This window comes from Rhodococcus sp. NPDC006774 (assembly GCF_040636045.1).
In the GTDB taxonomy this organism is placed as follows: Bacteria; Actinomycetota; Actinomycetes; order Mycobacteriales; family Mycobacteriaceae; genus Rhodococcoides.
Window position 1 is genome coordinate 57,672 of the sequence record NZ_JBEYIW010000003.1, and the last position, 115,070, is coordinate 172,741.

At 64.8% G+C, this 115,070-nt stretch carries 111 protein-coding genes, 3 tRNA genes and 1 pseudogene (2 of these 115 cut by a window edge); 77 read left to right on the top strand and 38 right to left on the bottom strand.

From position 1 onward, the window contains the following. The 6 genes from ABZ677_RS05645 to ABZ677_RS05670 form a co-directional block, all read left to right on the top strand. A protein-coding gene (locus ABZ677_RS05645) for a GntR family transcriptional regulator (RefSeq protein ID WP_230596347.1) crosses the window boundary here: on the top strand, positions 1-625 show its 3' portion. The gene continues 89 nt to the left of window position 1, outside the view; only the last 625 of its 714 coding nucleotides appear in the window; the start codon falls outside the window, past its left edge; its stop codon occupies positions 623-625. Positions 626-811: 186 nt separating this feature from the next. Next, the gene (locus tag ABZ677_RS05650; RefSeq protein WP_255138617.1) at positions 812-2,026 is read left to right on the top strand and encodes a Xaa-Pro peptidase family protein; all 1,215 of its coding nucleotides are present in this window, start codon (positions 812-814) and stop codon (positions 2,024-2,026) included. Further along, on the top strand, positions 2,023-3,387 hold the full coding sequence (locus tag ABZ677_RS05655; RefSeq protein ID WP_256986563.1) for a PLP-dependent aminotransferase family protein: 1,365 nt from the start codon (positions 2,023-2,025) through the stop codon (positions 3,385-3,387). Before ABZ677_RS05650 ends, ABZ677_RS05655 begins: the two co-directional genes overlap by 4 nt. Continuing rightward, positions 3,384-4,580 carry a M20 family metallopeptidase gene (locus tag ABZ677_RS05660; protein WP_358367308.1) on the top strand — a complete coding sequence of 399 codons (1,197 nt, stop codon included), beginning with the start codon at positions 3,384-3,386 and terminating at the stop codon, positions 4,578-4,580. Before ABZ677_RS05655 ends, ABZ677_RS05660 begins: the two co-directional genes overlap by 4 nt. A 114-nt stretch (positions 4,581-4,694) precedes the next feature. Continuing rightward, positions 4,695-6,125, top strand: coding sequence for an MFS transporter (locus tag ABZ677_RS05665; protein WP_358367311.1), 1,431 nt, complete (start codon positions 4,695-4,697; stop codon positions 6,123-6,125). 2 nt (positions 6,126-6,127) lie between these two features. Beyond that, positions 6,128-7,087, top strand: coding sequence for a D-2-hydroxyacid dehydrogenase (locus ABZ677_RS05670; protein ID WP_358367314.1), 960 nt, complete (start codon positions 6,128-6,130; stop codon positions 7,085-7,087). 8 nt (positions 7,088-7,095) lie between these two features. Here ABZ677_RS05670 and ABZ677_RS05675 read toward each other — a convergent pair whose 3' ends face one another. Further along, positions 7,096-8,223 (bottom strand): NADH:flavin oxidoreductase/NADH oxidase, encoded by a 1,128-nt coding sequence (locus tag ABZ677_RS05675; protein WP_358367316.1) that lies wholly within the window; start codon positions 8,221-8,223, stop codon positions 7,096-7,098. A 112-nt stretch (positions 8,224-8,335) separates the two neighbouring features. On the opposite strand from ABZ677_RS05675, the gene ABZ677_RS05680 reads away from it, so the two are divergent. The 11 genes from ABZ677_RS05680 to holA all read left to right on the top strand — a co-directional run bounded on the left by ABZ677_RS05680 (position 8,336) and on the right by holA (position 19,006). Continuing rightward, complete coding sequence (locus ABZ677_RS05680) at positions 8,336-9,613, top strand: glutamate-5-semialdehyde dehydrogenase (RefSeq protein ID WP_094741686.1); 1,278 nt, start codon at positions 8,336-8,338, stop codon at positions 9,611-9,613. Between the two features lie 46 nt (positions 9,614-9,659). Continuing rightward, a complete protein-coding gene (locus tag ABZ677_RS05685) occupies positions 9,660-10,541 on the top strand; it encodes a MoxR family ATPase (protein ID WP_037193103.1) in 882 nt (293 codons plus the stop codon). Position 10,542: 1 nt separating this feature from the next. Beyond that, a complete protein-coding gene (locus ABZ677_RS05690) occupies positions 10,543-11,958 on the top strand; it encodes a VWA domain-containing protein (RefSeq protein WP_358367320.1) in 1,416 nt (471 codons plus the stop codon). A gap of 98 nt (positions 11,959-12,056) precedes the next feature. After that, positions 12,057-12,779: a nicotinate-nucleotide adenylyltransferase gene (gene nadD, locus ABZ677_RS05695; protein WP_255138616.1), complete on the top strand. Its 723-nt coding sequence runs from the start codon at positions 12,057-12,059 to the stop codon at positions 12,777-12,779. Then, entirely contained in the window at positions 12,776-13,168 is a 393-nt protein-coding gene (rsfS, locus tag ABZ677_RS05700) for a ribosome silencing factor (RefSeq protein ID WP_037193100.1), read from the top strand. The genes nadD and rsfS overlap by 4 nt, the downstream gene beginning before the upstream one ends. Further along, positions 13,165-13,818, top strand: coding sequence for a histidine phosphatase family protein (locus tag ABZ677_RS05705; protein WP_358367324.1), 654 nt, complete (start codon positions 13,165-13,167; stop codon positions 13,816-13,818). The genes rsfS and ABZ677_RS05705 overlap by 4 nt, the downstream gene beginning before the upstream one ends. Continuing rightward, a complete protein-coding gene (octT, locus tag ABZ677_RS05710) occupies positions 13,805-14,551 on the top strand; it encodes a diglucosylglycerate octanoyltransferase (RefSeq protein WP_037193095.1) in 747 nt (248 codons plus the stop codon). Before ABZ677_RS05705 ends, octT begins: the two co-directional genes overlap by 14 nt. Then, entirely contained in the window at positions 14,548-15,396 is an 849-nt protein-coding gene (locus ABZ677_RS05715; protein WP_358367327.1) for a DegV family protein, read from the top strand. The genes octT and ABZ677_RS05715 overlap by 4 nt, the downstream gene beginning before the upstream one ends. Positions 15,397-15,505: 109 nt before the next feature. Further along, entirely contained in the window at positions 15,506-16,390 is an 885-nt protein-coding gene (locus ABZ677_RS05720; RefSeq protein WP_358367330.1) for a ComEA family DNA-binding protein, read from the top strand. Beyond that, positions 16,387-17,979 carry a ComEC/Rec2 family competence protein gene (locus ABZ677_RS05725; RefSeq protein ID WP_358367333.1) on the top strand — a complete coding sequence of 531 codons (1,593 nt, stop codon included), beginning with the start codon at positions 16,387-16,389 and terminating at the stop codon, positions 17,977-17,979. The genes ABZ677_RS05720 and ABZ677_RS05725 overlap by 4 nt, the downstream gene beginning before the upstream one ends. 52 nt (positions 17,980-18,031) lie before the next feature. Next, entirely contained in the window at positions 18,032-19,006 is a 975-nt protein-coding gene (gene holA, locus ABZ677_RS05730; protein ID WP_082323756.1) for a DNA polymerase III subunit delta, read from the top strand. 81 nt (positions 19,007-19,087) lie between these two features. On the opposite strand, the gene rpsT is transcribed toward holA, so the two are convergent. Further along, the gene (gene rpsT, locus ABZ677_RS05735) at positions 19,088-19,348 is read right to left on the bottom strand and encodes a 30S ribosomal protein S20 (RefSeq protein ID WP_027497522.1); all 261 of its coding nucleotides are present in this window, start codon (positions 19,346-19,348) and stop codon (positions 19,088-19,090) included. Positions 19,349-19,703: 355 nt separating this feature from the next. Here rpsT and ABZ677_RS05740 point away from each other — a divergent pair, with 355 nt between their 5' ends. From ABZ677_RS05740 to ABZ677_RS05750, 3 genes are read left to right on the top strand one after another with little or no spacing between them, the layout of a single operon-like run. Next, on the top strand, positions 19,704-21,257 hold the full coding sequence (locus ABZ677_RS05740; protein WP_230596371.1) for a circularly permuted type 2 ATP-grasp protein: 1,554 nt from the start codon (positions 19,704-19,706) through the stop codon (positions 21,255-21,257). Next, complete coding sequence (locus tag ABZ677_RS05745; protein ID WP_032394562.1) at positions 21,258-22,232, top strand: alpha-E domain-containing protein; 975 nt, start codon at positions 21,258-21,260, stop codon at positions 22,230-22,232. It abuts the gene before it with no gap. Between the two features lie 8 nt (positions 22,233-22,240). After that, entirely contained in the window at positions 22,241-23,071 is an 831-nt protein-coding gene (locus ABZ677_RS05750) for a transglutaminase family protein (RefSeq protein WP_037193089.1), read from the top strand. A 48-nt stretch (positions 23,072-23,119) separates the two neighbouring features. Here ABZ677_RS05750 and ABZ677_RS05755 read toward each other — a convergent pair whose 3' ends face one another. After that, entirely contained in the window at positions 23,120-23,689 is a 570-nt protein-coding gene (locus ABZ677_RS05755; RefSeq protein ID WP_358367338.1) for a type II toxin-antitoxin system PemK/MazF family toxin, read from the bottom strand. A gap of 156 nt (positions 23,690-23,845) precedes the next feature. On the opposite strand from ABZ677_RS05755, the gene lepA reads away from it, so the two are divergent. Together lepA and ABZ677_RS05765 are read left to right on the top strand one after the other, a co-directional pair. Next, positions 23,846-25,687: a translation elongation factor 4 gene (gene lepA / locus ABZ677_RS05760; protein WP_037193087.1), complete on the top strand. Its 1,842-nt coding sequence runs from the start codon at positions 23,846-23,848 to the stop codon at positions 25,685-25,687. A gap of 153 nt (positions 25,688-25,840) precedes the next feature. Continuing rightward, positions 25,841-26,848, top strand: coding sequence for a nitronate monooxygenase (locus ABZ677_RS05765; RefSeq protein WP_358367341.1), 1,008 nt, complete (start codon positions 25,841-25,843; stop codon positions 26,846-26,848). Positions 26,849-26,858: 10 nt separating this feature from the next. On the opposite strand, the gene ABZ677_RS05770 is transcribed toward ABZ677_RS05765, so the two are convergent. Next, positions 26,859-28,904 carry a glycoside hydrolase family 15 protein gene (locus tag ABZ677_RS05770; RefSeq protein WP_037193573.1) on the bottom strand — a complete coding sequence of 682 codons (2,046 nt, stop codon included), beginning with the start codon at positions 28,902-28,904 and terminating at the stop codon, positions 26,859-26,861. A gap of 93 nt (positions 28,905-28,997) precedes the next feature. Here ABZ677_RS05770 and ABZ677_RS05775 point away from each other — a divergent pair, with 93 nt between their 5' ends. The 6 genes from ABZ677_RS05775 (at position 28,998) to ABZ677_RS05800 (ending at position 33,417) form a co-directional block, all read left to right on the top strand. Beyond that, on the top strand, positions 28,998-29,231 hold the full coding sequence (locus tag ABZ677_RS05775) for a hypothetical protein (protein WP_037193083.1): 234 nt from the start codon (positions 28,998-29,000) through the stop codon (positions 29,229-29,231). 118 nt (positions 29,232-29,349) lie between these two features. Further along, on the top strand, positions 29,350-29,439 hold the full coding sequence (locus tag ABZ677_RS05780) for an Ms4533A family Cys-rich leader peptide (RefSeq protein WP_310180897.1): 90 nt from the start codon (positions 29,350-29,352) through the stop codon (positions 29,437-29,439). 203 nt (positions 29,440-29,642) lie between these two features. Next, entirely contained in the window at positions 29,643-30,665 is a 1,023-nt protein-coding gene (locus ABZ677_RS05785; RefSeq protein ID WP_037193571.1) for a sulfate ABC transporter substrate-binding protein, read from the top strand. A gap of 6 nt (positions 30,666-30,671) precedes the next feature. Beyond that, positions 30,672-31,565, top strand: coding sequence for a sulfate ABC transporter permease subunit CysT (cysT, locus tag ABZ677_RS05790; RefSeq protein ID WP_082323739.1), 894 nt, complete (start codon positions 30,672-30,674; stop codon positions 31,563-31,565). Then, on the top strand, positions 31,562-32,365 hold the full coding sequence (cysW, locus tag ABZ677_RS05795) for a sulfate ABC transporter permease subunit CysW (protein WP_094635543.1): 804 nt from the start codon (positions 31,562-31,564) through the stop codon (positions 32,363-32,365). The genes cysT and cysW overlap by 4 nt, the downstream gene beginning before the upstream one ends. Further along, on the top strand, positions 32,362-33,417 hold the full coding sequence (locus ABZ677_RS05800; RefSeq protein WP_358367348.1) for a sulfate ABC transporter ATP-binding protein: 1,056 nt from the start codon (positions 32,362-32,364) through the stop codon (positions 33,415-33,417). The genes cysW and ABZ677_RS05800 overlap by 4 nt, the downstream gene beginning before the upstream one ends. Here ABZ677_RS05800 and ABZ677_RS05805 read toward each other — a convergent pair. Genes ABZ677_RS05805 through ABZ677_RS05825 form a run of 5 tightly spaced genes read right to left on the bottom strand, consistent with a single transcriptional unit; the run spans position 33,377 to position 38,880 of the window. Continuing rightward, positions 33,377-34,213: a sirohydrochlorin chelatase gene (locus ABZ677_RS05805; RefSeq protein WP_358367350.1), complete on the bottom strand. Its 837-nt coding sequence runs from the start codon at positions 34,211-34,213 to the stop codon at positions 33,377-33,379. The genes ABZ677_RS05800 and ABZ677_RS05805 overlap by 41 nt on opposite strands. Further along, positions 34,210-35,514, bottom strand: coding sequence for a GTP-binding protein (locus ABZ677_RS05810; protein WP_037193077.1), 1,305 nt, complete (start codon positions 35,512-35,514; stop codon positions 34,210-34,212). Before ABZ677_RS05810 ends, ABZ677_RS05805 begins: the two co-directional genes overlap by 4 nt. Next, on the bottom strand, positions 35,514-36,458 hold the full coding sequence (gene cysD / locus ABZ677_RS05815; RefSeq protein WP_358367353.1) for a sulfate adenylyltransferase subunit CysD: 945 nt from the start codon (positions 36,456-36,458) through the stop codon (positions 35,514-35,516). Before cysD ends, ABZ677_RS05810 begins: the two co-directional genes overlap by 1 nt. Next, the gene (locus tag ABZ677_RS05820; protein WP_037193073.1) at positions 36,455-37,165 is read right to left on the bottom strand and encodes a phosphoadenylyl-sulfate reductase; all 711 of its coding nucleotides are present in this window, start codon (positions 37,163-37,165) and stop codon (positions 36,455-36,457) included. The genes cysD and ABZ677_RS05820 overlap by 4 nt, the downstream gene beginning before the upstream one ends. Next, positions 37,162-38,880: a nitrite/sulfite reductase gene (locus tag ABZ677_RS05825; RefSeq protein ID WP_358367356.1), complete on the bottom strand. Its 1,719-nt coding sequence runs from the start codon at positions 38,878-38,880 to the stop codon at positions 37,162-37,164. Before ABZ677_RS05825 ends, ABZ677_RS05820 begins: the two co-directional genes overlap by 4 nt. A 356-nt stretch (positions 38,881-39,236) precedes the next feature. On the opposite strand from ABZ677_RS05825, the gene hemW reads away from it, so the two are divergent. After that, positions 39,237-40,448 carry a radical SAM family heme chaperone HemW gene (hemW, locus tag ABZ677_RS05830; protein WP_358367359.1) on the top strand — a complete coding sequence of 404 codons (1,212 nt, stop codon included), beginning with the start codon at positions 39,237-39,239 and terminating at the stop codon, positions 40,446-40,448. Positions 40,449-40,458: 10 nt separating this feature from the next. Here hemW and ABZ677_RS05835 read toward each other — a convergent pair whose 3' ends face one another. After that, positions 40,459-40,764: a type II toxin-antitoxin system VapB family antitoxin gene (locus tag ABZ677_RS05835; RefSeq protein ID WP_032379172.1), complete on the bottom strand. Its 306-nt coding sequence runs from the start codon at positions 40,762-40,764 to the stop codon at positions 40,459-40,461. A gap of 134 nt (positions 40,765-40,898) precedes the next feature. Here ABZ677_RS05835 and hrcA point away from each other — a divergent pair, with 134 nt between their 5' ends. The 8 genes from hrcA to era all read left to right on the top strand — a co-directional run bounded on the left by hrcA (position 40,899) and on the right by era (position 48,750). Then, a complete protein-coding gene (gene hrcA / locus ABZ677_RS05840) occupies positions 40,899-41,942 on the top strand; it encodes a heat-inducible transcriptional repressor HrcA (RefSeq protein ID WP_037193069.1) in 1,044 nt (347 codons plus the stop codon). 98 nt (positions 41,943-42,040) lie between these two features. Next, positions 42,041-43,198 (top strand): molecular chaperone DnaJ, encoded by a 1,158-nt coding sequence (gene dnaJ, locus ABZ677_RS05845; RefSeq protein WP_094635539.1) that lies wholly within the window; start codon positions 42,041-42,043, stop codon positions 43,196-43,198. 3 nt (positions 43,199-43,201) lie between these two features. Further along, positions 43,202-43,975: a 16S rRNA (uracil(1498)-N(3))-methyltransferase gene (locus ABZ677_RS05850; protein ID WP_037193067.1), complete on the top strand. Its 774-nt coding sequence runs from the start codon at positions 43,202-43,204 to the stop codon at positions 43,973-43,975. Next, positions 43,972-44,727 carry a prolyl oligopeptidase family serine peptidase gene (locus ABZ677_RS05855; protein WP_358367363.1) on the top strand — a complete coding sequence of 252 codons (756 nt, stop codon included), beginning with the start codon at positions 43,972-43,974 and terminating at the stop codon, positions 44,725-44,727. The genes ABZ677_RS05850 and ABZ677_RS05855 overlap by 4 nt, the downstream gene beginning before the upstream one ends. Positions 44,728-44,820: 93 nt before the next feature. After that, the gene (locus ABZ677_RS05860) at positions 44,821-45,864 is read left to right on the top strand and encodes a PhoH family protein (RefSeq protein ID WP_032394544.1); all 1,044 of its coding nucleotides are present in this window, start codon (positions 44,821-44,823) and stop codon (positions 45,862-45,864) included. A gap of 48 nt (positions 45,865-45,912) precedes the next feature. Further along, positions 45,913-46,455, top strand: coding sequence for an rRNA maturation RNase YbeY (gene ybeY / locus ABZ677_RS05865; protein WP_032394543.1), 543 nt, complete (start codon positions 45,913-45,915; stop codon positions 46,453-46,455). A 40-nt stretch (positions 46,456-46,495) separates the two neighbouring features. After that, on the top strand, positions 46,496-47,818 hold the full coding sequence (locus ABZ677_RS05870) for a hemolysin family protein (protein ID WP_037193064.1): 1,323 nt from the start codon (positions 46,496-46,498) through the stop codon (positions 47,816-47,818). 17 nt (positions 47,819-47,835) lie between these two features. Beyond that, entirely contained in the window at positions 47,836-48,750 is a 915-nt protein-coding gene (gene era / locus ABZ677_RS05875) for a GTPase Era (protein ID WP_045194673.1), read from the top strand. A gap of 12 nt (positions 48,751-48,762) precedes the next feature. Here the strand turns inward: era and ABZ677_RS05880 are convergent, their stop codons facing one another. Next, positions 48,763-50,184, bottom strand: a complete 1,422-nt coding sequence (locus ABZ677_RS05880; RefSeq protein ID WP_358367368.1) for an amidase — start codon at positions 50,182-50,184, stop codon at positions 48,763-48,765. 72 nt (positions 50,185-50,256) lie between these two features. On the opposite strand from ABZ677_RS05880, the gene recO reads away from it, so the two are divergent. The 4 genes from recO to ABZ677_RS05900 are packed head-to-tail and all read left to right on the top strand — an operon-like array spanning position 50,257 to position 53,320. Then, entirely contained in the window at positions 50,257-51,090 is an 834-nt protein-coding gene (gene recO / locus ABZ677_RS05885) for a DNA repair protein RecO (protein WP_358367371.1), read from the top strand. Next, positions 51,047-51,865, top strand: coding sequence for an isoprenyl transferase (locus ABZ677_RS05890; protein WP_052047848.1), 819 nt, complete (start codon positions 51,047-51,049; stop codon positions 51,863-51,865). The genes recO and ABZ677_RS05890 overlap by 44 nt, the downstream gene beginning before the upstream one ends. Continuing rightward, positions 51,858-52,277: a hypothetical protein gene (locus ABZ677_RS05895; RefSeq protein WP_037193034.1), complete on the top strand. Its 420-nt coding sequence runs from the start codon at positions 51,858-51,860 to the stop codon at positions 52,275-52,277. Before ABZ677_RS05890 ends, ABZ677_RS05895 begins: the two co-directional genes overlap by 8 nt. A 50-nt stretch (positions 52,278-52,327) precedes the next feature. Further along, positions 52,328-53,320 (top strand): iron-siderophore ABC transporter substrate-binding protein, encoded by a 993-nt coding sequence (locus ABZ677_RS05900; protein WP_037193032.1) that lies wholly within the window; start codon positions 52,328-52,330, stop codon positions 53,318-53,320. Positions 53,321-53,326: 6 nt separating this feature from the next. Here the strand turns inward: ABZ677_RS05900 and ABZ677_RS05905 are convergent, their stop codons facing one another. Further along, positions 53,327-53,767, bottom strand: coding sequence for a Fur family transcriptional regulator (locus ABZ677_RS05905; protein ID WP_037193030.1), 441 nt, complete (start codon positions 53,765-53,767; stop codon positions 53,327-53,329). Next, positions 53,764-54,225: a metalloregulator ArsR/SmtB family transcription factor gene (locus ABZ677_RS05910; protein WP_306437421.1), complete on the bottom strand. Its 462-nt coding sequence runs from the start codon at positions 54,223-54,225 to the stop codon at positions 53,764-53,766. Before ABZ677_RS05910 ends, ABZ677_RS05905 begins: the two co-directional genes overlap by 4 nt. A 185-nt stretch (positions 54,226-54,410) precedes the next feature. Between ABZ677_RS05910 and ABZ677_RS05915 the strand changes: the two genes are divergently transcribed. Continuing rightward, positions 54,411-55,796, top strand: a complete 1,386-nt coding sequence (locus tag ABZ677_RS05915; protein WP_032379159.1) for a glycine--tRNA ligase — start codon at positions 54,411-54,413, stop codon at positions 55,794-55,796. Positions 55,797-55,865: 69 nt separating this feature from the next. Here the strand turns inward: ABZ677_RS05915 and ABZ677_RS05920 are convergent, their stop codons facing one another. Beyond that, positions 55,866-57,890 (bottom strand): TPM domain-containing protein, encoded by a 2,025-nt coding sequence (locus ABZ677_RS05920; protein WP_358367377.1) that lies wholly within the window; start codon positions 57,888-57,890, stop codon positions 55,866-55,868. Positions 57,891-58,018: 128 nt separating this feature from the next. Here ABZ677_RS05920 and ABZ677_RS05925 point away from each other — a divergent pair, with 128 nt between their 5' ends. Genes ABZ677_RS05925 through dnaG form a run of 7 tightly spaced genes read left to right on the top strand, consistent with a single transcriptional unit; the run spans position 58,019 to position 65,516 of the window. Next, positions 58,019-58,933 carry an ABC transporter ATP-binding protein gene (locus ABZ677_RS05925; RefSeq protein ID WP_358367380.1) on the top strand — a complete coding sequence of 305 codons (915 nt, stop codon included), beginning with the start codon at positions 58,019-58,021 and terminating at the stop codon, positions 58,931-58,933. Further along, positions 58,930-59,721, top strand: coding sequence for an ABC transporter permease (locus ABZ677_RS05930; protein ID WP_358367383.1), 792 nt, complete (start codon positions 58,930-58,932; stop codon positions 59,719-59,721). The genes ABZ677_RS05925 and ABZ677_RS05930 overlap by 4 nt, the downstream gene beginning before the upstream one ends. 46 nt (positions 59,722-59,767) lie before the next feature. Further along, positions 59,768-60,877, top strand: coding sequence for a sensor histidine kinase (locus ABZ677_RS05935; protein ID WP_358367385.1), 1,110 nt, complete (start codon positions 59,768-59,770; stop codon positions 60,875-60,877). 12 nt (positions 60,878-60,889) lie between these two features. Then, on the top strand, positions 60,890-61,498 hold the full coding sequence (locus ABZ677_RS05940) for a response regulator transcription factor (protein ID WP_037193024.1): 609 nt from the start codon (positions 60,890-60,892) through the stop codon (positions 61,496-61,498). A 56-nt stretch (positions 61,499-61,554) separates the two neighbouring features. Further along, positions 61,555-62,271 carry a YdcF family protein gene (locus ABZ677_RS05945; RefSeq protein ID WP_037193022.1) on the top strand — a complete coding sequence of 239 codons (717 nt, stop codon included), beginning with the start codon at positions 61,555-61,557 and terminating at the stop codon, positions 62,269-62,271. Further along, positions 62,272-63,546: a deoxyguanosinetriphosphate triphosphohydrolase gene (locus ABZ677_RS05950; protein WP_037193020.1), complete on the top strand. Its 1,275-nt coding sequence runs from the start codon at positions 62,272-62,274 to the stop codon at positions 63,544-63,546. It begins immediately after the preceding gene. A gap of 53 nt (positions 63,547-63,599) precedes the next feature. Then, positions 63,600-65,516 carry a DNA primase gene (gene dnaG, locus ABZ677_RS05955; RefSeq protein WP_317802984.1) on the top strand — a complete coding sequence of 639 codons (1,917 nt, stop codon included), beginning with the start codon at positions 63,600-63,602 and terminating at the stop codon, positions 65,514-65,516. Here the strand turns inward: dnaG and ABZ677_RS05960 are convergent. After that, entirely contained in the window at positions 65,513-65,758 is a 246-nt protein-coding gene (locus ABZ677_RS05960) for a hypothetical protein (protein ID WP_032394749.1), read from the bottom strand. The genes dnaG and ABZ677_RS05960 overlap by 4 nt on opposite strands. Before the next feature lie 138 nt (positions 65,759-65,896). Here ABZ677_RS05960 and ABZ677_RS05965 point away from each other — a divergent pair. Both ABZ677_RS05965 and ABZ677_RS05970 read left to right on the top strand, forming a co-directional pair. Beyond that, positions 65,897-65,969, top strand: a tRNA-Asn gene (locus ABZ677_RS05965). 270 nt (positions 65,970-66,239) lie between these two features. Next, positions 66,240-67,154 carry an AfsA-related hotdog domain-containing protein gene (locus tag ABZ677_RS05970; RefSeq protein WP_094635525.1) on the top strand — a complete coding sequence of 305 codons (915 nt, stop codon included), beginning with the start codon at positions 66,240-66,242 and terminating at the stop codon, positions 67,152-67,154. Here ABZ677_RS05970 and ABZ677_RS05975 read toward each other — a convergent pair. After that, positions 67,132-67,773, bottom strand: a complete 642-nt coding sequence (locus tag ABZ677_RS05975; RefSeq protein ID WP_358367391.1) for a ScbR family autoregulator-binding transcription factor — start codon at positions 67,771-67,773, stop codon at positions 67,132-67,134. The two genes, ABZ677_RS05970 and ABZ677_RS05975, sit on opposite strands and share 23 nt — an antisense overlap. 96 nt (positions 67,774-67,869) lie before the next feature. Between ABZ677_RS05975 and ABZ677_RS05980 the strand changes: the two genes are divergently transcribed. Next, a complete protein-coding gene (locus ABZ677_RS05980; protein WP_358367394.1) occupies positions 67,870-68,547 on the top strand; it encodes a VOC family protein in 678 nt (225 codons plus the stop codon). Positions 68,548-68,554: 7 nt separating this feature from the next. Here ABZ677_RS05980 and ABZ677_RS05985 read toward each other — a convergent pair. Further along, a pseudogene (locus ABZ677_RS05985) lies at positions 68,555-68,698 on the bottom strand (short-chain dehydrogenase/reductase); the annotation flags it as partial. A 16-nt stretch (positions 68,699-68,714) separates the two neighbouring features. Here ABZ677_RS05985 and ABZ677_RS05990 point away from each other — a divergent pair. The 3 genes from ABZ677_RS05990 to ABZ677_RS06000 all read left to right on the top strand — a co-directional run bounded on the left by ABZ677_RS05990 (position 68,715) and on the right by ABZ677_RS06000 (position 70,928). Continuing rightward, positions 68,715-69,182, top strand: a complete 468-nt coding sequence (locus tag ABZ677_RS05990) for an NUDIX domain-containing protein (protein WP_037193010.1) — start codon at positions 68,715-68,717, stop codon at positions 69,180-69,182. Between the two features lie 74 nt (positions 69,183-69,256). Next, on the top strand, positions 69,257-69,409 hold the full coding sequence (locus ABZ677_RS05995; protein WP_155292937.1) for a hypothetical protein: 153 nt from the start codon (positions 69,257-69,259) through the stop codon (positions 69,407-69,409). Positions 69,410-69,461: 52 nt separating this feature from the next. After that, complete coding sequence (locus ABZ677_RS06000; protein ID WP_358367398.1) at positions 69,462-70,928, top strand: DHA2 family efflux MFS transporter permease subunit; 1,467 nt, start codon at positions 69,462-69,464, stop codon at positions 70,926-70,928. A 9-nt stretch (positions 70,929-70,937) separates the two neighbouring features. On the opposite strand, the gene ABZ677_RS06005 is transcribed toward ABZ677_RS06000, so the two are convergent. After that, positions 70,938-71,666: a GAF and ANTAR domain-containing protein gene (locus tag ABZ677_RS06005; RefSeq protein WP_358367401.1), complete on the bottom strand. Its 729-nt coding sequence runs from the start codon at positions 71,664-71,666 to the stop codon at positions 70,938-70,940. Positions 71,667-71,780: 114 nt separating this feature from the next. Between ABZ677_RS06005 and ABZ677_RS06010 the strand changes: the two genes are divergently transcribed. The 4 genes from ABZ677_RS06010 to ABZ677_RS06025 all read left to right on the top strand — a co-directional run bounded on the left by ABZ677_RS06010 (position 71,781) and on the right by ABZ677_RS06025 (position 75,106). Then, a complete protein-coding gene (locus ABZ677_RS06010) occupies positions 71,781-72,248 on the top strand; it encodes a universal stress protein (protein WP_037193006.1) in 468 nt (155 codons plus the stop codon). A gap of 106 nt (positions 72,249-72,354) precedes the next feature. Further along, positions 72,355-74,145: a TIGR03767 family metallophosphoesterase gene (locus ABZ677_RS06015; RefSeq protein ID WP_358367404.1), complete on the top strand. Its 1,791-nt coding sequence runs from the start codon at positions 72,355-72,357 to the stop codon at positions 74,143-74,145. After that, on the top strand, positions 74,142-74,495 hold the full coding sequence (locus ABZ677_RS06020; RefSeq protein ID WP_358367407.1) for a hypothetical protein: 354 nt from the start codon (positions 74,142-74,144) through the stop codon (positions 74,493-74,495). The genes ABZ677_RS06015 and ABZ677_RS06020 overlap by 4 nt, the downstream gene beginning before the upstream one ends. Beyond that, positions 74,492-75,106, top strand: coding sequence for an EI24 domain-containing protein (locus ABZ677_RS06025; protein WP_358367410.1), 615 nt, complete (start codon positions 74,492-74,494; stop codon positions 75,104-75,106). The genes ABZ677_RS06020 and ABZ677_RS06025 overlap by 4 nt, the downstream gene beginning before the upstream one ends. Positions 75,107-75,284: 178 nt before the next feature. Here the strand turns inward: ABZ677_RS06025 and ABZ677_RS06030 are convergent, their stop codons facing one another. From ABZ677_RS06030 to ABZ677_RS06040, 3 genes are all read right to left on the bottom strand, one after another. Further along, complete coding sequence (locus tag ABZ677_RS06030; RefSeq protein ID WP_358367412.1) at positions 75,285-76,208, bottom strand: GGDEF domain-containing protein; 924 nt, start codon at positions 76,206-76,208, stop codon at positions 75,285-75,287. Positions 76,209-76,552: 344 nt separating this feature from the next. Beyond that, positions 76,553-76,626: transfer RNA gene (locus tag ABZ677_RS06035), tRNA-Ile, on the bottom strand. A 69-nt stretch (positions 76,627-76,695) separates the two neighbouring features. Beyond that, the gene (locus ABZ677_RS06040) at positions 76,696-78,849 is read right to left on the bottom strand and encodes a molybdopterin-dependent oxidoreductase (RefSeq protein ID WP_358367415.1); all 2,154 of its coding nucleotides are present in this window, start codon (positions 78,847-78,849) and stop codon (positions 76,696-76,698) included. A 67-nt stretch (positions 78,850-78,916) separates the two neighbouring features. Between ABZ677_RS06040 and ABZ677_RS06045 the strand changes: the two genes are divergently transcribed. From ABZ677_RS06045 to ABZ677_RS06055, 3 genes are all read left to right on the top strand, one after another. Then, positions 78,917-79,720 (top strand): serine hydrolase domain-containing protein, encoded by an 804-nt coding sequence (locus tag ABZ677_RS06045; protein WP_358367418.1) that lies wholly within the window; start codon positions 78,917-78,919, stop codon positions 79,718-79,720. A gap of 144 nt (positions 79,721-79,864) precedes the next feature. Next, positions 79,865-80,377 (top strand): DUF3145 domain-containing protein, encoded by a 513-nt coding sequence (locus ABZ677_RS06050; RefSeq protein WP_037192992.1) that lies wholly within the window; start codon positions 79,865-79,867, stop codon positions 80,375-80,377. A gap of 91 nt (positions 80,378-80,468) precedes the next feature. Beyond that, positions 80,469-80,915, top strand: coding sequence for a cold shock domain-containing protein (locus ABZ677_RS06055; protein ID WP_037192990.1), 447 nt, complete (start codon positions 80,469-80,471; stop codon positions 80,913-80,915). A gap of 142 nt (positions 80,916-81,057) precedes the next feature. Here ABZ677_RS06055 and ABZ677_RS06060 read toward each other — a convergent pair whose 3' ends face one another. The 6 genes from ABZ677_RS06060 to aceE all read right to left on the bottom strand — a co-directional run bounded on the left by ABZ677_RS06060 (position 81,058) and on the right by aceE (position 89,636). Beyond that, a complete protein-coding gene (locus tag ABZ677_RS06060) occupies positions 81,058-82,491 on the bottom strand; it encodes a carboxyl transferase domain-containing protein (RefSeq protein WP_037192988.1) in 1,434 nt (477 codons plus the stop codon). Positions 82,492-82,619: 128 nt separating this feature from the next. Beyond that, positions 82,620-83,870, bottom strand: a complete 1,251-nt coding sequence (locus tag ABZ677_RS06065) for a KasA/KasB family beta-ketoacyl-ACP synthase (protein WP_037192986.1) — start codon at positions 83,868-83,870, stop codon at positions 82,620-82,622. Positions 83,871-83,878: 8 nt separating this feature from the next. After that, complete coding sequence (gene acpM / locus ABZ677_RS06070; RefSeq protein ID WP_045199610.1) at positions 83,879-84,223, bottom strand: meromycolate extension acyl carrier protein AcpM; 345 nt, start codon at positions 84,221-84,223, stop codon at positions 83,879-83,881. Between the two features lie 89 nt (positions 84,224-84,312). After that, complete coding sequence (locus ABZ677_RS06075) at positions 84,313-85,221, bottom strand: ACP S-malonyltransferase (RefSeq protein WP_037192984.1); 909 nt, start codon at positions 85,219-85,221, stop codon at positions 84,313-84,315. A gap of 128 nt (positions 85,222-85,349) precedes the next feature. Next, complete coding sequence (locus ABZ677_RS06080; protein ID WP_358367422.1) at positions 85,350-86,729, bottom strand: helix-turn-helix domain-containing protein; 1,380 nt, start codon at positions 86,727-86,729, stop codon at positions 85,350-85,352. An 87-nt stretch (positions 86,730-86,816) separates the two neighbouring features. After that, positions 86,817-89,636, bottom strand: coding sequence for a pyruvate dehydrogenase (acetyl-transferring), homodimeric type (gene aceE, locus ABZ677_RS06085; RefSeq protein WP_037193545.1), 2,820 nt, complete (start codon positions 89,634-89,636; stop codon positions 86,817-86,819). A 258-nt stretch (positions 89,637-89,894) separates the two neighbouring features. On the opposite strand from aceE, the gene ABZ677_RS06090 reads away from it, so the two are divergent. The 4 genes from ABZ677_RS06090 (at position 89,895) to ABZ677_RS06105 (ending at position 92,188) form a co-directional block, all read left to right on the top strand. Continuing rightward, on the top strand, positions 89,895-90,317 hold the full coding sequence (locus tag ABZ677_RS06090; RefSeq protein WP_358367426.1) for a DUF3052 domain-containing protein: 423 nt from the start codon (positions 89,895-89,897) through the stop codon (positions 90,315-90,317). A 31-nt stretch (positions 90,318-90,348) separates the two neighbouring features. Beyond that, positions 90,349-90,810: a peroxiredoxin gene (locus ABZ677_RS06095; protein ID WP_032394459.1), complete on the top strand. Its 462-nt coding sequence runs from the start codon at positions 90,349-90,351 to the stop codon at positions 90,808-90,810. Between the two features lie 87 nt (positions 90,811-90,897). Next, positions 90,898-90,969: transfer RNA gene (locus ABZ677_RS06100), tRNA-Val, on the top strand. Between the two features lie 235 nt (positions 90,970-91,204). Continuing rightward, entirely contained in the window at positions 91,205-92,188 is a 984-nt protein-coding gene (locus tag ABZ677_RS06105) for a helix-turn-helix domain-containing protein (RefSeq protein ID WP_358367430.1), read from the top strand. 61 nt (positions 92,189-92,249) lie between these two features. Here ABZ677_RS06105 and ABZ677_RS06110 read toward each other — a convergent pair whose 3' ends face one another. The 3 genes from ABZ677_RS06110 to ABZ677_RS06120 form a co-directional block, all read right to left on the bottom strand. Further along, positions 92,250-93,020 (bottom strand): SDR family oxidoreductase, encoded by a 771-nt coding sequence (locus ABZ677_RS06110; RefSeq protein ID WP_037192979.1) that lies wholly within the window; start codon positions 93,018-93,020, stop codon positions 92,250-92,252. A 26-nt stretch (positions 93,021-93,046) separates the two neighbouring features. Further along, a complete protein-coding gene (locus tag ABZ677_RS06115) occupies positions 93,047-93,478 on the bottom strand; it encodes a nuclear transport factor 2 family protein (protein WP_358367433.1) in 432 nt (143 codons plus the stop codon). 235 nt (positions 93,479-93,713) lie between these two features. Next, positions 93,714-95,105 carry an LLM class flavin-dependent oxidoreductase gene (locus ABZ677_RS06120; RefSeq protein WP_037192974.1) on the bottom strand — a complete coding sequence of 464 codons (1,392 nt, stop codon included), beginning with the start codon at positions 95,103-95,105 and terminating at the stop codon, positions 93,714-93,716. A gap of 170 nt (positions 95,106-95,275) precedes the next feature. Here ABZ677_RS06120 and ABZ677_RS06125 point away from each other — a divergent pair, with 170 nt between their 5' ends. From ABZ677_RS06125 to ABZ677_RS06140, 4 genes are all read left to right on the top strand, one after another. Continuing rightward, a complete protein-coding gene (locus tag ABZ677_RS06125) occupies positions 95,276-96,283 on the top strand; it encodes an ATP-binding cassette domain-containing protein (RefSeq protein WP_037192972.1) in 1,008 nt (335 codons plus the stop codon). Between the two features lie 83 nt (positions 96,284-96,366). Then, positions 96,367-96,984 (top strand): methionine ABC transporter permease, encoded by a 618-nt coding sequence (locus ABZ677_RS06130; RefSeq protein WP_358367810.1) that lies wholly within the window; start codon positions 96,367-96,369, stop codon positions 96,982-96,984. Positions 96,985-97,009: 25 nt separating this feature from the next. Beyond that, entirely contained in the window at positions 97,010-97,897 is an 888-nt protein-coding gene (locus ABZ677_RS06135) for a MetQ/NlpA family ABC transporter substrate-binding protein (protein ID WP_358367438.1), read from the top strand. 98 nt (positions 97,898-97,995) lie between these two features. Further along, on the top strand, positions 97,996-98,670 hold the full coding sequence (locus ABZ677_RS06140) for a nitroreductase (protein WP_358367441.1): 675 nt from the start codon (positions 97,996-97,998) through the stop codon (positions 98,668-98,670). On the opposite strand, the gene ABZ677_RS06145 is transcribed toward ABZ677_RS06140, so the two are convergent. Further along, positions 98,651-100,006, bottom strand: coding sequence for an MFS transporter (locus tag ABZ677_RS06145; RefSeq protein ID WP_358367444.1), 1,356 nt, complete (start codon positions 100,004-100,006; stop codon positions 98,651-98,653). The genes ABZ677_RS06140 and ABZ677_RS06145 overlap by 20 nt on opposite strands. Before the next feature lie 283 nt (positions 100,007-100,289). Next, complete coding sequence (locus ABZ677_RS06150) at positions 100,290-101,231, bottom strand: NAD(P)-binding protein (protein WP_358367447.1); 942 nt, start codon at positions 101,229-101,231, stop codon at positions 100,290-100,292. A gap of 104 nt (positions 101,232-101,335) precedes the next feature. Here ABZ677_RS06150 and ABZ677_RS06155 point away from each other — a divergent pair, with 104 nt between their 5' ends. Beyond that, complete coding sequence (locus ABZ677_RS06155) at positions 101,336-102,736, top strand: amino acid permease (protein WP_052047845.1); 1,401 nt, start codon at positions 101,336-101,338, stop codon at positions 102,734-102,736. Positions 102,737-102,742: 6 nt separating this feature from the next. On the opposite strand, the gene ABZ677_RS06160 is transcribed toward ABZ677_RS06155, so the two are convergent. Both ABZ677_RS06160 and ABZ677_RS06165 read right to left on the bottom strand, forming a co-directional pair. Beyond that, the gene (locus ABZ677_RS06160) at positions 102,743-103,909 is read right to left on the bottom strand and encodes an iron-containing alcohol dehydrogenase (protein WP_358367451.1); all 1,167 of its coding nucleotides are present in this window, start codon (positions 103,907-103,909) and stop codon (positions 102,743-102,745) included. A gap of 29 nt (positions 103,910-103,938) precedes the next feature. Next, positions 103,939-105,432: a CoA-acylating methylmalonate-semialdehyde dehydrogenase gene (locus tag ABZ677_RS06165; protein WP_358367454.1), complete on the bottom strand. Its 1,494-nt coding sequence runs from the start codon at positions 105,430-105,432 to the stop codon at positions 103,939-103,941. A gap of 112 nt (positions 105,433-105,544) precedes the next feature. On the opposite strand from ABZ677_RS06165, the gene ABZ677_RS06170 reads away from it, so the two are divergent. Then, entirely contained in the window at positions 105,545-106,441 is an 897-nt protein-coding gene (locus ABZ677_RS06170; RefSeq protein WP_094635488.1) for a LysR family transcriptional regulator, read from the top strand. Between the two features lie 364 nt (positions 106,442-106,805). Beyond that, positions 106,806-107,774 (top strand): cobalamin biosynthesis protein, encoded by a 969-nt coding sequence (locus ABZ677_RS06175; protein WP_358367457.1) that lies wholly within the window; start codon positions 106,806-106,808, stop codon positions 107,772-107,774. Here the strand turns inward: ABZ677_RS06175 and ABZ677_RS06180 are convergent. Genes ABZ677_RS06180 through ABZ677_RS06190 form a run of 3 tightly spaced genes read right to left on the bottom strand, consistent with a single transcriptional unit; the run spans position 107,715 to position 109,813 of the window. Then, on the bottom strand, positions 107,715-108,632 hold the full coding sequence (locus ABZ677_RS06180) for an SURF1 family protein (RefSeq protein ID WP_358367460.1): 918 nt from the start codon (positions 108,630-108,632) through the stop codon (positions 107,715-107,717). The two genes, ABZ677_RS06175 and ABZ677_RS06180, sit on opposite strands and share 60 nt — an antisense overlap. Before the next feature lie 18 nt (positions 108,633-108,650). Then, the gene (locus ABZ677_RS06185) at positions 108,651-109,124 is read right to left on the bottom strand and encodes a low molecular weight protein-tyrosine-phosphatase (protein ID WP_358367463.1); all 474 of its coding nucleotides are present in this window, start codon (positions 109,122-109,124) and stop codon (positions 108,651-108,653) included. Further along, positions 109,121-109,813 (bottom strand): HAD-IA family hydrolase, encoded by a 693-nt coding sequence (locus ABZ677_RS06190; protein ID WP_037192952.1) that lies wholly within the window; start codon positions 109,811-109,813, stop codon positions 109,121-109,123. The genes ABZ677_RS06185 and ABZ677_RS06190 overlap by 4 nt, the downstream gene beginning before the upstream one ends. A 55-nt stretch (positions 109,814-109,868) precedes the next feature. Between ABZ677_RS06190 and cobC the strand changes: the two genes are divergently transcribed. The 4 genes from cobC to ABZ677_RS06210 all read left to right on the top strand — a co-directional run bounded on the left by cobC (position 109,869) and on the right by ABZ677_RS06210 (position 114,019). After that, positions 109,869-110,906: an Rv2231c family pyridoxal phosphate-dependent protein CobC gene (gene cobC / locus ABZ677_RS06195; protein WP_358367466.1), complete on the top strand. Its 1,038-nt coding sequence runs from the start codon at positions 109,869-109,871 to the stop codon at positions 110,904-110,906. Between the two features lie 14 nt (positions 110,907-110,920). Then, positions 110,921-112,042, top strand: coding sequence for a Nif3-like dinuclear metal center hexameric protein (locus ABZ677_RS06200; protein ID WP_358367469.1), 1,122 nt, complete (start codon positions 110,921-110,923; stop codon positions 112,040-112,042). A 124-nt stretch (positions 112,043-112,166) separates the two neighbouring features. After that, the gene (locus tag ABZ677_RS06205) at positions 112,167-112,904 is read left to right on the top strand and encodes a C4-type zinc ribbon domain-containing protein (RefSeq protein ID WP_032394446.1); all 738 of its coding nucleotides are present in this window, start codon (positions 112,167-112,169) and stop codon (positions 112,902-112,904) included. After that, positions 112,901-114,019, top strand: a complete 1,119-nt coding sequence (locus ABZ677_RS06210; RefSeq protein WP_358367472.1) for a bifunctional RNase H/acid phosphatase — start codon at positions 112,901-112,903, stop codon at positions 114,017-114,019. Before ABZ677_RS06205 ends, ABZ677_RS06210 begins: the two co-directional genes overlap by 4 nt. A 400-nt stretch (positions 114,020-114,419) precedes the next feature. On the opposite strand, the gene ABZ677_RS06215 is transcribed toward ABZ677_RS06210, so the two are convergent. Continuing rightward, positions 114,420-115,070: the final stretch of an AIPR family protein gene (locus ABZ677_RS06215; protein WP_358367475.1), read on the bottom strand. Its footprint extends 1,101 nt past the window's final position; the window shows 651 of its 1,752 coding nt (coding positions 1,102-1,752); its start codon lies beyond the right edge, outside the window; it ends in the stop codon at positions 114,420-114,422.

Genomic DNA, 115,070 nt, shown 5'->3' on the forward strand with positions numbered 1-115,070 from the left:
GTCCTACGCCCCCGGTGAGCAGATCAACGAGGCCAACGTCGCCGCGGAACTCGAGATCTCGCGGGGACCGGTGCGGGAGGCGCTGCAGCGCCTCAATCAAGAGGGGCTGCTCGTCAGCTACCGAAACAGAGGCGTGTTCGTCGTCGAGCTGAGCAGTGAGGATGTCACCGAGATCTACGAATCCCGCGCGGCGATCGAGGTCGGTGCCGCATGGACTCTGGTGCACGGTGATCGTGCGCGCCTGGTGTCGGCCGCCGACGAGCTCTCGGCCATCGTGATGCAGATGCAGCCGTTCATCGATCGGGCGGATTGGCGAGGTCTTGCCGAACGGGATCTGGCGTTTCACACCGCACTGGTCGCGGCGACGCGCAACAGCCGAATGTCGCGGATGTACGCCACACTCGCTGCGGAGGCGCGTATCTGCATGGCCAACCTCGAAACCGCGTACTACCGGCCGGAGGCGTTGGTGGAGGAACACCAGCTGATCGTCGACCTGTTGCTCGGTTCGGATTGGGACGCACTGGAAAAGGGCGTACACGAGCACATGGACACCGCCATCCACGACCTGACTCGTGCCATGGACGAGGAGCAGGCCGAACACTCGGCACTGGCCACTCCGGGATAGTCGCCGGTCTGCAACACAGCATTTACATCCGAAGTCTTGCGAACCTCTCACGCCAGCGCCTAGCCTGATTGTCAACAATCTACTAAACCGACCTCATTGAAGGGGGTGCCCGTGAACGACTCACCCGACGCCGCCTACGTCACCGCACTAGGACCCGACGAAACCGCAGGACGGGCCGCTCCCGGCCTGGCTCGATACCCCGATGTCCCGAACAGCACGCCGATCACGTTCACCGACGAGGAGTACGCAGCCCGGCTCGCTGCCGTCCGAGAGCGGATGGCAGCGCAGAACCTCACCGCACTCATCGTCACCGATCCCGCGAACCTCTACTACCTGCTCGGGTACAACGCGCTCTCGTTCTACACCCCGCAGATGCTGTACGTCCCGCTCGAGGGAGAGATGTACTTCTTCGCCCGCGAGATGGACGCCAACGGTGCGTTTCGCACATCGTGGCTGCCGCAGGATCGGACGTTCGGCTACCCCGAAACGTTCGTGCAGCGCAAGGACACTCACCCATTCGTCTGGGTCGCCGCGAAGCTGCGCGAACTGGGGCTGGTGAACAACTTCGAGCACGGCCAGGTGGGTCTGGAGATGGACTCGTACTACTTCAGCCCCAAGGCATTCGAGGCTCTGGTGAAGTCGCTGCCCGAATACCGATTCACCGACTCCTACGAGCTCATCAACTGGGTCCGAGTGGTCAAGTCGCCCGCGGAGATCGCCCTGATGCGCGGTGCTGCGAAAGTCTGCGAGTCGGCCATGTCGGCTGCGTACCAGTCGATCTCGGTCGGTGAGCGGCAGTGCGACGCGGCCGCAGCCATCATGAACGCACAGGTGCGCGGCACCGAGGACTTCGGCGGCGACCATCCGGCCATCGTCCCGATGCTGCCCACCGGTGCCGGAGCCGACACCCCACACCTGACCTGGTCGCATCAACCCTTCGTGCGGGGCGAGACCACCGTCGTCGAACTGGCCGGAGTGTTTCGCCGCTACCACATCCCGATGGCACGCACGATCGTGCTCGGAAAGCCCAGTCCGCGTTTGGATTACCTCGCCAAGTCCACCGGGGAAGCATTGAACGACGTGCTCGCAACCGTACGGGCAGGCGTCACAGCCACCGAGCTGGCGCAGGTGTGGAACACCAGCCTGGCCAAGCACGGACTGCACAAACCGTCACGCATCGGTTACTCGATCGGCATCGCCTACGCACCCGACTGGGGTGAGCGCACCGTGAGCCTGCGCACCGACGACGAGACGGTGCTCGCCGAGAACATGACCTTCCACATCATCGGCGGAATGTGGATGGACGACTACGGATACGAGGTATCCGAAGCCGTTCGCGTCACCGACAACGGCCTCGAAACCTTCACCGCATACCCCCGAGAACTACTGACGAAGGAGTGAGCATGACCGCATCAACGAAGGGTCGTTCCGCAGGCTCCACTCCTGCCACGAAGGGTCGTTCCGCAGGCTCCACTCCTGCCACCCAAAGTCGTTCCGCAGGCTCCACTCCTGCCACACCGAGTCGTTCCGCAGGCTCCACTCCTGCCATTCCCTGGGCCCTGCGGACCGACAAGCTGGTGGGGTCGGTGATCGATTCCTCGACATCGCTGCTCGCTGCACAGAAGCACGACATCGTTCGATTCGCAATGGGATCTCCTGCCGCCGAGACGGTTCCGGCCGCTGCGTTCACCGACATCGCCGGCAGCGTGCTCACCGCGGACGCGTTCGATTACGGTGCCACCGAGGGCGATCCGGGCTTGCTCGACGCGTTGCTCACCTATCTCGATTCGGTGGGTGAACCCACGACGGAGGAGCGGGTGGTGATCACCTCCGGCGGGATGCAGGGTCTCGACATCGCATGCAAGCTGTTCATCGATCCGGGCGACCTGGTGATCGTCGAAAGTCCCACGTACACCAACGGAACCGCCACCGTGCTCAGCTACGGAGGCGACATTCTCGAGGCCCCGATGGACAGTGACGGTCTCATCGTCGAGGCGTTGCCCGAGCTCGTCGAGCGTGCGGGTCGAGTGCCGAAGATGATCTACGTGATCCCCAACTTCCAGAACCCGTCCGGGGTCACCCTGTCGCTCGAGCGTCGTCGGCTGCTCATCGAGCTGGCGCACACGTGGGGATCGGTGATTCTGGACGACGATCCGTACGGTCTACTCCGCTTCTCGGGTGATCCGATTCCCAGTTTCGGCACGCTCAGTCCCAACGACCCGTTGATCTTCTCGGTGCGGACCTTCTCCAAGATGATCGCCCCTGGCCTGCGAGTGGGGTGGGTTGACGCTGCGCCCGAGGCACGGCAGTTGATCGTCAACGCCAAACAGGCCATGGACACGTGCACCAATCTGCCCGGTCAGCGGATGGTGGCCGAGTACATTCGGCGCGGCCTGCTCGACGAGCATCTTAGATCGTTGGCCTCGGTGTACCTGCCCCGCAAGGTCGCGATGCAGAACAGCATCGAAAAATACTTCGGCGAGTCGATGTCGACAACGGACCCCGAGGGAGGGTTCTTTCTCTGGGCCACGTTGCGCGGCAACGACGTCGACTTCTCGACGCAGGACCTGTTCGAGACGGCGCTGGCCGAGGGCGTTGCCTACATACCCGGGCCGGCGTTGTCGGTGGGTGGGAAGTTCCACGATTCGTTGCGGCTGTGCTTCGCCTCGTCGACGCCCGAACGCATCGACGAGGGAATCCGACGACTGGCGGCCGCGGTGGAGAAGTCCAAGCACCTGCTCGCCTCCGATCCCACCCGATGACCGTTTCGACTTCCGAACGCGCTCTTCTCGGTTCGATCGACGAGCACGAGATCGTCTCTCTGACTGCGGCATTGATCGACGCCGGCGGCGAGAACCCAGGAGACACGGAGGAAAATACTGCGAAGGTGCTCGCCGAGCACTGTCGGGCACTGGGATTCGACGTTCGGACCGTCGAGGTGGCTCCGGGCCGGCCCAACGTCATCGTGTCCATCGGATCCGACGAGCGGCCGGGAGTTCTGTTCGTCGGTCACTCCGACGTGGTTCCGGCGGGGTCGGGCTGGACCACCGATCCCTTCTCCGCCGTGGTTCGAGACGGCCGGATCATCGGCCGCGGGGCCTGTGACATGAAAGGCGGCCTGGCCGCAGTGGTTGCGGCGATGACCGCAGTGCACCGTGCCGGTCTCGCGGACGAGTATCCGATGACCTTGGCGTGTCTGGTCGACGAGGAGGACACCGGTCTCGGTATCCGAGCGTTCGTCGCCGCGTCGTCGCAACGGAATTACAGCTGTTGCGTGGTGGCAGAGCCGACGGACCTGGTCACCATCGTCGGATGCCGAGGCGCGACGAACCTCGAGATCGAGGTTCGTGGCCGATCCGCGCATGCGGGTCAGCCACGCAACGGAGCGAACGCCATCTCTGCTGCAGCACGCATCATCGGAATCATCGAGGGCTCCCAGGCCGAGCTGGACGCGAACCCCGACCCCGAACTGGGTCCGGCCACCTGGAATGTGGGGACGATAGCGGGAGGAACGGGCACTTCGATGGTCGCCGATCGGTGTGTCGTCACCGTCGACCGCCGTTTGTTACCCGGCGAAAGTGCCGCCGGCGTCGTCGGCGATCTGCGGGCACGCATCGAATCTGCGGAACTCACCGGGTCCGGTATCGACGTCGACATCGGTATCGCGATGGAAATGCCGGGCTTTCTGACCAGCGTGAACAACGGATTGGTCACTACCGCAGTGCAATCGGTTATCGACAGCGGATTTGGCCGTTCCACTGACATCTGGACGGCATCGTGCGATGGTGGTTTTGTGGCACAGCAGATGGGAATACCCACCGTCGTGCTCGGTCCGGGGGAGATCGAAGAACAAGCACATCGGCCGGACGAGTCCGTCGCCGTGCGGCAATTGACCGACAGCGCAAGGACGTACGCATTGATCGCCACCAGAATTGCTGCACTACCAGGACTTTAGCGCTGCCCGAGGGGGTTGGCCGAAACCCATGTTCTGCATCGCCGTAATGTCGAACGCTGCGAAGTACCACACCGACGCTCCACTTTGTCCACAAAAGCGAGAGGTATTTCGACCGTGACCGAAAAATCAGGGTCGGCAGGATCGCCGACCGGATATCCCCCGAGCACCGACACTCTGAGCCCGGACGAGACCAAGGTTCTGCATCGCGCCATCGGCGGATCCGCTCTCGGTAACGCCGTGGAGTGGTTCGACTACGCGGTGTACGGCTACCTGGCCGTGTACATCGCCGCAAACTTCTTCCCGTCCGAGGACGGGGGAGCGAGCCTGCTCTCCACCTTCGCCGTGCTGGCCGCGTCGTTCATCATTCGTCCCATCGGCGGCATCGTGCTCGGCCCACTCGGCGACCGCATCGGGCGTCAGAAGGTCCTGGTACTGACCGTCTCGATGATGACGTTGGCCACGGCGACGATCGGTGTGCTGCCCACATTCGACACCATCGGCATCGCCGCACCGTTACTGCTGCTCGTCTGCCGATTGGTGCAGGGCTTCTCCACCGGTGGTGAGTACGGTGGCGCAGCAGTGTTCATGGCCGAATACGCGCCCGACAAACGCCGCGGATTCTTCGGATCGTTCCTCGAATTCGGCACCCTCGCAGGAACCGTGGGCGGTGCCACCCTGTGCACCCTGCTCAACGTCGGGCTCGGCGACGAGACCATGGAGGCCTGGGGCTGGCGAATCCCGTTCCTGGTGACGCTCCCGTTGGGCATCGTTGCACTGTGGCTGCGGACCCGGCTCGAGGATTCACCGGTATTCGCCGAGGCCAAGGAAGACGGCGGCACGGTCGAAGAGGGTGCAGGCGGAGCCGTCACCTCACTCAAGGCCACCATGACGTACTGGCAGCGGATCCTGATCCTGATGGGATTCGTGTTGCTGCTCAACATCGCGTACTACACCGTGCTGACGTTCCTGCCGTCGTATCTCAGCGACACGTTGGGGCACAGCACGACTCAGTCCAACTTCACCCTCGTGGCCATCATGATTATCATGATGGCGATCATCAACCCGATCGGCGCTCTATCCGACCGGGTGGGCCGAAAGCCGTTGCTGCTGGCTGCCTGTGTCGGGTACTTCGTGTTCAGCGTTCCGCTGTTCCTGCTGATCATCAACACCGGATTGATCGGCCAGAGCATCGGCCTCCTCGGTCTCGGAGTGTTGCTGGTCATCATGTGCTCCTGTGTGTCGTCGACCCTGCCCGCGCTGTTCCCCACTCAGGTGCGCTACGGAGCGTTCGCCATCGGATACAACGTCTCGACGGCGCTCTTCGGCGGTACTGCTCCGCTGATCCTCACGTTCCTCATCGATCGAACCGGATCGAACCTGATTCCGGGTTGGTACATGATGATCGCGGCTGCCATCGCCTTCGTGCCGATTCTGCTGATGCCGGAAACGGCTGGGCGCTCGTTGCGCGGAACCCAGTGCCCCGGTGACAACGACGACGAGGTTGCGGCGTCCGGCGTCGAGCTCGTCGGATACAAGAAGAAGTAGCAGTGGCGCCGGTTCTCGTCGTTCTGCACGCCGGCGATCTTCCCGACGGACTCGACTCCGTTGCGGAGGTCGCCGACGTCCGGTACGCCACCGCCGATACCCTCGGCGATGCGGTCGACGGTGCCGACGCGTTGCTGCTGTGGGATTTCTTCTCTCCCGCAGTCGAATCGGCGTGGCCGCGCTGCGGCTCGCTGAAATGGATCCACATCGCCGCCGCAGGCGTCGACTCGTTGATGTTCGACGACCTGGTCGATTCCGATGTGATCGTGACCAATTCGCGGGGAGTGTTCGACCGACCGATCGCGGAGTTCGTGCTGGCCCAGATTCTGGCGTTCGCCAAGGACTCCGAACGTTCGCGCGCACTGCAACATTCGAAGGTCTGGCAGCACCGCGAGACCCGGCGCATCGACGGTGCCCACGCGATGATCGTGGGTACCGGTGCGATCGGCCGCGCCATCGCGAGCCTGCTGACAGCGGTGGGAATGTCCGTCTCGGGTGTGGGCAGGACGGCACGAGAGGGCGACCGAGATTTCGGCACCGTTCATGCCAGTGCCGATCTGGCGTCCGAGGTATCTCGGGCCGACTACCTGGTGCTGGTCGCCCCGCTGACCGATCTGACGAGGGGAATGGTCGACGATTCGGTGCTGGCCGCGATGAAACCCGGTTCACGCGTCGTGAACGTGGGCCGCGGTGAGTTGCTCGACACCGAGGCACTGCTGGCACACCTGGCAACCGGGCACATCGCAGGTGCCGCACTCGATGTGTTCGAGACAGAACCGCTCTCGGCCGACCATCCGTTGTGGACGGCCGAGAACGTGATCGTCACACCGCACATGAGCGGCGATGCCTCGGGGTGGAAGCAACGGCTCGCAGAGCTGTTCGTGGACAACGCACTTCGGCATTTCCGAGGCGAACCGCTGCGCAATGTCGTGGACAAGAAACTCGGCTTCGTGCCGACCTGAGCGGAGACTCAGTAGGCCCGCTCGTACTGCTGTGCCACGGCCGGGAGCATCTCGACGCCGAGTTCGCGGGCGGCGCGCCGTGGCCAGTACGGATCACGCAGCAGCTCGCGTGCCAGCAGCACGGCCGTTGCCTCGCCCTGTGAGACGATCTCCTCGGCCTGCTTGGGTTCGGTGATCATGCCGACCGCAGCGGCGGGCATCGTGGTCTCGTTCTGGATTCGCCGTGCGAACGGAACCTGGTAGCCGGGACCGACCGGAATCTTGGCGTGCACGTTACCTCCGGTCGAGGTATCGACCAGATCCACTCCGTGTTCGGTGAGGATCTGCGACAACGCAACAGTCTGATCCGACGTCCAGCTCGGGGCCTCCAATTCGGCTGTGTTTCCAGCGTTCTCGCTGTTCTCGGGTTCGTCGAGCCAATCCGTCGCCGACAGTCGTACGAAGACCGGCAGCTCTGCAGGCCACACCTCACGCACGGCGTCGACGACCTCGATCAGCAGACGCGTGCGGCCCGCGAAATCCCCGCCGTACGAGTCGGTACGGGTGTTGCTGGCAGGAGACAGGAATTGGTGCAACAGGTAGCCGTGCGCACCGTGGATCTCGGCTACCTGGAACCCTGCTTTCACTGCGCGCTGCGCGGCAGTACGGAAGTCCTCGACGATCTTCGCGATGTCCTCGGCCGTCGCCTCTCGTGGGGTCGCGTAGTCACCGAATGCCACTGCCGACGGGCCGACGGTCTCCCAGCTTCGGGAGTCATCGGCAGGCAAGGACTTGCCACCCAGCCAGGGAGCAGCGGTCGAGGCTTTGCGCCCCGCGTGAGCGAGCTGGATGCCCGGGACGGTTCCGAAGGACGAGATCTCGGCGACGATCTTCGCCAATGCATCGGCCTGGGTGTCGTTCCAGATGCCCAGGTCCGACGGGCTGATGCGGCCCTCGGGGCTCACTGCGGTGGCTTCGGTGATGATCAGTCCGGCACCGCCGATCGCCCGGCTCACCAGGTGGGTGCGATGCCAGTCGCCCGCGACGCCGACATCGTCGCCCGCCTCGTCGGCCGAGTACTGGCACATCGGTGCCATCCACACCCGATTCGGGAAGGTGACAGTGCGCAGGGTCAGAGGCTCGAACAGGACACTCACAAGTGGTTCCTCCGGTCTTCGGGCAGCATCGACGGTCGGTCGACGATCTTCACGCTGTGCTGCAACGACGCGGCGATGCCGCTCATTCCCGGCCCCTATTAGTGTGTAGTTCATGACAGCTTCCGTCTCGGCCGAACCGGTGACCACGACAGCCGACGAGCGCGAGAACGTGCACGCCGCAGCGCGCCGAGCGCGCACCGCATCACGGGCGCTCGCACTGCTGACGACCGCAGAGAAGGACGCTGCGCTGCATGCCGCGGCAGACGCTGTGGTCGCTGCGGCGGAGTCGGTACTCGCCGCGAACGCAGTCGACATCGAGAACGCGCGAGCGGCCGGTACCGATGAGGGGCTGCTGGACCGTCTACGGCTGACTGCGTCGCGCATCGACGGCATCGCGGCCGGGTTGCGGCAGGTGGCCGGGTTGCCCGATCCGATCGGCGAGATCATTCGCGGTTCGACGTTGCCCAACGGGCTCGAGATTCGGCAACTGAGAGTTCCGCTCGGAGTCGTCGGCATGGTCTACGAGGCTCGGCCCAACGTCACCGTCGACGCGTTCGGCCTCGCGTTCAAGTCCGGCAACGCGGTGCTCCTTCGCGGTTCGTCGTCGGCGGCACAGTCCAATGCGGCGTTGGTCGAGGCACTGCAGGGAGCGTTGCGCGAACACGGTCTGCCCGAGGCGGCGGTGCAGCTTCTGGGGAGTGCCGACCGTGCCACGGTCACCCACCTCATTCAGGCCCGCGGACTGGTGGACGTGGTGATCCCGCGCGGTGGAGCGGGTCTGATCGCTGCGGTCGTGCGCGACGCCACGGTCCCGACCATCGAGACCGGCGTCGGAAACTGCCACGTGTACATCCATTCCTCTGCCGATCCGGACACGGCCGAGAAGATCGTGCTCAACGCCAAGACCCGTCGAGTCAGCGTCTGCAACGCCGCCGAGACCGTGCTGGTCGACGCTGCGATCGCCGAGACCATGGTTCCGCGGTTGCTCCAGGCATTCCAGATGCACAGCGTCACGGTGCACGGGGACCTGCCCGGGCTCGTGCCTGCACACGACGAGGACTGGTCGCAGGAGTACCTCTCACTCGACATCGCGCTGAAGGTGGTGGACGGCATCGACGAGGCGATCGAGCACATCGACCGATACGGCACCGGCCACACCGAGGCGATCGTCGCCGCCGACATCCGGGCCGCGCGTGAGTTCACCCAGCGGGTCGATGCGTCCGCGGTCATGGTCAACGCCTCCACGGCGTTCACCGACGGCGAGCAGTTCGGCTTCGGAGCCGAGATCGGCATCTCGACTCAGAAGCTGCATGCGCGTGGACCCATGGGCTTGCCCGAATTGACCTCGACCAAGTGGACCGTGTGGGGCGACGGACACGTCCGAGACTGACACCCCTCGCAGTACCCGGCCAGACCCGATCATCAGGAGCTGTGACATGGATCGTGCCCTACCGACGACACCCCCGCTGTTCGCCAGCGTGGACGACGTCCAGAGGCGCCTGGCCGAGACGGGCTATCTGGCCGACAAGGCCACCGCCACCTCGGTGTTTCTCGCCGATCGCCTCGGCAAGCCGCTGCTGATCGAAGGGCCGGCGGGAGTCGGCAAGACCGAGCTGGCCCGCGCCGTCGCGCAGACGACCGGGGCCGAGCTGGTGCGGCTGCAGTGCTACGAGGGTGTCGACGAGGCCCGTGCGTTGTACGAGTGGAACCACGCCAAGCAGATCCTGCGCATCCAGTCCGGCACCGCTGCCGATTGGGACTCGACCAAGCTGGACGTGTTCTCCGAGGAGTTCCTGCTGGCGCGCCCGCTACTGCAGGCCATTCGCCGGACCGATCCCACGGTTCTGCTCATCGACGAGACCGACAAGGCCGACGTCGAGATCGAAGGACTGCTGCTCGAGGTACTCAGCGACTTCGCGATCACCATTCCAGAACTCGGCACGATCGTGGCCGAGCGGACGCCGTTCGTGGTGCTCACCTCCAACGCCACTCGTGAACTGTCCGAGGCCCTCAAGCGCCGCTGCCTGTTCCTGCACCTCGATTTTCCCGACGCCGATCTCGAGCGCCGGATTCTCGCCAGCAGGGTTCCCGAACTGCCCGAGGCCATCGCCGAGCAGATGATCAAGACCGTGCGGGTACTGCGCGCGATGCAGCTCAAGAAGTTGCCCTCGGTGGCCGAGACCATCGACTGGGGACGCACTCTGTTGGCGCTCGGTATGGACACCCTCGACGACGATGCGGTTCGCTCCACACTCGGTGTGGTGCTCAAGCATCAGTCGGACCAGGTCCGTGCAGCAGCCGAACTCCGGCTCAACTGACATGCAGGCCCCACACGGAATTCCCGGTCACCTCGTCGGTTTCGTCGACGCACTGCGTCGGCGTGGAATTTCGGTGGGGCCGTCGGAGACGGTCGATGCCGGACGCGTCCTGTCGGTTCTCGATCTGCTCGATCGAGAAGCCGTTCGCGAGGGTCTGGCCTGTGCGCTGCTGCGCCGTCCGACGCATCGCGGAGTGTTCGACGCCCTGTTCGACCTGTGGTTTCCGGTGGCATCGGGCACCAGGGACTCGGGGCAGATCGATACCGCGCTGCCGCGCACCGACGCCGGCGACGTCGACATCGATGCGCTCCGCGAGCTGTTGGTGGATCTGCTCTCGGACGATTCGGCCGAGGCCGCGGAGTTGACCCGGATGCTGGCGGCGCAGATGGTCGAGGAGCTCGGACAGTACAAGTCCTCCAACGGGCCGTCGTTCTCGGCATATCAGGCGCTGCGCGACGTTGCGCCCGAAACCTTGCTGCGCAAGATTCTCGACGGATTGCTCGGGCGCAGCGACGACGCACCCGATCGTCCCACCGACGACTACGAGTCCGAGGTTGCCAAACGCACTGCAGCGCAACGTATCGCGGACCTGCGCAAGATGATCGAGAGCGAGACGAGGCGTCGGTCGGCAGAAAAGCTGGGCCGTGAGCGAGTAGCGAGCTACGGGGTGCCCAAGCTCGCGGAGGAAGTCGATTTCCTGCGGGCCTCGGACACGGAGATGGCGGCGCTGCGACGCAACGTCACACCACTTGCCCGATTGTTGGCATCGCGACTCGCGGTGCGGCGCAGCCGAAGCAGGCACGGCTCCATCGACCTGCGTCGGACGTTGCGCAAGTCGATGTCCACCGGCGGCATCCCGATCGATCTGGTCGAACGCAAGCCTCGGCGGGCACGCCCCGAACTGGTTGTGCTGTGCGATGTATCGGGGTCGGTGGCAGGATTCAGCAATTTCACTCTGCTGTTGGTGCACGCACTGCGAGAGCAGTTCTCGCGCGTACGCATCTTCGCGTTCATCGATTCCACCGACGAGGTCACCCAATTCTTCGATTCCGGTTCCGACCTCGGAGCCGCGATGAGCCGCATCATCCGCGAGTCCGATCTCGTGACGTACGACGGACACTCGGACTACGGCCATGCATTGACGACGTTCGACGAGAAGTACGCGCATGCGGTCACCAGTCGCAGCTCGGTGCTGATTCTCGGTGACGCCCGCACCAATTACCGCGAACCGAAGCTGCCCGCGTTGGCGCACATCGTGTCGGTCGCCAAGCATGCGTACTGGCTCAATCCCGAACCGAAATCGCAGTGGGGTTCCGGCGATTCGGCGGCCAAGGTGTACTCCGACGTGATCGCGATGCACGAGTGCCGATCGGCTCAGCAGCTCGCCACCGTGGTCTCGCGTTTGCTGCCGGTGTGAGGCGTGTGACGCCCAGCGGCACCTCGGACGTAGAATCGGCGGTTGTGCAGCGCGAATCCGACTCCGGCGACGACACCGGTGGGCAGCCCGTCCGCCGTTTGGGCGTGATGGGTGGCACCTTCGACCCGATTCACCACGGGCACCTCGTCGCAGCCAGCGAAGTGGCGAACAAGTTCGGCCTGGACGAGGTCATCTTCGTCCCGACCGGAAACCCGTGGCAGAAGGAAGGCAAGTCGGTCAGTCCGGCAGAGGATCGCTACCTGATGACCGTCATCGCGACGGCGTCCAATCCGCGTTTCTCGGTCAGCCGAGTCGATGTGGATCGGGAGAAGTCGACCTACACGGTCGACACACTGCGTGATCTGCGATCGCAGCATCCCAATGCCGAGCTGTACTTCATCACCGGGGCGGACGCGCTCGAGTCGATCCTCACGTGGCAGAACTGGGAGGAGCTGTTCGAGCTCGCCAAGTTCGTCGGTGTCTCACGTCCCGGGTTCGAGCTCGGCGTCGAACATCTCGCCAACCACCTTCGATCGTTGCCCGCGGACACTCTCACATTGATGGAAATCCCGGCACTCGCGATATCGTCGACGGACTGTCGACTTCGAGCCGGTGAGAATCGGCCGGTCTGGTACCTCGTACCGGATGGCGTCGTGCAATACATCTCGAAGAGGAATCTCTACAGACCACGAGGCGCTCAGCGTCTCGACGGATCCGTCACCATGTCGGAACCAGCGCCCCAGAAGAAGCAACCGGCAGGGTCGGTCACCAGCGCAATGACCGCGAACCCGAGCCATACGAGTGGGAGTACACCGAAGTGACTGCAACAGCCGAAGCCGCCGAGATGGCGCGGATCGCCGCGCTCGCAGCCGACGACAAACTGGCCGGCGACGTGGTGATTCTCGACGTGTCCGATCAGCTCTACATCACCGATTGCTTCGTCATCGCCTCTGCGCCGAACGAGCGTCAGGTCAACGCGATCGTGGAGAACATCGAGGATCAGCTGCGTGAGGCCGGACACAAGCCGGTCCGCCGCGAGGGCACCAGAGAAGGCCGTTGGGCGCTGTTGGACTACTCCGACATCGTCGTGCACGTTCAGCACAACGAAGAGCGGAACTTCTATGCACTCGAGCGGTTGTGGAAGGACTGCCCGACCATCGAGGTTCCCGGTCTCGGCCAGCATCCGGCGGCTCCGGAATCGGAGCAATGATCAGACGGCTCATCCTGCTTCGGCACGGTCAGACGGAATACAACGCCACCGACCGCATGCAGGGTCAGCTCGACACCGATCTGTCCGAACTCGGCCGCAGTCAGGCGAAGACGGCCGCCGCCGAACTGGCGACGCGTGAGCCGATCAAGATCGTCTCGTCGGATCTGCGGCGCGCGCTGGACACCGCGAACGCGCTCGGAGATGCAGCCGGCATGGCGGTGTCGGTGGACGAGCGTCTGCGCGAGACCCATCTCGGTCAGTGGCAGGGACTTACCCACACCGAGGTCGACGACATCGCCCCCGGTGCACGGCCGGCCTGGCGCGCCGACGCCACCATCGCCCCACCCGGTGGGGAGAGTCGCATCGACGTCGCCCGACGCAGTGTGCCGCTGGTTCGTGAACTCGCGGCAGGCGTCCCCGAGTGGGGTGCCGACGGCAACGAGCGCCCGCTCGTCCTCGTCGCACACGGAGGTCTGATCGCGGCACTGACCGCCGCGCTGCTCGATCTGCCGACCGATCGCTGGCCGGTGCTCGGAGGCCTCGCGAACACCAGCTGGGTTCAGCTCGGTGCGCACGGACCCGGCGAGAACCCGTCCTGGCGACTGGACGTGTGGAACGCCTCGGCGCGGGTGGCCAGTGACGTCCTCTGAGACGGCGCGACCCGCGCTGCTCGTGCTCGCGGACTCGTTGAGCTACTACGGACCCGAGGGCGGCCTACCCGTCGACGACCCGCGGCTCTGGCCCAATCTCGTTGCGGCGGAACTCGGTTGGACGGTCGAGTTGGTTGCGCGGATCGGCTGGACGAGTCGGGACGCGTGGTGGGCTCTGACCCAGGACCCGCGAGTGTGGGCAGTCATTCCCCGTGCCGGTGCCGTCGTGCTCGGAATCGGCGGCATGGATTCACTCCCGTCGCCGTTGCCGACTGCGCTCCGGGAGCAGATCAGATACGTCCGACCGCCTGCCCTCCGGCGCGTGGTTCGCGCGGGATACCAAGCGGTACAACCTGTTCTGTCGCATCTCGGTTGGCCCGTGGCACTGCCGCCACGGCTCAGCGTCGAGTATCTTGAACAGACCCGCGCGGCACTGGCGTACGTGCGTCCCGAACTTCCCGTCATCGGTACCTATCCGTCCGTGCACCGCTGCGATGCCTACGGCAAGGTGCACTCGGGTCGCGAACCAGCCGTTCGCGCGCTGCGTGCCTGGAGCGCGGACAGGAACGTCCCGATGGTCGACCTCGCCGACGCCGTACGACCGAACATCGAGTCCGAGAACGCGAACCCCGACGGCATCCACTGGGGATGGGACGCCCACATCGCGGTCGCCGACGCGATGCTGGAGGTCCTGCGACCCGTCGCCGCCGGAACGTCGACCGAATTGCCATGACCGTCGCCGTCGTCACCGACTCCTCGTCCTGCCTGCCGGCCACACTCGCTGCCGAGCGAGGGATTGCGATGGTGCCACTGCATGTGCTGGTCGACGGGATCGACCATCGCGAGGGCGTCGACGACATTCCCGAGCAGTCCACCTCGGGCAAGCCGGTGACCACCGCGGGGGCCTCTCCGGGCGAGCTGACCGAGGTCTATGCCGCGACGCTCGAACGCAGCCGAGGTGCCGGTGTGGTGGCCTTGCACATCTCCCGGGGACTGTCGAGCACGTGGGAGGCAGCCCGCCAGGCCGCAGAGCACGTGGGCTCGGCCGTCCGAGTCGTCGATTCCGCCTCGGCCGGAATGGGACTCGGCTTCGCGGTGCTGGCCGCGGCGGACACGGCCGCCGGGGGAGCAGAACTGGACGAGGTGTACCGCGACGCCGTCGCCGCGTCGACGGCGTCGAGATGCTTCATCGTCGTCGACCGACTCGACCACCTGCGACGGGGAGGCCGAATCGGCGCAGCCGCGGCCTTGCTCGGCACTGCACTGGCCATGAAGCCGGTGCTGCACATCAGCGACGGCAAACTGGTGTTGAAGGAGAAGGCGCGGACCTCGTCCAAGGCGCTGAACAAGCTGGTCGACGCCGCCGTCGTTGCCGCGACCGAGGTCGGTGACGAATCGGGGGTTGCGCTCGCGGTGCACCACATGCAGTGCCCGGAGCGAGCCGAGGACGTAGCCGCGATGCTGGCCTCCCGAATTCCGCACTCGACCAGCATCGACGTCTACCCCTTCGGCGCCGTTCTCGGCGCTCATGTCGGCCCCGGCGCGGTCGGTGTGGTCGTGGCTCCGGGACGCCGATAGTCGGGTCGAGTCCTCGGTCGATCCACAGCCTCAGGGTTTGTACACAGGGCAATCGGCGACCTGCGTTCGTCGGTGAGTGAACCGATCGCGGGCACTAGCGTCCTCGAGCATGGGCGGCAACGACGATCGGGCGCACACGGTGGCGCGATTGAACTCCGTGCGCAGACAACACGATTCCGCCCACGATCGCGTCGGGCCCGAGGATTCGCGATCCGACGCCGGGTCCACAGAACCGGATTGGCTGCTGCCGGAAGCACAACGAACCGGCACCCCGTGGTCGACCCTGCTGCCATCGCGGTGGCGATCTGCCCGCGTCGACCCGGGGAAACAGGGGGCAGTGGCGATGGCGGCGGCCGGGGTCTTCGTCGTGCTGGTGGCGGGATTCGCGGTGTTTCGAGACGCACCGACTCCGGCACCTGCGCCGCCGCTCGCTGTGGTCGCGACCGACACGGTGGATACCGATGGAACGGTGGATACCGACGACGCAGTCGATTCTGGTCCGAGCGCCGAGGGCGAACTCGTGGTGAGCGTCGTCGGACTCGTGACGCGCCCCGGATTGGTTCGGCTGCAACCGGGTTCGCGAGTCGCCGACGCCGTGGCCGCGGCAGGTGGCGCAGTCGAGGGTGCCGACTTGCTGGCGCTGAACATGGCCGCGCGAGTCGCCGACGGTGATCAGATCGTCGTCGGAGTCGTGCCGCCGGAGGCAGCTCCACCGGTGAGCAGTACGACATCCGAAGTCGGCACATCGACAGGCGGTAGCGACGGCGCACCGGCCGGTGTCGGAGGTTCCGCGCCCGGCGGGACGGTGGACCTCAATGCCGCGACCGTCGCGGAACTGGACGCGTTGCCCGGGGTCGGGCCGGTCACCGCAACCTCGATCGTCGGTTGGCGAGAGATCAATGGCCGCTTCTCAACTGTGGATCAGCTGTCCGAGGTGGACGGTATCGGGCCCGGCAGACTGGCGAAGATCCGAGACCTGGTGCATGTCGGGTGACCACCGATACCGCGTCGGCCGGTGCGCCGCAGACCGAGGATCGTCTGCCGTTCGATGTGCGTCTGGTTCCGGCCGCTGCGGTGTGCTGGTCGATCACCGCGATCGGAATTCGCGGAGGACCCGGTGCTGCCCTCGCTGCCACCGCGTCGGCGGTTGCGGTGGTGCTGGTCGTCGCAGTAGCACTGCACGGGTTGGCGATTCGGCACGCCTGGCCGGGGCCGAGTCGGTCCGGTGCGGTCGCGGTGATCGTGCTGGCGTTGTGCTTCGGGGGAGCGACCTGGCTCCAGATGCGCTCGTTGGCAGAACATCCCGTCGCTGCGGCGGCGGAGAACCGGGCGTGGGTGACCGCGTCGGTGCGGCTGGAGGAGGATCCACGCCTGCTGTTGTCGGCCGGGCCCTCGATGGTGATGACGAAGGCCGAGATGACTCGCGTGGACGTCGGCGGTGAGGCGCTGTACGTGGGCGGACGGGTGTCGATCATCGCCCCGGAATCGAGTTGGTCGGCATTGCTGCCGGGCCAGGAGGTCACCGTGCGGGGCAGGCTCGGTGTGCCGCTTCGACCGGACATGAGCGTGGCCGTCATCCGCACTTCGGGTCCGCCCGTCACCGTGAACGAGCCCGGGGCGATCTCTGCTACCGCCGGCACCTTCCGGTCGAATCTGGCTGCGGTTGCGCAGAATTCGATGCCACCGGATCGTGCAGGTCTGCTACCCGGTCTCGTGGTCGGGGACGTTTCCCGGTTGGACGAGACGGTCACCGAGAACTTCCGGGCGGCCGGGCTGACGCATTTGACAGCTGTGTCGGGCGCAAATTTCTCCATCGTGATCGGGGCGGTTCTGTTGGTGCTGCGAGGAATCGGAATCGGTCCCCGCGCAACGGTCGCGGTGGCGTTCGTCGTACTCGTGGCCTTCGTGATCGTGGCCCGGCCGTCGCCGAGTGTGGTGCGGGCGGCAGTGATGGGGTCGATCGGTCTGGTGGCGTTGGTCACCGGCCGACGAAGGCAGGCGGTTCCGGCGCTGTGCGGCGCGGTGTTGGGTTTGCTCGCGTGGTGGCCGAGGCTGGCGGTGGATGTCGGATTCGTACTGTCGGTGTTCGCCACCGCGGGGCTCGTGCTCGTCGCTCCGATCTGGGTCGACTGGCTTCGCGCACGTGGGTGGCCGAGGGCGGCAGCGGAGGTGGTGGCGGTCGCAGCGGCGGCACACGCGGTGACGGCACCGGTGGTCGCGGCCATGACCGGAACGTTCAGCGTGGTGGGCGTCGCAGCGAATGTGTTGGCGGCACCGGTCGTCGCTCCGATCACGGTGGTGGGGATCGTCACAGCAGTGATCGCCACCGTCAGCGGGTCGCTCGCGGAAGTGGTGGCGCAGCTGGCGTCCGCACCACTGTGGTGGTTGATCGCGGTGGCGGAGGAGGCTGCGTCGGTGCCGGTAGCGGGCGTTGTGGTCCCCGACGGCGTCCGGGGCGCAGCGTTGGCAGCGTTGTCGACTGCCGCCCTGCTGACGGCCCTGCGTTTCATCGTGTTCCGGTGGGTGGCCGCGGCGGTGGCCCTGGCGGCACTCGCATTGTGGACGGCGCACGTTCTGTGGTGAGTGCTCGGACTTCGAGCGGATGGTCGCAGTGTCGGCCACGCATGGCACGATCATGGTCGTGACTTCGAGTGTGGCTCCTCTGCATCTGGTTCTCGGCGACGAGGAACTTCTGATGGATCGCGCGGTAGCCGCGATCGTGGCTCAGGTGCGTGCGAATGCTGCGATTCCGGGGGAGGATCTGCCGGTCACGCGGTTGCGCACCGGTGATGCCAGTGCCCCGGAACTCGCCGAACTGCTCAGTCCCTCGCTGTTCGCCGAGGACCGTGTTCTCGTGCTCGAGGCCGCAGCCGAGGCAGGCAAGGACGCTGCCGCGCTGGTACTCGACGCCGCTACCGATCCGCCCGAGGGTGCTGTGGTGGTGGTTATGCACTCCGGCGGCGGCCGGGCCAAGGCGATGGTCGGTGCATTGCAGAAATGCGGAGCACAGGTGCACGAGTGCGCCAAGCTCACCAAGCCCGCCGAACGCATCGACTTCGTCCGCGGAGAATTTCGTACCGCAGACGTCCGGGTGAGCGGCGACGTCATCGAGGCGGTCGTCGAGTCCGTCGGCAACGAACTTCGTGAACTTGCCTCGGCGTGTTCGCAATTGGTCTCCGACACCGGCGGCAAGGTGGACCTCGCCGCGGTGCGTCGCTACTACTCCGGCAAGGCCGAGGTCTCCGGATTCGACGTCGCGGACAAAGCAGTGATCGGTGACCGTGCCGGCGCTCTGGAGGCTCTACGTTGGGCGATGCACCGGGGCGTGGCGCACGTGCTGCTCGCCGACGCGTTGGCCGATGCCGTTCGCACCATTGCGCTGGTGGGCTCGGCGGGCCGCGGCGACCCCTTCCGAATGGCAGGGGAGCTGGGTATGCCGCCGTGGAAGATCAAGAAGGCGCAGGGTCAGGCGCGCGGCTGGAACGGCCGATCGATCGCACAGGCGCTGCGCGTTGTCGCGCAGCTCAATGCCGACGTCAAAGGTCAAGCAGCGGATGCTGACTACGCGGTGGAGAGAGCAGTGGCCGAGGTCGCATCACTGGGTAGGTGACGTCGGCAGAGTGCAGAGAGCACGAAAAAGCCCGCCGCATCCTGGTCGGATGCGGCGGGCTCGATCGAGCTCAGTGATGTATCAGAGCTTGTTGACTGCGAGAGCCAGTGCCGACTTCTTGTTGGCTGCCTGGTTCTTGTGGATGACGCCCTTGCTGGCTGCCTTGTCGAGCTTGCGGCCTGCATCGAGAAGAATCTCGGAAGCCTTGTCCTTGTCGCCCGCAGCCTGTGCCTCGCGGAACGAGCGGATGACGGTACGAAGCGAGGACTTCACCGACTGGTTGCGCAGGCGTGCACGCTCGTTGGTGAGAATCCGCTTCTTCTGGGACTTGATATTGGCCACGCGTAAAATCCTTGTCGTCTTCGTCGGTATTCCGGTCAGGGCGATCCATGCTGGAATGCCCGAAGTCTGCTGCTGAGCGTTGGAGCCCTGCGCCGAAGATCGAGAATACCAGCACGGTCGGCCAGAACCCAATCCGGAGTGGGGTGACGATGCGTTTCAAGAAATTAACGCTTCTACCGCGCCTAACTCCTGTCTCTGTAGCAACATGGCCAGAATGAGTCCGCGATCGGCAACGCCTGCCACCACCAAGGCCAAAGCGACCAAAACCAAGACAGCGGATCGTGTCGAACCCGAAGCCGACGGAGTGTTCGGAGGGTATTCCGACGTCGGAAAGTACAGTCTCGCCTTCGACGAGATGTTCGACGCGGACGGGCGCACCCGAACTCCGTACAAGGGCATCCACACCGCACTCGCCCCGGCGAACGCGGTGGACCTGGACGCGAGATCCGACGCGCTGGGACGAGCCTTCATCGACCAGGGCATCACGTTCTCCCTGTCCGGTCAGGAACGCCCCTTCCCGCTCGACCAGGTTCCCCGCGTCATCGCAGCAGGGGAATGGTCACGACTCGAGCGCGGCATCAAGCAGCGTGTCAAAGCCCTCGAGATGTTCCTCGCCGACATCTACGGCGACCAGGAAATTCTGCGCGACGGCGTGGTACCCAAGCGGCTGGTGACCTCCTGCGAGCATTTCCACCGCGAAGCGGTCGGCATCACGCCACCCAACGGTGTGCGCATCCACGTCGCCGGCATCGACCTCGTCCGTGACGCTCAGGGCACCTTCCGAGTGCTGGAGGACAACCTGCGGTCGCCGTCGGGCGTGTCCTACGTGATGGAGAACAGGCGGACCATGGCCCGGGTGTTCCCCGACCTGTTCGCCAGCCACCGCGTCCGCGCCGTCGGCGATTACGCCTCGCACCTGCTGCGAGCACTGCGCGCATCCGCCGCCCTCAACGAGGCCGACCCGACTGTGGTGGTTCTCACTCCAGGCGTGGCCAACTCGGCGTACTTCGAGCACTCGTTGCTCGCGCGACTGATGGGTGTCGAACTCGTCGAAGGACGAGACCTGTTCTGCCGAGACAACATCGTCTACATGCGCACCACCGAGGGCGAGCGTCAGGTCGACGTCATCTACCGACGTATCGACGACGACTACCTCGACCCCATGCAGTTCCGTCCCGACTCGGTGCTGGGAGTGGCAGGTCTGGTCAACGCCGCCCGCGCAGGCAACGTCGTCATCTCGAGTGCCGTCGGAAACGGCGTCGGCGACGACAAGCTCGTCTACACCTACGTTCCGACGATCATCGATTACTACATGGGCGAGAAGCCGTTGCTGGCCAACGTCGATACGTTCCGGTGCTGGCTCGACGACGAGTGCGAGGAAGTTCTCGACCGCATCGACGAACTGGTCATCAAGCCGGTGGAAGGCTCGGGCGGCTACGGCATCGTCTTCGGACCCGACGCCTCACCGAAGGAACTCGCGACGATCAGCAAGAAGGTTCGCGCGGATCCGCGCGGCTGGATCGCGCAGCCCGTCGTGCAGCTCTCGACGGTGCCGACCAAGATCGGCGACCGTTTGGTACCACGCCACGTCGACCTACGGCCGTTCGCTGTCAACGACGGCGACGACGTCTGGGTGTTGCCCGGCGGTCTCACTCGGGTCGCGTTGCCGGAGGGTTCCTTGGTGGTCAACTCGAGCCAGGGCGGCGGCAGCAAGGACACCTGGGTTCTGGCCACCCGAACGTCTCAGGAGGAGCAGGAGCTCGCAGGCGAGGAGATCGTCAGCGTTCCGCCGGAGTCACCGATGGCCGAACAAGGCCCCGAGCTGACGATGGACCAGCAGATGAATCAGCAACAGCAACAGCAACAGCAGCAAGCAACGAACTCGGACTCGAACGGCGGTGGACAGTAAATGCTCGCGCGCAACGCAGAGTCGCTCTACTGGATCGGGCGGTACGTCGAGAGAGCGGACGACACGGCCCGCATTCTCGACGTCACCGTCCACCAGCTTCTCGAAGACGCCACGGTCGATCCCGACCACACCTCGCGAGTGTTGTTGCGAGTGCTCGGGTTCAAGCACGAGCCGGACGTCTCGCTCGACGTGTGGTCGCTCACCGAGGTCGTCGCCTTCAGCCGAGACGGATTGGGTTCGATCGTGGACTCACTGTCGAGCGCGCGCGAGAACGCCCGCGGTGCGCGTGAAGTCACGTCCAGTGAGATGTGGGAGTGCTTGAACACCACGTACAACGGGTTGAACGAGCGCATCAGGGCGTCCAAGCGCACCGGCCCGGCCGAGTTCTTCAGCTACATCGAGGAGCGCGCCGCGATGTTCGCCGGTCTCGCGGACTCCACCCTCAGTCACGACGACGGCTATCGCTTCCTCCTGCTCGGTCGCTCGGTCGAGCGCATCGACATGATCGTTCGGTTGTTGCTCTCGCGAGCCGGTGACCGGCCGTCGTCGCCGGCGTGGGTCACTGTGCTTCGCTCCGCCGGTGCCCACGACACCTACCTGCGCACCTACCGCGGCGCGCTCGACGCCCAGCGAGTTCTCGAATTCATGTTGTTGGACAGGCTCTTTCCGCGATCGGTGTTCTACGCACTCAACGAGGCGGAACGTTCGCTGGATCAGCTCGACCATCAGCCCAACAGTCGAGTCGGTGCGCGCGCCGAAGCGCAGCGCCTACTCGGTCGCGCTCGTAGCGAACTCGAATTCCTCCGTCCCGGGGAAATTCTCGACGATCTGCAGGAGCGCCTGCTCTCTCTGCAGGAAACCTGCCGTGAGCTCGGTGATGCGATCTCCAAGCAGTATTTCCACGCCGCTCCGTGGGTTGCGTGGACGGACGCCGGCTCCGGAACATTCGAAGATCAATTGGAAGGTGAACTGTGAGCTGGCGTATGCGTGTCGTGCACACCACGGGCTATCAGTACGACGCACCGGTGACGTCGTCGTACAACGAGGCTCGGTTGACGCCGCGAAGTGACAATCGGCAGAACGTGATTCTGAACCGAGTCGAGACCAACCCGGTGACGCGTTCCTATCGCTACACCGACTACTGGGGCACTGCGGTGACGGCGTTCGACCTGCACGCACCGCACACGGAGCTCGAGGTCACCGGATCGTCGGTGGTCGAGACCGATCCCTTCGTCTACCCGGACGAGAACGCCTCCTGGGAAGAACTCGCGAGCGATCCGGTCATCGACCGTTTCAACGAGGTCCTCGACAACACCGAGTACGTGCCGAAGAACAGGCAACTCGCGTCGGTGGCGAAGAAGCTGTCGAAGGGCCTACCGCCGCAGGAATCGGTGGTCGAGATCTCCAACTGGGTCAACCAGGAGATGTCCTACGTGCCGGGAACCACCGGCGTGCACACCTCGGCCGTGGAAGCGTGGTCGGAGAAGAAGGGCGTCTGCCAGGACTACGCCCACCTGACGCTGCTGATGCTGCGCAGCGTCGGCATCCCCAGCCGGTACGTCTCGGGCTACCTGCACCCGAAGAAACAGGCCGCGATCGGTGCGACGGTGGAAGGCCAGAGCCACGCCTGGATCGAGGCCTGGACCGGTGCGTGGTGGGGCTACGACCCGACCAACGCCATCGCCGTCAACGAGCAGCACGTGTCGGTCGGACTCGGCCGCGACTACGCCGACGTCCCCCCGCTCAAGGGCATCTTCTCCGGCGGCGGTTCGACGGCTCTCGACGTGGTCGTGGAAATCACGCGGTTGGCTTGAGCTCGGTGCGCGTTGTGCGCCCTTTCATGGGCGCACAACGCGCACACATCAGTTCCAGCCGAAGTCGCGGCGCAGTCTGTTTGCCACGGAATCGAATTGGGGCTTGCTCAGAATTGCGCCCTCGCGTCGGATACCGTCCTCGGGCACGTCGAGAACTCGATCCAGGCGAATCCAGCTCGGTCGGCCCTCGGCGTCCCAGGCCCCGGACCCGATCGACTGCCAGTCACGGTCTCCGTCGCGGCTGCTCTGGCTCGACAACATCAGGCCGAGCAGATCGTCGCCCTCGCGTCCGATGACCAACACCGGGCGGTCTTTGCCCTGGCTGGCATCCTCCTCGTACGTGACCCAGGTCCAGACGATTTCGCCGGGGTCGGCTTTGCCGTCCAGGTCGGGGGAGTACTCGATGGTGCGGGCTCGTTGTGCCGTAGGCCTGGTCTGCGACGCCACCGGACGCCCCGGACGAGGAGTCGGGGCGGATGTGCGCGTGGCCGTCCCGCTGATCGCGTCCTTGCCCTTCTGCACGGCACCGGACTTCTGCAATTGACGCAGTAGCCGAGGGCCCTCGCGCATCGCGATCTTGCCCAGTTCCTTGCCGAATCTGCTCCAGTTGCCAGCCATGCGGCGAGTGTAGCGATGCAGACGCTGCTGCTCATCGCCCGAACCGCGGCGACGTGAACACCCGAGTCGGACAGCCGGGGACGGCGCACCGTTCTCGGCGTGGGACGATAGAGAAACCCGTTCGCTCATTTCGAACACGCCAGCCGAAGGATACGAGTGCCCAGCTTCGCCGACACGACGTTCACCGATCCGTCCAGGATCAGGAACTTCTGCATCATCGCCCACATCGACCACGGTAAGTCGACGCTGGCCGACCGGATGTTGCAGCTCACGGGCGTCGTCGACGACCGGTCGATGCGCGCGCAGTACTTGGACCGGATGGACATCGAGCGCGAGCGCGGCATCACCATCAAGGCGCAGAACGTGCGACTTCCGTGGGTCGTCGACGGTGACGAATTTGTCCTGCACCTCATCGACACGCCCGGCCACGTCGACTTCACCTACGAGGTATCGCGCGCACTCGAGGCCTGCGAAGGGGCAGTGCTGCTCGTCGACGCTGCGCAGGGCATCGAGGCGCAGACGCTGGCCAATCTGTACCTCGCTCTCGACAAAGAGCTCACCATCATCCCGGTGCTCAACAAGATCGACCTGCCGGCCGCCGACCCGGACCGCTACGCCGCCGAGATCGCCCACATCATCGGGTGCGAGGCCGACGACGTTCTGCGCGTGTCCGGCAAGACCGGTGTCGGCGTCGAGGAATTGCTCAACGAGGTCGTCAAGCTGGTTCCGGCCCCGGTCGGCAATCCGGACGGGCCGGCCCGCGCGATGATCTTCGACTCGGTCTACGACACCTACCGCGGCGTTGTCACCTACGTCCGCGTCGTCGACGGTGCCCTGAATCCCCGTGAGAAGGTCACGATGATGTCGACCGGCTCGACCCACGAGCTGCTCGAGGTCGGCATCGTCTCGCCCGATCCCAAGGCCACCAAGGGCCTGGGCGTCGGCGAAGTGGGATACCTGATCACCGGAGTGAAGGACGTCCGTCAGTCCAAGGTCGGCGATACCGTCACCACCTTCCGCAAGGGCGCGACCGAGCCGCTGACCGGCTACCGTGAGCCCCGTCCCATGGTGTACTCGGGCCTCTACCCGCTCGACGGTTCGGATTACCCCGACCTGCGCGACGCTCTGGAGAAGCTGCAGCTCAACGATGCTGCACTGACGTACGAGCCCGAGACTTCGGTGGCGCTCGGATTCGGCTTCCGCTGCGGCTTCCTCGGGCTGCTGCACATGGAGATCACCCGCGAGCGGCTCGAGCGAGAGTTCAACCTGGACCTGATCTCGACCTCGCCGAACGTCGTCTACCGCGTCGAGATGGAAGACGGTGCCGAGCACATCGTCACCAACCCGTCGTACTGGCCCGAGGGCAAAGCGCGCGAGGTGTTCGAGCCGATGGTCAAGTGCACCATCATCTCGCCGAGCGAGTTCATCGGTTCCATCATGGAACTGTGCCAGGGACGACGTGGCGAACTCGGCGGCATGGATTACCTGTCCGAGACCCGCGTGGAACTGCGTTACACCATTCCGATGGCCGAGATCATCTTCGACTTCTTCGACATCCTGAAGTCGCGGACACGCGGATACGCCAGCCTCGACTACGAGGAGATCGGCGAGCAGAGCGGAGCGCTCGTGAAGGTCGACATCCTGCTGCAGGGTGAGGCCGTCGACGCGTTCTCGGCGATCGTGCACAAGGACGCTGCTGCTGCCTACGGCAACAAGATGACGACCAAGCTCAAGGAACTGATTCCGCGTCAGCAGTTCGAGGTGCCGATCCAGGCCGCCATCGGATCTCGCATCATCGCCCGCGAGAACATCCGCGCGATCCGCAAGGACGTTCTGGCCAAGTGCTACGGCGGCGATATCAGCCGTAAGCGCAAGCTGCTCGAGAAGCAGAAAGAGGGTAAGAAGCGTATGAAGACGATCGGTCGCGTCGAGGTACCGCAGGAAGCCTTCGTCGCCGCGTTGTCCTCGGAATCTTCCTCGGACAAGCCGAAGAAGTAGGGCAGCAGTTCCGGGTCGCAGGAATTGACCTCACACCCTTTCTGCCGACCGCGCGCCCCCGCTCGCCACAGAACAGGGGCGCGCAGTTGTCAGTAGGGGCGCGCGGTCCCACCGAACCCTGTCGGAAATGGCGGGCGAGTACATTTCGAACCTGTGACGACGCCGATTCTGAAGCAGCTGCGTGTTCCCGTTGTCGGTGCGCCGATGGCAGGTGGTCCTAGTACTCCTGAACTCGCCCGTGCGGTGTCGGAGGCAGGTGGACTGGGCATGATTGCCGGTGCGCTGTTGACGCCCGAAGCCTTTGCGGCGCAGATCGATTCGATGCGCGGTCTGCTGTTCGGTGTCAATCTCTTCCTGCCGGAGGAGCCATCGGGTGCGGATGTGGAGTCCTATGCCGAGCGCCTGGCACCCTGGTTCGAGCGTTTCGACGCAGAGCCGGGAGAGTTGATTCGACGTGACGACTTCTACGCCGAGAAGTTCGCCTGGCTGCTGGCGCACCCGGTACCGCTGGTGTCGAGTACGTTCGCGACGTTCGACGCGGACGAGGTCGCCCAGTTGCACGCCGTGGGAACCGAGGTGTGGGCCACCGTCGCCACCGCGTCGGACGCATCGGTGGCCACCGCCAACGGGGTGGACGCGCTGGTGGTGCAGGGACCCGAAGCGGGCGGTCATCGAGGTACCTTCGACGGCTCGGCCCCGGACGAGCCTCTGACCGAACTGCTGATCGCAGTGCGTGAAATATCCGATCTACCGCGGATCGCCGCGGGCGGACTGATGGATGGCAACGACATTGCGCCACTGCTGGATTCGGGTGCCGCGCATGCCGCGCAGCTCGGTACGGCGTTTCTGAACACGCCGGAAGCCGGGACCAAGCCCGTGCACCGAGAGCAACTGACCGTCGCTCCCGACACCGCGGTGACGAAGGCGTTCTCCGGTCGCCCTGCGCGGGGGCTGGTCAACGAGTTCATGCGTGAGAACTCCGACGCAGCACCGCTGGCGTATCCCGATCTGCACTACCTGACGGCGCCGATGCGCGCCAAGGCCGCAGCGGCAGGGGATCCGTCGGGACTGTCGATGTGGGCCGGCACCGGTTTTCGCCGTACACAGGCGGCACCCGCAGCCGAGTTGATCGCCGAATGGGCGAAGCAACTCGGCCGCTGAGCCCGCACTCTCAGGGGTTGGCGTGGGCAGGCTGGAAGTGCCCCGACACCTGGGCTTCCTCGGCGCGGATGACGTGCACCACCGCGTTGATGAGTGCGAGGTGCGTGAAAGCCTGCGGGAAGTTGCCGAGGTGACGGCCGGTGCGGTGGTCGATCTCCTCGGCGTAGAGCTTGAGCGGGCTCGCGTACCCCAACAGACGCTCGCAGAGATGCTTGGCGCGCGGGAGTTCGCCGATCTCGACCAGCGCCGATACGAGCCAGAAGGAGCAGATCGTGAATGTCCCTTCCTCGCCCGCCAGACCGTCGTCGGTGGTATCGGTTCGGTAGCGCAGGACCAGGCCGTCCTCGGTCAGCTCGTCGGCGATGGCCAGCACCGTCGCACGGATGCGTTCGTCCTCGGCAGGCAGGAATCGAAGCAGCGGTGCGAGCAGCAGTGACGCATCGAGCGACGGGTCACCGTAGCGCTGAGTGAGGACACCCCGAGAATCGGTGCCGTTCTCGAGAATGTCCGCCTTGATCTCGTCGGCGATCTCGTTCCACTTGGCCGAATACTCCTTCTCGCCGTGGATGTCGGCGAGCTTGGCACCGCGGTCGAGCGCGACCCAACACATGAGCTTCGAGGAGGTGAAGTGCTGCGGTTCACCGCGCACCTCCCAGATGCCGCGATCGGGCTTGCGCCAATTGGCGATCGCCTCCTCCACCTGTCGCTTGAGCAGGGGCCACAGGAATTCGGGGACGTGCTCGCGCGACTTGACATGCAGATACACCGAGTCGAGCATCGTGCCCCAGATGTCGTGCTGCTCTTGGTCGTAGGCTCCGTTGCCGATACGCACCGGACGTGCGCCGTCGTATCCGGACAGGTGTGGCAGCTCGCTCTCGTCGAGCGTCTTCTCGCCGCCGATGCCGTACATGACCTGTAGCGGATTGACCTCGCCGTTGGCTGTGGTCGCCACATCGGACATGAACGCGAAGAAGTCGTTGGCCTCACGGTCGAGTCCGAGTGTGTAGAGGCCCCACAGTGCGAACGTCGAGTCTCGTACCCACGTGTAGCGGTAGTCCCAGTTGCGTTCTCCACCAGGAGTTTCCGGAAGCGACGTGGTCGACGCCGCCAGCAGTGCACCGGTGGGGGCGTAGGTCAGACCCTTGAGCGTCAGGGCGCTGCGCTGCAGGTAGCCCCGCCACGGGTGATCGGGGAACCGGCCGATCGTGATCCACTGCCGCCAGCACTCGGACGTGCGCCACATCTTGTCCGCGGCTTCCTCGAACGTCTGCGGCGCAGGCAGATCCGACCACGACAGCGCGACGAACACGTTGTCGCCCTCCGTCATTCGGGTGCGGGCGCGGGCTTCACGTCCTTCGATGCCGATGCGGAGGTTGGTGGTCAGCTTCAACGTGGGCTGATCACCGCCCGCACTGGCCTCGCAGGTTGCGGTGGTTTCCTCGTACACCTTGCCGGTGTACTCCCACTTCGCCGGCGCACGGTGGTAGTCGAAGGCCGGCTCGCAGCTCATCTCGAGTTCGACCGTGCCGCTGACGCACTTGATGGTGCGCAGCAGGATGTGTTCGGCGTCCCAGTCGCTCGGTGCGCGCTTGTGGGTGCGAGAGCGCTGATCGGTGTTGTGCCACGGTCCCATGACGAGTGCGTCGCGGACCACGAGCCAACCGGTTTCGGTCTGCCACGTCGTTTCGACGATCAGTCCTCCGGGCAGATACCGCCGTGCCGCCGGCACCGATTGACCGTATGGGCCGACACGGAAATGGCCTGCGCTGCGATCGAGAACCGCGCCGAAGATGCTGGGGGAGTCCGGCCGAGGCACACACATCCACTCGACCGATCCGTTGCGAGCGATCAGGCAGGTCGTCTCGCAGTCCGAGAGGAAGGCGTAGTCGTCGATCGGCGGAAAGGCACTTCGATAGGACGTCAGGGTGGACACCGGTGCGTCGGTACTGCCCAACGCTCCCTGAACCTCGACCCCGCCCAAACCTGGATGCCCCGACCCCATGGCGGGCTCGTCGGCCACCGGGGGCACTGGCGAAACATCTTCGTATGCCGTCATGGCGTAATCATCGACCGATCCACGGCACGCGTCCACTGCTGGTCGTCGATCGGCGTGGCGTGAGAGCGGAACGAGCTGGTTTAAGCTGCGAGGGTGGAATCGATCGCACGCTGGTGGGACGGCGTCGAACTGTGGGTGACGGGTTTGCCGTTCGTGCCACAGTCGGTAGTCGTGCTGCTGGTCATCGTGCCTACCGCGTTCCTGCTGGCACGTGTCTTCGATCGCGTGCTGGCGGTAGTTCTGCACTTGCTCGGGCGTGATGCCCGGGCTGCTCGCGACGCGGAGCCCTCGGGTGCGGCCACCACTACGACGAAGGATGGACAGTAATGCCACGGTCTCGGGTCACGCTGGCGCTCATCGCGCTGCTGGTGCTGGTTGTCATCGCCTGGTTGCTCACTCGATAGCCGATTAGAGTCGGTCCGGAACCTCTGCTAGATTTCTGACCGTGTCTTCTGCCGCCGAGTACCGCGTCCGCCATCAGTTGGCGTTGATTGCTGTCGGCATGCTGGCAGTCGCCGATATCGACTGTTGTTGATTCTTTCCTTCGTCGAATCGGTTCCGTCGATCCGTTGCCCACGCGCCTACATCTCGCGGTCGGGCGGTTCACGACGTACTTTCTGCCACTCACGGTGATCTCGCGATGACACGCGGCCACGGTGGTGCTCCGGTTCGACCTCGGGAATGTCGACTCTGCCCAGCTCGCACTCACTGCACACCATCATGAAAGGCCTTTTCTCGATGAGGCATAACTCTCGCTACCTGCTGACCACGTTCGCGGCCGTGGGAACCCTTCTGCTCACTGCCTGCGGCGGTGGATCGAGTGACGTCGTCGGCGGTGAGCCGGACACCGCGAGCGGCCCCGCGCTGACCCTCGTGGGTTACGCAGTCCCCAAGAATGGTTGGGACGCAATCGGTCCGGCCTTCGCGGCAACCGAGGACGGCGACGGAACGGCGATCAACGCGGACTACGGCGCATCGGGCAATCAGTCTCGCAAGGTGGCCGACGGCGCACCCGCCGATATCGTCAACTTCTCTGTCGAACCCGACATCACCCGTCTGGTGCAGGCAGGCAAGGTCGACGAGGACTGGAATCAGAATGCTTACGGCGGAGTGCCGTTCGGCTCCGTGGTGACCATCGTCGTACGCGAGGGCAACCCCAAGAACATCCGTACCTGGGACGATCTGATCAAGCCGGACGTTCAGGTCATCAGCCCCAGCCCGCTCAGCTCGGGCTCGGCCAAGTGGAACCTGCTCGCTCCCTACGCGGCGAAGAGCAACGGCGGCCAGGACAAGCAGGCCGGTCTCGACTTCGTTCGCACACTCGTCGCCGATCACTTCCCGGTTCAGCCCGAATCCGGCCGCGCCGCAACCGAAGCCTTTCTGCAGGGCCAGGGTGATGCGTTGCTCAGCTACGAGAACGAAGCACTCCTGATCGAGGAACAGGGACAGAACGTGGAGCACGTCGACGTTCCCGTCACGTTCCGCATCGACAATCCCGTGGCCGTGATCAACGACAGCGCCAATCTCGATCGCGCCAATGCTCTGAACGATTTCATCTACACCGACGAGGGCCAGAAGATCTGGGCGGAGGCCGGTTTCCGACCGACGAACCCCGACATCGCGTCGGAGTACTCCGACAAGTTCTTCACCCCCGAAAAGCTGTACACCATCGATGATCTCGGTGGCTGGACCCAGGTGGACGCAGATCTGTTCGGCGACAACGGTGCGATCACGACGATCTATCAGGAAAGTACTCGGTAGAGATCGATGTCATCTTCGACCACCGAAGCCGCAGCTGCGGCTTCGACCCTCTCGCCCGGCACGAGACCACGGTTTCGTGCCGGGCGGGAAGGCCGAAAGTTCAGGGGTCCGGGATCGGTCGGTCCACTCGGCCTCGGCGTCGCAGTGTTGTGGCTCAGCGTCATCGTGCTGCTTCCGTTGGCGGCGTTGACGGTTCAGTCGTTCGACGACGGCTTGACCGGTTTCTGGAACGCGGTCACCGAGCAACGCGCCTTGGCCACGTTCAAGGTGACGCTTCAGGTGTCGGTGGCCGCGGCCGTGGTCAACCTGTTTCTCGGAACCCTCATCGCCTGGGTACTGGTGCGGGACGAGTTCCCGGGCAAGCGTTTCGTCAATGCCCTGATCGATCTGCCGTTCGCGCTGCCGACCATCGTGGCCAGCCTGGTTCTGCTGTCGCTGTACGGTCCGGCGAGCCCGATCGGGTTGGTGTTCAACGCAACCAAGCCCGCGGTGATCGTCGCGCTGCTGTTCGTCACATTGCCGTTCGTGGTACGAGCGGTGCAACCGGTGCTGATCGAACTCGACAAGGATGTCGAGGAGGCCGCGGCCTCGCTCGGCGCGAACAACTGGACCATCTTCCGCCGCATCGTCCTGCCGGTACTGCTGCCGGCGATCCTCAGCGGCGGCGGCCTCGCCTTCGCGCGCGCCATCGGCGAATTCGGGTCGGTGGTGCTCATCGGCGGGAACATTCCCAACGACACGCAGGTGGCGTCCCAGTACATCCGTGAGCTCATCGAATACGACCGCCCCACCGACGCGGCCGCGATCTCCGTTGTGCTGCTGGCGATCGCGTTCGCAGTGCTGTTCGTCCTTCGCGTGGTGGGCAATCGCCTGGCCCGACGTGAGGAGCAGATCTCGTGAAAATCGGTCTGCCGATCAAACTGACGCTCCGCACCGTAGCTCTGCTGTACCTCGCCGTTCTGGTGCTTTTTCCCCTCGGCACCATCCTGTTCCGCACCTTCGAGGACGGCGTCGTCACGTTCTGGGAGCAGATCACCACGCCGGCCGCGCAGTCGGCGTTGCAGCTGTCGTTGTTGATCGTCGCCATAGTTGTTCCGATCAACATCGTGTTCGGTGTGGTCACCGCCCTGGCGCTCGTGCGAGGACGGTTCCGTGGCAAGGGTGTCCTGGAAGCCATCGTCGATCTGCCGTTCGCGGTGTCGCCCATCATCACCGGCGTTGCGCTGATCCTGCTGTGGGGTGCCAACGGCTGGTTCGGTGGCGTCGAAAGCCTCGGCTTCAAGGTCATCTTCGCGCTTCCCGGCATGGTCATCGCCACGATCTTCGTCACGCTGCCGTTCGTCGTGCGCGAGGTCGAACCCGTGCTGTACGAAATCGGTGAGGAGCAGGAGGAGGCCGCTTCGACGCTCGGCGCGTCGTCGTGGCAGACGTTCTGGCGCATCACTCTTCCGGCGATCCGGTGGGGCCTGACCTACGGCGTCGTACTCACCGTCGCGCGCTCGCTCGGCGAGTTCGGTGCCGTCATCATGGTCTCGACCAACCTGCCGGGCATCTCTCAAACACTGACGTTGCTGGTCAACTCACGATACGAGGACTTCAATCAACAGGGCGCGTACGCCGCGTCCACATTGCTCATGGCGATCGCCGTCATCGTGCTGCTGTTGATGACTGCCCTCGACAAGAAGAGGACGAAACAATGACCGAGACATCCCCCGAGATCGAGATCTCCGTCGTTGGCGGCAACAAGCACTACGGCGACTTCGCCGCGCTCGACGATGTCAGCATCGACATTCCCAAGGGGTCGCTGACGGCACTGCTCGGCCCCAGTGGCTCGGGTAAGTCGACACTGCTGCGCTCCATCGCCGGACTCGAGCAACTCGACTCCGGTCGGGTGCTGCTCGCAGGGCAGGACGTGACGTGGGTGAGCCCGCAGCGCCGCGAGATCGGATTCGTCTTCCAGCACTACGCGGCGTTCAAACACCTCACGGTGCGAGACAACGTCGCGTTCGGCCTGCAGATTCGCAAGCGGCCCAAGGCCGAGATCGCCAAGAAGGTCGACGAGTTGCTCGAGATCGTCGGGCTGGCCGGTTTCCAGAGCCGCTACCCGGCGCAGCTGTCCGGTGGACAGCGCCAGCGCATGGCGTTGGCTCGCGCTCTCGCCGTCGACCCGCAGGTGCTGCTGCTCGACGAGCCCTTCGGCGCGCTCGACGCCAAGGTGCGCGCCGATCTCCGTACGTGGCTGCGTCGACTGCACGACGAGGTGCACGTCACCACCGTGCTGGTGACCCACGATCAGGAGGAGGCGCTCGACGTCGCCGATCGGATCGCGGTACTCAACAAGGGTCGCATCGAGCAGGTGGGCAGCCCGGAAGACCTCTACGATCGCCCGGCCAACAACTTCGTGATGTCGTTCCTCGGTCAGGTCGCCAAGCTGAACGGACTGCTCGTGCGCCCGCACGACATTCGCGTCGGACGCGACCCGTCGTTGGCGCAGGCCCAGGCCAGCGGGACGGCCGAATCGGCCGGTGTCACGCGTGCCGTCGTCGAGCGGGTGGTGCACCTCGGCTTCGAGGTGAAGGTCGAATTGAAGAACGCGGCCACCGGTGAACTGTTCGCGGCCCAGATCACCCGCGGTGACAGTGAGGCTCTCGGTCTTCGCGAGGGCGAGACGGTGTACGCGCGAGCGACTCGGGTGCCGAAGATTGCCGACGCTAGCGGTGCAGACGCGATCGACGGTGCACCGGTTCGCTGAACGGGTGCGGTCGAGCGTTCGGCTCCGGTGTCGCAACGGCTCGTGCCGCAGGAGTGGAGCCTGCGGAACGACCCATCGAGACTGCGGAGTCGTAGCGCCGCGACACCAGATCTGCCAGCGCCGGATGTGCTCCGATCACTTCGGCATGCACCACATTCGGTATGCCTGCCACCGACTCTTCGATCCTGTCGGTGAGCAGCCCCGGGGCCAGGAACCAGGGTGCAACGACGATGCGGTCGGCTCCCAGTGTGCGCAGCTGTGTGATCGCGTCGGTGGGGGACGGGGAGACCGACGTCGCGAAGCAGGTCACAGCTCCGGCCCAGTCTGTCCCGGCGAGCAGTTTCTGCGCGATGACTCGGGTGCGCTGATTCGCCGGTGCCACCGATGAGCCGACAGCTGCCAGGGCGATTCCGACCGTCGAATCGGATACTGCGACACCGGTATCGGCGATACGGTCACGGACTGCCTCGATGAGGAGTCGGTCGTCTCCCAGAACGTCGGCCTGCGTTATCGAGACGTGGGGGTGTCGCGTTCTCGCCGCTTGTAAGAGCTCGGGCAGGTCGACTTTCGCATGAAAAGCCTTGCCCAGCAACATCGGAACGGCGACGATGCGTCCGTGTCCGGCATCGGCCAGGTCGTCGACCACCTGATCGACGCCGGGCTCGGAGAGATCGAGGAACGCGACGCGGACGTCCAGATCCGGTCGCCGTCGACGCAGGGCGTCGACGGCGCGGAGAATCGTGGCGCTCGAGCGCGGGTCACGGCTGCCGTGGGCAACCGCGATCAGTGCGCTCACGCCGGAACTGCCGACCCCAGCTCGACGGCAGCCAGAGCGTTGCCCACGAGCCCGGCAGCCAACGTGTTGCCACCGGCCGGATCGATCAGCAGGAAGCTGCCCGTATGCCGGTTGACGGCGTAGTCGTCTGCCACGATGGGCTCGGCGACGCGCACCGAGATTCGGCCGATTTCGTTGAGCTCCAACGACTCCGGGCCTTCTTGTGCGGTGAGCTCCTGCTCGTCGAAGCGCTCGATCAGCGTCCCGACGATGGCCTGGGTGGTGCGAGTGCCGTGCTTGAGCAACAGGCGAGCGCCCGGGCGAAGCGGCTTCTCGGCGAGCCAGCACACCGTGGCCTCGAAGTCGCCGATCGGCTCGGGTGCGTCCTGCGGTGAGGCGATGGTGTCGCCGCGCGAGACGTCGACATCGTCGGCGAGGACGAGGGTGACGCTGCGTCCGGCGTGAGCGGTACGCAATTCGCCGTCGGCGGTGTCGATGCGCTCGACTGTCGTTCGGGTGCCGGAGGGCAGGATGACGACCTCGTCGCCGACGTCGACGGAGCCCGCTGCGACCTGGCCGGCGTATCCGCGATAGTCCGGGAATTCCGCTGTGCGGGGCCGGATCACGTACTGCACGGGGAATCGCAGACCGACCCGGTGCGGTTCGGCGTCGACCGGGACCGACTCGAGGTGCTCGATGAGGGTCGGACCGTCGTAGTACGGGGTCTTCTCGGACTTCACCGCGACGTTGTCGCCGTGCAGTGCGGACACCGGGATCTCGATGACGTCCTCGCTGGACCAGCCGAGGGAGGAGGTCAGCGAGTTGAACTCGGCCGAGATCTCGGCGAACACCGTTGCGGGGTCCTCGACCAGATCGATCTTGTTGACCGCGAGCACCAGGCGCGGAACGCCGAGCAGAGCGAGAACCGCTGCGTGCCTGCGGGTCTGAGTGATGACACCCTTGCGGGCGTCGACCAGCAGGATGACCAGCTGAGCCGTCGACGCACCGGAGACGGTGTTGCGGGTGTACTGCACGTGGCCGGGGGTGTCGGCCAGTACGAACGAGCGGTGCGGCGTCGCGAAGTAGCGGTACGCGACGTCGATGGTGATGCCCTGTTCACGCTCGGCGCGTAGGCCGTCGACCAGCAGGGACAGATCCGGTGTCGCCAGTCCCTTGTCCACCGAAGCCCGAGTGACGGCATCGATCTGATCGGCCAGAACGGATTTGGTGTCGTACAACAGCCGACCGACGAGGGTCGACTTACCGTCGTCGACGCTACCTGCGGTGGCGAGGCGAAGAAGCTGAGTTCCTGTGCTGCTCATCAGAAGTATCCTTCTCGTTTGCGATCTTCCATGGCAGCCTCGGAGACGCGGTCGTCGCCGCGGGTGGCTCCGCGTTCGGTCAGTCGAGATGCGGCTACCTCGGCGAGGATTGCCTGGTTGTCGGCGGCCTCGGACAGCACGGCACCGGTGGTGGATCCGTCGCCGACGGTGCGGTAGCGCACCGACAGGGTCTGCAGCTCTTCGTTCTCGGCCGGTCCGCCCCACACGCCGGGCGTCATCCACATACCGTCGCGCTGGTAGACGGGGCGCTGATGGGCGTAGTAGATGCTCGCCAGTTCCACGTCGTCACGGGCGATGTAGCGCCAGATGTCGAGTTCGGTGAAGTTGCTGAGCGGGAACACCCGCACCTGCTCGCCGGGGGAATGCTTGCCGTTGTACAGGTTCCACAGTTCGGGTCGCTGCTTCTTGGGCTCCCACTGGCCGAACGCGTTGCGCAGCGAGAAGATTCGTTCCTTCGCTCGGGCGCGTTCCTCGTCGCGTCGGGCACCACCGAAGACGGCGTCGAACCGATTCTCGGAGATCGCGTCGAGAAGGGGCACGGTCTGCAGCGGGTTGCGGATGCCGTCGGGGCGCTCGGTGAGGCGTCCGTCGGCGAGGTACTCCTCGACGCTGGCCACGTGCAGGCGCAGGTTGTACTTGGCGACGACGTGGTCGCGGAAGTCCAGCACCTCCTGCAGGTTGTGGCCGGTGTCGACGTGGAGCAGTGTGAACGGCAGGGGAGCGGGCCAGAACGCCTTGATCGCCAGGTGCAGCAGGACTGTCGAGTCCTTGCCTCCGGAGAACAGGATGACGGGGCGCTCGAACTCGCCGGCCACCTCGCGGAAGATGTGGATGGCCTCGGATTCGAGTGCGTCGAGCGTGTCGAACCGATCTGCGTCGAGATGGGTTCGACCGACGGTGGCCGAGGTGAGGTCGAGTGTCATGAGGCGTGCAACCCACATTCGGTCTTGGCCTTGCCGGCCCAACGACCGCTACGCGGGTCGGCTCCGGGGGCAGGTTTGACGGTGCACGGTGCGCACCCGATGGATGGATAGCCTTCGTCGACGAGGGGATTGACCAGAATCGAATGTTCGTCGATGTAGGCCTGCATCTCCTCGTCGGACCACGGTGCGATCGGGTTGATCTTGACCAGGCCGAAGGCGTCGTCGAACGAAATGAGCGGGGCGTTGGCACGGGTGGGTGCTTCGACCCGCCGGATGCCGGTGACCCAGGCGCTGTAGTTCGCCAGTTCCTTCTTCAGAGGGGCGACCTTGCGCATCGCGCAGCACCGGTTGGGCTCGCGGGCGAACAGGTCCTTGCCCTCGATCGAATCCTGTTCCGCAACAGTCTTCTCGGCGCGGGCGTTGACGACGTGAACGCCGTAGACCGCCTCGACGGCGTCGCGCGTCCCGATGGTCTCGGCGAAGTGGTAGCCGGTGTCGAGGAACAACACGTCCACGCCCGGATGGACCTGTGCAGCGAGGTGAACGAGAACCCCGTCCTGCATGTTGGAGGCAACGATGAAGTCGTTACCGAAGTTGTCCTCGGTCCACTGCAGCAGCTCCAGTGGGCTCGCCCCGTCGAGCTCGCGGGCACCGCGCTCGGCGATGTCCTTCAATTCCTCCACCGTCAAATTCAGCCTGGTACTCATCGCAAATCCGCCTCGTCTGCTCGTACGGCCCACTGAGCGAACCGTTCGCCGTCCTCGCGGTGCTTGTCGAAATTGCGCACCACTCTGTCGATGTAATCTCCCAGCTCGGAGCTGTTGACCTTGTGCTGGCGCAACTTTCGGCCGAACGCACTGTCGAGTCCGAGGCTGCCTCCGAGATGAACCTGGAAACCCTCGATCTGATTCCCGGCTCCGTCGTCGACCAGAAGGCCCTTGAACCCGATGTCGGCGATCTGCGACCGCGCGCAGGAGTTGGGGCAGCCGTTGATGTTGATCGTGATCGGTACGTCGAGCTTGCTGTTGATGTCGGCCAGGCGCTCCTCGAGCTCCGGTACGAGAACCTGTGAACGCTTGCGGGTTTCGGCGAACGAGAGCTTGCAGAACTCGATGCCGCTGCACGCCATCAGATTCTTGCGCCAGTGCGAGGGCCGGGCAGGGAGGCCCAACGCATCGAGATCGGAGATCAGCTGCTCGAGCGTCTCGTCCGGAACGTCGAGGACGATCAGCTTCTGGTACGGCGTGAATCGCACGCGATCGGACCCGGCCTTCTCGGCGGCGTCGGCGACGGCGGCGAGGATGGTGCCGGAGACGCGGCCCGCGATGGGGGCAACACCGACGGCGTTGAGTCCGTTCTTGAGCTTCTGGATACCGACGTGATCGCGGGGCCGAGCGGGCTTCTCGGGAGCCGGGCCGTCGATGAGCTTGCGGTGCAGGTACTCGTCCTCGAGGACCTGACGGAACTTCTCGATGCCCCAGTCCTTGATGAGGAACTTCAGGCGCGCCTTGGTGCGCAGTCGGCGGTAGCCGTAGTCGCGGAAGATCGAGACAACGCCTTCCCACACGTCGGGAACGTCCTCGAGCGGAACCCAGACGCCGACTCGCTGCGCGAGCATGGGGTTGGTGGACAGGCCGCCGCCGACCCACAGGTCGAGTCCGGGCCCGTGCTCGGGATGCACGACGCCGACGAATGCGCAGTCGTTGATCTCGTGCACCACGTCCTGCAGGCCCGAGATCGCCGTCTTGAACTTGCGCGGCAGGTTGGAGTACTCCGGCTTGCCGATGTAGCGCTCGACGATCTCGTCGATGGCGGCGGTGGGGTCGAGGATCTCGTCGACGGCCTCGCCCGCGAGCGGGGAACCGAGCACCACGCGTGGGCAGTCGCCGCACGCCTCGGTGGTCTTCAGGCCGACCGCTTCGATCCGACGCCAGATCTCGGGGACGTTCTCGACCTCGACCCAGTGGAACTGAACGTTCTCCCGGTCGGACAGATCGGCGGTGTCGCGACCGAACTCCTGGGAGATGCCGGCGAGGACACGCAGCTGCTCCAGGTTCAACGCGCCCGCGTCGCAGCGGATACGCATCATGAAGTACTTGGCCTCGAGCAGGTCGATGTTGTCGTCACCGGTGAAGGTGCCGTCGTATCCCTGCTCGCGCTGGGTGTAGAGGCCCCACCAGCGGAAACGTCCGCGAAGGTCGCCCTTGTCGATGCTGTCGAAACCCTGCTTGGAATAGATGTTCTCGATGCGGGCACGCACGTTGAGCGGGTTGTCGTCCTTCTTGGACTGCTCGTTGGCGTTCAGTGGCTCCCGGTACCCCAGTGCCCACTGTCCCTCGGCTCGACGCTTGGTCGGCCGCGGCGTGCGCTCCCGTGGTGTGACGGAGGCAGCGTCGGTGGTCGCGTCGCTGGTCGACGACATGCATTGCTCCTGCATCTTTGTGCTGGCCGGTACCCGGGACGAGGGCGCAGGCAATTGCGCTTTCGACGACAGTGGGAAACCGGTGGATCGAATGGACGTGCTCGAAGGAGGCTGGTCAGCAGCCGGTCGTGTGTCGACACGACGCGCTGCAGACACGGCCGAGATCGACATGGCGGCGCGCCACGAGTCGAATTCCTGAGTCGGTCACGGGTGCCATTGTGCCACGTCATCAGGGCGACGGACGACCGCGGCGGCTATTTACCCAAATTTCGGGGTAAATAGGCTGGCAGGGCTGTTGCAGTCACGATTGCGAACGGTGGGCTGGAGCGATCGTGAACTCTGGGACACTGGAGGTCGTGAATACCGTCGTACCCGCCCCGTCCACCTTCGAGCTGCCGGTCGAGGCATTCGACGGGGTGGGGGATCGCGCGTTCGGGATCTACGTGCACGTTCCGTTCTGCGCCACGCGGTGTGGGTACTGCGACTTCAACACCTACACGGCGGGAGAGCTGGGCTCATCGGCGTCGCCGCAGTCCTGGTTGGAGGGCCTTCGACGCGAGCTCGACATCGCCGCCGGTCTGATACAGGCCGGCACGGGGCGCGTCCCGACCGCCGACACCGTCTTCGTCGGCGGTGGCACGCCGTCACTGCTCGGGGGCGACGGCCTGGCCGACGTCCTGGGTGCGGTCAGGTCCAGTTTCGGTCTGACCGACGGCGGCGAGGTCACCACGGAATCCAACCCGGAATCGACGTCGCCGGAATTCTTCGACCGGCTCCGCGACTCGGGCTTCACCCGCATCTCGCTCGGAATGCAGTCCGCCGCACCACATGTGCTCGCCGTGCTCGATCGCACGCATACGCCGGGTCGCGCGGTCGCCGCGGCCAAGGAAGCACGAGCGGCGGGATTCGAGCACGTCAATCTCGACCTCATCTACGGCACGCCCGGTGAGCGAGACGGCGATCTGGATCAATCCCTCGCCGCGGTTCTCGAGGCTGGCGTCGACCATGTCTCGGCGTACGCACTGATCGTCGAGGACGGCACAGCCATGGCTCGTAAGGTCCGCCGCGGTGAGCTGCCTGCACCCGACGACGACGTGCTGGCATCCAGGTACGAGCGCATCGACACGGCGTTGAACGCTGCAGGCCTGTCCTGGTACGAGGTGTCGAACTGGGCCACCGACGCCGACGCGCAGTGCCGCCACAACATCGGCTACTGGGACGGCGGCGACTGGTGGGGCGCGGGGCCCGGCGCACACAGTCACATCGGCGGTACCAGGTTCTGGAACGTCAAACACCCGGCGGCATACGCCGATCGCCTGGCCACCGGGGTTCTGCCGGTGCACGGCAGCGAGTTACTCAGCGCCGAGGATCGACACCTCGAGGAACTGATGTTGACCGTCCGACTCCGAACGGGAGTGCCGATGAGTGTGCTCGGGCCTGCCGAGCGCGCCGCTGCCGAACAGACGGTCGCGGACGGGTTGATGGCGGCGCAGGGTGATCGTCTCGTACTGACCGACCGGGGGCGTTTGCTCGCCGACGCGGTGGTGCGCACCATCGCAGCCGCCTGAGCAATCTGTTTCAGGCGCTCAGTGCGTCGTAGTCGAACACCCTGGCGTGCAACACCGTTCGATTTCGCAGGGCCGCACGCACTGCGCGATGCAAGCCGTCCTCGAGATAGATGACACCACGGAACTGGACCGCGTGGGGGAACAGATCGCCGTAGAAGGTGGAGTCCTCGGACAGCAACCTGTCCAGCTCGAGCACCTTGGTGGTGGTGACTATCTCGTCCAGACGGAGCTGGCGCGGCGGGATTCTCGACCAGTCTCTGATGGACAGACCGTGCTCGGGGTACGGCTTTCCGTCACGAACACCTTTGAAGATCATCGCGAGCCTCGAGCCGCTGGACCGAATCGAAAGAACGTTTCCACTCGGACCACAGTAAGGCCTTGCACGAGCGTGCGTTCGCCGGCTACTAGACTCGAGCGACGATTGGAAACGAGAACGGAGGTGGGCACCGGATGTCGAGCACCGACGACAGGCGGTTCGAGGTTCTACGAGCGATCGTGGCGGACTACGTGTCCACCCAGGAACCCGTCGGTTCACGTGCCCTGGTCGAGCGCCACAACCTGGGAGTGTCCAGTGCAACGGTGCGTAACGACATGGCCGTGCTCGAGGCCGAGGGCTACATCGCCCAGCCGCACACCAGCTCCGGTCGGGTTCCGACCGACAAGGGCTATCGACAGTTCGTCGACCGAATAGCCGACGTCAAGCCGCTGTCGGCGGCCGAACGCCGCGCCATCCTGGAGTTCCTCGAGAACGGTGTCGACCTGGACGACGTGTTGCGACGCGGCGTCCGCTTGCTGGCTCAGTTGACCCGTCAGGTCGCCGTGGTGCAGTACCCCACGCTGTCGGCGTCCTCGGTTCGCCACCTGGAAGTGGTGGCGCTCACCCCGGCCCGGCTGCTGCTGGTGCTCATCACCGACTCCGGGCGAGTCGATCAGCGCATCGTCGAACTCGGCGACGTGATCGACGACGAGAACTTGGCTCGGCTGCGGCGTCTTCTCGGTGGTGCGCTGGAAGGCAAGCGGCTGGCGGCGGCGTCGGCTGCGGTGGCCGAACTCGCGGAGAACGCTCCGCCCGCGCTGCGCGACGCGATGATCCGATCGGCAACGGTGCTGGTGGAATCACTCGTGGAGCATCCCGAGGAACGCCTGGTTCTCGGCGGAACGGCCAACCTGACGCGCAACGCCGCGGATTTCGCCGGCGACGCGGGGTTTCCCGGATCGCTCAGGGCGGTACTCGAGGCGCTGGAAGAGCAAGTGGTGGTCCTCAAGCTGCTCGCCGTGACGCAGGACACTCGCACCGTCACGGTGCGCATCGGCGAGGAGACGCAGGTCGAGGAGATGCGCGGGACATCGGTGATTTCCACCGGGTACGGGTCGGCTGGCATGGTCCTCGGAGGAATGGGTGTTCTCGGGCCGACCCGAATGGACTACCCAGGAACAATTGCGTCGGTTGCCGCGGTTGCCAGGTACATCGGCGAGGTCCTGGCCGAACGCTGAGACCAGCGAGAACCGATCGAACGCAGGCGGCGGGGGCACGGGCGGCCGGCACACAGCTTCATCGAACGAGATTCATCTTCTAGGACGAAAGAGACGACGTGGCACGGGATTATTACGGGACTTTGGGCGTCGGCCAGCAGGCGACGGACCAGGAGATCAAGCGCGCCTACCGCAAGCTGGCGCGAGAACTGCACCCGGACGTCAACCCGGACGAGGCCGCGCAGGCTCGGTTCAAGGACATCTCCACCGCATACGAGGTGCTCTCCGATCCAGAGAAGCGTCGCATCGTCGACCTGGGCGGCGACCCGCTGCAGCAGGGCGGCGGAGGCGGCGGCGGGGGATTCGGTGGAGCCGGATTCGGCGGCGGCCTTGGAGATGTGTTCGAGGCGTTCTTCGGTGGCGGCGCGGGCGGATCCCAGCGCGGTCCGAAGGGGCGCGTCCAGCCGGGTGCCGATTCACTGCTGCGTACCAAGCTCACCCTCGACGAGTGCGCCACAGGCGTGACCAAGCACATCACCGTCGACACGGCGATTCTCTGCGACCTGTGCACTGGCTCGGGCACCAACGGCGATTCCAAGCCGGTTCGCTGCGAAACCTGCGGCGGTGCCGGTGAAGTGCAGTCGGTGCAGCGCTCGTTCCTCGGCCAGGTCATGACCAGCCGCCCGTGCCCCACCTGCCGCGGCGCAGGCGAGACCATCCCCGACCCCTGCCGCAAGTGCGGCGGCGATGGTCGCGTCCGGTCGCGTCGCGACATCTCGGTCAAGGTGCCAGTCGGCGTGAGCAACGGCATGCGGATCCGGCTGGCCTCGCAGGGCGAGGTCGGTCCTGGCGGCGGTCCCGCTGGAGACCTGTACGTGGAGATCGTCGAACAGCAGCACGAGGTGTTCGTGCGCGACGGTGACGATCTGCACTGCACCGTCCGCGTCCCGATGGTCGACGCCGCGCTCGGTACCTCGGTCAACATCGACGCGATCATCGACGGACCCACCGAGATCTCGATCGAGCAAGGGACACAACCGAATTCGACGACGGTACTGCGTGGTCACGGTATGCCCAAGCTGCGCTCCGGCATTCGAGGCGATCTGCACGCGCACCTCGAGGTCATCGTGCCGACCAAGCTCGACAGCAAGCAGACCCATCTGCTCGAACAGCTCAGGTCGATGCGCGACCGCGACTCGGCGGAGGTCGTCACCACCGGTTCGGCGCACAGCGGCGGGCTGTTCTCGCGGTTGCGGGAAGCATTCAGCGGTCGCTGATCGATGGCCCCCACGGTCTTCTACCTCTCGCCCCTGCCGAACGTCGGCGAGCTCGCGGTGCTCGACGGCAAGGAAGGGCACCACGCCGCGACGGTTCGACGCATCCGCGTCGGCGAGCGGGTGCTCCTCGGTGACGGAGCAGGCGGCTTGGCCGACGCGATCGTCGCCGCAGCGGAGAAGAACCGACTGGAACTGACCGTGCAGTCGCGCAGCGAGATGCCGCGTCCCACTCCGGTGGTGACGCTCGTACAGGCGCTGCCGAAGGCGGACCGATCGGAACTCGCCGTCGAGCTGGCCACCGAAGCGGGCGTCGACGCGGTCGTACCCTGGCAGTCCGCGCGATGCGTCGCACGGTGGGAAGGCCCGAAGGCAGCCAAGGGCGTCGCCAAGTGGCGGAGCACCGCAGCGGAGGCAGCCAAGCAGTCGCGTCGGGCATTCGTCCCCGAGGTCTCCGAGCTGCACGATTCGCGGGAGGTCAGCGCCTTCGTGCGCGGCGTCGTGGAGCGCGGCGGAATCGTCGCCGTGTTGCACGAGGCGGCCACCTCGGCGTTCCGGGATCTGCCGTTCGACTCGGTGCCCGAGGTCGTGATCGTCGTCGGACCCGAGGGCGGGCTCGACGACAGGGAGGTCACCGCTCTGACCGAGGCGGGTGCGACGCCGGTGGTGCTGGGCCCGACGGTACTGCGCACCTCGACGGCAGGAGCTGTGGCTCTCGGCGCGCTGGGTGTCCTGACCTCGCGCTGGACCCAACTACCGCCCGACTTCCAGAACTCGTGAGCGCGCGGATCAAGATCGAGTACGGCGATCACCCGGAGCAGTTCGGCCACCTCTACCTGCCTGCCGAGCCGATGGATCACCGGACGCCGGTGGTCGTGGTGGTGCACGGTGGCTTCTGGAGCGGACAGTACGGGTCCACTCTGGGTACCCAGTTCGCCCGCGCAGTCGCCGGAGCCGGAGCGGTCGCGTGGAACATCGAGTACCGACGCGTCGGCGCAGGTGGGTACTGGCAGGAGATGCAGTCCGATGTGACCGCAGCACTCGACGTGGTCGCCGGGGAACTGCAGCACCATGCCCCGGTCGGGATCGACGACGTCCGCGTCATCGGCCACTCGGCAGGCGGACACCTGGCTGTGTGGCTCGGCGGCGAGACCGGCACGAAGGTCCGCCCGTCGCGCATCGTCTCGCAGGCCGGCGTGCTCGACCTGGAACCTCGCGGTGCGGCGGGACGCACCAACCCAGCAGTCGAGGCGCTGTTGCAGGCCCGGTACGAGGACGATCCCGACCTGTACCGGTCGGCCTCACCCGCGGCCCGCGCGCCCATCGGCATCCCGACGATCGCCCTGCACGGATCCGAGGACATCCAGGTACCCGCGGCGCAGAGCGAGCGGTACGTAGCGCTGGCGAGCGCTGCCGGGGACGACGCGCGACTGACGATCGTGCCGGGGGAGGACCACTTCGCTTTCCTGAATCCCGATTCGCGGTGTTGGGCGCTCTCGCTCGACGCGGTGATCGGTGCCACCAGCGAGTAATGGGAATGCGCATCGTTGCTGCGGCGTTAAACTCGATCCATACCAAGTGCGCGTCCGATTAGCCGACACCAGAGAGCAGGCCATAGCCACCACGTGAGTGAACACAGCGAATTTCCCGCCGAGCGTGACGTTCGGTCCACCTTGGAACTCGCCCCCGAAGCGGTGATGCCACTGCTGGGACAGTCCGACGAGAACCTGCGGGCGCTCGAACAGATGCTGACGGCAGATATCCACGTACGAGGAAACGCCGTGACGCTCACCGGAAAAGTGGCCGATGTGGCGCTTGCCGAACGGGTGATCTCCGAGTTGGCCGCGTTGGCCAAGCGCGCTCAGCCATTGACTCCCGATGCGGTGCGCCGATCGATCGCCATGCTCACCGAGGGCGTGTCGGATTCACCGGCCGAGGTGCTGAGCCTGGACATCCTCTCGCGCCGCGGCAAGACGATCCGCCCCAAGACGCTGAATCAGAAGCGGTACGTGGATGCGATCGACGCCAACACCATCGTGTTCGGAATCGGTCCCGCGGGTACCGGCAAGACGTACCTGGCCATGGCGAAAGCCGTGCAGGCACTGCAGACCAAGCAGGTCAGCCGCATCATCCTGACGCGTCCGGCAGTGGAGGCGGGGGAGCGGCTCGGCTTCCTTCCCGGAACGCTGCACGAGAAGATCGACCCGTACCTGCGTCCGTTGCACGATGCGTTGCACGACATGATGGACGACGAGGCGATTCCCAAGCTGATGCAGGCCGGGGTCATCGAAGTCGCCCCGCTCGCCTACATGCGCGGCCGCACGCTCAACGACGCATTCATCATTCTCGACGAGGCGCAGAACACCACCGCCGAGCAGATGAAGATGTTCCTGACCCGACTCGGATTCGGGTCGAAGATCGTCGTGACCGGCGACGTGACTCAGGTCGACCTTCCCGGTGGCGCGCGATCCGGGCTGCGTGCGGCGTCGGAGATCCTCACCGACGTCGACGACATCCATTTCGCGCAGCTCACCAGCAGCGACGTGGTGCGACACCGATTGGTCTCGGAGATCGTCGACGCGTACGAGCGGTTCGAGTCGACATCGGAAGGCGTCATTCCCAACAGGGCGCAACGCCGCACCGGTGGACCGCGTTCGGCGAGAAGATGATTCGGATGTACGAAAACGACAGGCAACGAGAGCGTGGGTAGTGGCTAGATGAGTATCGAAGTGTCCAACGAGTCGGGGATGGACATCTCCGAACCCGAGCTGGTCTCGGTCGCACGGTTCGCGATCGCCGGCATGGACGTGCATCCCGCCGCGGAACTGTCGATGGTGCTGGTGGATTCGGCCACGATGGCAGATCTGCACATGCGGTGGATGGATCTACCCGGCCCCACCGACGTGATGTCGTTTCCGATGGACGAGCTCGAGCCGGGCGGTCGTCCCGACGCCCCCGAACCCGGACCGGCGATGCTCGGCGACATCGTGCTGTGCCCGTCGTTCGCCGCCGATCAGGCTGCTGCAGCTGGTCATTCGCTCGAGCACGAGCTGGCGTTGCTGACCGTGCACGGTGTACTGCACCTGCTCGGCTACGACCACGCCGAGCCGGACGAAGAGAAGGAAATGTTCGAGCTGCAGAACCGGCTGCTGGCCGAATGGTACGAAGACGCCAGGCGGGCAGAGCAGGCAGCCGAACAGGCCGCCCGCGATGCCCGGCTCCTCGGCAAGGCCGGTTTCGTCGACGGACTCGATCGATGACCTGCGTGGTCGAACAGCTGGAAGTGTGGGGTCGTAGCGCGTGAGCAGTGCTGTTGCGCTCATCGTGTTCGCAGTCCTTCTCGTGCCTCTCGGAGGCCTGTTCGCCGCCGTCGATTCCGCGCTGAACACGGTCTCGCGTGCGCGAATCGACGACATGGTCAAGGACGAGCGCCCCGGTGCCACCGGCCTCGTCGTCGTGGTCGGTGACCGCCCGCGATACGTCAACCTGATGGTGCTGCTGCGCATTCTGTGCGAAATCGGCGGCACCGTCTTGCTCGCGGGTGGCCTGACGCAGTTGATCGACTCCACCATGGCGTTGGTGATCACCGCGGTGGCCATGGTGTTGGTCAGTTACGTCGTGATCGGTGTCGGTCCGCGAACCCTCGGTCGGCAGAACGCGTACTCGATCGCGTTGGCGGCCGCACTTCCGTTGCGTGCCCTCGGGTGGCTCCTCGGACCGATCAGCAGACTCCTCATCCTCATCGGTAACGCGATCACGCCCGGTAAGGGATTTCGCAACGGCCCCTTCGCCTCCGAGATCGAGCTTCGAGAACTGGTGGACATGGCCCGCGAGCGCGGCGTCGTGGCCGACGACGAACGGCGGATGATCCAGTCGGTGTTCGAGCTGGGCGACACCTCGGCCCGTGAGGTCATGGTCCCGCGCCCCGAGATGGTGTGGATCGAGTCCGACAAATCAGCAGGACAGGCCACCTCGTTGGCCGTGCGCAGCGGACACTCCCGCATCCCGGTGATCGGCGAGAACGTGGACGATGTGGTGGGTGTCGTCTACCTCAAAGATCTTGTGCAGCAGACGTATTACTCCACCGACGGTGGCCGCGGAGTGCAGGTTTCCGAGCTGATGCGTCCGGCCGTCTTCGTTCCCGACTCCAAGGCACTCGACAGTCTGCTCGCCGAGATGCAGCGCGATCGCAACCACATGGCCCTGCTCGTCGACGAGTACGGGGGCATCGCCGGGCTGGTGACCATCGAGGACGTGATCGAGGAAATCGTCGGCGAGATCGCCGACGAATACGATTCCGACGAGGTTGCGCCCATCGAGGAACTCGACGACGGACGCTATCGACTCTCCTCGCGGGTGCCGCTCGAGGACCTCGGCGAGATCTTCGGTATCGATATCGAATCGGAGGAAGTCGACACCGTCGGCGGACTCCTCGGCTACGAGCTCGGTCGAGTACCGTTGCCCGGTTCGCAGGTGATCACTCATGGCCTGCTGCTGCGCGGAGAAGGTGGAGCCGACCCCAAGGGCCGCGTCCGTATCGCCACGGTCCTGGTCGAGAAGCTCGAACCCGAAGAAGACTCCACCGAGGACGACGACTCGTCCGACGCCACTCGCCAACACTGAAATCTGGAGGTGCTCTTGTGTCCGAGCAGAACAACGGTGAGTTCCGATCCGGATTCGTCTGTTTCGTGGGCCGACCCAACACCGGCAAATCAACACTGACCAACGCGTTGGTGGGATCGAAGATCGCCATCACGTCCTCGCGTCCCCAGACGACGCGGCACACCATTCGCGGCATCGTGCACCGCGAGCACGCCCAGCTGATCCTGGTCGACACTCCCGGCCTGCACCGACCGAGAACGCTGCTGGGGCAACGTCTCAACGACCTCGTGCAGGACACCTACTCCGAGGTCGACGTCATCGGACTCTGCATCCCCGCGGACGAGAAGATCGGGCCCGGCGACCGATGGATTCTCGAACAGGTGCGGCACATCGCCCCCAAGACGACGCTCATCGGCATCGTGACCAAGATCGACAAGGTCAAGAAGGAACGCGTCGTACAGCAGCTGATGTCGCTGTCGAAGCTGCTCGGCGAGAATTCGCACGTCATCCCGGTGTCGGCCGAATCGGGCGAGCAGATCGAGAAGCTCGTCGATCTGCTGGCCTCCGAACTGCCACCGGGGCCGGCGTTCTACCCCGACGGTGAGCTGACCGACGAGCCCGAGGAAATCCTCATGGCCGAACTCATCCGTGAGGCCGCGCTCGAAGGTGTCCGCGACGAGCTGCCTCACTCGCTGGCCGTCGTCATCGACGAGGTCCTGCCCCGTGAAGGCCACGACAACATGCTCGACGTGCACGCGATCCTCTACGTCGAGCGATCGAGCCAGAAGGCGATCATCATCGGCAAGGGCGGTTCGCGACTCAAAGAGGTCGGCACGGCGTCGCGGCTGCAGATCGAGAAGCTGCTCGGCACCAGGATCTACCTGGACCTGCACGTCAAGATAGCCAAGGACTGGCAGACCGATCCGAAGCAGATGGGCAAGCTCGGCTTCTGATCCCGTAGTGGGCTACGAGGTTTCGCTCACCTGGGTCCACCAGGGATCGGGGCGCTTGCGGTGCCACTGCAGCACGTTCTCGAGTTGAGCGGCGACCGATACCAGTAGCGGCTCGGAGGATTCGTGGCCCATCAACTGCAGGCCGATGGGTAGGCCGGCGGCGGTGAATCCTGCGGGCACGTTCACGCTCGGCCAGCCGAGCACGTTCCACGGCCAGGTGTACGGGCAGTGCTCGGTGATGACCCGATCGGTATCGGCGTTGGAGATGCCGTCGATGGCCTCGATCCGCGGCGGCGGAGTAGCCGTCGTCGGGGCGAGCACGATGTCGTACTCGTCGAAGAACCGGCCGACGCGGCGTCCGATGCGCGGTTCGGCCGCACGGGCTGCGCGCAACGGGGCTCCGGCGAGTGCCCGGCCGCTCTTGGCGTTGGCCCGGGTCCTCGGGTCGGCGAGAGACGGATCGGGAAGGCGGTCGAGCCAGGTCGCCACGCCTGCCAGCGAGCGCGGTAAGAAGTTGAGCCCCAACAACATTCCGTACGCCGGGTCGTCGACGACCACCCGGTGTCCGAGCAATCGCAGCACCGCTGCCATCTCGTACGCGGCAGCGGCGATCTCCGGGTCCAGTGGTGCGGGCGTCGGGATGAACGGCTTGCGCAGGCTGAGCGCTATCCGCAGCGAACCCGGATCGCGCCCGACGGCGTCGGAGACGGTCAGCGGAGCCGGACGATGCAGATCTCCGTCGTGACTGCCCGAGACCACATCGAGGAGCAGGGCTGCGTCGGCCACGGTACGTGCGAGCGGGCCGATGACGGTGATGCCGTTGAATGCTTCGGGCTCCGGCCACGACGAGATGCGTCCGCGTTGCGGCTTGATCCCCACCAGGTTCGTCCACGAGGCCGGAATCCGCACCGAGCCTGCACCGTCGGAACCCAGAGCGGCAGAGACCAATTCGGCAGCCACTGCTGCAGAGCTACCGCCCGAGGATCCGCCGGGGGTGCGCTCGCGGTCCCACGGATTGCGGGTGTGGCCGAAGGTACCGCCGGTGAACGGCCACTGGCCGAGTTCGGGGCTGTTGGTCTTTCCGACGATGACCGCTCCGGCAGCACGCAGTCTGCGTACCACCTCCGAATCCGAGGTTGCGGGTGGAAAGTCGCCCGCGCAACCGAAGGCGGTCGGTTCGCCCGTGACATCGACGTCGTCCTTGACGGCGATGGGAACGCCGAGCAGGGGAGCGGTGGTGCCGTCGGCGCGCAGGCGATCCGCTTCGGCTGCCTCGGCGAGGGCGGCGTCGCGGCGCACGATGCGGAACGCGTTGAGCGTGGGTTGGCTCTTCTCGATGCGATCGAGTGATTCGGTGACCGCCTGTACCGACGTGATGCGACCCGATGCGAGAGCGGCAGCCTGGGCAACGAGAGTCGACCGATGAAAATCCACGCCTGCACAGTATCGACTTCTCGTCAGCGCGGGAACGGTCACCGCCGCAGCGCGCGTGGGACACTGGATGACGTGAGGCCATACCGTGACAACGCAGTCGTCCTGCGCCAGCACAAGCTGGGTGAGGCCGATCGCATCGTCACGTTGTTGACCAGGGAGAACGGAATCGTTCGGGCCGTCGCCAAGGGGGTTCGCCGCACCAAATCCAAGTTCGGTGCGCGGCTGGAACCGTTTGCGCACATCGACGTTCTGCTCTACCCGGGACGCAACCTCGACATCGTCACCCAGGTGCACACGGTCGACGCGTTCGGCGGAGACATCGTGGCCGACTACGGTCGCTACACCACCGGATGTGCGGTTCTCGAAACCGCCGAACGGCTGGCAGGCGAGGAGCACGCACCCGCGCAGCGGCTGCATCAGTTGACCGTCGGTGCCCTGCGGGCCCTCGCGCAGCACGTCAGGCCTCCCGAACTGGTCCTCGACGCGTACCTGCTGCGTGCGATGGGTTTCGCCGGATGGGCTCCCGCACTGTCCGACTGCGCGCGGTGCGCAGCGGTGGGGCCGCATCGAGCTTTCCATGTCGCTGCCGGTGGAGCCGTGTGCGTGCATTGCCGTCCGCCGGGATCGGCGACGCCGTCGAGCGGGGTTCTCGATCTGATGGTCGCGCTCGAACGAGGGGAGTGGGACTACACCGTCACCACCTCCGACGCCGTCCGCAAGCAGGCCAGCGGACTGGTGGCGGCGCATCTGCAATGGCATCTGGAACGACAGTTGCGCACACTTCCGCTCATCGAACGCTCGCACCCGCATCAGGTGCCGCTGGCGCAACCTGACTCCGTGTTCGCCGACACCGTCGGGCAGGATGGGGACCGTGATTCGACGACGAGAGCCGCAACCCCGGCCTGACGAACAGTCGGCAGTGCGCCCTCCCGATCCGCATCCGTCGGGCGCTCGGCCGCCCATCCTGCAGCCGGAACTGATTCCTCGCCATGTCGCACTGGTGATGGACGGCAACGGTCGATGGGCACAGGATCGTGGTCTGCCGCGCACCGCGGGGCACGAGCAGGGCGAAGCGGTCCTCATGGACACCGTGTGCGGGTGCATCGAGATCGGGGTGCAGTGGTTGTCCGCGTACGCATTCTCGACGGAGAACTGGAAGCGCAGTCCCGACGAGGTCAAGTTCCTGATGGGCTTCAATCGTGACGTCATTCGTCGTCGACGCGACGAGATGAACGAGATGGGTGTCCGAGTTCGCTGGGCCGGCCGTCGACCGAGGTTGTGGGGCAGTGTCATCAAGGAACTCGAAGTTGCCGAGGAGTTGACGAAGCACAACACCGTGATGACGTTGACGATGTGCGTCAACTACGGTGGCCGAGCCGAGATTGCCGATGCCACAAGGGAAATCGCTCGGCAGGTGGCCGCGGGCAAGCTGAACCCCGAGAAGATCACCGAGGCCACCGTCGCCAAGTACCTCGACGAAGCGGATATGCCCGACGTGGATCTGTTTCTGCGTCCGTCGGGGGAGCAGCGGACGTCGAACTTCTTGCTCTGGCAGTCGGCCTATGCGGAGTTCGTGTTCCAGAAGAAGCTCTTCCCGGATTTCGACCGTCGGGATCTGTGGGAGGCGTGTATCGAATACGCCTCGCGGGACCGACGATTCGGTGGAGTCAAATATGAGTGACATCGCGAACGGGGCGCCCGACGAGGGGCTTTCGTTGCAGGCCCGTGCCCAGTTGGCGCTCTCGCAGTTCGCGACGGTCACACTCGGTGACGAGGGTTCTCTCGGTTTCGACTACGCGGGCGCTCTGTGCTCGCTGCGTGCCGTTCGACTCTCGCCCGAACTCGAGGTGCTCTCGCTGACGGCTGTCCTGGCGTGGGACCGGCCGCTGAAGCCGGCTCTGCACAAGAAAGTTGCCGACCGCAATGCGGATTCGCAGTTCGGTGCGATCTCGGTCAACACCCATGACAAGCTCGCAGATGTGTTGTTGCGCTACACCTTTCCCGCGAGCGGCCTGGACGACGAGGCAATGTTGACGATGCTCATTCTGGTGCTCGCCGGAGTCGAGAAGGCCCGTGAGGGTCTACTGCCCTGATCCGTCAGCTAAGGTTTGCCTGTACTTACTTCCAGTAGAGGCGGATGCAAATGACTGTGCGGTGGACCCGAATGCTCACGGCTGTGGTGGCGGTGATCGCCCTCGGTGTGGCGGTGACGGCCTGTTCGACCGCCGACACCGGCGACACGGCAACGCAGTCGGCGGACGGTGCATTCCCGGTGGTCATCGATCACATCTACGGCAGCACGACCATTCCGGAGAAGCCCACTCGCATCGTCACGCTCGGGGTGTCCGACGCCGATGCCGTCATCGCGCTCGGCACCGTTCCCGTCGGCAACACCGGGTACACGTTCTACGAGACCGGACTGGGACCGTGGACCGACGAGTTGGTGGGAGACGCACCGCTCACTCTGCTGGGCTCGGAGTCCGAGCCGAACTTCGAGCTGATCGCCTCTTTGGCACCGGATCTGATCACCGGACTCAATGCAGGTTTCGACGAGGCGACGTACGAAAGGCTCAGCGGCATCGCGCCGACTGTCGCCCGACCTGCAGGATCTGCCGCCTATGCCGTCGATCGTGAGGTGGCCACCGACACCATCGCGCGCGCGATGGGTGAACGCGACCGCGGCGAGGAGTTGAATGCGCAGACCACCGCTGCGCTCGAGCAGGTTCGAAGCGAACATCCCGAGTTCGCAGGCAAGACGGCAGCAGTGGTGCTTCCGTACGACGGCCAGTTCGGCGCATTTCTGCCCGGTGATGCCCGCGGTACATTCGTCACCTCGCTGGGCTTCGAGGTCCCGGAAGCGATCCGCGCCGAGGACGACGGCACCAACTTCTTCGTTCCGGTCGGGGCCGAGAACATCTCGATGCTCGACGCGGATCTGGTGCTCTACCTCGGTACCGGTGACGACATCGACGTGGTGGCCGAGAACCCGATCTTCGGAACGCTCGATGCTGCACGGAATGACGCGATCGTTCCGTTGTCCACCGATCAGCGTGGAGCGATCACGTACAACTCGGTGCTGTCGATTCCGTTCGCCATCGACGCGTTGGTACCTCGCGTGGCAGAGGCCGTCGCCTGAGCGGATTCACCGAGCGGCAGCGCTGCACTGACTGCAGGTGCCGAAGATCTCGATCGTGTGGCTCACGTCGCTGAAGCCGTTGGACTCGGCGACACTCTGCGACCACTTCTCGACGGTGGGGCCTTCGACCTCGACGGTGAAACCACACGAGCGGCACACCAGGTGATGGTGATGCCCGGACGAGCAGCGCCGGTAGACCGACTCGCCGTTGTCGGTGCGGAGTACGTCGACGGTCCCGGCGTCCGCCAAGGTCTGGAGTGTGCGATACACCGTGGTGAGGCCGATGCCCTCACCGCGCTTGCGCAATTCGTCGTGTAGATCCTGTGCGGACTTGAACTCTTCGATGGTGTCGAGCAGGTCCGAGATCGCGCTGCGCTGTTTGGTGGCTCGCACCCCGACGACGACCGGTCGTCTGGGGGTTGCGGTATCGGTGGACTTGTCGGTCACGGGTTCCGGCCTTCCTCGGCGTGGGCCACGGCGTCGACGACGATGTGGGAGAGGTGATCGTCGACCAGTCGGTACAGGACCTCACGGCCGTTGCGTTCTCCGCGCACCACACCCGCTGCCTTGAGTACCCGAAGGTGCTGGCTGATCAACGGCTGAGTGACACCGAGGGCGACGACGAGTTCGTGGACGCATCGCTCGGACTCGCGCAGCTGCAGCACGATGGCGATGCGTACCGGAGCCGCGAGTGCTCGCAGGATGTCGCCTGCCGCAGTCAGTGTCTCCTTCGGCGGAATGTGAGCCGGGGGAGCGACGGCGAACGGATCGCCGGAGTGCAACGGATGCTCGGGGTCCTGCCTGTGGGTCGAACTTGCTTCCACTGTCGAGTCCGTGGACACGGTTGCGGCTCCTTCGGTCGCCGGCTCGTTGCCGGCGGACTCTCCCTGCACGATCGACGTCATGGCACCAGGTTAGTGCAGTAGTTGTTATTGCAAATCGTATTCATTGTGATATGCACAGGTGCGCATGTCAACTTCCCGACTCGACCGCTGTTCGGATTCGATCGACGAGCCAGATAGTCTGATCAGGGCGAAAACCGCCCACGTCACCTCTTACACGATGTAACCGAAGATGGAGAGCTCCGCCAGTGGCACCCAAGTCCAAAGTCGAAACCGTCGCCAACCTCGCCAAGCGCAGAGGCCTCGTCTACCCGTGCGGCGAGATCTACGGCGGTACCAAGTCGGCCTGGGATTACGGCCCGCTGGGCGTCGAGCTCAAGGAGAACATCAAGAAGCAGTGGTGGCGCAACATGATCACCAGCCGAGACGACACCGTCGGGCTGGATTCCTCGGTGATCCTGCCGCGGCAGGTGTGGGAGGCGTCGGGTCACGTCGAGACGTTCTCCGACCCGCTGGTGGAGTCGCTGCACACCCACAAGCGCTATCGCGCCGATCACCTCATCGAGGCCTACGAGGAGAAGCACGGTCACCCGCCGGAGAACGGCCTCGCCGACATTCGCGACCCCGAGACCGGTGAGCCCGGCTCCTGGACCGAACCGCGTGCATTCTCGGGACTGCTCAAGACCTTCCTCGGCCCGGTCGACAACGAAGAGGGCCTGCATTACCTGCGTCCCGAGACCGCACAGGGCATCTTCGTCAACTTCGCCAACGTGCTGACCACCTCACGCAAGAAGCCTCCGTTCGGTATCGGCCAGATCGGCAAGAGCTTCCGCAACGAGATCACTCCCGGCAACTTCATCTTCCGCACCCGTGAGTTCGAGCAGATGGAGATGGAGTTCTTCGTCAAGCCGGGCGAGGACGACGAGTGGCATCAGTACTGGATCGACTACCGCATGAAGTGGTACACCGATCTCGGTATCGATCCGGAGAACCTGCGGCTCTACGAGCACGCCAAGGAGAAGCTGTCGCACTACTCCAAGCGCACCGTGGACATCGAGTACAAGTTCGGCTTCCAGGGCAGTGCCTGGGGCGAACTCGAGGGCGTCGCGAACCGCACCGACTACGACCTCTCGGTGCACTCGAAGGCGTCGGGTCAGGACCTGAGCTACTACGAGCAGGCCACCGACACCCGCTACACCCCGTACGTCATCGAGCCGGCCGCAGGATTGACGCGTTCGCTGATGGCGTTCCTCGTCGACGCGTACACCGAGGACGAGGCCCCCAACGCCAAGGGCGGCGTCGACAAGCGTGTCGTGCTCAAGCTCGACCGTCGTCTCGCTCCGGTCAAGGTCGCGGTGCTCCCGCTCTCGCGCAACGCCGATCTGACGCCCAAGGCGAAAGACCTTGCGCAGCAACTGCGTCAGTACTGGAACGTCGAATTCGACGACGCCGGAGCCATCGGTCGCCGCTACCGTCGTCAGGACGAGATCGGCACCCCGTTCTGCATCACCGTCGACTTCGACACCCTCGACGATCATGCCGTCACCATCCGCGAGCGCGACACGATGGCGCAGGAGCGTGTGGCACTCGATCAGGTCGAGGGCTACATCGCGTCTCGTCTGATCGGCGCGTAAGAACCTCACTCACCCGACAGGGCCCGATCTCGCGATGAGATCGGGCCCTGTCGGCTGTCGATGGGTGGGTCAGAAGCGGCCGCCACCACCGCCGAATCCGCCGCCACCGCCGCCGCCTCCGAAGCCCCCGCCGCCGCCGAATCCTCCGCCACCTCCGCCGCCGCGAAGCACACTGTTGATCAGGATGCCGCCGAGCACGGCTCCCGCGACGTTGCCGCCGCTACCGCCACCGCGCGGGCCGTGACGATTTTCCCAGTTCTGTACATCGGCCTGGGCGATCTGCGATGCGCGTGACGCCAATTGGCTGGCTGCGTGTGCATGTTTGAGGGCTTCGTCGGGGTTCTCGGCCTCGAGTTGGCGAGCCGCACCGAGGTGGCGTTCGGCCTCGGACAGGCGCGTTCTGGCGTCGGCACCCACCCCGCCGCGACGTGTCGAGATGTAGTCCGCGGCAGCGGTGATCTGCGCCTGAGCGGCCGCGATGTCGCGATCCAGACGGGCCCGCAGTTGGTCCTCGGCCGCCTTGTCCGCCGACGCCTCGTCGACGATCTTCTCGAGTTCGGCGTCGGCCGCCGCGAGCGCGGTGTAGCTGCCGAGAGGGTCCGAGGACTGCGCCGTCTCCGCGTTCTTCAGCGCCGTCTGCGCCGCAGTCATCGCCGACTGCAGTTCGGCTCCACCGTGTTCGGCCAAGCCGCGAGCCTGCTCGATGTCGCGGCGAACGTCCGCGATGGCGTCGGGCAGGGTGGCGATGGCATGCCTGATGTCGTCCCGGGCATGGTCGACACCGTCGAGCAGGGTCTTGGCCTGGTCGACGGCTCGTTCGGCCGTACGAATCGCGGTGACCGCAGGCCCCTGCTTTCCGGGTGGCAGTGCTGCCGCCTTACGGCCGGCCTCGATGTTGTCCTCGGCCAGGGCCATGCGGTCCTTGGCCATCGTGACGTTGTCCGCGATCGAGGACAGGGCGGAGGCGGCGAATTCCGAATGCAGCTCGGTGAGAACCGATTCGGATTGCGGGATTCTCACCGTCAAGCCGACGACGGCCTGGGTCAGTTCGTCGAGGTGGGCGTCGGCGTTCATCACGAGATCGCGGAACCCGTCGAATTCCTCCACCCGCGAATCGAGTTCGCGATCGGCCTGGCCACAGGAGGAGATGATCTCGACGAGCATCGCCCGTCGCTGATCGGGAGTTTCCGGAATGGCATCGTCGAGACGTTGGCGGATCTCGAAGGCGGACGCGAGAGCCTTCTTGGCGTTGTCGTGGGCGGCGATGAACGGTGCTGCCGCAGAATCTCCGAACTCTCCACGGGCGAGATTCAATTCCTCTTCGCTGGCGCGCACCGCGTTGTCGGTCTCGACCAGAATTTCCTTGGCACGGGTGTCGAGAACGTCGATGGGGAAGGCGGCCAGTGCGGCCGGGTCGCTCGGGTCGATCTTCGCCACGGCCTCGACCTCGGCGGCGACGCGGGCCTTCTTGCGCCGGGAGGAGTAGACGACGGCTCCGCCGCCGGCCACGGCCAGTACACCGACGCCGATCAGCAGTGGTGCCGACGAGCCACCACTGCCGCTCGAGGCATACGCGTCGCCGAGTGCACCGGCTGCCGCAATGGCCGCACCGGACCAATCTTCTTCGCGCAGTGCAGGTTCGACGTCGTCGACACGGATCGAATCTTGCTCGGAGGTGGTGATCTGAGACAGCCCGGTGTTCACACCGAGGTAGTACGAACGGTCCACGGTCGCCACGGCGAGCAGAACGTCGCGCTGACCGAGGTCACTTCTCGACGCAGTCTGCTCGGCCCAGTTCGCCGCCGACAGGTTGTCGAAGTCCGCGACATAGGTGACCCACAACCGGACCTGACTGTTGCCGTAGAGGTCGTCGATCGAGGTCTGGACCTCGGCGAGGGCATCCGGGTCGAGTGCCTGGACGTTGTCGGTGATCTGGGTGGCCAGCCGCGAGGGAGCCTCGGCGGATGCAACCCCTGGCGCGAGCAGGACCGCGGCGAACAGGGTCAGAGCACCCACGGCGGCGAGACGACGAAATCGATGGATTGCTGCTCGAACGACTGGGGCGCTGGTGTGCCGCCGGTGCTGGACTGCCATGCGCTGAAATCTACCGGCTGGACGGCGAGGAGATCGAGCAGGTCGATCCGGACGCATGACAGTTGTCACCCCGCAATCGTGACGCTCGAACGAGGTCGAAGCCGCCCGATCGCAGCAGAGTGATTCCCATGACCACAACGAAGGCAGTCGAACTGCGAAACGTCACCAAGACCTATGGCTCGGTCCGGGCGGTCGACGGGCTCAGCCTGTCCATCGAACCGGGCGAGGTCGTCGCATTTCTCGGACCCAACGGAGCGGGAAAGACGACCACCATCGACATGATGCTCGGCCTGGCAACACCCACCACCGGGTCGGTGTCGGTGTTCGGCGGAGCTCCCGCCGACGCGATCGCTCAGGGCCGCATCTCGGCCGTCATGCAGACCGGCGGTCTGCTGCGCGATCTGACCGTCCGCGAAACCGTCGAGCTGACGTCGGCACTGTTCGCCCGCACCCGGTCGGTGAAGGAGGTTCTCACTCGGGCAGGCATCGCCGACATCGGAGATCGTCGAGTGGCCAAATGCTCCGGCGGGCAGCAGCAGCGACTGCGGTTCGCGCTCGCACTGCTGCCCGATCCGGATCTGCTGGTGCTGGACGAGCCGACCACCGGAATGGACGTGGAAGGGCGTCGCGACTTCTGGAACGCCATTCGTCAGGACGCCAGCACCGGCCGAACGGTGCTGTTCGCAACCCACTACCTCGACGAGGCCGACGCCTACGCGGACCGCATCGTGCTGGTGCGGCACGGCAAGATCGTCGCCGACGGCAGCGCCGCCGAGGTGAAGAACCTGGCGGCAGGGCGCACCGTCACCGCCACGCTGCCCGGCGTCGACCAGTCGATGCTGCTCTCTCTGCCCGGAGTGGACCGAGTCGAGACGCGCGGCGATCGGGTGATCGTGCACGGTCGCGACTCCGATGCCGTGGCCCGATACCTACTCAACGACGCGCACGCGACCGATCTCGAAATCGTCTCGCGCAACCTCGAAGACGCATTCCTCGCCCTCACCACCGACTCACACAACGACCTCGCCGGGAGCATCCGATGACCACGACCACCACCCGCACCTCTGCCAGAGCCGTTGCCTGGGGCGGATTCTCGCCGACCTTTCTCGGACTCGAAATTCGCAGGCTCTTCCGAAACAAGCGAACTCTGATCTTCACGTTGGTGATGCCGCCGGTGTTCTTCGTCATCTTCGGTACGCAGTCCGACTACCGGACCGACTACCCGTTCGCGCATGGGAACGTCACCGCGTACATCGCCATCAGCATGGCGGTCTACGGCGCGATGCTCGCCACCACCAGCGGGGGAGCGATGGTGTCGGTCGAACGAGCTCAGGGGTGGAGCCGACAGTTGCGGTTGACCCCGCTCAAGCCCGTCGCCTACATCGTCACCAAGGTCCTCGTGGCCATGACCATGGGTGCAGCAGCCATCGTCGTGGTGTTCGTCGTCGCGAAGTTCTTCGGGGCCGACATGCCGATCTGGGTGTGGCTCGCATGCGGTGTGATCGCGTGGCTCGGGTCCGCAGTCTTCGCTGCATTCGGCTTGTTCATGGGGTACCTGCTGCCGTCGGAGAACGTCATGCAGATCCTCGGACCGGTGCTGGCGTTCCTGGCGTTGGCCGGCGGGCTGTTCGTTCCGCTCGGCGACAGCGGCTGGTTCCCGATGCTGGCCCAGTTCACCCCGCTCTACGGCCTGGCCACCATCACCCGGGCACCGTTCACCTCCGCTGACACCGGAACCTTGCTGATCGCCGTGATCAACCTGGTGGTGTGGGCGACGGCGTTCGTCGCCGGAGCTGCGTTGCTGTTCCGAAGAGACACCAAGCGTGCCTGAGACCGAAACCACTGATCATGTCGTCCACAGAGATACCGTGGGCGGCATGACCACGTTCACCGCCGACCTTCCCGAGGGCCGGATCTGGCGGTTCGGCTGGATGTTCGGAGCCATCTGGCTGGTGTACCTGATCTATCCGTTGAACGACATCCTTGCTCTGGACTACGTGCCGGCGAAGGTTGCCGGGGTCATGACGATCGTTGCCTTCGGTGCCGTGTTCACGTCCACTTTCTGGCGTTTTCGTAACGGACACCGCCGAGGAAAGCCACTGCCGGTCTCGCAGGCGTGGATCGCGCTCGGGGTCATGATCGCGCTGACCGTGTTCATGAGCGTGTCGATAGGAACCACCGCATTCGGCGCGACCGTCTACATCGCAGTACTGGCCATGATGACCCTGCCGGTCAGGCAAGCGTGGGCGTTGGTGTTGGTGATGGTCGCGCTCGTCGAGGCGGTGCCACGCTTCTTGTCGTCCTGGGAGCCCGACACCTTCTTCGCATTTCAGCTGCTGATCAGCGCGGCCGCGGCCTGGGGCATCACCCAGGTGTTCCAGCGCAATCACGAATTGGCCGTGGCCAGGCAACAATTGGCAGACCTGGCCATCGTGGCCGAACGCGAGCGCATGAGCCGGGACGTGCACGACATCCTCGGCCATTCCCTGACCGTCATAACCGTCAAGAGCGAACTGGCCGGCAGGTTGATCGAGATCGACCCCGCCCGAGCGGCCGTCGAGATCGCAGAGCTGGAAACCCTTGCTCGGCAAGCACTTGCCGATGTGCGCAGTACCGTCGGAGGTATGCGGCAGGTCGACATCGGATCCGAATTGGCAAGTGCGCAAACGGCATTGACTGCCGCGGGAATCGACGCCGATCTTCCCGTTGACGCCGACGTGGTGCCGCTGCGACACCGAGAACTGTTCGGTTGGGTGATCCGGGAAGCGGTGACCAACGTGGTTCGACACTCGAGCGCACGACACTGCCGGGTGACGCTGACGGCGTCGAGCATCTCCATCGTCGACGACGGAGTGGGACCGGCAGAGAAGGAGTCCGGCGGCAACGGTCTGCGCGGTCTCGGTGAACGCGTGGCTGCCGCGGGTGGTGTACTGACGATCGCCCGGGTGCCGACCGGCGGTTTCAGGGTGGAGGTACACGGTGAATAGGACGCAGGCGCAATGACCATCACACTGTTGCTGGCCGACGATCAGGCTCTGGTGCGGGGTGCACTTGCAGCTCTGCTGGGGCTCGAACACGATCTCGAGGTCGTCGCCGAGGTGGGACGCGGGGACGAGGTTGCCGCTGCCGTTCTCGAACACCGACCCGACGTCGTCCTGCTCGACGTGGAGATGCCGGGAAAGAACGGGATCGAGGTCACCGCCGAACTGGCGCTCGTCGCGCCGCAGTCGAGGGTGCTGATCGTCACCACGTTCGGTCGACCCGGCTACCTCCGACGCGCCATCGATGCGGGTGCGTCGGGCTTCGTGGTCAAGGACACCCCCGCCAAGCAGCTGGCCGACGCCGTTCGGCGCGTGCACATGGGGCTTCGCGTGGTCGATCCGACGCTGGCGACCGAAACCCTCACCGACGGCGTCTCTCCACTGACGGCCCGAGAGCAGGAGGTTCTCCGCGCGGCTGCCCGGGGCGGGACGGCAGGGTCCATCGCTGCTCAGGTCCACCTCTCGGAGGGAACGGTGCGCAATCACCTGTCGTCGGCGATAGGGAAGACCGGCACCAGCACCCGCGCCGAAGCGGTGCGAGTGGCGGAGGACCGAGGGTGGCTGTAGGTCCTGCGAGGCGCGCCGCTGCCACCGAAGATGCGTAGGCCTGGCAAACTCGAGGGGTGAATTCAACTCTCGACCGAGATTCGTACGGCGACCCGTACGACGATCGGTATGCCCCGGACCCCGGTCCCGAGCGCCTCGGCTTCTTCGGAACGCTCGGACGCTGGACCGGCCGGCTGGTCGCGGGAGTGATCCTGATGTCGTTGGTGCTGGTCGCCGGAACAGCGGTGCGGGTATGGCAGGTGGCGCGCATCGACGACTATTCCAAGGCGGACGCCATCGTGGTGCTCGGCGCGGCGCAGTACAGCGGTACACCCTCGACTGTGTTCGAGGCACGACTGGACCAGGCCGCGTCACTGTACGAACAGGGAATTGCCCCCGAGATCGTCACCGTCGGCGGAAAGCAGGAGGGCGATCTGTTCACCGAGGCCGCCTCGGGCCGCAACTATCTGATCGATCAGGGAGTTCCTGCCGACGCCATCACTGCCGTCGAGACCGGTTCGGACACCCTCGAGAGCATCGAGGCAGTGAGCAACACCCTGCGCGAACAAGGCAAGTCGTCGGTGGTGTTGGTCAGCGATCCATGGCATTCACTACGCACCCGAACCATGGCGCGCGACGCCGGACTCGACGCCTGGACCTCCCCGACACGCACCGGTCCCGCCGTCTACACCAGAGAATCCCAGGCGCACGGAATCGCCAGGGAGACAGGCGCTCTGCTGTGGTACCAGCTGACCCACTTCACCGCGGACTTCTCCTACACGGCAGGCCAGTAGATGACCGGCACATACTCGGCACACGACGTCGAACGATTCGTCCCCGAACCTCCGAAGACCGCAGGACTGCGAGCCGGGGCTGACAACGCCTCGCATCGAAGCGCCTTCGCGCGCGATCGAGCGCGCGTGTTGCACTGCGCCGCCCTGCGCCGGCTCGCCGACAAGACACAGGTCACCGGTCCTCGAGACGGAGACACCCCGCGCACGCGATTGACGCACTCGCTCGAAGTTGCCCAGATCGGCCGCAGCATCGCCGAGGGTCTGGGCAGCGATCCCGATCTGGTGGACCTCGCCGGGCTGGCGCACGACATCGGCCACCCGCCGTACGGACACAACGGTGAACGCGCCCTCGACGAAGTGGCCCAGAACTGCGGTGGCTTCGAGGGCAACGCGCAGAACCTGCGCATTCTCACCGGACTCGAGCCGAAGATCCTCGACGCCGACGGCCGCAGCGCAGGACTCAACCTGACCCGAGCCTCGCTCGACGCGGCCACCAAGTATCCGTGGATCAGGCCCGCGCCCGGCGCGAAATTCGGTGCCTACGACGACGACTCCGCCATTCTGGGCTGGGTGCGTGACGGTGCGCCGGACAAGCACAAGTGCCTCGAAGCGCAGAGCATGGACTGGTCCGACGACGTGGCGTACTCGGTGCACGACGTCGAGGACGGCGTCATCGACGCTCGAATCGACCTACGGGCTCTGTCCGATCCGATCGAGCGACGCGCTCTCGCCGAACTCGGCGTCTCGGAATTTCGCGGGCTCGATGTCGACGAACTGATCGAGGCCGCAGATCGACTGTCGAGAATGCCCGTCGTGGTCGCGGTCGGACGCTACGACGGCACCCTCGAAGCCTCCGTCGCGCTCAAACACATGACCAGTGAACTGGTCGGACGCTTCGCGACCGCCGCTATCGAGGGCACCCACGAGAAGTACGGCACTGCGCCGCTGAGCCGATACGACGCCGATCTGGTGGTGCCGTCGATCGTCGGCTCGGAGGTGGCGTTGCTCAAGACGATGGCGTTGCGGTACGTGATGTCCGATGCCGGACACAAGATCCGCCAGGAGCGCCAACGCGACCGTATCCACCGCGTCGCCGAGTGGTTGATGCGCTCGGCTCCGGGCGAACTGGACCCCATTCTGGTGCCCGCCTGGCAGCGGGCCGACAGCGACGCGGAACGGACTCGTGTGGTCGTCGACCAGATCGCGTCGTACACCGAAAGTCGACTCGAACTCATCGACAAGCGGTCACTCGGAGCTCAGGCCAGCTGGGGCTGACCGCGCCGCCGACCGAATGTGGGTAGGTCCGGATCGGGACTAGACTGCCCTTCGTGGCCGGCCGAATTCCTGAACGCGACATCGCCGCCATTCGCGAACGCACACGGATCGAAGACATAGTCGGCGACTACGTCTCTCTCAAGCGCGCGGGCGGCGACTCCATGAAGGGGTTGTGCCCCTTCCATGACGAGAAATCTCCGTCGTTCCACGTTCGCCCCAACCACGGTCACTATCACTGCTTCGGCTGCGGCGAGGGCGGTGACGCCTACTCCTTCCTGCAGAAGATCGAGCACATCTCGTTCGTCGAGGCCGTCGAGCAACTGGCCGATCGGTTGAACTACTCGATCTCCTACGAGGGCGGAGGGCCGTCGGTTCAACGCGACCGCGGCACCCGCGCGCGCCTGATCGCCGCGAACGCGGCAGCGCAGGAGTTCTACGCGGGCAGGCTCAGCGGGCCCGACGCCCAGGCTGCTCGCGACTACCTCACCGAACGCAACTTCGATGGGCACGCTGCCCTGGCCTACGGCTGTGGTTACGCACCCGACGGCTGGGACACCCTCACCAAGCATCTGCTGGGCAAGGGTTTCGAGGCCAAGGAGATCGTCGACGCCGGCCTGGCGACACCCGGTAAGCGCGGGACACCGATCGACCGTTTTCGGCGTCGGTTGGTGTGGCCCATTCGCAGTCAGAGCGGTGACGTCATCGGTTTCGGCGCACGCAAACTGTTCGACGACGACACGATGCCGGGTAAGTACATCAACACCCCGGAAACCATGCTGTACAAGAAGTCTCAGGTGTTGTTCGGTCTCGACCTGGCACGCAAGGAAATCGCGAAGTCCCATCAGGCCGTCATCGTCGAGGGCTACACCGACGTGATGGCGATGCACCTGGCTGGGGTCAAGACGGCAGTGGCGTCGTGCGGCACTGCGTTCGGCGAGGACCACCTGGCGATGCTGCGCCGATTGATGATGGACGACAGCTACTTTCGCGGCGAAGTGATCTACACCTTCGACGGAGACGATGCCGGGCAGGCCGCCGCGATGAAGGCGTTCGAGGGCGATCAGAAGATCGCCGGTCAGACGTTCGTCGCAGTGGCTCCGGACGGAATGGACCCGTGCGACCTACGTTTGAAGTCCGGCGACAACGCCGTTCGCGATCTTGTCGCCAGGCGTACCCCGATGTTCGCCTTCGTGGTCAAATCACTGCTGCGGGAACATGATCTGGACACGCCCGAGGGGCGCGTCGAGGCGTTGAAGCGAACCGTTCCGGTGGTCGCCCGCATCAAGGATGCGTCGCTGCGGGACGAGTACGCACGGCAGTTGGCCGGCTGGACCGGGTGGGACGACACCGCAATGGTGCTGGCCCGGGTTCGCGACGAGGCGAAGAAGGGTGCCCGGGGCGACACGAGCGGCAAACGCGTCCCGTTCGAGAAGCGTCAGGCTGCTCCCGTGGAGGCCCCCACGGGACCTCCACGTCCCAACCCAACCGATCCGTCTCTGTGGCCGCAGCGCGAAGCCCTCAAGGCGGTACTGCAGATGCCTGCGATGGCAGGCACGGTGTTCGATTCGCTCCCGCCCGAAAGCTTCCATCACCCGGCGTACTCGGCCGTGCGCGACGCAGTGGCCGCTGCCGGCGGCACCGCTGCAGGACTGGGCGGAGGGGAGTGGGTCGACGCCGTCGCCAAACAGGCCAAGGATGCCGTGGTCGTGTCGTTGGTCACCGAGTTGGCCGTCGACCCGATGCGCGTGGCCGACGACGCTCTCACCCGTTACATCTCGGGCGTACTCGCGCGACTCCAGGAAGTGTGGGTCGGCCAACAGGTGGCCGAACTCAAGTCGAAACTGCAGCGCATGTCACCGGTGGAGAAGCCCGACGACTACAACGCGTTGTTCGGCGACCTCATCGCCCTCGAGCAGTACCGCCGCAGTCTGCTCGAGCTCGCCGTCGGAAGTGTGGCCGAGGTCGGTTAGCGCCGCAGCTGATCGCGGGGAACGAAGACCTGGGTCTCGTCGTCGATCGGCTTCATCGGCTCCAGTCGGGGCTGAGTGTTCAGGGAATCGGACAGCTTCTGGCGGCCGACCTCGATCGCCTTCTTGGTGGCCGGGCTCGACGCGACGGCGCTCGCAGTCTTGCGAATCTGCTCGTACCGGCCACGTCCTGCCTTGGCACCGAGCACATACGCAGCTCCAGCCGCCAGTACCAAACGAATCATCAGTAGGTCCTTCCCTCGAGCGTGCGGCTGTTCTTCCATCTTGCCCGACGAACCTCGAGCAGGGCGATTTGGTACTCGGCAGGGGGTGTGCGCTATTGTTTCCAACGGCTCGCACGAGAGTGTGACGCCGCGAGGTAATCCCCCATAGCTCAATTGGCAGAGCATTCGACTGTTAATCGAAGGGTTCCTGGTTCGAGTCCAGGTGGGGGAGCGCAGTCCCCGTTCGGTTCGCCCGGGCGGGGATTTTTGCTGTCGGGAGTGTGCCGCACGAGCCCCCCGGCGTGGCCCGTGAACGTACCGGACATGTGGTACCGAGAGTTCGAGTTAGTTAACAGATCGTGACGCCAATTTCTGTATATCGAATGAATGAATCCCATCGACCGATGTCAGGTTTGTCGGTCGTCCGCGACATACTGAACGAGCGATCCCGGTGGCTCAACAGTGCTATAAAAAGCCGGGTCGGTCGGTTTTAAGGGGCTTCATGAGTTTGAGTTACGCAGCAACAGTTCCGCGGCACCTCGTGCATCGGAGGTCGCCGGGCGACGTTCTGTTGACCGATTACGAGACCGTCGACGGTACGCATCGGGCGGCGGTGCAGTTCCCCACGTCGCATCGCATGTTCGCGCCGGTCCGTCGAACCCACGACTCGTTGATGGTGGCCGAGGCTCTGCGCCAAGCGATCAGCCTCTTCTGTCACGTCAACCACGGCGTTCCACTCGATCATGTGGTGTTCATCGAGCACTCCCGCTTCGAGATCCTGGACCCGCTCTCGGTCGACGACATCGACGATTCGCTTGTCGCAGAGTCGATCACGACCGACGTGACGTTCGAGAACGAGTCGCTGGACAACATGAAGCTCTCCGCCCGGCTCCTGAACGGCACCCACCTCGTCGCGTCGGGGACGGCGTCGGTCCGGACCATCGGACCCGAGGTGTACTCGCAGTTTCGCAAGTCGACCGTTGCCGACCCCCACTTCCGTTTCCTGCCGGCCGGAACCGAGGTGGTCTCACCGTCCTCGGTCGGACGTCTCGATCCGTCCGACGTGGTGTTGGCACGGCACACATCCGACGGGACCATCGTTGTGGCGCCGGATCCGCGCAACCTGGCGATGTTCGACCATTCGGTCGAGTACCTGCCGGGCGTCACGATGCTCGAGGCGGGCCGTCAGGCTCTGCGCTTGGCGACCGGAACACCGACGCTGGATTTCACCTCCTGCGAGGTGAGGTTCATGGGATTCGCCGAGTGGACCAACCCGTGCTCGGTGATCGTCGACGCGGACTCCACCGACGGCATCTTCCGCATTCAGTTCGAGCACGACGGCGAGGTGCTGTCGGCGATGTCCGTCACGACGACGTCCGAACCGTGGTTGGCCCCTACCGATCGCTCCAGTCGATAAGGGCGTCTTCGGCCACTGTCGTCACCCGCGCGAGGCGTCGACGCGGCACCACCGAGGGCAGCAACATCTGCCACATCTCGGTCAGCCGTTGCTGTAGATCGGCGCGTCCGGTCAACATCTCCGATACCGTCTGCACGCCGGTGAACGACGCGACGATGTATCGACCGAGCGTGAGTGCGTCGATACCGTCGACGATGTCGCCCTCGGCCTGAGCACGTGCGGCCAGATCGCCCATCTTGCCGATCCAGTCCTCGAACGCGCGCGCATTGGGGCTGTCCACGATGGCCGACTCCAGCGTCAACCGCATACCCCCGCGGGCGATGGAGTCGGTCTGCAGTTGTCGTCCCAGCTCCTTGCTCACCAGGATCAGGGCGTCCAACGCTCTCGGCGTCTGCTCGATGATGAGGGCGCTCGCACTCGCCGCCATGGCCAGCTGCGCGTCGATCACTGCCTGCGCCAGATCTTCCTTGGACGAGAAATGGAAGTACATCGCGCCTTTGCTGACCCCGGCATGGGCGATGATGGTGCTCAAACTTGCTGTGCCATAACCGAACTTCTCGAAACTGGCGGCGGCCCCCTCGAGTACGGCCTGCCTGGTGGACGCTGCACGCTCCTGCATCGGTAGACAATAACTGTTGCCCGGGTTCGCGGCACGGCGGAGTGAAGGACGTTCGCGCTGCAAAATAGTCCTCGCCGGCTGCGTACGATCGGCGCGGTGACTACAGCGCGATTCAAGGATCTGTGTATCGATGCAACGAATCTCGAGGCAATGGTGACCTTCTGGTCCGCAACCGTCGGACTCGGTGTCGTTCGTACGGGCTCGCCCGACATCGTGAAGCTCAGCGGGGTCGAGCCCACACAGACAATCTGGGTCAATCGGGTACCGGAGTTCAAGGCAGTCAAGAATCGTGTCCATCTGGACGTGCACGTGACAACGACCGAACTGCCCGGTGCCAAACCAGTTTCCGCCCAGGGTGACTTCGGCTGGCGCGTGATGGCCGATCCCGACGGAGGGGAGTTCTGCGCCTTCGTCCGGCCGGAAGTCGGCCCCTACAGGATGTACGAACTGGTGGTCGACGCTCTCGACGCGAAGACTCTGGCCGGCTGGTGGGCACAGGTACTCGGCGGAACGATCGAGGGCAGCGAGGAAGGCTGGCACGCGATCGAGGGCGCTGCCGGAGTGCCGTTCGAGTCGATGGTCTTCGCCCAGGTTCCCGAAGCCAAGACCGGCAAGAACCGTGTCCACTGGGACATCGAGGTCGACTTCGTCGACGCGATCGCCGAATTGGAATCACTCGGCGCACGGGTGCTCCGGCGACCGGACTCGGACATCGAATGGACCGTCATGGCGGACCCGGAGGGCAACGAGTTCTGTGTGTTCGTGACTGAGTGAGTCACCTGTAGTCGTCCAGAGGGGTTCCCCATTGCATCGACCGTCCGCTCGCGTCGGTGCGGAACGGGCCCGGTTCGACGATTGTGACCCCGATACCGAGATGACGCACCTCCGCGGCGAGAGCCTCCGAAAAGCCTTCGAACGCGAATCGATGGCAGGCTGAGGCAATGGTCGATACGAGTGCGGGAATCCTGTTGTATCGCGTCGGTGTCGACGGCCCGGATGTCCTGATCGCTCACCCCGGCGGACCGTTCTGGGCGCGCAAGGACGAGGGAGCCTGGTCGATCGTCAAAGGGTTGATCACCGATGGCGAAGATCCCTGGACGGCGGCTCAGCGGGAATTTCGAGAGGAAGTCGGCAGCGATGTGCCGGCCGGAGAACCCGTCGAACTGGGCACCGTCACACAGCGCGGCGGAAAGATCGTCACCGCGTTCGGCGTCGAGGCCGATCTGGATGTCTCGAATGCGGTGAGCAACACATTCGAGATCGAGTGGCCCCCGAAATCCGGCCTCATGAAGTCGTTTCCCGAGGTCGACCGCGTCGAGTGGTTCCCACTGGCGCAGGCGAGAACGAAGTTGCTCGCCTCCCAGCACCCCTTTCTGGACGCACTTGAGGCCGTTGTGGCAGCGCCGTAGTTTCGGCGCGGGTTCCCGGGGTATCCACCGGCCGGAAATGACGAGGGTCGCGGATGCAGGGTGGGAAATTGATCATGACGCCTACGGGTACGGCAGGCGCAACTGCTCACGCGGAGACTGCTCTCGTGGAGACCGTATGGGGCGGCCGAGTAGTGGCATCGGCGTTCGTGGTCTTGTCCACCGGACTGTCCTGGGTCTTTGTCGCAACGGCAATGATCGGACAGTGACCGAGGATCGGTCGGCCGATACTGCTCGGCGACAACGAAAAAGGACGGCTCAGTGACCGACGGCATTGCCTCTGCAACTCCACCAGCGACAGAGGTACCCGCGCGGGCCTGGAAAGCGCTCGTGGTTCTGCTGCTCGGTATGTTCATGGCCCTGCTGGACACCACCATCGTGAACGTGGCACTACCGACGATCAGTACCACGCTGGAGGCGTCGGAATCGGTTCTGTCGTGGATCATCTCGGGGTACGCCCTCGCCTTCGGATTGGCTCTCATACCGGCGGGCAAGGTGGGCGACCGGATCGGCCACAAATGGGTGTTCTTCACCGGTCTCGCCCTCTTCACCGTCGCGAGCTTCGCGTGTGGTCTGGCTCAGGACGATCTGCAACTGGTCGTCGCGCGAGTCGTTCAGGGCTTGGCAGGCGGCATGTTTGTGCCCGCCGTCACCGCGTTCATCCAACTGTTGTTCCCAGGGCCGGTGCGGGGCAAGGCATTCGCCATCATGGGTGCGGTCATCGGAGTGTCGACTGCGCTCGGTCCCATCGTCGGCGGTCTGATCATCCAGGCTTTCGGCGACGAGAACGGCTGGCGACTCGTCTTCTGGGTCAACCTGCCGATCGGAATCGTCGGTGTCGTCGCGGCTGCAGTACTGCTCCCGGGCAAGACCGATGCCGAACCGGCAGCGCGCCCCGGAATCGACTGGCTCGGACTGATACTCATCTCCGCAGGTCTCATCGCACTGCTGGTTCCGCTGATCGAGGGCCAGGAATTGGGCTGGCCCATGTGGACGTACCTGACGATCGCCGCGGGTGTCGGTCTCATCGCGTTGTTCGGCTGGTGGGAAGTGATTCGGACCGGCCGTGGACAGAATCCGTTGGTGCCACCTCGATTGTTCACCCGTCCGGCCTTCACCGGAGGCGTGATCCTCGCGCTCGTCTACTTCGCCGCCTTCACGAGCATCTTCTTCACCATCTCGCTGCTGTGGCAGACCGGACTCGGAAACACGGCCCTGGCATCGGGACTGGTGTCCATACCGTTCGCGATCGGCAGCATAATCGCGGCCTCGCAGAGCAACAGGCTGACGATCCGTCTCGGTCGCACCGTCCTGATACTCGGCGCGTCGCTCGTCTCGATCGGGCTGATCTGGCTGTGGTTCATCCTCGCGACCAGCTCGGCCGACACGATCTCGCACTGGACGCTGATGGTTCCACTGTTCATCGCGGGTCTCGGCAACGGCGCGTTCATCGCACCCAACGCCCAGTTCATCGTCGCCACCGTCGATCGCGACGACGCGGGAGCAGCGAGCGGGGTCATCTCCACCATGCAGCGCGTCGGCTCGGCGATCGGTATCGCCGTCATCGGCAGCGTGCTGTTCGGATCTCTGAACATCACCGGCCCCGACACCGTCGGATCCGGCTTTCTGCACGGCGCGGCGATGGCGATGGCCGTGAGCGCAGCGTTCAGTGTGGTCGCACTGGCGTTGGTGTTCGCGCTCCCCAAGAAAGTCCAGAGCGGGCACTGAGCGTACCGCTCAGGAGGACAGGCCCTTGCTGTGCCGATCGACGACGGTTGCTGCGAGGTCGGCAATCTTGACGTTCAGGTCCTGAGAAGACTTACGCAGTAGGGCGAACGCCTCGTCGCCGGACACATCGTGCAGAGCCATGATCAGGCCGATGGCCTTGCCGATCTCACGGTTGCTCTCGAGCCCGTCACGCAGAGTCGACGCCTCCTGACCGTTCATGACCGCAGCAACGGTGACCGCCGTGAATGCCGTCAGAATGATCGCCTTGCTCGCACTGTCGGTGTCGAACACACCTGGCTTGTCCGTGAACAAATTGAGCGCGCCGACCTTCTGATCGTCCACGTTGAGCCGAAATCCCATGGCACCTCGCACCGGCGTGCGGTTCAACACACCGCGAGCCATCGCGGGCCACTGGGTGGGTGTTCGGAAGTCGGCTTCGAGCTGCGCTGCCTCGCTGGTGATCGCGTCCAGGCAGGGACCTTCGCCGGTAGCGCGCTCGATATCGTCGACAATGCGCGCGATGTCGTCCGAGGCGGCGACGGTGACGGGCTTTCCGTGGCGCATCAGCATCAGCATCAGGCTCGCGTGATCGCAGTGGGGGACGATCAGCACCGCGGCGTTGCAGATCGCAGTGTAGATCGCCTCGGCGCTGCTGCCTCGATACACGATGTCGGCCAGAGCGGCGAACACTGTAGCCGGATCCGTCGACGGGCCGTCGTGCTGCGTGACTTCGTTCACTTGGCTACTCCCGTCCAGTGTCGGTGTTCGAGCGACCGGCACTCGAAGTGAACCAACCGTACCGCCACGGGATGGGGTGTTCGAACATGCGGGTACCGGCAGTAGCCTCAGGTCGTGAGCGATGCGCAAGGATCCACCGGTTTCGAGTACGGCCACGACGGTCCGAAGTCGATCGTCGTAGGGGTCGACGGTTCCGATTCCTCCTGGCGCGCGGCTGCCTATGCGGCAGGACTCGCTCGTAGGCAGCGGTCGCTGCTGGTGCTGGTGTACGTGCAGCCCATTGCGACGGCGTCGTGGGGCCAGGCCGGCATCTCACTTGTCGAAACCGGCCAGCAGATCGCCGACGAGTTGCTCGACTATGTCCGAACCTCTGCGGCACGATTCGGGGATCGGGAGCACGTGCGGTGGGAGTTCCGGACCGCGCAAGGTGACCCGTACAACGGGCTGATCGCCGTGGCAGAGCAATTGCGCACCGACGCCGTCGTCGTGGGAGCGTCCGAGAACGCGGGGCATCGAATCGCCGGTTCGGTGGCGGTGCGGTTGGTCAAAGCGGGCCGCTGGCCGGTGACCGTGGTGCCCTGAACGATCCGAAATCGAGCCTGTCTGCCGTCCGCCCTGTAAAAATAGGCAGTCACCTCGTCGGATGCGAGGCGCACGTGGTGCCGTTCTCGAGGATCCGAGGAGTTCCATGGCTGGGCTGTCGCGTCGACAATTCATAGCTCGAGTAGGGGCTCTGGCGGCGGCGTGGGGAATCGCGCCCCACGTGCTGGGTCAGGCTCTTGTTGCGCACGCCCAGCCTGTGGAGGCGGACGGGACCGGAACACTCGCGCAGACGATCCTGCGAACCTCGACCGGGCCGGGGAAGTACCGCGTGCTCGCTGCCGGTCCGGGAGAGCCGTACGTTGCTCGCCTGGACGTTCTCGGACGAGCGCCGAGTCCGTCGAGGGTGCAATCTCGACGGTCGTTGCTCTACCTCGGGCACCTCTCGGACATGCACGTCATCGATGCGCAGTCGCCCGGACGGATCGAGCCCATGATCGTTTCCGACCACGCCGCCTGGGGCTCGGCGTTCCATCCGCAGGATCCGCTGACCGTGCACGTCACCGCGGCGATGGTGAAGGCGTTCGCGGACGCTCGGATCAGCCCGGTCACCGGCGCGCCGATGGGGGCTGCGGTGGTCACCGGAGACAGTGCCGACATGCATTCTCATCTCGAACTGCGCTGGTACATCGATGTTCTCGACGGCGTTCCGGTTCGGCCGACGAGCGGGGCGGCGGACGTGTTCGAGGGTGTTCAGGCCTGGCCGGAGGCGCAGTGGGCCTATCGGCCCGGTGATCCGTCGGGAGGGTCGTTCGGCGACTACGGATTCCCGACGCTTCCCGACCTCCTCGACCAGGCGATGTCGGGCACCGTGGAATCGGTGGGGCTGCCGGTGCCGTGGTATTCGGTGTACGGCAACCACGACACGCTGCTGCTCGGCACCTTCGATCTGTCCTCGCAACTGCATGCGCTCGCCGTCGGGGGTCGCAAGGCGTACTCCCTCGAGGCGACGGCTACGTCGGCTCTGGCCGGCTACGCGTCGACGGCCAGTCCGCTGCAGCGAATGGTCGATGCTCTGGGCGTCGGATCCGGTGCGCGACCGGGGTTTCGCGCAGTCTCGGCCGATCCGTCGCGGTACCTGTTCGAACAACGCGAGTTCATGCAGGAGCACTTCGAGACCACGCCGACACCGGGTCCGATCGGTCACGGCTTCACCCAACACAACCTCGATTCGGGCGAGACCTGGTGGACGGCAGACCCCACCCCGAACATCCGCACGTTCGGTCTCGACACCTGCAACGCTGTCGCCGGGCCCGACGGTGCGGTTCCGGAGAACCAATTCGAGTGGCTCACCCAGCAATTGGAGCGGGCGCAGGCCGAGAACAAGCTCGTGCTGATCTACACGCACCACAACAGCCTCACACTGGAGAACCGAGCACAGAGGCCTGGGCAATCGGTGAAGCTCTACGGCGCAGACGAATTCATCGATCTGCTGCTGAAGTATCCGGTGGTGATCGGCTGGCTCAACGGCCACACCCACCAGAATCAGATCCTGGCGCACTCGCGAGACGGCCGCGGATTCTGGGAGATCACGACCGCGTCGTGCATCGATTTCCCGCAGCAGCAGCAAGTGGTCGAGATCGTCGACAACCGGGACGGAACCCTGTCGCTGTTCACCACGGTGCTCGACCACGCATCTCCGGTCACGCCGGGAAACAGCGGAAGCTACCTGGATCTGGCGTCGCGTAGCCGAGAGTTGGCGGCCAACGACTGGGCCGAGAATCCACTGATGCGTCGAGGATCGCGCCTGGACCGCAACACCGAACTGCTCCTTCCGGCTCCGTTCGACCTGAGCACCATCACCGACGCTGCGCTCGAGCAACAACACCTCGACGAGCACGCGAGACTGATCGCCTACGAGACGAGGCAGGGCCGATGAACGGTAGTCACAGAGTGGCTCTGCTGGTGTCTGCGATCGTCGTGGCGTGCGCGGGGTGCTCGCAGACCGCAGCGCTCGCCCCGGTCGGCGGTGCCGAGCTCGGAAATCTGCGCTACGCCGTCAACGACGTTCTGTTGGAGAAGGGAATCGAGATACTGGTCGCGCCGGTGTGCTCGGGTACCGGGGCCGATATCGAATGTGCCGGGGAGACAACCGACAACGAGGCGATTACCGGTTCGGCCACATCCGACGACGCGAGCACCGTCGAGGTGAAGGTCGGTACGGAGGTTCTCTATTCGGGATCCGTGCAGGATGTGCTCGATCGCAACTCGACGGTCGGTGTGCCGTGAGAGGGGTCGGTGTTCTTGCCCTCGTGGCGGTCGTGTCGGCTCTGGTTCAGGCGCTGACAGTCCTGGGCGATCCCGTACCCACGTCTTCTGTCGGGTTTGCGGCACTGCTTTTGGCTTCTGCTGCCGCGGTGGTACTCGCCCTGTGGATCACCGCATCGACGGCACTCGATGTGGTGGACAGCAATGCGCGTGGTGCGCTGAGTCGGGCATGGAGACGGCCGCGTGTCCTGGTGTGGTGCGTGGCGTTGACCGGGGTGGCCGTTGCGCTGGCAATTCTTTTCCCGCTGCTCCCGATCATCGTCATTCTGGTTGCGCTGCTGATACTTCCGGGCGTGGCCGACGGGCAACGGCATCCGTTCCGCGCGGCGTCGGCTACGGTCCGGCAGTCGCCGGGGCGGTGCGCAGTCGCGGCTGTCGTCACGATTCTGGCCTTCGTCCTCGCTTGGGTCGTGGCACTGGTACTGGGTTTCTTCGTCACCGGCGTGGTGGCGGCGCTTCTCACGTGGGTGTGGTTCGGGGCGAATGCTGCTGTGCTGTTGGTGTATTGGTCGCGGTTGTATCGTCGGGCGGTCCGCTACGAAGTGGAGTCCGACGTCGCCGAGCGGCGGTAGCCGTCGGGTGGGACGCCGATGACACGTTCGATCGCCACGTACCCCACGTCGCGGGCGATCGTCGAGATCGGTTCGCTGACCGCCCTGGATCCTTCAGAATCCGACATCCGACGGTGGATCATGTCGAATACACGATCGCTCGACGGGACACTCGAAGGCTGCGTGTCGGTTGCCGAGCTCATCGCTCCCGCACGCGATGTGCCTTGTTCCGATACATCGCGGTATCGGCCCGATGAATGAGCGTCGCGGCTGAATCGGCGGGTCGTCGTCGTGCCTCACCGGTGCTTATCGATACACGCTGATGCCCATCGATCCCAAGGGGGTGCGTTGCTGCCTCTGCCGCCGCTGCGATGTAGTCGTGTAGGTAACGCTGTTCGTCGAACTGCCAGACGAAGCCTCGGTGGGTCCACACGGATGGGCGGGAAGCGATCAGGAACTCATCACCCGCATACCGGCAGACGATTCTGTCGTCGTGCGACAGGGCGTGAAGTCGGTCGGCGATCGCGGACAGTACTGCGTCTCCGGCGGCATGGCCGTAGCCGTCGTTGACCTGCTTGAAATGATCGACATCGGCAAACATCACCATTACTTCGTCGCCGGCCGCAAGCCAATCGTCGATGACCGAGACTGCCACGTTGCGACGGTACAGCCCGGTCAGGTCGTCGCGTTCTGCGAGCTCTCGCCACGTTCGTGCCTCACGGACAATAGGATTCGCAAGATCCAGGGCAACGACGATGAGAGGCACGCCGTCGATCACCGCGAGTCCGGTATGCGTCCAGCACGACACCGACACGTCGTCGTCTTGGTGGAGCCGTCGCATCGCGGAGACCGGCGTCTGCGACGATTCCCCTGTTCGAGCGAAGTTACTCAGTAGATCCTCTGATACGGCCCGGATCTGGGCGTGCTCCGTTGGGTGCACGAAGGCAAAGACGTCGCGGGTGTCGCTGTATGTGCGGGATAGGTTCGCCGACATTCGGCACGCGGTGTTGACGGCCAGGATGTGAAAACCGGTGTCGTGAACGAGCGCGGGAAGTGGGATAGCGGCGACGATCTGCTGCGCGCTACCTATCCGTGGCACACCCTCGCTTCCACGTGCCTCCACCTTGCCAAGGGTAAACCGACGGGAATTGCCGCGAACAAAATACTACCGGTCAGTAAGCAACGCCACACACGGCAAGAACATGCCTCACGAGACGCGGGCTCGTCGAGTGCGCCGAAATACGGTCGACGATGTCACTCTGGAACTTATCCGACCATCCTCGGCTGTCGGGATCGCACCGTGCAGAATCCGCGATCCTGCGCCGACGACAACGTTGCCCAAAAATGGTCTGTTCTTCGACAAGTCGAACCACAGTGGTCAACCGGGAAACCAACGGCGATTCTCGGGCGTCCGAGCTGGTTGCGGCTTCTGAGGCTCGCCGACCTGACAGGCAGGCCAACCGGGTGTGGGGCGGGCGGGGCTCGAACCCGCGACCAATGGATTATGAGTCCACGGCTCTAACCGACTGAGCTACCGCCCCATGCCCGTACCAGGTACGAGCCTGCAGAATCGTACAGAATCACGCAGCCTCGTCGGTGCATCGGGGCAGCTATTTCGCCCGGACCTGCACCGGTACGCCGTTGAGGATCGCGTTCGCCGATACGGCGTCGACGCGGCTCGGGTCGGTGATGTCGTTGACACTGGGGCCGGTCACCGTCGTGGCAACGGACAGCTCCACGCCGGGGCGCTGATGTCCGAACCCATGCGGCATGCTCACCACTCCCGGCATCATCTTCTCCGACGCCGCCACCTCGATGTCGACGGTCCCGGCGGCGGAGGTCACCGATACCATCGCCCCGTCCTCGATGCCGCGGTGTTCCAGGTCGTCCGGGTGAGCCAGAAGCTGATGTCGCGCTTTGCCTTTGGTGAGCCGGGCGGTGTTGTGCATCCACGAGTTGTTGCTGCGTAGGTGTCGCCGACCGATCAGCAACAGTTCATCGCCGGTCGGAACGGCGCTCGAATGCATCAGGTCCACCAATGCGGGGAGTTCGGTCACAACGATGTCCTGAATCAGCTGTACTCGCTTGTCCCGAGTCTTCAGCTTCTGCGGGAAGCCGGGACGCAGCGGTCCGAGATCGACACCGTGTGGGTTGGCTCGAAGCTTCTTGAGCGACAGTCCTTTTCGTTGACTGCGGAGCAGGATGTCCAGGGTGCGGGCGGGGGACAGTCGCAGGCGTGCCTCGCTGATCACGCTCTTGGGGGTCAATCGTGACTTCAGTCGACCGACCGTCGAACCGGCCATCCGGCTCTTGTAGCGGAGCGACAGATCCCGGAAGATCTCCCAATCATGCTTTGCCCCAGCCTTCTTGGGAAGGACGGCCGGCATGTACTTGGCGGTGTTGTGGACCGCGAAGGAGTTGAAGATCAGATCGTAGTGGTCGCGTTCGAGAGACATCGTCGGCGGCAGAATCACGTGTGCATGACGCGAGGTCTCGTTGATGTAGAAGTCGAACGACACCATGAAATCGAGACCTGCGAACGCATCGTTCAAGGTGGTGCCACCGGGCATCGACAACACCGGATTGCCGGACAGGATCGCCATCGCGCGGATCTGATCCTTGCCCTCGGTGGTGATTTCGTCGACGAGCGTCGAACAGGGGTATTCGCCCGCGAACTCGGGCAGGTTGCGAACGCGACTGCGCCACTTGTCGAAATGGCCGCGGCCGACGATGCCCTGCTTGATCAGATCGATCGCGGGATCGGTCACCATGGCACCGCCGGGGCGATCCAGATTCCCCGTGATGATGTTCAGCACCTGAATCGCCCACTGGCACACGGTGCCGAACTGCTGGGTCGAGACCCCCATTCGGCCGTATGCCACCGCGGACTTCGCCGAGGCGAAATCACGTGCCAGGGTCGAGATCTCCTCCGCAGCGATACCGACGACCGGAGCGACGGATTCCGGTGTGAATTCTGCGACGAGATCCGCGAGCCGATCGGCCCCGTCGACGTAGTCGGCCACGGTCACGGTGCCGTCGGCGACGATGGTGTGGATCATCGCGAGCAGCAGCAGTGCGTCGGTGCCGGGGCGAACGAACAGGTGTGTGTCCGCGATGTCCGCGGTTTCGGTCCTGCGTGGATCGACCACGACCAGGCGGCCGCCGCGTTTACGCAATGCCCGCGCTCTCTTGGCGAAATCGGGGACGGTCATCATGCTGCCGTTCGACGCCATCGGGTTGCCGCCGAGGACGAGGAAGAAGTCGGTTCGATCGATGTCCGGGATCGGCAGCAGCAGTTGGTGCCCGTACAGCAGGTGGTCGACGAGCTGATGCGGGAGTTGATCCAACGACGTGGCGGAGTATCGATTACGCGTCCGCAGGAGCGAGGTGAAAGGAATGCCGTGGGTCATGGCACCCATCGAATGCACGTTGGGGTTGCCCTGATAGATGCCGACGGCATTGCGGCCGTGCTTCTTGCGGGTCGAGATCAGACCGTCGATCACGAGGTCGTAGGCCTCGTCCCAGCCGATCTTCTCCCACTTCTCACCCACACGTTTGACCGGTGTGGTGAGTCGGTCCGTATCGGCGTGCAGATCGATCAGCGACAGGGCCTTCGGGCAGATGTGGCCGCGCGAGAGAGGGTCCTTCTCGTCACCGCGGATGGCCGTCACCGCATCGTTCTCCACCGTGAACTCAAGCCCACAGATCGCTTCGCACAGATTGCACGATCCATACACAACCGACATCGCATTCCTCCCACTCATGTGCTGCGAGCGTAGCCCGGCGGGGGACCGGGGCACCGTCATCGACAGACAATTAGGCTCGTCAATCGTGACCACCCTCGATCTCACGTCCTCCTGGCCCGTCGACCATGTCAGTGCAGCAGTCGTCACCGACTCCGGAGTTCGTGAGGAGGTCGGCGATACCGACCGCGTCTACGAGCTGGCCTCGGTCACCAAACTGCTCAGTGCGTACGCCGTGCTCGTCGCCGTCGAGGAAGGCGCAGTGGAACTCGATCAACCCGCAGGACCGGAAGGGTCGACGGTTCGGCATCTGCTGGCGCACGCGTCGGGGTTGGCATTCGGCGACCGCACAGTCCAGGCACCGGCCGGCACCAAGCGGATCTACTCGAGCGCCGGATTCGAGGTGCTGGCCGAACTGATCGAAACCGAGGCAGGCATCGCCTTCCCCGACTACCTCGACGAGGGCGTATGCCGGCCACTGCAGATGACGAACACCGCACTACCGGGTTCGGCGGGCCACGGTGCCAGCTCCACCCTGGCGGACCTGAAGAAATTTGCAGCAGAGCTGTTGCAGCCCACGCTCCTCGCGTCGCAGACCTTCTCCGCGGCGACAGATGTGCAGTTTCCGGGTCTGAACGGGATCGTGCCCGGCTACGGATCGCACAAGCCCTGCGACTGGGGGCTCGGGTTCGAGCTGCGCGGTGAGAAGACCCCGCACTGGACCGGAAGCACCAACTCGTCGGCCACGTTCGGTCACTTCGGTCAGGCCGGAACGTTCCTGTGGGTGGATCCGGCCGTACGGACCGCGTGTGTGGTGTTGACCGATCGAGCCTTCGGGGACTGGGCGAAACCGCTGTGGCCCGAACTGTCCGACGCCGTCCTGGCAGGGTGAACTCCGCCCGTTCACAGATTGCACTGGCGCAACAGGGGTAACTCGGGGCACACTAGTACACATACGTGTTGATTCACTGCAGCCAGCCGAAGCATGTCGAGGTCGTTGGGGAAGACGTCCCTCGTCGAAGCTGGAGGTAGTGCAATGCGTGGATCGAATCAGTTCGCAGAAGCGACGTCGGGTGTTGTGTACATCCACTCGTCGCCCGCTGCGCTGTGCCCGCACGTCGAATGGGCGTTGACCGACGCCCTTGATTGCCGTGCGAATTTGAAGTGGTCTGCGCAGCCCGCCTCCGACGGGCAGCTGCGTGCCACCACCGACTGGGTGGGCCCGGTCGGTACCGGAGCGAAGCTGGCCGGCATTCTGCGCTCGTGGCAGATGCTGCGGTACGAGGTGACCGAGGATGCCAGCGAAGGCGTCGACGGTGAACGGTTCTCGCACGTGCCAGGGTTGGGCCTGTGGCGCGGAACGACTAGCGCGAACGGGGACGTGGTGCTCGGCGAGATGCGGCTGCGCGCCCTCATGGAGAACAACCAGGGCAACTTCACCGCGGCCGTGGAGCACGCTCTCGGATCGGACTGGGACGCCGCCCTCGAGCCGTACCGCACCGGTGGTGCCGGAGCCGAAGTGACGTGGTTGAGCCGCAACGTCGGCTAGTCGTGGGAGTTGCTGGGGGTTCGGAGCCGCGGTAGTTTCGCGTTCGTGCCTGGGGTAGGCATGTGGGAACGACCGTGGAGTGGTGAGTTCTATGTTGTCGACCGGAAAAGTGATTCGATTCGACGAGTTCAAGGGGTACGGATTCGTAGCGCCGGACGAGGGCGGCGAGGACGTGTTCATTCACGTCAACGATCTGGATTTCGACAAGAGGCTGTTGGCACCGGGGGTTCGCGTCGAATACGTGGCCGTCGACGGCGACCGTGGTCTCAAGGCCACTCAGGTGCAGATCATCGACAGTCCCGCATCGACCGCGCTGGTCACCCGGCGCAAGCCCGACGTGCCGTTCCACGACGTTCCGGTCAGCGAACACCAGCAGCTCGAAGATGTCATCTGCGACGTGCTCTCCGAGGCGGACTTCACTGCCGAAGTGACCGAGGCGCTGCTGACGGCCAACGGAACAGTGACCGCAGCGCAGATCCTCGACATTCGATCAGCGATGCTGCGATTGGCTCACGACCACAAGTGGATCGAGAACTGACGCTGTAGTTCGCCTGTCCGTTGTGGGAGCCCGTTCGGTTCCGGATGGATGCGGCTTTGTTGCACTCAGAGCGCCTCGGAGTCGCATTGATCCCAACCGGGGCTGGGGTGACACCACACGAGGCGGTGGGACGCAGTGACGATCAGAGCGGAATGTTCTTGTGGTTGCCGCGCGCCGCGGGGGCTGCCGCGAGAGCCTTGGCAACCGTGCTGCGGGTCTTGCTCGGCTCGATGACCTCGTCGACGACTCCGATGGCGACGGCACGCTCGACGCCGCCGGCGATGTTCTCGTGCTCGACGGTGAGGCGATCGTGCAGTGCCTCACGCTCCTCCTCGGGAGCGGCCGCGAGGGCCTTCTTGTGCAGGATGCCGACGGCTGCCTTCGCGCCCATCACGGCGACTTCGGAGCCGGGCCAGGCGTACACAGCAGTGGCACCGAGTGCGCGAGCGTTCATGGCGATGTATGCGCCGCCGTAGATCTTGCGCGTCACCAGGGTGACACGGGGAACCTTGGCTTCGGCGAAAGCATGCAACAGTTTCGCTCCGCGGCGGACGACGCCTTCCCATTCCATGCTGACGCCGGGCAGGTATCCGGGAACGTCGACGACCACGATCAGCGGGATGCCGAATGCGTCGCACAGGCGCACGAAACGGGCTGCCTTCTCGGCACTTTCGGAGTTGAGGCAACCGCCGAGACGAATGGGGTTGTTGGCGATGACGCCGACGGTGCGGCCGCTGATGCGGCCGAGGCCGATGACGATGCTGCGGGCCCAGCCGCCCTGGAACTCCTCGAAGGTCGATTCCCCTTCGACGTTGTCCAGCAACTCGTGGACGATCGGGTGGACATCGTATGCGCGACGGTTGGATTCGGGCATCAGAGCCCGAAGATCGGTGTCTCCGTGCTCGGCGGCTGCGATGTCGAATTCGCCCTGCTCGCAGAACATGGACACCAAGCGGCGGGCGCGGGTGAACGCGTCCATCTCGCTGTCGGCGACGATGTGGCACACGCCGGACTTCTTGTGGTGGGTGTCGGGGCCGCCGAGCGAGGCCATGTCGACCTGCTCACCGGTGACGCTGCGGACGACGTCGGGACCGGTGACGAACACACGTCCCTCGGGAGCCATGATGACGACGTCGGTCAACGCAGGACCGTAGGCGGCGCCGCCGGCTGCGAAGCCGAGGACGACGGAAACTTGGGGGACGAGGCCGGATGCTCGAACCATGGCCTCGAAGACGAGACCGACGGCATGGAGGGCTTCGACGCCCTCGGCGAGGCGAGCACCTCCGGAATGCCAGACGCCGACGATCGGAGCGCGCTGCTCGATGGCCGTGTCGATGGCGGCGACGATGTGCTTGCAGCCGTCGACGCCCATGGCACCGCCCATGACGGTGGCGTCGGAGCAATACGCGATGGTGTGGACGCCGTCGATCTCACCGGATGCTGCGAGGATGCCGGATTTGTCCCGATCGTGCAGCGGCACTGTGGTTCCGGCGTCGAACAGATTCTCGAGGCGGGCGAGTGGATCGCGGGGATCGGTGGACGTACCGGATCGTGTGACTGGGGCCAGAATAGTCATCGCTTGTCCTTCTTCAGGGCCCCTGAGGGGGCGAGGCCCGGACCGGAACCGTTCCCTGGGAACGGCCCCGGTCCGGATCATGCACTGCGAGAGCGAGATTCGCTGAGTCGAGGAGACGACTCAGGCCATCACGCCTTTCCGAAGGCGAGCGCTACGTTGTGCCCACCGAATCCGAACGAGTTGTTGATCGCGTAATCGATCTGTCCGACGCGGGGCTCGCCCTTGACGACGTCGAGATCGATCTGGGGATCCTGATTCTCCAAATTCAGTGTGGGAGGGATGATTCCCTCGCGCACTGCCAGCACCGTCAGTACCGACTCGAGGGCACCGACGGCACCGATCGAGTGGCCCAGAGCGGATTTCGGTGCGTACACCGCTGCGTGATTTCCGACGGCCTTGTTGATCGCCAGCGCCTCGGCGGTGTCTCCGATGGGAGTTGCCGTTGCGTGGGCGTTCACGTGGGTGATGTCGGACTTCTGCAATCCTGCGGTCTCGATCGCACGCTTCATGGCGCGCGCGGCACCTGTGCCCTCCGGGTCGGGAGCCACGAGGTGGAACCCGTCGGAGGTGATTCCGGCACCGAGCAGGCGGGCGTGGATCGTTGCGCCGCGTGCCTTGGCGTGCTCCTCGGTCTCGATGACCATGAGCGCACCCGCTTCACCGAAGACGAAGCCGTCACGATCCTTGTCGAACGGACGTGACGCACCCTTCGGATTGTCGTTGTTGGTGCTCATCGCCCGCATCATGGAGAAGCTGGCGATCGGAACCGCGTCGATGTAACCCTCGACGCCGCCGGTGACGACCATGTCCGCGTCGCCCATCACGATCATCCGCCATGCGTGAGCGATGGCTTCCGATCCCGAGGAGCAGGCAGAGACAGGAGTGATGACACCGGCCTGTGCTTTGAGCTCGAGTCCGACGACCGCTGCGGGGCCGTTCGGCATGACCATCTGAACGGCGAGCGGAGACACCTTGCGGTAGCCGCCGGCCTTCATCTTGTCGTTGGCGTCGATGAGAGAATCGCCGCCACCGAGGCCGGTGCCGATCGACACGCCGAGGCGGAGGGGATCGACGTCGGGAGTCCCGGCGTTCTTCCAGACCTCACGACCGAGCACGGTGGCCAGCTGCTCCACGTAGCTCAGGCGTCGAATCTCGACCCGCGAGAGCAGGGTCTGCGGGTTCACCGCGAGGTGGCCGCCGATCCGCACGGGCAGGTCGTACTCGGCGACGAAATCGTCTTCCAGAGTTGCGATTCCGCTGTCGCCGTTCAGCAGACCCTTCCACGTGGCATCGACGTCACCCGCAAGTGACGTGGTCGCAGCGAGGCTGGTGACGACGACACTGGGGAAGCGTCCGTTGGCGGTGGATGGGTTGGTCATGGGCCGTGTCACTCGCTCGCGGAGTCGTCGAGCTTGGCCTTGATAGCTTCTGCGGCTTCGGGGTTCTCCGCTTCGAGCTTCTGGATGTAGTTGACGGCGTCGCCGACGGTGCGCAGACCTGCGAGGTCCTCGTCGGGGATCTTCACGCCGTACTTGTCCTCGGTCTGCACTGCGATCTCGACCATGGAGAGCGAGTCGATGTCGAGGTCGTCCACGAAGGACTTCTCGATGGTCACCTCGGACGGTTCGATGCCCGTGACCTCCTCGATGATCTCTGCAAGTCCGGCGATGAGGTCTTCCTGGCTGGCCACTGTTGTGGCTCCCTTCTCTTCTGTGTAGAACGCCGAAGTCATGTGCTTCGAGACGCGATTGTGCATTTCTGCCACTCGGGGAGTGGAAGTGCGATCCGCAGTTCTGTGACTGCGGGGTGTGTGGGGTCGAGCTAACCGAGCTCGGCCATTGCGGAAATGTCCGCCGGTGTCTTCAGGCCGAGGTTGGCGACGCCACGCAGTTCGCGTTTGGCGATGCCGACCAGTGCGCCTGCCGGGGGCAGTTCCACAAGTCCGGTGACCTGCGCGGTACGCAGGTAGGCATTGCACAGATCCCATCGCACGGGGCGAGTGACCTGAGCGGCAAGCTTGTTCAGTGCGTCGGCACCCGAGGCCACGGGCTGACCGTCCGAATTGGACAGCAGCGTCCGCGTCGGCTCCGACGGGGTGATGGCGGCAGCGGCTGCGGCGACGGTATCGCCCGCGGACGCCATGTACTTGGTGTGGAATGCGCCTGCGACCGGCAATGCGCGAACCCGAGCCTTCTCGGGCGCGCTCTCGGCCAACTCGGCAAGCTTGGTGAGCAGTCCGGCCGCAACGATCTGACCGGCAGCGTTGACGTTGGCCGGAGCGAGGTCCAGCTCTTCGAGGCGGGCCAGGACAGCAGCTTCGTCGCCGCCGAGCACGGCGGACATGCCGGTCGGTTCGAGTGCGCACGCCTTGGCCATTGCTGCGCCGCGGACGGCGGCGAGCGACACGGCGTCGTCGGAGGAGATGACGCCTGCGATCGCGGCAGCGGCGAGTTCGCCCACCGAGTGTCCGGCGACGATGGTGTCTTCGGGGAACAGGCCGCGCGAGGCGATCTCTTCGAATGCGAGCAAGGCGGATGCCACGACCAGGGGCTGGGTCACCGCTGTATCGGTGATCTCCTCGGCGGTAGCAGTGGTACCGAGACGGACGAGATCGAGACCGGAGGCCTTCGACCACAACGCGAGTCGGTCTGCTGCACCCGGCAATTCGAGCCAAGGCAGCAGCATGCCGGGAGTCTGGGAGCCCTGACCGGGCGCAAGCAACGCAATCACAGGGTTAAGAGAACACCGTCGGGTGCCGAATGGGTGATGTCGCGCTCGATGAACTCTCGACAAGCAATTTGTGGGAACCCTACAAATTGCCTCGTGGGGAACCGCTATCGCCGGAGGGTGGTTCGGCGTTACGTGACTACTTCTCCGAATGTGACCTGTGTGACATATGGGGCAGGATGGGGCGGTTCGTGATGCGTTCGAGCCAACCTACCTACCGTTGCTGCAACTCTGAGCACGTACGCATCCCGCGGGTGAGTGGGGTCGCGACCGGTGACCTCGGCGATGCGCTTGAGCCGATACCGGACGGTATTTGGATGAACAAACAGCTGCCGTGCGCAGGTTTCGACGGCTCCGCCACAGTCGAGATACGCATCGAGGGTGTCGGCCAATCCCGAACCTGCCGCCGCCAACGGAACGACCACGTGATCGTTCAACGCCGATATCGCTGCACCGTCGTTGAGCAGTGCCCGTTCGGGCAACAGCTCACCGGCGTGCACCGGACGCGGCGCACCCCGCCAGCCGGCCACGGCCTGCATACCCGCGAACGCCTCCACCGCGCTCGAATGCGCCGCGCCGAGAGTCCGAGTGGTCGGGCCGATGACGACGGGTCCGTCCGAGAAGTTCTGCAGCATGTCGTCGATGAAGGCGCGATGGGTGGCAGTGTCGTCGAGTTGACCACTGACCACCATCACCAACCGCGTGCCCTGCACGACGGCCAACGCGGCGCGGCCGTGCTTCTGCGCGACGGCGTGCACGGTTCCGACCACCGACACGCCCCGATCGTCCGGGGGAGTGCCGACCAACACCGTGGCGGGCGCAGTGGCGTCCCAGTTCAACGTGGCGGCGCGCGAGAGCATGTCCGAGCCGGTGTCTCCGCGCACGACGGCGTCGACCACGAGGGCTTCGAGGCGGGTGTCCCAGGCTCCGCGTGATTCGGCGGCGCTGGCGTAGACCGACGCAGCAGCGAAACCGAGCTCGCGTCCGTAGCGCAACACGGCCTCGGTCAGGGCCACCAACTGCTGATCGTTGCGTGCCAGGGCCGGGAGCCACTGCTCGAAGAACTCCATCGCCACCCGCACCATGTCGACGGTCTGGCGCAGAGTGAGGCGTCGGGCAAGGTCTTGTGGGATGACCTGGAAGGCATCGAGCGAGAAGCGAATATCGCTGTTGGGGTTCTTGAGCCACTCGAGGAAGTTGTCGACAGCTGTCTGAATCAACAACTGCACACTTGCGCGTTGGGCGGCGTCGAGATCACCGAAGAACGGCAGTTGGCCCTGCATCGTAGTCACGGCCTCGGTCGAGAGTCGGCCGGAGAACTGTTTGACGCGACGCAGCAGCGCATCGGGCAGGGGATCGCGCTTCTGGCGCGAGGGTGCCAACGAGGCGACCGGAAGGTGCACTTCGTTGTCCGAGGTCAACGATTCACGCAACGCCTCACGGTAGGCGTCGCGTCGGGACACATCGCGTGATGACGCGCTGTCCGGTGAACCGGGTTTCGCATCGGACATAAGGAGAACCTACGCCCGACCCCCGCCCCTATCGCGATGGACGTACTTCGCGACGTGGGACGGGGGTCGGGCGAACAAGGGTGGAACCTACGCGGAACCGGTGTCGGCGAACGACGTCGGCGCAGCGGTGACGTCGTCGATCTTGTACTTCTCCGCGGCCTCGACGGCCTTGGACTTGTCGATCTCACCGGAGTCCGCGAGCGCGGACAGCGTGGCGACGACGATCGACTCGGCGTCGACGTTGAACACCCGTCGCGCGGCCGGACGCGTATCGGAGAATCCGAAGCCGTCGGTGCCGAGGGTGACGTAATCACCCGGAACCCACTGACGGATCTGGTCCGGAACCGCCCGCATCCAATCCGAGGATGCGACAACCGGGCCGTGCGCGTCGGCCAGTGCCGAGGTGACGAACGGAACGCGCTTGTCGGCACCGGGATTGCGCAGAGATTCCTTCTCGGCCTCGACGCCGTCGCGGCGCAGCTCGCCCCACGAGGTCACCGACCACACGGCCGAACGAACGCCCCATTCCTCGAACAGCAGCTCTCGGGCCTTGCGGGCCGAGACCATGCCGACACCGGACGCCAACAGCTGTGCCTCGGGTCCGTCGCCCTCCTGGGGAGCCGCGAACCGGTAGATGCCCTTGAGCAGACCCTCGACGTCGAGGTTCTCCGGCTCGGCCGGCTGTACGTACGGCTCGTTGTAGAGGGTGATGTAGTAGAAGATGTTCTCGCCGCCGAAGCCTTCCACGCCCTCGGTGCCGCCGTACATCCGTCGCAGACCGTCCTTGACGATGTGTGCGATCTCGTACGAGAACGCCGGGTCGTAGGCCACGGCCGCCGGGTTGGTCGACGCCAGCAGCAGCGAGTGACCGTCGGCGTGCTGCAGACCCTCACCGGTCAGGGTGGTGCGGCCGGCGGTGGCACCGAGGACGAATCCGCGAGCCATCTGGTCCGCGGCAGCCCAGAGACCGTCACCGGTGCGCTGGAATCCGAACATCGAGTAGAAGATGTACAGCGGAATCATGACCTCGCCGTGCGTGGCGTACGAGGTACCGACCGCCGTGAACGACGACGTGGAACCGGCCTCGTTGATGCCCTCGTGCAGGATCTGGCCGACCGAGCTCTCCTTGTAGGCGAGCATCAGCTCCGAGTCCACCGAGGTGTACAGCTGACCGTTGCGGTTGTAGATCTTGAGCGACGGGAACCACGAGTCCATACCGAACGTGCGGGCCTCGTCGGGAATGATCGGCACGATTCGGTGGCCGATCTCCTTGTCGCGCAACAGCTCCTTCATGACGCGCACGAGCGCCATGGTGGTGGCGACTTCCTGCTTGCCGGAACCCTTGCGGAGCGTCTTGTACGTGTCATCGCCCGGCTGTGGCAGCGGCTTGACGTCCACTCGCCGCTCCGGAACGAATCCGCCGAGCTTGTTGCGACGATCGAGCATGTACTGGATCTCGGGAGCGTCCGCACCGGGGTGGTAGTACGGCGGCATGTACGGATCCTTCTCGAGCTCCTCGTCGGAGATCGGGATGTGCTGGAGATCGCGGAACGTCTTGAGATCGTCGAGCGTCAGCTTCTTCATCTGGTGCGTGGCGTTACGGCCCTCGAAGTGCTTGCCGAGGGTGTAGCCCTTGATGGTGTGCGCCAGGATGACCGTCGGCTGGCCCTTGTGCGACATCGCGGCCGCGTAGGCAGCGTGCACCTTGCGGTAGTCGTGGCCGCCGCGCTTGAGGTTCCAGATCTCGTCGTCCGAGAGATCCTTGACGAGCTCCTTGGTGCGCGGATCGCGGCCGAAGAAGTGATCGCGGACGTAGCTGCCGTCGTTGGCCTTGTAGGTCTGGAAGTCGCCGTCGGGCGTGGTGTTCATGAGGTTCACCAGTGCGCCGTCGCGGTCCTTGTGCAGCAGCGAGTCCCACTCGCGGCCCCAGACGACCTTGATGACGTTCCAGCCGGCTCCGCGGAAGAACGACTCCAGTTCCTGGATGATCTTGCCGTTACCGCGCACCGGGCCGTCGAGACGCTGCAGGTTGCAGTTGACGACGAAGGTGAGGTTGTCGAGGCCCTCGGTGGCGGCCACGTGCGCGAGTCCACGCGATTCCGGCTCGTCCATCTCGCCGTCGCCGAGGTACGCCCACACGTGCTGATCGGAGGTGTCCTTGATGCCGCGATCGTTGAGGTAATGGTTGAAGCGCGCCTGGTAGATGGCGTTCATCGGGCCGAGACCCATCGACACCGTCGGGAATTCCCAGAAGTCCTGCATCAGACGCGGGTGCGGGTACGACGGCAGTCCGCCGCCCTCGTTCACGTGGCTGGCTTCCTGGCGGAAGCCGTCCATGCGCTCGGCCGGGATGCGACCTTCGAGGAAGGCGCGGGCGTAGATACCGGGGGAGGCGTGGCCCTGGATGAAGATGTGGTCGCCGCCGCCCGGGTGGTCCTTGCCACGGAAGAAGTGGTTGAAGCCGACCTCGTACAGGGCAGCCGAGGAGGCGTACGTGGAGATGTGGCCACCGACGCCGACGCCGGGACGCTGCGCGCGGTGCACCATGATCGCGGCGTTCCAACGAATCCAGGCACGGTAGCGACGTTCCATCGACTCGTCGCCGGGGAACCACGGCTCGTTCTCGGTGGGAATGGTGTTGACGTAATCCGTCGACGTCAGCGACGGCAGCGCCACGCGGCGCTCACCGGCGCGCTCGAGCAACCTGAGCATCAGGTAGCGAGCGCGGTTGGGGCCGGACCTCTCCAGCAAGCCGTCGAACGACTCGATCCATTCGTTGGTCTCGTCGTTGTCGATATCGGGCAGGTACGACGCGACACCCTCGCGGATGACGCGGACCCGGCCGTCCGAGCCCTTCTTGCCTGCAGACGATGTGTTCTGCCGTTCGCCGCTGTTCACTTCGGACAACGTGTGCACTCCTCAATGTGGCGGACGCTCGGTGTGGCGTCCGGTCCCGGTAGACCCGCCCCTGTGACGGCGGTCTACTTTCCTCGTTCTCGTGATTCCTCCCCAATCCTGCCGCATCTCGTCGGTTCTGGTAGTACAGAGGTCCAATACCCACCAGTAGAAATTTATGTACTCAATTTCGGCGCGGTCAGCTTGCGCGAACGGCTTCAACACTGTTCGCTTTGACTACTGCACCCACAATTCAAGGAGGTCACCACCGTGGTCGCCGCGGCGGACGCTCAGAACTACGCTCAGAAACTTGGCATCACTCGCGACATGGTCGTACAGGAGCTGGGCTGGGACGAGGACACCGACGATGATCTGCGCGCCGACGTAGAAGATGCGATCGGTGGCGAGACCCTCGACGAGGATTCCGACGAGGTGATCGACGTTGTACTGCTGTGGTGGCGCGACGGAGACGGTGACCTGGTCGATGCACTCATGGATGCCATCGGTCCGCTCTCGGACGACGGCATCGTGTGGGTCCTCAGCCCCAAGACCGGCATGTCCGGTCACGTCGAACCCAGTGAGATTGCCGAGTCCGCCCCGACCGCAGGATTGACGCAGACCTCTGCGGCAAACCTCGGTGACTGGATCGGAAGTCGATTGGTTCAGCCCAAAGCCCCTGCCACCAAGCGGTAGGCCGATTCTCGACACAGGAAGACGGTTCTAGATGCCGATCGAGGTTGGCGCGGTTGCGCCCGACTTCACCCTCAAAGACCAGAACAACCAGCTGGTCACGTTGTCGTCGTACAGGAACGTGAAAAACGTTCTGCTCGTGTTCTATCCACTGGCCTTCACCGGCACGTGCCAGGGCGAGCTGTGCAAAGTGCGCGACGAGTTACCGACCTTCGAGAACGACGAGACTGCCATCCTGGCAATCTCGGTCGGTCCGCCTCCGACCCACAAGATCTGGGCTGCAGAACAGGGTTACACCTTTCCGCTGCTGTCGGACTTCTGGCCGCACGGCGAGGTTGCTCAGGCGTACGGCGTGTTCAACGACAGCGCCGGGTTCGCCAATCGCGGAACGTTCGTGGTCGACAAATCCGGAATCATCCGGTTCGCCGAAATGAACGGACCCGGTGAGGCCCGCGACAGTTCATCGTGGGCCGAGGCTCTCGCGCAAGTGAGCTGACCTGCGGAATTGTAGTTAGAGATCAGACACGATAAATTTCTCCAAGCGTTCCGGTGGCCCGGGGTTGTACCCAGGCCACCGGTACTCGGGCGTATAGCTCAGCGGTAGAGCTCTGGTTTTACACACCAGCGGTCGGGGGTTCGAACCCCTCTGCGCCCACCCTCGATCCAATTGCCACAGGTGTCTTCGTCCCTGATTCGGCCCGCCGGTCATCATCGGTCACATTCAGCCTCGTCTGTCTCTGCCCGTCCATGCTCACGGCGCTTCACATCCGGTCCGTCGGCTGCGTGAGGTGACGGTTACGCGTCGACTCCTCACGTGCAACGGCTCGGAAACGACTGCCCCGCATCATCGGTGGGACGAGCGCGAACTTCGATACGGGCGAGGCTTGACCATGGAGCATTGGACGACGGAAGACCTGCCGGTGACCGATCAATTCGGCTACTGGCGCGACGCGATCTGCGACGCGTTCACACCGTTGTTTCCCCGCCGCCCGGCCGCAGACCCGACAGCCTCGTCGACACCCGGCGCGATGAGCGGGTGGGTTCGCGCTGCACCGGTTGGATCCATTCGGCTTGCGGAAATCGCGTCGGAGCCTCAACTCCACATTCACGGGCGTTCAGAGGTGGCGAGAACCACGGAGGACGTGACGTTCGTGAATCTGGTCTTGGAGGGCACCTGTGTCGGGAGTCAGGCAGGCCGGACGTGTGTCGTGAACGCAGGCGATTTTGCGTTGTTCGATGCAACTCGACCGTTCGGACTCGATTACCGGAGCAGGTGGAGAGTGCTGTCGATGAAGGTCCCCAACGGCATGTTGACACCGTTGATCACGGACTCGAACGGGAGAACCGCAGTATCTTTCTCGCCGGCCAATGCGTCCGCACACGTAGCCGGCGCCGCGATGACTGCGGTGTGGCAGCGCGCCGATCGAATGGGGCGCGCGGATGTCCTCGCCACCAATTCGGCACTGCTCACTCTCATCGCATCAGCGGCCGGATCGAGCAGAGAAGACGGGGCCGTCGACGGCCGGAGCATCCGAGCCGAGACGAGAGCCGCCATCAACACCTATGTGGCAGAACAGATTCGATTTGGATCGGTGCCTGCCGAGCACACCGCGCGGCGCTTTTCCATCTCCGTACGCAAGCTCCACCAGTTGTACGAGGAGACCGACCTGTCGTATGCCCGAACTGTCATGAAGTCGCGAGTCGAGGCGTGCGCCGCAGATCTCGACTCGTCGACCCGGCCGACGTCGATGTCCACCCTCGCAGCTCGGTGGGGTTTCGCGGACCTGTCGCATCTCAATCGTGTCTTCAGAACGCACAAAGGTTGTCTGCCTTCGGAATACCTCGGTCGACGAGCTGCGTCTCCGTCGTCATGACATCGACGGACGTGCTCACCGCCCGGTGCACTGTCTGCTTCGGGGCGGTGAGCGCCGACGATCACATTCCGGTCATGCCGCCGTCCGCGGTGAAGATGCTTCCGGTGACGTAGGACGCCTTGTCCGAGGCCAGGAAGAGCACGACATTCGCGATCTCCTCGGGCTCGGCGTACCGCTTGATCGCGGTGCTGTCGGCGAACTGAGACTTCGCTGCCTCGGGGTTGTCGGCCGACAGGCCGTTTTCGATTCCGCGCATCATGCGAGTGTTCACCGGACCGGGACACACTGCGTTCACTCGAACACCGCTGTCGGCTGCTTCCAATGCAGCCACGCGCGTCAGGCCGATCACAGCGTGCTTCGAGGCGGTGTACACACCGAGGGCGGGAAAGCCGATCAACCCGGCCATCGACGACGTGTTGACGATGGCACCCGACTTCTGTGTGATCATCGTCGACAGAACGTGTTTGATGCCGAAGAACGATCCCTTGACGTTCACGTCGAGGATCGTGTCCACGGTCTCGGCGTCGGTATCGACCAGGGCTCCGGTCTTACCTTCCACGCCCGCATTGTTGAAGAAGACGTCGATCCTGCCGAACCGCGTTGTGGCACCGGCGACGTATCCCTCGACCTCACTTTCGCTCCTGACATCGGCTGCGACGAGTAGCAGTCGGTTCTCGGGGAGGCCCAGATCGGCGGCGATCTTCTCGAGCGCCGACAGTGACAGATCCACCAACACCAACGTCGCACCTTGTTCGGCGAACGCCTTTGTCGCAGCGTGGCCGATGCCGCCGGCTGCACCGGTGATCAGAACTACCTTGTCTTCGAAATCCATGATTGCCTTCTTCGTTTCGCGAGTGGTCAGACGGGTTCGGTGACGGCGGTGAAGTCAGCGATCTTGGTGTGCGCGGTGACGTCCCTGCGCGAGTACTTCCACCCGCTGTCCGTCTTTTCGAGCGCGTCGTTGTACTCGCAGATGGTCCCTTCGGTACGTCCGTCTTTCGCCGAGAAGAAGAGGAGATAGCACTTCTGAGTGGCTTCGTTGCCGCTCACCGTGATGATCTCGTTGGTCGTGAGGTGGTGCATTCGCCCGAACGCCTCGGTGACGATGGGCATGAAGCGAATCAGTTCCTCTGTGCCAGTGGGGGTCTGGCCCGGAAGGAGGGCGTTGAAGACGCCCGTGGAGGTGAAACAGTCGGCCCAGGCAGGACCGTCGGTTTCGTCCACCGCGAAGTTGTAACGAGCGTTGAGTTCTTGGATGGCGTGTACGTCTTCCACCGGTGAGTCGGTCATGGCGCTCCTGTCGAAATGGCTGAGCCGCCGATGTACAGCGGCACTGATACTCGGAGGGCGACAGTGACCTCGCGAGGTACCCCACGGACGAGAGTCGTTCTCGGTCGAGTGGGGCGACAGAATTCATCCAAGCGCGAGACGGTTCGGCTGCATCGAACCAGCGTGCACATGTTCTGGTACGGATGCGCACACATGACGGAGTCAGAGGGTATTCAGGGCCGCGTCCGATCGGGGGTCAGGCCTGCGTGCGATGGCTCTCGACCTCCCGAACGATCTGCTGTGCCCGGTGTTCCTCGGGCAGTCGATCGCCCTTACCGAAGAGCTTGTGGCGCAATGTGCCCGGCGTGTATTCGGTGCGATAGACGCCGCGGCGCTGCAGTTCGGGTACGACGTAGTGCACGACGTCCTCGAAGGTTCCCGGTGTGATGGCGTAGGCGAGATTGAAGCCGTCCACGTCGGTCTCGTCCACCCACTCCTGCAGTTGATCCGCGACCTCGCCGGGGGAACCGACGATGCGCGGACCTGCACCGCCGATGCCGCCCCACTCGGCGATATCGCGCACCGTCCATTCCTTGCCATCGGCTCCGATGGACTGGAACGACGCGACGAACGACTGAATCGCGTTGCTCTCGACATTGCCGAGCGGCTCGTCGAGCGCATACCGCGACAGGTCGACGCCCATCCAGCCCGACATGAACACCAACGCACCCTCGGCACTGGCATACGACCGATACTCGTCGTGCTTGGCATGGGCGAGTTCCGATGTCTCATCGGTGACGATGGTGAGCAGCTGATAGATCCGCGCCGAATACGGATCGCGGCCGGCATCGCGCAAGGCTCGACGGATACTCGAAACCGTCTGCGCCAGAATCTCCTTGGTGGGCGCGCCGACGAAGATCGCCTCCGCATTCTGCGCGGCGAACCGCACCCCACGCGGCGATGCGCCGGCCTGAAAGATCACCGGCGTCCGCTGCGGCGACGGCTCCGCCAGATGGATTCCGGGCACCGTGAAGTGCTTGCCGCGGTGATCGATTCGATGCACCTTGGCGGGGTCGGTGAACACGCCGGTTTCGCGATCGCGGACCACCGCGTCGTCGTCCCACGACGCCTCCCACAACTTGTACAGCACCTCGAGATATTCGTCGGCATGGTCGTAACGATCGTCGTGCTTCAGCTGATCGTCGTGGCCCATGTTCTGCGCCGCCGACGGCAGATACCCGGTCACGACGTTCCAGCCGATCCGGCCGTTCGTCAGATGATCGAGTGTGGAAAGTCTGCGCGCGAACGGATACGGGTGCTCGAAGCCGGTACCCGCCGTGATGCCGAAGCCCAGATGCTCGGTGACGGCAGCCTGCGCACTGACGAGTAGGAGTGGGTCCGACACCGGTATCTGCGCACCGTGCCGGATGGCGGCGTCGTGATTCCCGCCGTACACGTCGTAGGTGCCGAGGACGTCGGCGACGAACAATCCGTCGAACAGGCCTCGTTCCAACAACTTGGCCAGGTCGGTCCAATAGCCGAGTTCCTTGTATCGCCACGACTGATCGAGCGGATGACGCCACAGACCGGGGGACTGATGCGCGACGCAATTCATGTCGAAAGCATTGAAACGAATCTCGCGTGACACGGGGGAACTCCTTCGGCGGGACGACCTGTCTTCGATATCGACAGCGGTGCGACGCTACCGACGACCCAGGCCGGTGGGAACAGTTCGGATCGTGATGAGTCGATAGCTGGTCATCGAGCCGCCGACACCTCAGTGTTGCGCCGTCACATCACTGAAAAGAGCGTCGGAGCATGATCGAAATAGCGCAGTTGACCAAGACCTACGGGACGGGGAAGAACACAACCGTCGTACTCGACCGGCTGGATTTCTCGGTTCGGTCCGGCGAGATTCTCGCCGTGGTCGGCCCCAGTGGTGCCGGCAAGAGCACGCTGGCCCAATGCATCAACTTGCTCGCCCGGCCCACCTCGGGCTCGGTAATCGTCAACGGGGACGACCTGACGGCGTTGAATGCCAAGCAACTTCGGGTGGCGCGGCGGCGCATCGGTACCGTGTTTCAGTCTTCGAGTCTGCTCTCGCGTCGAACCGTGGCGGAGAACGTCGCCTTGCCATTGGACTTCCTCGGGGCCACGAAAGCCGAGACGGCCAGGAGAGTGGGTGAGCTTCTCGACCGAGTCGGTTTGTCCGACAAAGCCGCTCGCTATCCCTTTCAACTCTCGGGCGGACAGCGTCAACGAGTGGGAATTGCGCGAGCGTTGGCGCTTCGACCGTCGGTGCTGCTCTCCGACGAGGCCACCTCCGGCTTGGATCCGCAGACCACCGAATCGGTGGTCGAGTTGCTGCGAGAACTGCGCCAGGACCTCGACCTTGCCATCGTGTTCATCACCCATGAAATGGATACCGTTCTGCGAGCCGCGGATTCGGTAGCTCGACTCGATCACGGACGCATCGTCGAATCCGGGAACCTCGTCGATCTGCTTACCGACCACACGTCGGCGCTCGGTTACGAGCTGCGCCCCAGGCGTGAGGACGCACAGGCCGCGGCCGGCGACGTGCAATGGAACGTTACCTATGACTCGCCCGAGGTTCCGCAGGACTGGATCGGCCGGTTGGGCCAGGACCTGGGCTCACCGGTCGCGCTACTCGGGGCATCGGTCCAGGTTGTCGCCGGAGTAGCTGTCGGCAGCGCGTCACTCGGCATCGGTGCCCACCTGAGTGCACGCGTTCCCGGTGCACTGGAAGCGCTGGGGTTGTCCGGTTCGCCGCTCACCGAGCAGCCCATCCTCGAGGCCGCGTCGTGATCGCAATTGTGGCTGCGGGCAACAAGGTTCCGGTCGATGAACTGCCCGCACTGCTGTTGCCCGCATTGGGCGACACACTGACGATGGTCGGGATAGTGATGTTGATCGTGGTGCTCGTCGGCGTACCGCTGGGTTCGACGCTGTTCAACCTGGGTCCCGGCGGGCTGTTCGAGAACCCGGTGCTCCATGCGCCGATCAGCTGGATCGTCAGTATCGGGCGGTCGTTGCCGTTTCTGATCTTGATGGCAGCACTGGTTCCGGTCACGCGATGGATCACCGGAACCAACATCGGTATCGCGGCCGCTGTGGTGCCGATGTCGTTGGCGGGCATCGCGTTCTTCACCCGCATCGTCGAGAACTCTCTGCGCTCGGTCCCGACGTCGGTGGTCGACGTCGCCCGGGCGTCGGGTGGCTCCACATTGCAGGTCACCACCACGCAGTTGTCCGAGGCGGTGCCGTCGATCATCGGTGGATTGACCATCAACGTCATCGCCATGATCGAATACTCGGCCATCGCCGGAACGATCGGTGCAGGCGGAATCGGTTATGTCGCAGTCACATACGGATACCAACGATTCGATCACACCGTCATGATCGCAACGATCGTCATCCTGATTCTCACCGTCGCCGCTGTCCAGCTCGTCGGCGATGCGCTCGTTCGCTACACCACACCTCATCAACGCGCTGTGCGCACTGTCTGAACCACATTCGAGAGGTCCATCCACCATGACAACGTCCACCGAAGCACACGGCTTCGAGCTGAAGAACCGTCGAAAGGCGCCCTGGATCATCGCGGCCGTCGTACTGCTGATCGCCCTAGCGGTGGTTGTCCGCATCGCGTTCTTCGGCGACACGGCCTCGGCCAACGAGACCGAGGGCGCAACCCTTGTTGTCGCCACTGCCGAAGGCAATGCATCCGAGCAGGCTCTGGTCGAATTCGTCGCTGACCAGGTTGCCCCCAAGTACGGCATCACAGTCGCATTCCGCGGACTCGCCGACAGCAACACCATCAACCGCGCGGTGAGTGAGGGCGAAGTGGCCGCCACGGTCTACCAGCACAAGCTGTGGCTCGGCCAGGTCCTCGAATCCAACCCGGACTTCCAGGAGGAAGCCGCAACCCCGGTGTTTCGCTGGGGCTTCGGACTCTGGTCCGACAAGTACTCCGACCCGGCCCAATTGCCGGACGGCGCAACAGTGTCGCTGTACTCCGACCCGGCCAACGAAGCGCAAGGCCTGTGGGTACTCGAACGAGCAGGTCTGATCACTCTCGACCCCGCGGTCGACAAGTCGACGGCCACGCAGAAGGACATTGTCGAAAACCCGAAGAACCTGCAGTTCACGCTGCTGGACTTCGCAGCGCAATCGCGGGCGCTGCCGGATCTCGATGCAGCAGTCGGCTACACCGAGTACTACCTCGCCGCAGGCATCCCCGTCGAGAAGCAGATCTTCGCGCCGCCTGCACCGGACGAGTTCGCCGGCCAGCTCACCATCGGTAGCCGCTGGGCCGATACCGACAACATCAAGAATCTCGTTGCGGCCTTCAAGGATCCTGCGGTGCAGGAATTCCTGGCCACCGACCCGCGAGTGAAAGACATCCTGCTACCCCTGCAGTAGCAGCATCCAGCGCCCGACGGTCCAGCAGCCGGCCGTCGGGCGCAGCCGTGGTGTTACGTTCGACCCGCACCCGATGGCACCGACACGAGGCGGATGATGTGACCCGGTACGACGCGCTGACAGAACTACTCGACGAGAGGTACTCGTGCCGGCAGTTCCTGCCGAAGCAGGTCTCGCGCGAGGTACTCGAACAGCTCCTGTCAGCCGCCCGGCGCACACCGTCTTGGTCGAACACCCAGTCGTGGCAGATCATCGTGACCGAAGGTGATGCCACCCGAAAGTTCGCCGACGCGTTGGTCGAGCACGTGGCGTCCGGTGTGCCGCAACCGGATTTTCCGCTCCCGGCCAACTACAACGCTCTGCACCGTGCACGGCGACGTGAATGCGGTGGCGCGCTGTACGAGAGCATCGGGGTGGTCAAGTCCGACACCGAGGCGACAACGCGTCAATTCATTCGCAACTACGAGCTGTTCGACGCGCCGCATGCAGCCATCATCACCACCGATGCCGACCTGGGCGTGTACGGCGCGGTCGATTGCGGGTTGTATCTGCAGACTTTCCTGCTGGCCGCCCAGAGTCTCGGTCTCGGAGCCATCGCACAAGCAGCCCTGGCCGCGTACTCACCGTTCCTGCACGAGTGGTTCGACATCCCGGACACTCGAAAAGTGGTGGCCGGCATCTCCTTCGGCTACCCGGACGAGACACACCCGATCAACGGATTCCGTACCGGCCGAGCGCCTCTGGACGAGACGGTCACCTTCGTCGGACGCTGACGTCGTCGTCGAGCGCATTCGTCGACGGCAGTACGTCTGCGGCTCGGCTGCCTGTCCGCAACCCGCCGTAGGTTTTCTGACGAATGGTCGCCAGAGTGATCATTCCGATCACGGCGGAGCCGATGACGAAGTACGCAGGTGACACCGAGCTTCCGGTGCGGTCGATGAGCCACGTCGCAATGTAGGCGGCGGTCCCACCCGTGGCGATCGTCGCAATGTTGAAGCCGAGAGCGACGCCGGTCAGTCGAACTCGCGAGTCGAACAACGACGGGAACAGGGGAGCGGTTGCCGTCTGGATCAAGGGTGTGCCTACCGCGAAGAACATGAAAGCAATTGCAGCAACGAACAACCCGTGTCCACTCATCATCGACATTGCCGGGTACGCGAGCAGCGCTGACGCGAGTAATCCGCTGGCCAGCACACGCACGCTGCCGAACCGATCGACCAGCAGCCCGGCGAGCGGCATGGACGCCGCGACGAGCACGATGACACCGGCCGCAGTCCAGGTGACCGAACTCTGACTGAATCCGGCTTCGCGCACCAGATGGATGCCGATGTAGGTGAGCACCATGTATCCGGTCGCGTTCTGAGCCACACCCAGTCCGAAGACCTGCAGAACCTGCTTGGGATGAGTGCGGAGTAGTTCGGTCAACGGTGCCTTCGCCACCTCGTTTTCCGCGGCTGCATGGACGAACTGCGGGGTGTCTTCGATTCGCGTGCGGGTCCAGAGACAGAACAGCACCAGAGGGATGCCCAGCAGGAACGGAATTCGCCAGCCCCAGCTGGTCATCTGCGCGTCGGTGGTGAGTGTGGAGGTGATCGCCACGGCGATGGCCGCGAGTGCGAAACCGCTGTTGCTACCCAGTGCGACGAAGGACGCACCGAGCCCCTTGCGTTTTTCGCCGACCGTCTCGTAGACGTATGTTAGCGCGCCTCCGAGTTCTCCACCCGCCGAGAAGCCCTGGACCAGACGGGCGATGACCAACAGGATCGGCGCGAGAACCCCCGCGTTCTCGTAGGTGGGGAGGAAGGCCATCAGTGCACTGCCGACGCCCATGAGCAGAACAGAGAACAACAAGGCGCGCTTGCGGCCGTGTCTGTCACCGAGGCGGCCGAAGAAGATTCCGCCGATCGGACGCATCAGGTAGGCAGATGCGAAGACGGCCAGACTTGCGAGCAACGACGCAGTCGGGTCGTCGCCGGGGAAGAACAATGGGCTGACGACGACCGCGAGGTAGGCGTAGACGGTGAGGTCGTAGTACTCGACGATGGTGCCGACCGTGGCAGCGAGTACGCCACGGCGTCTGGTCTGCTCAGGGGTGCGAATGGTGGCCACGGACTGCTCCGATTCTGTGTGCGACGGCGACGAGGGGGCGAGATCTGCACGTGTCGTCACACTTTAACCGGTTAAATGTGTACATACTTCGAAATAGTGAACAAGAATTAAAGTAACTATCCTACGGTCGACGTAGCTGCCGGCGATCCGGTTGAGAGATGTTCGCGCGCACTGTTTTCGGTGGCATCAGCGGGCATGAACACGGCAACGGTTCACGCCGATTGCGCTACCGCCACGAGGGAACCAGAGCGCACAAGGGAGTGGAGCAGTCGCGCCGCGAGGTTCAGTGCCGGAGCGCGTCGATCAGCGCACGCGCCACATCCGTGCCCGAACGCCAGGCGCTCTCCACTCGGGGCACTCCGGACTCGCACCACTGATCGCCCGCCGAACCGACGAAGCGTCCGTCCTGCTCGCGAAGCGCGAAGTTGGAATCGTGCTGCGCTGCGGGCTTGGCGAAGGTCCACCGATGAGCGTGGGTCCATGTGGGTTGCGTGGATGCGACGGACAATTCGCGAAGGGCGTCGACAACTGGGGCGATTGCACCGTCGGGTTCGTCGAGATGCTGCTGCGCCCGTTCCGACGTGGTGTGCACCACCAGAACCGGAGCCCCGTCTCCGCGGCGTGCACCGTCGTCGACGACAAAATCGATATCGGGATGATCGTTGACGAACGCTGCGTCCCGGAAGGGAATGTCGAGCACGTCGAACCCACACGCCACCGCGATGACGGGTACGTAGTCGACCGCATCGGGAATTGTGGTCAGTCGCATCGCCTGAGGATCCGGCATGGCGACCACGACATGGCCGTCGGGCAATGCGGTCAACTCGGTCGAATCTTCGATGTCGAAGCCGTCGAGCATGTTTCGTACCAGCGATCGCAGACCGTTCGGGGTCGCCCAGCGAACCGGTCCGGTCGTTGTGCACGGTGCAGTCTCGGGCTTGAGGATGCCGAACGTGTTGGCCCACTGGCGCGCCAATCCACCCGACTCCCACTCGGCGACCACCGTCGAGAATTCCTGATCTCGGACGGTGAAGTAGCCGGCACCCAGGTCGACGCGACGGCCGTGCAACTCCGGCGATGACATCCGCCCACCCGGAGCTCGGCCTCGGTCGACGATGCGGAACGGCACGTCTGCGTCGCGAAGAACCCGCGCGCAGGCCGCACCGGCTATGCCCGCACCGACGATGGTGACCGGATCGGTGATCCTGCCCGCTTCGGAGTTCATCGGTCCAGTATGCCCGGATTTGCGCCAATATCTCTGTACCACCGGCTGTCTGGACATATCGGTCACCCGCTGCGTCCGCGTTCACATTGTGTTCGACTACAGGGATGGCCATTACGGAGAAGCCGGACACCGGCGAGAACGGACTCGGTACCAGCCTGAAACCACGGCACGTGACGATGATTTCGATAGCTGGAGTCATCGGCGCGGGATTGTTCGTGGGTTCGGCCAACGCCATCGCCACGGCAGGCCCGGCAGTGCTGCTGGCGTACCTGTTCGCGGGAACACTCGTGATCTTGGTGATGCGCATGCTGGGGGAGATGGCAACGGCCAATCCCGATACCGGCTCGTTCTCCACGTATGCCACACGCGCGCTCGGGCATTGGGCCGGATTCTCGGTCGGATGGCTCTACTGGTGGTTCTGGGTGTTGGTGATCCCGGTCGAAGCCACCGCGGCTGCTTCCATTCTCACCAACTGGCTCGGCGGAGCCCAGTGGATGTGGGCACTGCTCATCGTCATCGCCCTCACCGCGACCAACCTGATCAGCGTCGGCAACTACGGCGAATTCGAGTTCTGGTTCGCCCTGGTGAAGGTCGTGGCGATCATCGCGTTCATCGGCCTCGGCATCGCCGCCATCCTGGGGTGGCTACCCGATTCGGAAGTCAGTGGTGTGGACCAACTCTGGGCCTCGGGCGGCTTCATGCCCCTCGGGTTCGGCGCGGTGATCGCGGCCATGCTGACGACGATGTTCTCGTTCATGGGCTCGGAAATCGTCACCATCGCCGCTGCCGAATCCAAGGACCCGGCAAAGGGAATCACCCGCGCCACCAACTCGGTCATCTGGCGAATCTCGATCTTCTACTTCGGTTCCATCTTCGTCATCGTCGCGCTGGTGCCCTGGAACGAACTGGACCCCAATACGGGCTCGTACCAATTCGTACTGTCCAAGATGGGAATCCCGCACGCCGAGACCATCATGGACATCGTCATCCTGACTGCCGTCGCGTCGTGCCTGAACTCTGCGCTCTACACCGCGTCGCGCATGCTGTATTCGCTCGGCGATCGAGGTGACGCACCCCGGGCGGTCAAGAAGATCACCACGAACGGGGTGCCGTGGGTCGCGGTGATCGCCTCGATGGTGCTCGGGTTCCTCGCCGTCATCGGAAACTACATCCTGCCCGAGAAACTCTTCACCTACCTGCTGGCGACCACCGGGGCCGTCGCGCTCTTCGTCTACCTCGCCATCGCCAGCAGCCAGCTGGTGCTGCGGCGTCAACTCGACCGCGACGACGAACGCCCTGCCGTTCGGATGTGGCTGTACCCGTGGCTCACCTACCTGGCCATCGGGTTCATCGTGTTCGTCCTGGTGATGATGGTGGTGCGGCCGGAGCAGCGGTCGTCGATTCTGCTCTCGGCCGTCCTCGCCGCAGTGACCGTGATCGGCGGAATCCTGGTGCAACGCCGAAATACGCGGCGCGACACTGTCGCCGCCCGCGCATCGGAGTGAGTGCAACTAGACCCCCGCGTACACCTGCCGGTACAGATCGACGATCTGTTCGGCGGTCGGCACGACCGGATTGTTTCCCGGGCTGCCCGACGCGAGTGCCTGCTCGGCCATGAGTGGCAGCAGCTCGTCCCACTTGGCCTTGTCGATACCGAAGGTCTCCGGAGTCGGAACCTCCACCTCACGACACAGTGTGACGATCGCATCCTGCAGTTTGCCACCGGCAACCTGATCCGAATCGCTTTCCGACGCCGCGCCCAGTGCGCGTGCGCAGTCGGCGTAACGTGCCGGTGCCCCGTCGATCGAGAATGCCGTGACGGCAGGCAACAGCATCGCGTTGGACAGCCCGTGTGCAACATGGAAGTGCGCGCCGATCGGTCGACTCATGCCGTGGACCAGACAGACGCTCGCATTGGAGAACGCCATTCCTGCCTGCGTCGAGGCATGCATCATCGCCTCGCGCGCCTGCCGGTCGTCGCCGTCGCGATACGCCCGCAGCAACGACGTCCCGATCGTGCGAATCGCACTGAGCGCCAGACCGTCGGAGATGGGGTTGGCCTTCTTGCTGACGTACGCCTCGATGGCGTGGGTCAGTGCATCGACACCGGTATCGGCCGTCAGACGCGCCGGCATCGACATGGTCAGCTCGAAGTCGATGATCGATGCGATCGGGAGAAACGACAGCCCGGGGCACAACATCTTCTCGTCCGAGGCGACGTCGGTGATGATGGTGAACTGAGTTGCCTCCGAACCACTTCCGGCCGTGGTGGGGATGGCGATGATCGGTAGGGCCGGGCCGGTCGACAGCACGGGAGCCTTGAAGTCCCGCATCGTGCCGCCCTGCACCGCGAGAATGGCCAACGCCTTGGCCGTGTCCATCGGACTGCCACCGCCGAACCCGATGATCGAATCGGCCGAATGCTGCTGCACCGCTTCGAGACCGGCGACCAACGAATCGGTCGTCGGATCAGGAACGGTGCCCGAGAACAATGCAGGCGTCTTACCGGCCTCGGTCATGATCTTCACCAAACGATCCGCCGAGCCGTTGCCGGCCATGAACGCATCGGTGACGAGCAACGGCCGTGACACGTCGAGGTCGGTCAGAACGGTCCCCAGCTCCTCGACGGCACCGCCGCCCAGCTTGAGAAACCGAGGAAACGAAATATTGGCAACCATGGTGTGCTCCTTCGCGGTGTCTTCGGAACTCAGCTGTTTTCGGGGAAGCCGAGGTTGATGCCGCCGTGGCTGGGGTCGAGCCAGCGACTGGTGACGGCTTTGCCGCGGGTGAAGAAGTGGACGCCCTCGGTGCCGTGGGCGTGGCTGTCGCCGAAGAGGGAGTTCTTCCACCCGCCGAAGCTGTAGTACGCCATGGGAACCGGGATCGGCACGTTGATACCGACCATGCCGACCTCGACCTCGTTCTGGAAGCGTCGGGCCGCCCCACCATCGTTGGTGAAGATGGCGGTGCCGTTGCCGTACGGGTTCTCGTTGATCAGTCGAAGGGCGTCGTCGTAGGTCTCGACGCGGACGACCGAGAGGACCGGTCCGAAGATTTCGTCGGTGTAGACGCTCATGTCGGGCGTCACGTTGTCGATGAGGGTGGGCCCGAGCCAGAATCCGTCGGTGCCGCCGTCGGGCTGGACGGTACGTCCGTCGACGACGAGGGTGGCCCCGTCTGCTTCGCCTGCATCGACGTACGAGGCGACCTTGTCACGGTGGGCCTTGGTGACGAGCGGTCCCATGTCTGCCCCGCGGGTTCCGTCACCGGTGACCAGCGGAGTGGTGCGCTCGGCTATCTTCGCGACGAGTTCGTCGGCGATGTTCCCGACTGCGACGAGTGCGGAGATGGCCATGCATCGTTCGCCTGCGGAGCCGAAGCCGGCATTGACCATGGCGTCGGCGGCGAGGTCGAGATCTGCATCGGGGAGCACGACGGCGTGGTTCTTGGCCCCGCCGAGAGCCTGGACGCGCTTTCCGTTGGCGGTGCCGGTGGAGTAGACGTACTGGGCGATGGGGGTGGAGCCGACAAAGGAGACCGATTTGATCTTCTTGTTCTCGAGGAGCTCGTCGACGGCCACCTTGTCGCCTTGGAGGACGTTGAAGACGCCGTCGGGCAGACCTGCCTCGGCCCAGAGCCGGGCGAGCCAAATGCTGGCGCTCGGGTCCTTCTCCGAGGGCTTGAGTACCACGGTGTTGCCGGCCGCGATGGCGATGGGAAAGAACCACATCGGGACCATGGCCGGAAAGTTGAAGGGGGAGATGATCGCTACCGGTCCGAGCGGTTGACGGATGGAGTAGACGTCCACGCCGGTGGACGCGTTCTCGGTGTACCCACCCTTGAGCAGATGCGCCATGCCGCAGGCGAATTCGACGACTTCCTGGCCGCGGGAGATCTCGCCGAGTGCATCGGAGAGGACCTTCCCATGCTCGGCGGCGATGATCTCGGCGAGCTCGTTCTTCCGCGCGTTCAACAGCTCTCGGAACGAGAACAGGACAGAGGTCCGCTTGGCAAGGGAGGTATCGCGCCACGCCGGGAATGCGGCTGCGGCCGCGTCGATGACCGCGCGGGCGTCGCCGGGATCGGCCAGGGTGAGGGTGCCGGTGACCTCGCCGGTAGCGGGGTTCGTGACGGGGGCGGTCCGGTCGGAGCTACCGGAATAAGTCTTTCCATCGAGCCAGTGCGCAATGACGTCGGTCAACGTTCGATCCTTCCATCGGTGTGTCTCGAGTCTCACTTGTACGGATGCACATGTCAAAGGCCAAAACCGCAGATCGCTGTGCAGAAATGCACACTGGCGATAGTCTCCTTGGGTGTTCAACGCAGACCACCTCCGCTATTTCCTCGAAGTGTCGAGGACGGGGCGTCTGACCGACGCCTCGCACACTCTCGGTGTGGACCACACCACCGTCGGTCGGCGCATCACGGCGCTCGAGAAATCGGCCGGGCAGCGTCTGTTCGACAGAACGCCGTCGGGTTGGCGACTCACCGAGGCGGGTCGACGCCTCGTCGGATACGCAGAGACCGTCGAATCGACGCTCATCGCCGCCTTCGAGGATCAGACCTCCGACACCGGCTCCCTGCGAGGGACCGTGCGCATCGCGGCCCCGGACGGTTTCGGAGCGTTCGTCCTGACACCGAAGCTCGGCGTACTGCGAGACAAGCATCCGGATCTCGACATCGAACTGGTCACCGCCACCGAGCACAACTCGTTGGCCACCAGGGAATTCGATATCGCAATCACGTTGGAGCGGCCGTCGCCGCGATTCGTCGTCACTCGCAGGTTGGCGACGTACTCCCTCGAGCTCTACGCCGCCGCCGAGTATCTCGCCGCGATGTCGCCGATCCGGACTGTCGACGATCTGCGAGAACACACACTGATCTCGTACGTCGACGCGCTGCTCGACGTGGCGCCGCTGCGAATCCTGGATTCGATCCTGCCGGAGGGCCGTGCGCAGATTCAGACCAACAACATCACCGGGCAGTGGATCGCGGCGAGATCCGGGGTGGGAATCGCGCCCTTGCCCAGCTACATCGGTGACCCGGACGAGGCCCTCGCGTCGGTGTTGCCCGGCGTCGTCTCGGTCGAGCGGACGTACTGGACGGTGGTGCCGCGCGAGCTGACCGGTCTGGCTCGGGTGAAGGCCGTCGACGAATTCCTCCGGTCGGTCGTGACCGACGAGCAGCATCTCTTTCCTGTGCCGCAGTAACGACGAGAGAAGTGCACAGTCCGAGAGTGTCGGTGGCCGTTGACATTTGGACGTTCCGATGAGACGCGCGTCTCGTGATCACGGACACACGTGACGCCGACCTCAAAGCAGTGGGAAACGGTGAAGATAGGGGTAACAATCTGTTACAGACACATCCGCGGACGCGGATCCACTCGAGATTCTGGGGGAATCATGACACTGTTCGTAATGGCAACGGTCGGCTTCGTCGGTATGGCAATCGCACTGCTCAACGACGGAAGCGACATGAATTTTCGTGGTCGCCAGTTGGCGGGCGCGTACCGCCAGCGCTGAGTCCGGCATACCGAATTCCTGCGCCGGGTGCGCAGTTGGCAAGATTCGTGGGATGTGGACACACCCCCGAGCGATCGGCTTACTGGTCGGCTACGGCCTCGATCGAGTGTTCGCAGACCCACAACGCTGGCACCCGGTGGCAGGATTCGGCACCATGGCGCTGCGCGTCGAACACAGCCTCTACCGCGACAGTCGAGCGCTGGGCGTCGTCCACGCAGTCGCGCTGATCGGCTCGGTGACCGCACTCGGCGTCCGGTCGAGTCGGGTGGCCGGTCGGGTGGGTGCACCTGCCGAGGTCGCTCTGGTCGCGGCCACCACCTGGGCCGCCCTGGGAGGCACGTCCCTGTCGAAGGTGGGTCGGCAGATGGCGGACCACCTCGACAACGACGACCTCGGGAGCGCACGCGCACTGCTGCCGTCACTGTGCGGTCGGGATCCGGAACCACTCGACTCCGACGGCCTCGCGCGCGCCGCACTGGAGTCCATCGCGGAGAACACCTCCGACGCGACGGTCGGGGTGCTGGTGTGGGGAGCACTGGCCGGGGTGCCGGGAATTCTGGCCTACCGAGCGAGCAACACGCTCGACGCGATGGTCGGGTACCGGTCTCCGAAGTATCTGCGTTTCGGTTGGGCCGCAGCACGAATCGACGACGTTCTGAACCTGCTACCGGCTCGCGTCACCGGCGTGGCGACGATTGTCGCAGCGCCCTCGGTGCAGGGTTCGCCCGCCCGAGCCCTGAAGATGTGGCGACGCGACGCCGCGCAGCACCCCAGCCCCAACGCAGGTGTTGCCGAGGCGTCGGCTGCCGGGGCTCTGGGGCTGCAGCTCGGCGGCAGGACGCAGTATCGACACGGCGTCGAGATCAGGCCGACACTCGGTGACGGCCACGCGCCGACAGCACGCGATCTTCGTCGATCGGTCGCACTGTCGAGCCGAGTGCAGGAACTGTCTGCGGTCGCGTCAGCGATTCTTGCCGTAGCGATCGGCCAGGCGAGGATCCGACGGCGTCGTCTCGCGTGACGCCGCGCGCGCCCGTGCTCGCTTCTCGCGGCGGGTGGGCAGCGTGAATTCTTCTTCCTCGTCGGGACCGGCCTCGTCCTCGGGCTCGGTGTCCGGCTCGCCGGACATCGCGTCCGCGAGTTCGGCACGTGAATTGCGGCGTTCCCGTATTTCCGCCCGGGCGAAATACGCCAGGCCCAGCGGTGCCATGATGCCGAACGCCAGCCACTGCAGACCGTAGGACAGATAGGGACCTGCGTCGGTCTGCGGCAGTTCGATCAGGCCCAGACCGCCCGGCTGAGCGTCGTCGAGCTGTAGGTATCCGTTGATGGCGTCGACTCCCACCGCTGCGCCGATCTGTTCCGGATTGATGTTGTAGACCTGCAGCCGACCGTCGTCCTCGACGGGCTCGCGCGAGGTGCCTTCGGCTTGGCGTACCCGTGCGTTCAGCGTCACTTCACCGGCGGGTGCCGCCTCGAACTCCGGCGCTCTGGTTCCCTCCACCGGCAACACGTACCCGCGATTGACGAGCACGGTGGGCCCGCCGTCGATCACGAACGGGGTGATGACCTCGTAGGCGGGCTGATCACGGATGCTGCGTAGCCGCACCAGTACGTCGGAATCGGCGACATAGGACCCGGGCGCGATGACCCGACGCCACTCGTCCTCGGCCGGAAATCCGTTTGCGGTGAGAACATCGGAGATCGGCACCGGATCCGCGTCGACGGAGCGGGTGATCAGATCGTTGCGCTCGGACGTCGAGGTGTTCTTCCCCAACTGCCACGGAGCGAGCACGCTGAAACACAGGAACGCGAAGGCCAGCACCACCGCAGCCAGCACCAACCATTTGGGTCGCAGCAAGAACGCTAACTTTCGCACTCCACCACGGTAGCCGGGTCAGTGAGAGAGTCGAGACCGTGCCCAGTCCAGCATGCCGGGAACGGCACTTTCGATCTGCTCGCGCACCTCGGTGAACGCCGAATCGGACGAGTAGTACGGATCGGCCACCGACGAGTCGTCGGCATCGGGATCGAACGACCGCAGCAGGGCGACACGATCTGCCGGAGCGCCGAGCTGCAGCAGGGCGCGCGCATGACCGGTATCGAGCGCGACGATCAGATCTGCCGCCAGGTGATCCGGCCCGACCTGCGCCGCCTCGTGCTCGCTGTCGTAGCCGTGGGCATCGAGCTCGGCGACGGTTCGTGGATCTGCGCCGTCGCCCACATGCCAACCGCCGGTCCCGGCGCTCGAGACACGCACCGCCTCACCCAGACCGGCCTCGCGTAGATGCCCTGCGAAGACCTTCTCGGCCATCGGTGATCGGCAGATGTTGCCGGTGCACACGAAGGTCACATGCAGTGGCTCGTTCACTGCACGGCCGCCGTGTTCTGCTCCAAAACGGTGGCCAGTTCGTCCATGCTCGACGCGGTGAACGCGGCGTCGTCGCTCTCGCCGTCGACGCCGTAGCCCCACTCCACGTACACCGTGGGAATGCCGAATCGAGCGGCACCGTGCACGTCGTGATCACGATCACCGATCATGATCACCCCGGCTGTGCCGCCGTCCGCGGACTCCACCGGATCGATGCCGAGGTTGGTCAGCGAATGCGCGATCACATCGGACTTCGCCCGTCGGGTGCCGTCGTTGCTGGCACCGCCGATGAACTCGAAGTACCGCGACAGACCGAAGTGGTCCAGAATCCGAACGGCGAATCGCTCCGACTTCGACGTCGCTACGCCGAGGCGCACGCCGCGTTCCTGCAATCGCGTCAACACCGTCTCGATGCCGTCGAACGCGGTGTTCTCGGCCCAGCCGCGCTCGTCGTAGCGTTGGAAGTACGCCGCCAGTGCGCGCTGCGCTGCATCCTCGTCCAGGCCGAGCCCGCGCAACGTGTCGATCAGAGGTGGTCCGACGACCATCGACAGCTGTTCCTCGGTCGGTTCGGGAGCCTCCACCGACGCCAGAGCATGACGAAAACCGGCATGAATTCCCGGTGCGGAATCGGTCAACGTCCCATCGAGATCGAACAGGACAACGGACGCGGGAGCATCGACAGACATGGTCCGAGCCTATCGGTGCGGGCCGCTCGGTGACGGCGCGGCTACGCTCGTCGCGATGTCCGACACAGCTGCCGATCCCGATGCGCTACTCCGTCACCACGGCGACGTCGAGGTCGATTCCGGCTTCGTCGACTTCGCCGTCAACGTGCGCGGTGACGGACCGCCGGCATGGCTTCGCGATCGGCTGGCCGCGGCACTGAGTTCGTTGGGTTCGTACCCGAGCAAGGCCGCCGACAAGGCCGCACGAGAACAGGTGGCCGAACACCACGGACGCTCACCGGACGAGGTGCTGCTGCTCAGCGGCGGGGCCGAGGGGTTCTCGATGCTGCCGCGGCTCGAGCCCCAGCTCGTGGCGACGATCCACCCGTCGTTCACCGAGCCCGACTGGGTGCTGGAGCAGGCGGGCATTCCGGTGCACCGAGTGATCCTGCCGCCGCCCTTCGAGCTCGATCCGACGCTCGTGCTCGATGCCGCCGACATGGTGATCCTCGGCAACCCGACCAACCCCACGTCGGTCTTGCATCCCCGTGAGGCGGTACTGAGTCTGCGCGGAACCGGACGCACGCTGGTGATCGACGAGGCCTTCGCCGACGCCGTTCTCGGGTCGGGGGAATCGGTCGCCTCACAGAGCCTTCCCGACGTGCTGGTCCTGCGGAGCCTGACGAAGACGTGGGCGCTGGCGGGATTGCGATGCGGGTATGCGCTTGGCCACCCCGACGTCCTGGCACGGCTGCAGTACGGCCGCGCGCACTGGCCGCTTGGGAGTCTGCAGCTCGAAGCGATCCGCGCCTGCACCGAACCGTTCGCCGTCGATCGGGCACGCGCCGAGTCCGAGCGAATCCACCGCGAACGAACCGCGATGATCCCGCGACTCGAGGCTCTGGGACTCGACGTCACCGGACCCGCCCGCGCGCCGTTCCTGCTACTGCGCGTCGACGGAGCCGATTCGGTTCGAGAACGCCTGCGCACGATGGGTATCGCGGTGCGGCGCGCAGACACGTTCCCGGGGCTCGACCGTCACCACCTGCGCGTCGCGGTACGGGACTCGCAGCAGGTCGACATACTGGTGGACGCGTTGAACACCGTTCTGTGAGGAGAGCATCGACCATGGCAGTGACACTGGCGGACGTCATCGAGGTACTCGACGACGCGTACCCACCCCGTCTGGCGGAGAGCTGGGACTCGGTGGGCCTGGTGTGCGGAGATCCCGAAGCTGTTGTGCAGCAGGTCGTGTACACCGTCGACGTCACCGACGCCGTGGTCGACGACGCCATCGCTCGGGGTGCCGATCTCATCGTCGCCCACCATCCCTTACTGCTCAAAGGCGTCGACACCGTCGCGGCCGACACCGCGAAGGGCTCGGTGATCCATCGCCTGATCAAGGCCGACTGCGCGCTGTTCACCGCCCACACCAACGCCGACTCCGCCGATCCCGGTGTCTCCGACGCGCTCGCGTCCGCCCTCGGCGTGATCGACACCAGACCGCTCGATCCCATTCCTGCTCCCGCACATGACAAGTGGGTGGTCTTCGTGCCGACCTCCGACTCCGCCGCAGTGCGACAGGCCATGTTCGACGCCGGAGCCGGACAGATCGGCGATTACAGCGAAGCCAGCTGGCAGAGCGCGGGTCTCGGCCAGTTCCGTCCGGGTCCGAACGCACACCCGACCCTCGGTGTTGGCGGAGAGGTGCACACCGAGGCGGAGGATCGCATCGAAGTCGTTGCTCCGAAAGGACTACGTGCTGAGGTGCTTTCGGCAATGCGTCGGGCACACCCGTACGAGGAGCCCGCGTTCGACGTCTTCGAATCCGCGGCTCTACCGTCGTGCACCGGCCTGGGTCGCATCGGTCGACTGCCGAATCCGATGACCCTCGCCGAATTCACCGACGTCGTTCGCGAGGCGTTGCCCACCACGACGTGGGGAGTGCGCGCCGCCGGAAACCCCGAGGCCACGGTCTCGGTGGTTGCGATGTGCGGGGGAGCGGGTGACTCGTTCCTTTCCGCGGTGGCGAGTACCGATGCCGATGTGTACGTCACCTCGGATCTGCGCCACCACCCGGTCGACGAGCATCTGCGGGCGGGTGGGCCTGCGGTGATCGACACCGCGCACTGGGCGTCGGAGTTCCCGTGGTGTGAACAGGCACGAGGCATCGTCGACGCCGCGTTCGGCGATACGGACGGCTGGAGCAGCCGCGTGACCGAGGTCCGTACCGACCCGTGGACCATCTGACTTGCGGTCGGGCAGGAGTGGAGCCTGCAGAAACGACCCTGATGGCCTCTATCCGGCTTTCTTGCTTTCGAGCAGCCGGTAGGGTGATCGGAACCAACTTCCATAGTCGCAGGAGTCATCAAGCGTGAACGTCGATCCCAAAGTCCAGGCCTCGCTGCTCGAATTGGCCGGTGTGGATACCGAACTCTCGCAGATCGCCCACCGCCGCAAGAGCCTCCCCGAGCAGCAGGAGGTGGACAAGCTCGAGACCGAGCGCACCACCCGCAAGGATGCCGCGGTGACGGTGCAGATCTCGATGGACGATCTCGACCGGGACATCCGCAAACTCGAAGGCGAGGTCGATGCGGTCCGGCAACGCGAGGCTCGCGACAAGAAGATGCTCGAGAGCGGCACAATCGCCCCCAAGCAGATGACCGAACTGCAGCACGAACTCGGCAGCCTCGAACGTCGCCAGGGCATCCTCGAGGAGGAACTGCTCGAGGTCATGGAGCAGCGCGAGGCCAGTGAGCGGGACTACGAGCACGCCGGCGCGCAGCTGACGCAGATCGAGGACGAGCTCGTCGACGCCGGTCGCCGCCGTGACGACGCCGTCGCAGACCTCGATGTCGCCGAGAAGCGCAGCGCCGAGCGCCGCGAATCGTTGGCCTCGGGATTGCCCGCGGACCTGCTGGCGCTCTACGAGAAGCAGCGAGCACTCACCGGCCGAGGTGCGGCACTGCTGCAGGCTCGCCGTTGTGGAGCGTGTCGTATCGAACTCGATCGCAACGAGATCGCAAGCATCGCCAACAAGCCGGCGGATGCTCTCATTCGTTGCTCCGAGTGCAATGCAATCCTGGTGCGCACCAAGGAATCCGGAATTTGAGTCAGGAATCGAGAGTCGTCGCCGAGGCCGACGGAGGATCGCGTGGTAACCCAGGCCCGGCCGGGTACGGCGCAGTGGTGTTCAGTGCCGATCGCTCGCAGGTTCTCGCCGAGCGTCGGGCATCGCTCGGCGTGGCCACGAACAACGTCGCCGAGTACAACGGACTGATCGCTGCGCTGAGCGCGGCCCGTGACGTCGGGGCCCGTGAGGTTGCAGTCCGCATGGACTCGAAACTCGTCGTCGAACAGATGTCCGGGCGCTGGAAAGTGAAGCATCCGGACATGATTCCGCTTCAGCGACAAGCGGCCCAACTTGCTCGCGAATTCGATTCCGTCACCTACGAGTGGATTCCGCGCGCGCAGAACTCGCACGCCGACGCACTGGCGAACGAGGCGATGGACGCCGCGGCCGAGGGCGTGGACCTAACGGAACTGCCCGATGCCGAGCCGGTAGCGAAGAAGGTCGAGTCGCCTGGCTGGACCGGTGCGATGGGGGAGCCGACTCGCCTGCTGTTGCTGCGTCACGGCCAGACCCCCATGTCGGTCGACCGTCGGTACTCCGGTCGCGGCAATCCGGATCTCACCGAATTGGGTCGACGTCAAGCCGATTCTGCCGCAACGGTTCTCGGCTCACGAACAGATATCGATGCCATCGTGGCCTCGCCACTGGCGCGCGCGCAACAGACCGCCTCGGCGACAGCCGACCGCTTGGGATTGCCCGTCACCACAGTCGACGGTCTCATCGAGACCGACTTCGGTGACTGGGAAGGACTGACGTTCACCGAGGCCATGGAACGTCACCCCGAGGGCCACAAGGCGTGGCGTGGCGACACCTCCGTCGCACCGCCGAACGGGGAGAGCTTCGACGCGGTGCGCGTGCGCATCGAAGCGACCCGCGACCAGTTGCTCACCGAGTACGCCGGCAAAACGCTCCTGGTGGTCACCCATGTCACCCCGATCAAGATGCTGCTGCAACTTGCACTCGACGTCGGCCCGTCGCTGCTGTATCGACTGCACCTCGACCTCGCGTCGCTGAGCATCGCGGAGTTCTACCCCGACGGCGGGGCTTCGGTGCGATTGGTGAACGACACCTCGCACCTGACTCGACTGGCCTGATTCTCGCGGCAGGCGCGATGTGGCGAAGGTGCAGGAGCAAGTGGACCTGTGGAGCTGAGTCGAAACCCTGATTTAACTACGCGACCTAGTGCGCTGCTGTGCGGCGCAAGCCGAGCGGTCGACTTTGTCAGCCGAGGGCCGGACAGGTCGTCGTGTCCACCTCCACGACTGGCTGGCAGTTTGGTATTGGCTGAAGTTGGCCATGTGTGGCACTTCTTCTCAGACTTCACGGTTCGGTCCCTGTGGCAGGCTCGAATCGAGCAAGTCATATGACTCCTGAGCGTGCAATCCGGGCTAACAGCTCGGGAAGTCCAAACCTGACGAACTGGTCGGTTTCGACGTCGTGCTCTCAGAACGCCGGTACGGTCTAGCCGCCTCGGCGCTCACGGCCCCCGGGTGACTATGGTTGGCTAACGATTCTCTGGAAGAAGGCTCGCTTGAGATCGGCGCCCTTAAATATTCGATCCACGGCTGTCTTGCCGTCGTCGAACTTCTGCACCTCCTCATTGAGCAGTACGTGCAAACCAGTGAGCGTGGACTGAGTCGGCTTGTCCTTTAGCTTCTCGCTCGGAACCTTCTCGAAATCTTCGACTTTCTTCACCCCCGACGCCTGTAAGACGTAGCCGGAGGCCAGGTAGAAGCGAGCGTTGGTTGAGTCGTCGGCAACAGCTTTCGCGGCAGGCGTCCTGAGATAGTCGTCGACTGCATCGACGACCATCAGTGCTTTTAGGTACAGCTCTTCCGAATCATCGGGTTTGAAGACCCGCATCCACCCGGTTTCTGTGCTGAGAAGCGATGCTGGGCGCGCTCGGGCAGTGTCGGGCTGAAGGAGACGAATTGCCATCACGGCCTGCCCCACCTCAGTCATGTTGCGGATTTTGCTCGCTGCCACCTTCACGCCGCGATACTGGTATCGCCGTCGTTCGTAGTACCAACCGTGCGAGTGCAAAAATTGCTCGATTCGAATTTGCTTACCGTCATTTGCGTGCAGTTGAAGACTGGCAATCGCCGTCTGGTTATTTGTTCCGCTAATGATCGCTTCACGCACTTC

Excerpts from the sequence above, each read along its gene's own strand:
- ABZ677_RS05660 (WP_358367308.1), top strand. The coding sequence starts at position 3,384 with ATGACCGTTTCGACTTCCGAACGCGCTCTTCTCGGTTCGATCGACGAG.
- ABZ677_RS05680 (WP_094741686.1), top strand. The coding sequence starts at position 8,336 with ATGACAGCTTCCGTCTCGGCCGAACCGGTGACCACGACAGCCGACGAG.
- ABZ677_RS05685 (WP_037193103.1), top strand. The coding sequence starts at position 9,660 with ATGGATCGTGCCCTACCGACGACACCCCCGCTGTTCGCCAGCGTGGAC.
- ABZ677_RS05690 (WP_358367320.1), top strand. The coding sequence starts at position 10,543 with ATGCAGGCCCCACACGGAATTCCCGGTCACCTCGTCGGTTTCGTCGAC.
- ABZ677_RS05705 (WP_358367324.1), top strand. The coding sequence starts at position 13,165 with ATGATCAGACGGCTCATCCTGCTTCGGCACGGTCAGACGGAATACAAC.
- ABZ677_RS05715 (WP_358367327.1), top strand. The coding sequence starts at position 14,548 with ATGACCGTCGCCGTCGTCACCGACTCCTCGTCCTGCCTGCCGGCCACA.
- ABZ677_RS05720 (WP_358367330.1), top strand. The coding sequence starts at position 15,506 with ATGGGCGGCAACGACGATCGGGCGCACACGGTGGCGCGATTGAACTCC.
- holA (WP_082323756.1), top strand. The coding sequence starts at position 18,032 with ATGGTCGTGACTTCGAGTGTGGCTCCTCTGCATCTGGTTCTCGGCGAC.
- ABZ677_RS05740 (WP_230596371.1), top strand. The coding sequence starts at position 19,704 with ATGTTCGACGCGGACGGGCGCACCCGAACTCCGTACAAGGGCATCCAC.
- ABZ677_RS05745 (WP_032394562.1), top strand. The coding sequence starts at position 21,258 with ATGCTCGCGCGCAACGCAGAGTCGCTCTACTGGATCGGGCGGTACGTC.
- ABZ677_RS05750 (WP_037193089.1), top strand. The coding sequence starts at position 22,241 with ATGCGTGTCGTGCACACCACGGGCTATCAGTACGACGCACCGGTGACG.
- ABZ677_RS05755 (WP_358367338.1), bottom strand. The coding sequence starts at position 23,689 with ATGGCTGGCAACTGGAGCAGATTCGGCAAGGAACTGGGCAAGATCGCG.
- ABZ677_RS05770 (WP_037193573.1), bottom strand. The coding sequence starts at position 28,904 with ATGACGGCATACGAAGATGTTTCGCCAGTGCCCCCGGTGGCCGACGAG.
- ABZ677_RS05785 (WP_037193571.1), top strand. The coding sequence starts at position 29,643 with ATGAGGCATAACTCTCGCTACCTGCTGACCACGTTCGCGGCCGTGGGA.
- cysT (WP_082323739.1), top strand. The coding sequence starts at position 30,672 with ATGTCATCTTCGACCACCGAAGCCGCAGCTGCGGCTTCGACCCTCTCG.
- ABZ677_RS05800 (WP_358367348.1), top strand. The coding sequence starts at position 32,362 with ATGACCGAGACATCCCCCGAGATCGAGATCTCCGTCGTTGGCGGCAAC.
- ABZ677_RS05810 (WP_037193077.1), bottom strand. The coding sequence starts at position 35,514 with ATGAGCAGCACAGGAACTCAGCTTCTTCGCCTCGCCACCGCAGGTAGC.
- cysD (WP_358367353.1), bottom strand. The coding sequence starts at position 36,458 with ATGACACTCGACCTCACCTCGGCCACCGTCGGTCGAACCCATCTCGAC.
- ABZ677_RS05820 (WP_037193073.1), bottom strand. The coding sequence starts at position 37,165 with ATGAGTACCAGGCTGAATTTGACGGTGGAGGAATTGAAGGACATCGCC.
- ABZ677_RS05825 (WP_358367356.1), bottom strand. The coding sequence starts at position 38,880 with ATGTCGTCGACCAGCGACGCGACCACCGACGCTGCCTCCGTCACACCA.
- ABZ677_RS05835 (WP_032379172.1), bottom strand. The coding sequence starts at position 40,764 with ATGATCTTCAAAGGTGTTCGTGACGGAAAGCCGTACCCCGAGCACGGT.
- hrcA (WP_037193069.1), top strand. The coding sequence starts at position 40,899 with ATGTCGAGCACCGACGACAGGCGGTTCGAGGTTCTACGAGCGATCGTG.
- ABZ677_RS05850 (WP_037193067.1), top strand. The coding sequence starts at position 43,202 with ATGGCCCCCACGGTCTTCTACCTCTCGCCCCTGCCGAACGTCGGCGAG.
- ybeY (WP_032394543.1), top strand. The coding sequence starts at position 45,913 with ATGAGTATCGAAGTGTCCAACGAGTCGGGGATGGACATCTCCGAACCC.
- ABZ677_RS05890 (WP_052047848.1), top strand. The coding sequence starts at position 51,047 with ATGGGGACCGTGATTCGACGACGAGAGCCGCAACCCCGGCCTGACGAA.
- ABZ677_RS05895 (WP_037193034.1), top strand. The coding sequence starts at position 51,858 with ATGAGTGACATCGCGAACGGGGCGCCCGACGAGGGGCTTTCGTTGCAG.
- ABZ677_RS05900 (WP_037193032.1), top strand. The coding sequence starts at position 52,328 with ATGACTGTGCGGTGGACCCGAATGCTCACGGCTGTGGTGGCGGTGATC.
- ABZ677_RS05910 (WP_306437421.1), bottom strand. The coding sequence starts at position 54,225 with ATGACGTCGATCGTGCAGGGAGAGTCCGCCGGCAACGAGCCGGCGACC.
- ABZ677_RS05920 (WP_358367377.1), bottom strand. The coding sequence starts at position 57,890 with ATGGCAGTCCAGCACCGGCGGCACACCAGCGCCCCAGTCGTTCGAGCA.
- ABZ677_RS05925 (WP_358367380.1), top strand. The coding sequence starts at position 58,019 with ATGACCACAACGAAGGCAGTCGAACTGCGAAACGTCACCAAGACCTAT.
- ABZ677_RS05930 (WP_358367383.1), top strand. The coding sequence starts at position 58,930 with ATGACCACGACCACCACCCGCACCTCTGCCAGAGCCGTTGCCTGGGGC.
- ABZ677_RS05935 (WP_358367385.1), top strand. The coding sequence starts at position 59,768 with ATGACCACGTTCACCGCCGACCTTCCCGAGGGCCGGATCTGGCGGTTC.
- ABZ677_RS05940 (WP_037193024.1), top strand. The coding sequence starts at position 60,890 with ATGACCATCACACTGTTGCTGGCCGACGATCAGGCTCTGGTGCGGGGT.
- ABZ677_RS05950 (WP_037193020.1), top strand. The coding sequence starts at position 62,272 with ATGACCGGCACATACTCGGCACACGACGTCGAACGATTCGTCCCCGAA.
- ABZ677_RS05960 (WP_032394749.1), bottom strand. The coding sequence starts at position 65,758 with ATGATTCGTTTGGTACTGGCGGCTGGAGCTGCGTATGTGCTCGGTGCC.
- ABZ677_RS05970 (WP_094635525.1), top strand. The coding sequence starts at position 66,240 with ATGAGTTTGAGTTACGCAGCAACAGTTCCGCGGCACCTCGTGCATCGG.
- ABZ677_RS05975 (WP_358367391.1), bottom strand. The coding sequence starts at position 67,773 with ATGCAGGAGCGTGCAGCGTCCACCAGGCAGGCCGTACTCGAGGGGGCC.
- ABZ677_RS05990 (WP_037193010.1), top strand. The coding sequence starts at position 68,715 with ATGGTCGATACGAGTGCGGGAATCCTGTTGTATCGCGTCGGTGTCGAC.
- ABZ677_RS05995 (WP_155292937.1), top strand. The coding sequence starts at position 69,257 with ATGACGCCTACGGGTACGGCAGGCGCAACTGCTCACGCGGAGACTGCT.
- ABZ677_RS06015 (WP_358367404.1), top strand. The coding sequence starts at position 72,355 with ATGGCTGGGCTGTCGCGTCGACAATTCATAGCTCGAGTAGGGGCTCTG.
- ABZ677_RS06020 (WP_358367407.1), top strand. The coding sequence starts at position 74,142 with ATGAACGGTAGTCACAGAGTGGCTCTGCTGGTGTCTGCGATCGTCGTG.
- ABZ677_RS06040 (WP_358367415.1), bottom strand. The coding sequence starts at position 78,849 with ATGAGTGGGAGGAATGCGATGTCGGTTGTGTATGGATCGTGCAATCTG.
- ABZ677_RS06050 (WP_037192992.1), top strand. The coding sequence starts at position 79,865 with ATGCGTGGATCGAATCAGTTCGCAGAAGCGACGTCGGGTGTTGTGTAC.
- ABZ677_RS06055 (WP_037192990.1), top strand. The coding sequence starts at position 80,469 with ATGTTGTCGACCGGAAAAGTGATTCGATTCGACGAGTTCAAGGGGTAC.
- ABZ677_RS06060 (WP_037192988.1), bottom strand. The coding sequence starts at position 82,491 with ATGACTATTCTGGCCCCAGTCACACGATCCGGTACGTCCACCGATCCC.
- ABZ677_RS06065 (WP_037192986.1), bottom strand. The coding sequence starts at position 83,870 with ATGACCAACCCATCCACCGCCAACGGACGCTTCCCCAGTGTCGTCGTC.
- acpM (WP_045199610.1), bottom strand. The coding sequence starts at position 84,223 with ATGACTTCGGCGTTCTACACAGAAGAGAAGGGAGCCACAACAGTGGCC.
- ABZ677_RS06080 (WP_358367422.1), bottom strand. The coding sequence starts at position 86,729 with ATGTCCGATGCGAAACCCGGTTCACCGGACAGCGCGTCATCACGCGAT.
- ABZ677_RS06095 (WP_032394459.1), top strand. The coding sequence starts at position 90,349 with ATGCCGATCGAGGTTGGCGCGGTTGCGCCCGACTTCACCCTCAAAGAC.
- ABZ677_RS06105 (WP_358367430.1), top strand. The coding sequence starts at position 91,205 with ATGGAGCATTGGACGACGGAAGACCTGCCGGTGACCGATCAATTCGGC.
- ABZ677_RS06110 (WP_037192979.1), bottom strand. The coding sequence starts at position 93,020 with ATGGATTTCGAAGACAAGGTAGTTCTGATCACCGGTGCAGCCGGCGGC.
- ABZ677_RS06115 (WP_358367433.1), bottom strand. The coding sequence starts at position 93,478 with ATGACCGACTCACCGGTGGAAGACGTACACGCCATCCAAGAACTCAAC.
- ABZ677_RS06125 (WP_037192972.1), top strand. The coding sequence starts at position 95,276 with ATGATCGAAATAGCGCAGTTGACCAAGACCTACGGGACGGGGAAGAAC.
- ABZ677_RS06130 (WP_358367810.1), top strand. The coding sequence starts at position 96,367 with ATGGTCGGGATAGTGATGTTGATCGTGGTGCTCGTCGGCGTACCGCTG.
- ABZ677_RS06135 (WP_358367438.1), top strand. The coding sequence starts at position 97,010 with ATGACAACGTCCACCGAAGCACACGGCTTCGAGCTGAAGAACCGTCGA.
- ABZ677_RS06150 (WP_358367447.1), bottom strand. The coding sequence starts at position 101,231 with ATGAACTCCGAAGCGGGCAGGATCACCGATCCGGTCACCATCGTCGGT.
- ABZ677_RS06155 (WP_052047845.1), top strand. The coding sequence starts at position 101,336 with ATGGCCATTACGGAGAAGCCGGACACCGGCGAGAACGGACTCGGTACC.
- ABZ677_RS06160 (WP_358367451.1), bottom strand. The coding sequence starts at position 103,909 with ATGGTTGCCAATATTTCGTTTCCTCGGTTTCTCAAGCTGGGCGGCGGT.
- ABZ677_RS06175 (WP_358367457.1), top strand. The coding sequence starts at position 106,806 with ATGTGGACACACCCCCGAGCGATCGGCTTACTGGTCGGCTACGGCCTC.
- ABZ677_RS06190 (WP_037192952.1), bottom strand. The coding sequence starts at position 109,813 with ATGTCTGTCGATGCTCCCGCGTCCGTTGTCCTGTTCGATCTCGATGGG.
- cobC (WP_358367466.1), top strand. The coding sequence starts at position 109,869 with ATGTCCGACACAGCTGCCGATCCCGATGCGCTACTCCGTCACCACGGC.
- ABZ677_RS06200 (WP_358367469.1), top strand. The coding sequence starts at position 110,921 with ATGGCAGTGACACTGGCGGACGTCATCGAGGTACTCGACGACGCGTAC.